Below are 115,343 nucleotides of genomic sequence, written 5' to 3' on the forward strand. Positions count from 1 at the left end.
ATCTTAATCCAAATCAACATCAGTTTCTATTATCATTGATGCGTGCTTCAAGAAGTCTCTATAATCAAGCACTTTATAATGTGAGACAACATTTTATCAAAACCAATGGGTATTTATCCTATAACGAAAACTATCAATTACTGAAAGATAGTGAACATTATCGTTACTTAAGTACGACTCAAGGTCAAATGGTTATTCGTAAGGTCGATGAAGCGATGAAAGGATTCTTTGGATCTTTGAAGTCTAAGGTTAAACAAACCATTAGACTACCTAGATACTTAAAGAAAGATACCTATTATCCACTTTATGACCGAATGGTCTATAAACCTGATGATAAAGTCTATACCTTACCTAGAAGTAACTTCATTAAGAAAGTTTCGAAAGAACTAGAAAAGGATTCAAAACAGATTCATAAGCACACAATCGAATTAAACCATTTAAGTGATTTATCTCTAGACATCCAAACACCAGAATGTATCCAAACCAAAACAATCAAAGAAATCACCATCAAGTCCTACTATGATGGAAAGTACATCGAAGTGGTTTATGTCTATCTAGATGAAACTCCTAAAATAGAAACCAAAGATTATACAGAAACTATGGGGATTGATTTTGGGTATAACAACCTAGCGTTTTGTTCAGTCACGAATAATAAGCACTTATTGTTAGATGGGAAACGATTAAAGAGTATGAATCAGTTTTATCATAAAAGAATCGCTAAGCTTGCGAGTATTAGACCCAATCAAAACATTCTAACCAAACAAATGATTCGTCTAATGGATAAACGTAACCATCAAATGGATTATGGAATCTATAAAGCAGCTAAACTCATTATCCATCACGCAATAGAAAACAAAGTAAAACAGATTATCATTGGTTATAACGATACCTTCAAAGATGAAAGACTATCAGATACCTATAATCAATGGACCAAAAGTATACCAATCGCGAGACTTAGAGATCGAATCATCTATCTAGCAGAACAGCTAGGTATTGAAACCAAAGTAATCAATGAAGCGTACACGTCAAAAGCTTCATATCTAGACCAAGAAGAATTCGTGAATGGTGATTTCTCTGGAGTAAGAATCAAAAGAGGTTTATATAAGAGTCAAAAAGGCACTTTGATCAACGCGGACCAAAATGCCTCATTAAATATGATTCGAAAAGGTAATCCCGATGCCATATGGATAGGGAATAAAGGTGTGAACACACCTAAGCGTACATACCTATTTGGTATATAGTCGCTTTAAATAAGACGAGTTAAATCGTTAAGAGGTATATATCATAAGTCATTCTGTAAAGGGTGATTTATCACCTCTTTGTTCTTTTAGATACGTAACAAACCACCAATTGACAAAAGGTAACATATTAGAAGACATAAAAGCATATTTTTAGTATAATCTTTACAAGAGGTTTTCTTATGAAAAAACTATGGCTTTATCTTACAACCCTCACATTGATGACCATTTTGGGTTCTATATTGGTGGGGTGTACACAACCCAAACTATCCAATACAGTAGATGGACTTACCACGTCGGCACGTATTCACGACGGGGATTTTTACATATATAATGGAAACAAGATGGAAAAATCGTTCATCAAAGGTGTCAATATTGGGGCAACCAAACCCGGTTATTTTCCTGGTGAACTCGCAATCACAAAATTAGAATACATCCGATGGTTTTTTCAAATCTCTGAAATGAACGCGAACACGATTCGCGTATACACCACCATGACCCCAGCCTTTTATGACGCATTGTTCGAATTCAACGAACGCAGTCGAAAGAAACTCTATGTGATGCATGGCTTATGGCTCAATGAAGATAAGATTAAAGCAATTCATGATCCTTACGCTGAGGATGAACATCTTTTACAAGAGTTCATCTCGGATGGTCAAAATTTGGTCGATATCTTTCATGGCAATAAAACGTTAGACCCTAGACCAGGCTTCGCCAGTGGGACGTATACATACGACATATCAAAATACATCATTGGTTGGGTACTAGGCGTAGAGTGGGACTCCACATTCGTTCATAATACCAATCAATTACACCCAACCATCAATCATTTTGAAGGACAATTTTTATATACAGAAAACGCATCCCCATTTGAAGCGTTTCTTGCGAAAGCAGGGGATGCGATCTTATCATATGAAGCAGAACACTATCAAACCACCAGACCGTTATCCTATACCAATTGGTTAACCACAGACCCATTGACTCATCCCAATGAACCTGATCCTAAAGAAGATTTGGCAAGTGTCGATGTAGAACACATCAAAACCATGAAAAAAGCCTTTGCAGGTCAGTTCGCTTCTTATCATGTGTATCCGTATTACCCAGAGTTTATGAATTTTTCAACCGATTTGATTGATGCTTATGACCCAATCAATACCTACCGTGCTTATTTAGATCAACTGAATGCTTATCACACAATGCCCGTGTTGGTTGCAGAATTTGGTGTACCTGCATCGCGTGGTAAAGCCCATGATGCGAGATATTCTAGATTTAATCAAGGTCAACACACGGAAAAAGAACAAGGTGAAATGCTGGTATCGATGATTAAAGACATCCACGATGCCGGTAGTATAGGCGCACTCATCTTTGCGTGGCAAGATGAGTGGTTCAAACGCACTTGGAATACGATGGATTTTGACCTGGAGTGGCAACGTCCATTTTGGAGTAACGTTGAAACCAATGAACAGATGTTTGGACTTTTATCCTTTGAACCGGGCGAAACCCTCAAAATCAAACTCGATGGCAGTATTGCTGATTGGGAAGATGTACCATATGTTCAAATGGATGATTTACACTTAAAAGCAACCCAAGATGAACGTTATATCTATCTTTTGGTAGAACTCAACGGTCATGTAAATGAACCCATTTATATTGGTATTGATACCATTCCTAATCAAGGGAACTTGAGTTATCCTTCGAAGCAAATCACATTCAATCGTGATGCAGACTTCTTAATTACCATAGATGAAACCTCAAGAATCGAAGTAGACCCTTATTATGACGCATTCAGTCATTTATATGGGGATGTATTAGATATGATTGATAAGCCACTTGGGATGTATACCATCAACAGTGGATTATTTACTGGGATGTATCATGCGTTATCGAAAGAACTACACATCCCTGGCACCAATGAAGTAATTCCATTTTCAAAATATGAAGCGGGTTTATTTAAAGAGGGCATATCTGATCCATCTGACCCAAATTACAATTCATTAGCGGATTATTATCAAACCAACGATTATATCGAAATCCGTATCCCATATTTATTACTCAATATCATGGACCCTTCAACCAAAACCAGAATGGCTAACTTTAAAGGCGATAATGTCTTTGTAGGTGAACCGTTTGACCATATTTATATCGGAGCAAGCACAGGTAATGACTTAATGTCACTAGCACCATATACTTGGGATAATTGGGGACTACCAACGTATCATGAACGATTGAAGCAGTCATATTATATTGTACAAGATACATTTCGAATATACTAACTACAGCAAATATGAATAGACTACCCTTAAGCGTGGATAAAATTCTACGATTAAGAGGTTACCGTTTTATCTACTTTCTAGTACACTCACATTGGAGGTGCTATCATGGATGTTAAGAAAACAGGCACATTATTAAAGTCACTAAGATTATCAAAAGGGTATACTCAACAACAAGTAGCAGACGTGTTACTGGTTAGTCCAAAAACCATATCAAAATGGGAAAATGGTGATGGACTTCCAGACATCTCAATTATTACAGCAGTAGCAGATTTGTATGAAGTCAGTGTAGACACTTTACTCAGAGGTAAAATAACAGAAGAGACGACGATTCAACCTGCAAAGACGCATCGAATTAATCAAATGCTTGCGTACAAACTTTTTAGCAAGCTGATGTTATTTTTCTATATATCATTGGGTATAAATTTGTTCGGTATCATTTTAGGTGTTATTTTGTACGGTTCCATGTTCTATTTATCCATTGTTATTGTGAGTTTATTCTTTATCATCAGCATTATTACATTTGTTTTGGGATATGTCCACTATCAAAATATGCGAGAAATGAGCGATGATGACAATATAAACTGTGCATACGATCTAAATAAAACAAAAGTTCGTAGATTAATTTGGTGGATCGTACTAATTGATACAATTATCTTTTATGCACTTCTGATTGGATTCGTTTCATGGAGCAATATGTTCATATTTCAATTTCTACAGGGATTCATCATTGAAGGACCGATTTTGTTAATACTATTTGTTTATAGTTCTAGAATTCTCTCGAAAACACTCAATGAACAAACTCTAGCATGGAATAAATTTTTAAGGACATCATTATTCTTTCTAATTTTGCTGATAATATTTTGTGGATTTCAATCCAGTTTTAAGTATTCAGAAATAATCGATGGAGAACTTTATAATACCATTATGGACGGGAATCTAAATTATTATCTAATGATATTTTTCTATCCGAATTTTTACATCTTTAGAGGGGTAGCTTTATTGTTTTTAATACTATCAGGCTTATTCGTTTTCCATTTTAACAAGAAAAATAAGAATAAGTTAGCATATATCCTACTATTGATAATAAGTTTACCAATAGGATATTTTGTGAGTGCTGATTTAAACCATTTAGCAAGAATAACACTACATTACAATGATGTAATGATTAGTTATCAGTTCATTTACTATGTAGTTATATTCTTTATAGTAAGTAGTAAACTCAATAAAATGGTTGATAATCAAACAATTTAATGAAAATAACCTGTATTTTTTTGGCCAATCCATAGAAATACAGGTTTTTCTTTGAATTTATGTATATTGATTAAATGTCGTAACGCATTTATTACAAAAAAAGGTATAATCTAAGTAATAGTTAATTAGTTTGGAGGTTAACGTACATGTGTATTTTTTGTGAACGAAAAGACAAGAAGATCATTTTTGAAAACGAGTATATTTACGTCATATATGATGGATTTCCAGTTAATCCTGGACATACACTCATCATTACAAAAAGACATATCTCAAACTACTTCGAATTATCTAAATCAGAAAAAGAAGCCATTGATGAAGCATTAATCATTATGAAATCGAAATTGGATAATGAATTTCATCCAGATGGTTATAATATCGGAATCAACAACGGTTTAGCAGCAGGCCAAACCATCATGCATCTACATGTCCATTTAATCCCTAGATATCAAGGTGATATGGAGAATCCACGTGGAGGAGTACGAGGTGTCATTCCTCAGAAGCAGGTTTATTAATGGATAGCTACATTAAAAAATGGTTTGATATCTTAAATGGAATGTCTAATGACAATACGTATAAATTAGCTTGGGGCAGGGCTATCATCGAATGCATTTCAACCAATCAAGGTAGTGAAGTTGGTGCTAATTACCGAATCCATTTTGATGAGATTGCGAGAAATATGATGAAGTACTATTGGAATCAAACTTTCTTTTTCGGATTGAAACAAAGTGCTAGTCATGAGTATCCGCCAGTGGTTTTACAATTAACAAATGATTTGATTAATCACTATAAAAATATAGAATCAAATATACCTGTATGGTTCGATAAAGCGATTCATAAAATTGATGATAAAATTGTTGAACACACGATAAGAAGCATTTCAACCGTATTAACTCAAAATGTGTCATGGCGTTTTATGAATATAGACCATGGTGTAATTTCAGTATATGACCTCAATATAAAAAATAGATACATTGAAATCGGATTAGAAGATTCAAAATTACTCATTTCATATAGCGAAGTTTTAACACAGTTGTTTAATTATAAATGGGCTCAATTACTGGAAAAATACAATACACAACCACGTATTGTTTCGAAAGTAAAAGGCTCATCAGACAATAAGTTGAAACGCAATAATTTAGCCAAATACAAAGATATTTTAATGATGCTTTACAAAGATGATATTCGAGATTTTTATACCGATGAAATTATCAGTACAGATGACATATCCATTGATCACTTTATTCCATGGTCTTATATGTATTCAGATGATTTATGGAATTTGGTTATTACATCGAAATCCAATAATAGTTCAAAATCCAATCGTCCTCCGAAGGATGACTATATCGCGAAACTTGAGGAAAGAAACAAGCAATTGTTAGAGGTCATACAAGATCCGAAGCAAATAGAAGAATTGATGGAATCATTGGAGCATCACTATGTTACTAAGTTCTATCAATCATTGATATCATAAGGAGTGATTTGAATATGAAAGACTTAAAAGGTTGGAATTTACTTGTTTATGACGTAATAGTGAAAAATTTTGGTTATAGAGTATTTTCTCTAAACGATATTTATCAATTTGAAGACTATTTTAAACTATATTATCCGAACAACCATTTTATTCAAGACAAAATACGGCAAATACTCCAGGTCCTGAGAGATAAAGGAATGTTGGAGTTTGTTAATGAAGGTCATTATAAGTTAATATAATCAAATCTACTATTCAAGATATGATTTAATTGGATATTAAAGTGAATCATGCAATCGCATGATTTTTTTACTTTAATAGTGATCTTGACATATATATTAAATCGTGATCTAATTAAATTATAGAACATAATATGTGAGGTTGCATATGGATAAAAAAATGAATGATTTAATTGAAGAATTCAAGAGTAGGTATTATCCTACCATAGAGATTACTAATGAAAAGATATTTACCGCTTTTTGTATTAAATATTTTTTTTATGATGATATTTTTTCAGCAGATGAAACCTTAGAATATATTGTAGATGGTGCAAATGATGGCGGAATTGATGCAATATTCACTGATTCTTATAGCGAAAATAATGATTTGATTATTATTCAATCGAAATATTATGATAGTACCAAACTAAGTGTTAAAGACGTAGAATCAGAGATACACAAAATATTAAAAACACTAAAAGATTTAAAGAAAAGAAACGACACTAACTATAAAAAAGAATTGGTTCAGTCGTATTTAGACTGTACAGAAAATACGAATGAAGATTCACAAATAAAAATATATATTTTCACTTCATTCGAAGTAAAAGATAATAATACAAAGAATGGCTATTTAAAAGAGATAAAAAAACTAGAAACTGAAAACTATTCAATTGATATTTTTTTTGGCAGAGATATAATTGAACAAGTTGTACTTATCGATACAGGTAAATTTTCAGTACCTAAGGCGAAAATGAAGATTGATAAAGTCGATAATTTTTTATCCTATGGTGATTCCATTATTGTCAATGCCTCTGCTCAATCAATTAATGAATTGTTTAAAAAATACCACAACAAAGGGTTGTTAGCCTCAAACTTAAGATACTATATTAAGGACAAAAAGGTCGATAAAGGAATTAATCAGACCATTAAAAATGAGCCTGATAACTTTTGGTATTTCAATAATGGTATTATTATTGTCTCTTCTAACTATGAAATCAATTCAAAAGAAATTGTTTTATATGATTTTTCAATAGTTAATGGAGGACAAACTACGGCACTTATTGGGCAAATAAACTTTTCACAAAATCAAGATTTCTTTGTGCAGGTTAAAATAATTAAAACTGTTGGTGAAACAGAAAAGGATCAAGAAATATTCATTTTGAAAGTTGCTGAATCCTCTAACTTACAAAAAGCAATAAAAGATAAAGATTTAATCTCTAATAAGATGGAGCAACTTAAACTTAAAAGCGAATTATCGAAACTTGGAATCTATTATGTACTCAAGAGAGGTGAATTCATCGAGAAAAAATACAATTCTTTTGTGAAAGCTAATAGTGATATGATAGGAAAATTGATAATGGCATCAATATTGCAAATGCCCGGAACATCTCGATCAGGTACAAAAAAAATTTATTCAGAAGATTACTATCATCGCATTTTCCCTGATGAACCTAGGACTCTACTTGCAAATCAGCTTGTTCAATTGAAAAATCATTATAATCAATATAAAAAGAATAAAAAGAGTTTCTCATCTGAGGATAAAATCTCTATTTTAGCAAATGGAGAACTACATTTTATATCGATTTTTACACTATTAACTTCAGCAACAAGGGAGTTTATTAAAGAACAGGATTATAAAAAACAAGCATTTGACCAGAGAAAAGAATATTTATACACAAAACTTAAGCGGTATGAGAAGATATACGAAAAATCACTTGATGATGAAACAGAGATAACTTATAAAGTATTTGACATAATATTAGATGAAATTCTTACTTATGTTTATCGCATTGAGAAAAAATCAAGGGAGCAAAACAGGGAAACTATAACAGTCGCAAATTATTTAAAATTAGACTCTGTCTATTACAACGACATTGTTCCGAGAGCATTTGAAGTTCTTCAAGAAAACGAATTATTAATGGAATATTTAATAAAATTCAATAATGTTTGAGTTTACACTAAAAGGACATTTTTTAATGTTCTTTTTTACGTGATAATACACTACTATATTTATGTATGATAATATTCTCAACGAAATGCTATAATTAATTATAAGAATATGATTTTATCAAATACAAGAATTATAGGAGTGCAACATGATTGGATTCATAGACACTGAAATAAGTAAAAATAAAGTGGTTTCAGATATTGGATGTATCAAAGAAAATGGTGAAATACTACACACCAAGAGCATTCAAGAACTGATTAAATTCACGAAGAAAGTAGATTTTTTTTGCGGTCACAATTTCGTTTCACACGACTTTATTCACCTAAACCGGATATTACCTCGAAAGTTTATCCCCTTAGAAACTACTATAGACACCTTGTATCTCTCAGCTTTATTGTTCCCAGAAAGACCATATCATCATTTGGTTAAAAACGATAAACTCGATAGTGATTCACTGAATAACCCACTGAATGACGCTCGAAACGCACAAATTTTATTTATGGATGAAGTTGATGCATTCAATCGACTTGATGATACGCTAAAACAAATCTATTATTCGATATTAAAAGATGAACCTGGATTTTCCGGTTTTTTCAAACATATGAAATACAATCCTAAAGTGCGTAATCTTGTGGAACTAATTCAGTTATACTTTGGAGACAAAGTCTGTCACAATATCGACATCAACGCTTTGCTGAAAGAAGTTAGAGTCGAATTGGCATATTGCTTATCATTAATTACGACGAGCGAAGCAGATTCACTGATGCCTGGGTGGGTTTTAATGAACTATCCAAAAGTTGAACCCTTAATGATCAAACTTAGAAGCACACCGTGCAGACAAGGTTGTGACTATTGTAATACCCATTTAGATGCAAAACACGCCCTGAAACGCTTTTTCGGTTATGAGGACTTTAGGAAATATAATGATTTACCACTTCAAGAACAAGCGGTTAAATCCGCAATCAAAAATGAATCTTTGATTGCTGTTTTTCCTACCGGTGGTGGGAAATCATTAACGTATCAATTACCAGCACTCTTAAGTAGAGAAAATACCAGAGGGTTAACAGTTGTTATTTCACCATTACAATCACTGATGAAAGATCAAGTAGATAATTTAGAAGACAATTCGATTGTTTCAGCGGTTGCGATTAGTGGCTTGCTCGACCCTATACAACGAAAAGAAGCTATTGAGAGAGTTGAAAGTGGATTAGCGGGCATTCTATATATTGCTCCAGAATCTCTTCGGTCAAAAACGATTGAAAGATTATTAATTAAAAGACATGTAACGAGATTTGTCATAGATGAAGCACACTGTTTTTCTTCTTGGGGTCACGATTTCAGGGTTGATTATCTATATATTGGAAAGTTCATCAAACATATTCAAGAAGTGAAAGGAAATAAAACTTCAATCCCTGTTTCCTGTTTTACGGCTACAGCAAAGAAAAACGTCATCGAAGATATATCGAATTATTTTAAAGAACACTTAAACTTAGATATGAAAATATACCAGACATCATCACGAAGAACCAATCTAGCTTACAAAGTGATTGATGTCACAGACGACGAAGAAAAATACCAAAAACTGAGAAGTATCATAGAACAAGAAAATTGTCCAACCATCATTTATGCTTCGAGAACGAAAATTGTAGATTCACTGTATGAGCGGATGAAAAAGGATCATTTTTCTGTTTCTCGTTTTCATGGCAGCATGGAGAAAGATGCAAAAGTAGAAGAGCAGGATAAGTTCATGAAGGGGATAAACCCAATCATGATCGCAACCTCAGCGTTTGGAATGGGTGTAGACAAGAAAGATATCGGGTGTGTCATTCATTATCAAATTTCTAGTTCCCTTGAAGATTATGTACAAGAATCTGGTAGAGCTGGTCGGGATGAACACATTCATGCACAGTGCTATATTCTATACAATGAGCAAGATTTAAACGGTCATTTTGAATTGTTAAATCGTAGCAAACTCAACCTTAAAGAAATCCAACAAATATGGAAAGCTGTCAAAGAACTAACAAAAGTGAGGGAGAGTATTTCACAATCAGCGCTTGAAATAGCTAGAATCGCTGGATGGGATGAGAGCATACATGACTTGGAAACACGAGTAACCACAGCGGTCGCAACACTTGAAGAAACTGGATATTTGTTGCGCGGACAAAATTCACCTCGTGTTTTTGCCAATAGTATTATGGCTAAAACGATGGCAGATGCTGCCAAAAAAATCGATGAATCAGAATTGATTCCTGAAACTGAGAAATCTTTAACAAAGCGAATTATAAAGCTCTTAATATCAAGTCAGAGTAAAAACAAAGGTGCAGATGGCGAAGCGGAATCTAGAGTAGATTACATTGCTGAAAATTTAGGTGTAGAAAAACATTTAGTATTAAAATCGATTAACCATCTACGTGAAATTCAACTATTAGCAGACCATAAAGACTTATCGGCTTTTTTGAAACGAACAAAAGGGTCTAGTACGGTTCAAAAAAGTTTGGATAATCAAGTTGAACTCATTCAATATATATTAAGCGTTTTATCACCAGATCAAAAATTTTATAATCTAAAAGATCTCAATGACCATGCATTAAACAGTGGTATTGATTCCAATCTCAAACAAGTTAGAGGTATCATAAACTATTTTGCGATTAAAAAATGGATTGATTTAAAGAAAAACGGGAAAGACAATGTTTCGATTGAGTTCAACCAAAAACCTGAATATATCAAAGAGTTGATTCAAAAAAATGCGGCTATTTCGAGTATCATTATTAATTATTTATATCGATTGATGAGTGAGCAAAAAAGCAATACTGAATTCAGCACTGTTGTGTTTTCAGTACTTGAGCTTAAACAATTCTATGATAATAGCAAGGGAATGCTTGACTATAACGTTAACTTAGACGATATAGAAGATGCACTATTTTTCATGCAACGTAGTGGAATCATTACGATTGAAGGCGGATTTATGGTTATTTATAGTCCGCTATATATTGAAAGAATTGAAAAAAATCCGCATAAACAATTCACGAAAACCGATTATGAACAATTGGATTCCTTTTATCAAAGTAGAAGAGAACAAGTACATATCGTTGGTGAATATGCCAGCAAAATGATTAAAAACTATCAAGAAGCATTGTTGTTTGTCGACGATTATTTTCAATACGAATTTAACGAATTTTTAGGCAAATACTTTAAAGGTGATCGTAAGAAAGATATCGAAAGAAGCATGACACCAGCCAAGTTTAAAGAACTTTTTGGATCACTGTCACCTGAACAATTGGCTGTGATCAAAGACAAAGATCATAATCGAATTGTTGTTGCAGCTGGACCTGGTAGTGGGAAAACAAAGCTTTTAGTACATAAATTAGCATCGATTTTGTATACAGAGGACATTCGAACAGAGCAGTTGATGATGCTAACTTTTTCAAGAGCATCGGTCGGAGAATTTAAAGATAGACTATACAAACTCATCGGTGAGGCATCATATTTCGTTGATATAATGACGTTTCACTCATTTTGTTTTGACATTTTAGGTCGAGTTGGATCGATTGATAAAACCGAAGGTATCGTTCAAAGTGCTGTTGAAAACATACGTTCAGGCGATGTTGATCCTTCAAAGATTACTAAAATGGTATTGGTGATTGATGAAGCACAGGATATGGACCAAAATGAGTATGATTTAATCAATGAAATCATCGAGTTTAATGAAAATATTCGAATTATCGCGGTTGGTGATGATGATCAAAACATTTATGAGTTTAGAGGTTCTAACTCGAAGTATTTCAAGGAATTAATGACAGATGATGGTGCATTTTATGAATTATCAACGAATTATAGAAGTAAGAATAATTTGGTCACATTTACCAATCAATTCGTAAATTTCATACCTAATCGAATCAAAAATAACCCTATTGTAGCATATACAAAAGATAATGGCCGAATTGAAGTCATTAGACATAGAACATCCGAAAATTTAATTGTCGGTATCGTCGAACAAGTCATGTTAGAGAATCCTCCAGGCAGAACTTGTATTATTACATGGAAGAACGAACAGGCATTACATGCGCTCGGTATACTTAACCTCAAAGGAATTTCAGCCAATCTAATTCAAAACAATGAAAGACTTAAAGTATTCAGTCTGTATGAAATTAGAGTTTTCATGTCATTTTTTTCCAATGATATCCATGAAGGTATGGTGTCCAATGATACTTGGAAAAATGCGGTTATTAGATTTGATGATATCTTCAAAGATACATCTAACTACAAGATGTGCATCAGAATTATGAGAGCTTTCAGAAATGAGTATAAAACAGCATTCTATTATTCAGATTTAGAGTCCTTCATTTTTGAAACCAATCTATCGGATTATGTTGAAGATGCACCAGTTATGGTATCAACTTTTCACAAAACCAAGGGCAAAGAGTTCGATAATGTTTACATCCTTGATGACAATCTTTGGTTAAATGACGAGCAAAAGCGAGCGATGTACGTAGGATTGACTAGGGCGAAGAACAATTTGATTATTCATACAGTTTCAAATATTTTCAATTATTTTAAAGCTGAAAATCTTGTTGCTTCGATTAATGAAGTCGTCTACAATAAACCAGAACGACTCATATATCAGATTAACCATGAGGACGTTGCATTAGGATACTTTAAGTTGGTTCAAAATGCCATTAAGAAACTCAAATCAGGTGATACGTTAACAATCATTGATGATGTGATGGTTAAGGATGAACGCAAAATTCTCAAATTATCTAAGAAATATAGTGATCGTGTTAGAGAATTGCTTGATAGTGGTTATTCATTAACTAAGGCCATTGTAAAATTCATGGTTTATTGGTGGGATAAAGAAGAAGAAAAAGATTACTTGATTGTATTACCAGAATTGACTTTTGATTTCAATATGAATAAAGAGGAAAGTCCAACAGAATCTCGAGAATAACTTTTCAGATAATTTATTTGTTTAAATTGAAGTATTCGACAAAAACAATTATTCCGAGAAGCCAAAAACTGTGAAAAGACACATTGATATGAGTTCGCTAAGGATAAAAAAAATGACAACTAATTTGATTTTAAAAATTCGCCCTTTCACTCAAAATGACATAGAAGACATCCACCTTTACGCATCCAACCCAATCACCACCCAATACATGTTATGGGGACCCAATACCATTGAAGATACCCAAGTTTTCTTAAACTATGTATTTAGTCATTATTCAAAAACACCGATCACGAATTTTGAATATGGTATTGAATTTGAAGGTAAAATCATTGGTGGGATTGCTTTAATTGTAGATTATGTAGCCCAAAGTGCTGAAATTGGGTGGATTTTAAATGAAGCCTATCATCGAAGAGGTATCGTATTTCAAGCCGCCAAAGAAATGATTGCTCTCGCAAAATCACTTGGTATGGAAACCCTTCACGCAACCGCTGATTCAAGAAACATTGCATCCTACAAACTCATGGAAAAATTGGGTATGCATCATGTATCCACCACCATACATGGAAGATTTAATAAACTGACTGGTCAGTATGACTTGGATCAAGTGTATTATGAATTGAAACTTAAATGAATAAAATCCATACAAGAATTCGCCGTTTTGGCGAATTCTTTTCTATAGTAAAGTAGATATAAAATATCAATCATATATCCTTTGGATAACTTCATATTAATGTTAGAATAGAACCATAGAATGGAGGGATGACCTGTGGCACTTAAAAAGAACTTATTATTAGAAGCCTTAGATCGACAAAGAGAATTGATGCGACAAGAGGAACGAAAACCGGATGGGTCTGTTCCAACCATTTGTACGGATGAGATTCTAAGAGACATCGCCACCAAAAAACCACTCAAGGTGAGTGATTTTTTAGGCATTGCCGGTGTGAGTGAAACGTTTATGGATAAATACGCTACACGTTTTCTCAATGTCATTAAAATCTATCAAACCATGGTCTCTGAAGAAAAAGAAGTCTCAAAAGAGGCTTATAAAGTCTTAGACCATTATAAAGACCGTTTAACCAACATCTCAAGAACCAATCCCAATCTCTATGTGGGTCGTATGGATAAAACCCAACGATTTGATTTGACCCATGTCATGAATGAAGAAATGTCTTTATTCTTATTATCACCCAAGAAAACCAGCTATACATTTAAAATCGAATCAGAAACCTTACTCAATCATTTGACCACCCTATATCGTGAGGTCAATAAAACCTATAAAGAAACCGGTAGCTATGACTTATACATCGCTACCCTCTTCATCGAAGGTATTTTTAAGAAAGACCTTTTCGCAATCAAATCGCCTTTACTATTCATCCCTGTCAAATTGGTTCGTGAAAAACGCGTATTTAAACTCATTAAAGATTTAGATAAAGATATCTTACTCAATAAAGACCTCGTTCTCGCAACCAACAAACTCGATCAAATATCGGTATCGATTGAAACCCCACCTATCAAAGAGTATTCAGACAAAGTCATTAAAGAAGTGGTCGTCCCATTTTATAAGTCCCATGGATTAGACATCCACCTAGGGGATTTCAATACGTATGAACCGTTCAAGAGTGAACTCAAAGAAACCTTCATGAAAAAGAAAAAAGGTGTGTTTGAAACCCACCGCTATTTGGTCTTGGGTCGATATCAGCTCTTTTCATCGGAGCTTCAAAAGGATATGGCGGATATCCTCAAACAACACAAATACAATGTGTTACTCGAAGGATTGATTGAGGAGTCGGGTTTAGATAAACCTGAAAAAGCCCTCAATTATGAGATTTCCAGTGGATCGATCGATGAGGATAAAATTTCATATATCAATGACTTGAACTATGCCCAAGAAAAGGTCATAGAACTCTTAAATAGAGAGAAGAAACTCGTCGTCTGGGGACCCCCAGGGACAGGCAAATCTCAAACCATCACGAGTTTGATTGCGTCATCGATCCTCAAAGGGGAAAATGTGTTGATCGTCTCTGAGAAAAAAGTGGCTCTAGATGTCATCTATAAACGATTGAAATCTGCAGCTAAATATGTGATGTTCATCGATGACATCGAAAATAAGCCTTATTTCTATCAAAAAGTCGCGCAAATGCTCGATACGACTGCACCGAAACGCACCGTCGATAATGACATTTATCGCTTAGAAACCGAAATAAAACAATTGCTTCAAACGATGGATCAAGCGCTAGATTTGATGTATCACCAAAAGGTTCAAGACATCCCGATTTATCAGCTCTATGAACGATTCATTAAGGATAAAGATGTCCATCCAGCGTTATCACCCAAACATGTGACTCAAGCGTTCACCAAAGCCTTTGGTGGCTTGGATTTCACCGTCATCAAAGCCCTTGAACTGGCTTTTCAAAAAGACAGTCATCTTAAAAACTACCTCGACTATGAGACCATTTTACAAACCTATCCAATGGTTAGAACGTTTGAAAAAGCCATCTCTAGAAGCAGTATCGCAGAATACACTGTTTTTCATGACGCTTTTACAACCACCCATCAACACTACACCCAATCGGGTTTCTTCAAGAAACGAAAAATCCTTAAAACCTTCCAACAAGCGGAGGGTGCTAAACTGTTGTATCTGACCAAGAAAAAGAAGACCTCGATCCAGTACATTGAAACCATCTTTAAACACCCAGATTTAGAAACCTATCTATTCGAACACATCAAAGAATTGAATAAACTTGAAACCAAACATGACCATTTATCGAAAAACGAACAAAAGTATTTGGATATGTTGATTCATGACCCATTATTCAAAGGAATATCAGACATCCATAAGTATCGTAGCTATCTTTTTGATGCGCTATATACAGGCTTCTTAGAAATCTTCAAAGCGAAAAATGCGAAATACTTATACATCATTGAGGAGTACCATCAAAAACAAGCCTTACTGAATGCGAGAATGGCCGATAAACGGGCTTTGTCGATTGAATCCTTTGAAATGGAACTCTATAAACATGCCTTGGACTTATCCAACACCAAGCGGGTGATGGAAATCAAACGCGTGATGGAATTAGAACACAAACCAAGCTTAAAAGCATTCATTTCAACCTATCAAGTTGAACTCTTAAACCACATCAAAGTGTGGATGATGACACCAGAATTGGTGTCTGCCCTCATCCCACTACAATATGGGTTATTTGATTTGGTCATTTTTGATGAAGCCTCTCAAATGTATGTTGAAAAAGGCATCCCAGCGATTTATCGTGCGAAAAAAGTCGTGATTGCGGGAGACCCAAAACAACTTAGACCTAGCGCTTTAGGGTTTGGTCGTATTTCCGACGACGATGAACTCTATGAACAAGAAGTGTATAAGGATATTAGACTGGATGCGAAAAGCTTACTCGATTTAGCTCGATACAAATACCAAGAAACGATCCTCAATTACCATTATCGTTCGAATTATGAAGAACTCATCGCTTTCTCAAACCATGCTTTTTACGACGGTAAACTCCTGGTGTCGCCAAACGCGAACCCATCGATTTTACCACCAATTGAATACCATTATATCAAAGATGGTTTATTCGAAAAGAGACAAAATCTAACCGAAGCGAAAGCGGTTGTTCAACTGTTAAAGAAGATATTTAAAGAAAGACAAAAAAACGAAACCATCGGTGTCATCACGTTTAACAGTGCGCAGCGCGACGCTATATTGGATTTGATTGACCAAGAACTCTTCAAACAGGGGGTCTATCAATCTTACTTTGAAAAGGAACTCTTTAGAAAAGAAGACAATGAAGATCAAAGCTTGTTTGTTAAGAACATTGAAAACGTTCAAGGGGATGAACGAGACATCATCATTTTCTCGATGGGATATGCGAAAAATAGCCAAGGCGTGGTGGAAAGACGGTTTGGCTGGTTGAACCACGAAGGTGGACAAAACCGACTCAATGTCGCGATCACCAGAGCCAAACAAAAGATTCATTTCGTGTCTTCGTTGATGCCGGAAGAATTCAAAGTCGAAGATTTATCTGGTTTAGGTCCAAGATACTTGAAATCCTTCATGCGTTATTGTTACGCCATCTCGAAAAAGGATTCAGAGATTGCGAAACAAGTCCTCAGTGAATTACACGCGTTAGAAACCAAAACAATACCGTTAAACAAACTTGAACAAGATATTTATGACAAATTGACCAAAGCAGGATTCACGGTTGAACCGAAAGTGGGTATCGGTAATTATAAAGTGGATTTAGCCATCAAAGACCCAAATACAGCTAACTATGTGCTTGGTATCTTATGTGCCATCCAAAGAGAAGATGTCAATTCCAGACGTGACCTCATCCACCAAGAACGATTCTTAATGGCCCGTGGTTGGACCCCTTATCGTATTTTTGAAGCGAATTGGTATAACCACCCACAAACCATCATCAAGGACATCAAAGAACAGTTGAAAGCGAAAGGAAGTGCCCTCTAATGGACTTACAACAAGCCTATACCGACATGGAAACACTCGTGCTAAGCATGAAATCCGTGGTCTTATCCACCATCGATGACGGAGGCAACCCCTATACATCCTGCGCCCCATTTGGGATGTTTGATGGAGACTACTATATCATCATCTCGAATATGGCGAAACACACCAAATACTTAAGACAACGTCCTATTGCAGGGTTGTTATGGATTGAAGATGAATCCAAAGCCCAAAGTGTCTTTTTCCGAAAAAGATTGTATCTAGAAACAGCGATTACCTTAGACATCACCAATCATGATGTGATCAGTATGATGACAGAACGCCTTGGTGACGCGGTGAAGTCCTTTTTATCGATGGATTTTACAATCGTAAAATGCACACCCATTCAAGGCCAATTGGTCTTAGGGGCAGGCAGTGCATTTGAGGTGAATGGTAAAGCACTAGAACCCATTCGTGGGGCTGGACATCGACCATCCAAATCTTAATTAGTTCAAAGAAAGATGATATCTGCCCAGATGTCATCTTTTTCTTCGGTTTTATTTGACAAAACGAGGGATATCGTTTAAACTTGATAAGGCTATCAAGTGTTTATTATAAATAATAAAGGAGTACCCTATGATTACTGTATCGAATCTATCTTTAGTCTTCCCAGATAAAAAACTGTTTGAAGACGTCAATATCAAATTTACTGCAGGCAACTGTTATGGTGTGATCGGCGCGAATGGCGCTGGTAAATCCACCTTTTTAAAAATCTTATCCGGTGAAAAAGAGTCAACCAAAGGCGATGTCATCATCGAAAAAAACAAACGTCTCGCCACGTTAAAACAAAATCAAAATGCCTATGACCACTTAACGGTTATGGAAACGGTCATCATGGGTCATAAAGAACTCTATGACATCATGAAACAAAAAGAAGTCTTGTATGCGAAAGTCGATTTCACTGAAGCGGAAGGGTTTTTACTCGCCGACTTAGAAGTGAGATTCGCTGAACTCGATGGTTGGAACGCCGAAGTCGAAGTTGAAAAGCTTTTAAATGGGTTAAATGTCCCACAAGAAGACTTTTATAAACCCATGGCTGATGTTTTGCCAAAGCACAAGGTGAAGGTCTTGTTGGCTCAAGCCCTCTTTGGTAACCCAGACATCTTATTGTTAGATGAGCCAACCAACCACCTAGACTTCGAAGCCATCCACTGGCTTGAAGAATTCTTAATCAATTATGAAAATACCGTCATCACTGTATCCCACGACAGACATTTCTTAAACAATGTGTGTACACATATGGTCGATATCGACTATTATCAAGCGAAACTCTACCCAGGCAACTATGATTTCTGGATGGAATCCTCTCAACTCATTCAACGCTTAATGGCGGATCGTAATAAGAAAAAAGAAGAACGCATGGAAGAACTCAAAGCGTTCATCGCGAGATTTAGTGCGAACTTATCGAAATCTCGCCAAGCGACTTCGCGTAAAAAATCCTTAGAAAAAATTCAACTCGAAGACATTGTTCCGAGCTTAAGAAAATACCCTTTTATTGGGTTTGATATTGAAAAAGCACTGGGTAAAGATGTCATCGAAGTCGATAACATCAGCTATACCCATGATGGTATCACTTTATTTAAGAATGTATCGTTTATGATGACCAGAGGCGATAAAGTTGCGTTATTAGGGGATAATGACCTCGCTAAAACCGCGTTATTGCGTATTCTAGCAGGTGAGCTACAACCAACCACTGGTAACATCAAATGGGGACAAACCGTTCAAAAAGCCTATTTCCCTGCTGATAATGAACCATATTTCCAAAGCAACATGAACTTGATTGAATGGCTTAGACAATACTCTAAAGAACCAGCTGAATCCTATATTCGTGGTTTCTTAGGACGTATGTTATTTACAGGCGACCAACCACTCAAAGAAGTGAAATACTTGAGTGGTGGTGAGAAGATGCGTTGCATGTTCTCCAAACTCATGATGTCGAATGCGAATACCTTACTGATTGACTCACCAACCAACCACTTAGACTTAGAATCAATCGAAGCTGTCAATAATGGATTATCCAATTATCAAGGTGCAATCATTCTATCCTCACATGACCACAGACTCTTAGATACGGTTTGTAATAAGATCGTTGAAGTTGGCGACTTGGGTTCAATCCAATACCAAGGCACATTGGATGAATACATTACAAATGAAAATATCAAACAACGCTTAAAATCCATCTATAACGCTTAAACATAAATGAGACCTTAGGGTCTTTTTTTGTATGGTTATTTATTTTAATCTATGTTAAAATGTTAACAAATCATCGCGTTTCAATGATTGTGGAGGATACTTATGTCCGAATTAAAATCGGTGTTGAAAGGGTTCCTTAAAACCCTCATCTTATTGGTCAAACCGTTTGGTTTGTTAGCGAAATCAATCTATCGAGGGCTCAAAGCGATTTTTAAATCGATTGGTAAAGCCTTTGTCTATCTCATGACACAACTTTGGATTAGCCTGAAATGGCTCTCATCTGCCATATTCATGACCCTCATCAAACCATTATACTCGGTCATAAAAGTAATCGTACAAAGTATCTACATGGGTCTGAAATGGGTCGGAAGACTGATTTATCGATGGGTCATTCATCCATTTTGGGTCCTGTTAAAGAAGATTTATCTGGGTTTTCGTTGGGTATTCATTCGACTATATGAAGGATTCAAATGGGTATTTATCCATGTGTATCATGGTTTAAAGTACATCTTCATTAAACTCTATCAGGGGATTAAATGGGTCTTGATTCAACTATTTACCCCAATTCGATGGGTATTTACCAAACTTTATCAGGGCATACGGTTTATCATAATCCGCGTCTATCGAGGTTTAAACTGGATCATCCGTAGACTCGCTCATGGTATCTGGATTGTCTTATCCACAGTAGCTAAAAAGGTGTGGTGGGTATGTACGACCTTATACCAAGGGGTATCCTATGTGGTTAAAAACATCTATCAGGGTATCCGATGGGTTGTCATTCAATGTTATACAGGGATTCGCTATATCTTAAAGCATCTATGGGAAGCGCTGTGGTTTATCATCAAACACCTATCTACGTTTTTATGGCGTTTTGTCTTAAAACCATTATTGACCGTACTTAAATGGATCATTTTGGGCATTAAACACATCGTTCTTTTCATTTCAAAATATATAGAAAAGATTGCGAAAGGGATTCAATACCTTTTCCATCAGTTGAACAAACTATTTCAGGCCATTGGTCGATGCATAAAACACATCTTCATTTGGTTTTATGAGAGATGGTTGGACGTATTAAAAGGCATTCGATGGGTCTTTATTCAACTTTGGAAAGGCTTCAAATTTGTGGTTAAAACCATCTACCGTTTCATCCATTGGTTGGTTACCGGCATTTTGGATAGTTTGGTTTGGTTCATAACAAAGACCATCGACTTGATTCGCTTTTGTATAGATGGTTTGGTTTACATCTATCGGAATCGACCTGAATGGTTGTATCGAAGTGTTCGGTGGAGTCTTTTACAAGGGTTCTTGTTGTTATATACTCTCCTCATCTGGTTACCAAGCGTCATCCTTTTGGATGGCACTTATCAATTATTTTATTGGACATTTTATGTTATTAAGAAAGTCCTGATCTGGGTGATTACCTGGATTCAAAAAGGATTCATTGTATGTGTCAATGCTTGGGTACAGGTAAAACGCTTTTTATACCCAGTCAAACGCTTGATGATGGATTTGGTATTTGATTTTAAAGATTATTACTATATAGTATTGTTACTCCCCATCTTGTTACCAATATTACTGATATTATTAGCGTTGGTTCTGGTTGAACTGGTATTTGTACATCTATGGATAATCTTAAAGGTATTGTTCCATCTACAATCGGGCATCCTTACCGTCGGATACATCCCCTCATGGAATGTGTTTACCTTTAGCAAACGTTTCATGAGAAATCAGAGGTTGTCTATAGGTTATCAAAAGAAGTGGCGTCATTTACACACTTTGATGGTTTTATTTGCGTGGCCACTCATGTTTCCGATTCTATGGGCTATCGCGATATTACTATTACCTTGGTCTCTTGTGGCGGGCTTATTTTATGGCCTTCAATACATCCGTTACCACGATCAAATCGAATTTATTGTCGATGATTTTATCCGAATACCCAATCAAGTCGAGGGCGTTATCGATGGACATACTGTGAGACGTTATGGTCATAACTTGACGTTAGACATCCCGGCTGGTATATATGACAAATCGCTTGAACGTTGGGTCATTGACCCTCACATCGACACCTTTAAAATCGATGTTTTGATCGATGGTTTGCTCTATCAATCGTATACAATTAAAAATAAGTCCACGTTAAAAACGACGTTATTATATCAGATGAATCAAATTCAAAAAGAATTGGGGCAGTATACATCCTATCGTATCCCTTTACCACAAGTTGAAGGCATCGATGTGGTTTATGAGCTCACCCATCGGGGGGATGAACTGTATCAAGGCGATTTAATGATTCGTCCGTTTTCGAATCATACAGACCTCATGGTTAAAATCGACAAAGATGGGTTATCGTATGAACGTGAACTGGATGTCCATTGTATCCATACCACCGAGCTCAACCGTATCCTTTTACAATCCGTATTTTATGGGTACGAAGGCTTATCTATTTTAAGATACTTAGACCCAAAACTCGATTATGATCTCTTACCTAATCCCCATTTAAAAGGCACCAAGATTCATACCCAAGCGTCCCTATTTGACGTACCTTTCAAAGTCGTAGGATTGGATGAAGTCTATCAAATACGTATACAGGTGTTACCATTCATGTTATCCGCGTTGACACTGGGTCATGTGGTATTTAAACCTGAATTGGATGTGAAAAATCATGGGTATCCGATCCCTGAATCCGTATTTTTCTTTGGAAAAACACAAGCCATTGAATGGACTGTCGATGGCATGCCTGCAGAGACCTTTGTTTCACTAGATACCTTACCAATTCAAAAGAAACACGTCTTTTACGTTAGAACCAAAGAATATCATTCGATCCATGAGAAGACCTATCAAGTCATTGACCCAAGGTATAGAACCGATTGGTGGATACCTGAATTTGAGGCGATTAAAGAAACCCGTCTAAACGATACCATCGCAAAAAAACACATCCATTTACCAATTTTTGGATTAAAGAAAATCAAATGTCTATATTGGGTGTCTAAAAACCCACAACAAATGAAATCCACAGGGTTGGTCAAACAACCCGGGGTTACGACATTTAAAGTGGTTCTTTATAAACATCTATTCTTAAAAAAAGTCATATTTTTGGATATGAAACATTAAAAAAACGAACCTGCGGGTTCGTTATTTGAGCTTTACACGGTGAATCGGGGTGTAGGTGAGCTCGCCATCGACTTGATGACTTAAAAATAGGGTGATGGTGTCTACATCGATGTTTTCTTCGGTTTTTGGTAATGGGAGTGCGTGGACTGGAAAAGCCTTACCTTGACGAATCAACGTGATGTGCGGACTGAATTTGCCATGGAGTGAGATGTTGAGAGGTGCGATAAAATCGAGTACCTTTTGATATAATGACTTTAAGGATGGGTTCGATTGAATCCCCATATAATAAATGAATCGTTCCCCTTTTTGAAAGTAGTCGATATCCGATAGCTGCATTTGAAATGACTTAAAATCGACAGTATTCATCCAACCTTTGAGTTGTTCTGTTTGAATATCATCGAGTTCGCCTAAAAAAGCCAGGGTTAGATGGTAATTGGGTTCTCTTGTGATATGGCCTCTGGTATGGGGTTCGATGGTTTTGGATACATTGAATAAATAAGATTTCATCGACTGTGATAAGTCGATGCCAATAAATAGTCTCATAGAATCACCATCTCTATTATATAACAGTCTGTCATAGACACCAAGGAGGCATTATGAAACGCATACAAGCAGTGGATTTTTTAAGGGGATTGGGTGTGTTTTTTGTCATCATCTTACACACCGCTTTTTACTATTTTGACGGGATTTATGATGTCGACATGGATAACCCAAGTTTAATCATCACATTGATTGGTTTCTTGTTGATGTTTGCGGGATTATTCGCGATGGTATCTGGGTTATCGTATACCCTTCAATTTTTAAATACGAAAGACCCAAAAGCACGTATCAAATATATGGGTTATGCAGGTTTGTTGATGATGTTTATCGCGTCTCTCTATTTCTTGTTTACCGGTCCTGGCATCATCCACTTTGATAGTAGAAGTATGGATGAATCTTTATTGGTGTCTTTTATTCGTGATGGGTCTTTTCAGCCATGGACGTTAGAACGCATTTTCTATGTGGATAGTTTGGTGATGATCAGCTTCAACATTTGGCTATTGGCTTTACTATTCTTAGCGATAAAAAAATACATCCATCATCCAAAAGCAGCGGTATATATCCTCATTTTAGCTACCGTATTTATGGCTTTATCATATGTGCGAATTCCTTTATACAATGTGTATTTGGAGGCGAGAGATAACAATCAATACATTTTAGTCATCTTACTCAATTGGTTGGTTGCGAAAAACAACCCAATTTTACCATTCTATGCTTTTGCATTATTTGGGGTTTGGGTCGCGTTACTGCTAAAACATAACCAGTTTAAAGTCTTGAAACGCTGGATGTTACCCGTCGGTTTGGCGTATATGATTATCGGTATTGCCGGGTACATTTTAACCCCAGAAACGATGTTAGAACGTGCCATTGACCCGACATGGTATTTCATCATGGTCACTCAAATTGGGTTATTCTTGTTAATGATTTTAGGTGCGCTTTATGTCTTTGATTTCAAGCAAGTGAAACTGAATCCCGTCACGCGTTTCATTAAACGGTTTGGGATTTCAGGTTTAACCCCATTTTTCTTTGAACAAATCACCAGTGCAGTGATTTTCTTAGTCATCAACCAATTCATCACACTCAAACTCGACATCCCTGGCGCGTTGATCTATGGGTTTATTCATGTATTGATGTGGGGATTCATTTTAATGGCTTGGGAGAAAAAACACTACAAATATACGATTGAGTGGGCTTATACCTCCCTTTTAAGAAAGGTTTCACCTTCGAGTAAACATCAAGCCTTAGAGGACGCTTATGCAAGCCGTTAAGGATTATCACTATTTAACGAAAAATAGAAAAAAATTAAGCCGAGCTCAAATCGAAGCGTTACAACTCAAATCGCTTCAACATATCGTTGAATATGCGAAAGCACACAGCCCGTTTTATCAAGATTTGTATGGTAATCAAACCATCCAATCGTTTGAAGACTTTTATCAACTACCGACCATCAACAAACAAATCATGATGGACCACTTTTCAACCCTCAATACCTGTGGTTTAATCAAGGAAAATGTCATGGCGTACGCAGTCGAAAAGGAACTCAATAAGGATTTCTTGGGGTATTATCAAGACGAATACGTCGTTGGATTATCGTCAGGTACATCGGGTAATAAAGGGTTATACATCACACCTAAATCGATGACCAAACGCTTACCAGGGGTGTTTCTATCCAGAGGTGGGATATCGCTCTCCGATTTACCACTACGCATCCTCTTTTGTTTGAGGGTATTCTCACAAGGTTTTGATGACATCAACGCACCTTTTTTAAAACTAAAATATATTTCAACCATGACAGATATGGATGATGTCATCAAGCAAATCAATCAGGGTAAAATCAACTTGTTGATGGCGCCACCTTCATTCATCAGACAATTGTTGCCGAGACACGAAGAAATTCAGGTTAAATTAAAGAAAATCATTACCTACGCAGAAGTATTGAGCAAATCTGATCAAGTCGTTTTTGAAGAAGCTTTTAAAACAAAGGTCATTGAGATTTATCAAGCTTCCGAAGGTCAAATTGCCTCGGCTTGTAAAGCAGGACATTTACACATCAATGAGGATTTGGTATTCATCGAACTATATGATGAAGCGGGTCACTTGATTCAAACACCCCATCAGGTTGGCCATAAGATGGTATTAACCAACCTCATCAACTTTGCCCAACCATTGATTCGTTACGAAATGAACGACATGATTGCCTTAGATGAACCCTGTCCATGTGGTTCACAGTTTAGACGCATCGAAAAGGTTTTAGGTAGAAGCGATGATAATATCTATTTTTATGATGAACATTTAAAACCTAAAATCGTTTATTCCGATTTATTCTCTCGATGGATCATCACCACATCCGATCTGATCCGTGAATTTCAAGTGGTTCAAGACGACATATCGCATTTAGAGATTACCTTAGACTTGTTGGGCGATTTTGATGTGAATACATTGAAAATCCGTTTAGATGACGAATTGGCTGCGCTTGGACTCAAAGGGACATACACCTTTTTAATTCAAACACTTGAACTGCCAAAGCACGCCAATAAATTCAAGCGATTCATCAGTCGCTTGAAAAAAGAATGAAAGTGATTTTGACAGATTATTTTAAGCGTACCTCATGATATAATCGATACGAGGGAAGTGTCTTATGATTGTATTGGTTGGCGCGAGTGCCAGTGGAAAAACCGAACTAGCCAAAATTTTATATCGTACCTATGGGTATAAGAAATGTGTCACCACCACCACAAGGCCTGAAAGAACTGGCGAACAAGATGGGGTGGATTATCATTTTCTAACAGAGGATGTATTTAAGTCTTTGATGGCAAAGAATGCATTCTACGAAGTCACCGAATATTCGAATCGATATTACGGCATTCAAAAGAAAGACGTGGTTGAAAACGGCGTCGTGATTGTTGACCCCAATGGCGCGAATGCCTTGGTTGATCAAGCCGATGATGTCTATGTGGTCTTCGTGGAAGCGAGTGAAGAACTCAGAACCAGAAGGATGCAATCACGTGGTGATTTAACGGAACAAATCGAAAAACGTATTTTAGGTGATAGAAACGTCTTTCAACTCAAAAACTTTCATAGAATCGACTTGCACATTTACAATGAACAAGTGGATTTGAACGAACTGGCCCTTTGGGTTCATGAACATTATCAAAAAAGACATAGAAAATAAGAACGGGTAACCATGATGGCTACCCGTTTTGATTTTAGTAATTCCCGCTTTTTACTTTGATTTTATTCAAATACATGAATTCATCGGCTTTCTTGATGTCTTCATATATTTCTTCATCGATGGATTCTTTAACTATGAATCCAAAGGCTGTCGATGGTTGGAAATCTTTGATTTTCATCTTTTTTAGCTGATCATAAACCGTATTTCGAATTTCCAACGCTGTCGTCTGATCGGTGTTGGGTACGAATACCAAGAATTCATCCCCACCAACCCTAAATTGGTATGGCGTAGGTATGAGTTCTTTGATGATGGTCGCGACCTGTTTGATATAATAATCACCCATATGGTGTCCATAGGTGTCATTGACACGTTTTAAGTCATTTAAGTCCATGGATATGATGCATAATGGTAAGCGTTCAGGTTTGATGATTTCACCAATGATATGGTCTAAATAATGGCGATTGTATAATCCCGTTAAGAAATCATGGTAGGATAAGTATTCGATTTCTCGTTGCTTTTCAATCAATAAAGTAATGTCTCGCGCAATCCCACCAACCCCAGCGATGGCACCATCTTCAAGTATGATAGAAGCATTGCTTTCATAATATCGCCAAGACCCATTCGCATGTCTTAAGCGATAACCACTGATGGTTTGAGCGTCTTCAGATTGTTTTAATGTTTCAGCAAACGCATCGAGACGTTTTACATCATCAGGATGGACAAATGATTTATAGGGTTGTCCAATCGAATTGGCACGTGCATAACCCAACCGTTTTGACCATGCATTAGATACATAGGAAAGATTGCCTTTATTGTCGATACGGTAAATGATATCAAAAGCATGTTCAACGATTTGTCTTAAATTACGTTCACTCTTTTCAAGCTCAAGTTGGGCGTTTTTGGAATCGGTAATATCGATGTGTGTACCAATCGCGATCAGAGGCTCACAAGTTTCGGACCACTCGATGATTTGACCACTATCGAGTACCCAAATCCAATAGCCCAATTTGTGTTTCATTCGGACCTCGACTGAATAAAACTCAGTTTTTTTATCGAAAAGTTGTTTGAAAGCTTCGTCCGATTTGTGGAGATCATCTGGATGAACGAATTTACACCACGTATCTAAACTGACGGGTTCTAGTTCAGCCAAAGAATAGCCGATCATTTCTGCCCAGCGTTCGTTATAAATGGTTTCATTGGTTTGAATGTTCCAAATCCAAGTTCCTGCATTCATCGCTTTGACAATCATGCTGCCAAAAGGATCAAAGTCGAGGTATTTTTTATGCATCGCTATCGTCCCCCCAATCTATGGATAAACTATAATCGGTATTATTATAATTAATTATATCATGATGTCTTTGCATAAACCACTTCATTTTGTTGTCAAAATCGTTTCAAATAAGTAAAAATCAATGAAATAAAGCCTCTCAATGTAGAAAATTATGAGCTAATGAAGTAAAATAGCGGTAAGAGGTGATACTATGCAATACAAAATTGAAGGTGGACAACTGCCGGTTGTCATTGTAGAATTGGATGAAAATGAACAAATCATCACTGAAGGTGGTGGGATGTCTTGGATGACTGAAAACATGTCGATGGAAACCAAAGGTGGCGGTTTAGGCAAAGTATTTGGCAGAATGCTTTCAGGTGAAGCGTTATTTCAAAACATTTATACCGCTAAAAATGGGCCAGGGATGATTGCTTTAGCATCCTCATTGCCAGGCACCATCATGGCGGTTCAAATTCAAAAAGACAAACCATTCATCGTTCAAAAAAGAGCATTTTTAGGTTGTGAATCTTCTGTAGAATTATCGATTTTCTTCCAACGCAAATTAGGGGCAGGTTTCTTTGGTGGTGAAGGTTTCATCATGCAAAAACTCACCGGTGAAGGGATTGCGTTTGTTGAACTTGATGGCTATGTCAAAGTATACGAATTAGAAGCAGGCGAAAAAATGATTGTCGATACGGGTTATTTAGCAGCGATGGATTCGACAGTATCGATGGATATCAAGACCGTTGGTAATATTAAAGACATGGTATTTGGTGGCGAAGGTTTATTCCATACCGTCGTGACCGGACCAGGTAAAGTGTACTTACAATCGATGCCAGCGTCTAAATTCATGTCGCCGGTTCAACACAAATAATGCGTAAGGTTATTTTATACATCGCTTGCTCACTCGATGGTTTCATTTCAAGAGACAACGATTCGATTGATTTTTTAGCTGGTCAAACGAATGAAGTCGTGGACTTTGGGTATGATCAATTTTTAGCCAGTGTTGATACCCTCATTTTAGGCAGTAAAACCTATTCAGAACTCATCAACCACATCTCTGTGGGTGTTTGGCCTTATGTCGGCAAAAAGGTATATGTTTTTTCCAATCGTTTAAAAGGGTCCAACGAAGAAGTGACTTTTGTAGATGGGGATGTGGTTCAGTTCGTGGAATCCCTCAAACAAACCGAGGGGTCTGATATTTGGGTCGTCGGTGGTAGAGGGGTCATCGACCCACTCTTAAAAGCGAAGGCTATAGACCGTTATATCATCACACTGATGCCCAACATCATCGGTTCAGGTAAACGTTTATTTCCTCAATTAGACAGCGATACACTGTTAAAATTGGTATCTGCAGAAACATTCAATGGGATGGTTATGTTGACTTACGAAAAGCGCTGAGTTTCCAGTATTGATACCGATTTAGAGGTAAATACCATCCAACCAAATATAAAGATTACCAAAACGTCACTTCTAAATCCAAAAGTGACTGAATCACACATTAGCATTCATGGATAAAGGCGATAATGTCGCCTTTTTTTTCTTTTTAAGCGGGATTGCGCTATAATGAAAGTAGAAAAGTGGTGATCTCATGGAACAAATCGTCTTAAAGGATGTCAAAAAGACTTATTATCCAGATGTCCTCAATCGCCCTGTATTGAATCATCTATCTTTATCCATACATGCAGGTGAGTTCGTTGGCATCATTGGACCAAGTGGGTCTGGGAAAACTACGCTTTTATATGTCATGTCCGGGCTCGAACCAGCCGATAGTGGCGAGGTCACTTTATTTCAAAAACCACTCGCACACTACCTTGAAAGCGATCGTGCCATGTTGCGTCGTGACTTGATTGGATTTGTCTTTCAATTTTTTAACTTGATACCCAATTTAACCATTTATGATAACATGAAACTCGCCAACGTGATCATCAAACACAAAGGTTTAACGATTGAAGAAGCGTTGGATTTGGTGGGGTTAAAAGATGTCATGCACCAATACCCATCCCAACTTTCTGGTGGGATGCAACAACGTGCATCGATTGCCAGAGCGATTCTTGGCGAAAAGAAAATCATTTTCGCCGATGAACCTACGGGCAACCTCGATCACCATACGAGCTTAGAAATCATGGAACTCTTTAGAAAATTAAATCAGACCTTGGGCATCACCATTGTCATGGTTACGCACAATGAGTCGCTATTGTCATATACCAATCGTGTCATTCGATTATTAGATGGGAATATCATCAACGATGAACAGATCTAAAGTTGTATTCATTTTAAAATTTGCCAAACAAAACCTCGTGAAGTCCCCTTTGCGAAGTTTTTTAATGTTATTGAGTTTCACCTTTTTGATGGTCGTATTGACTTTAGCATTCACGATGAACGATGTCTTAACAGATTACTATATTTACCGTTATGAGCGTCAAAGTGAGCACATCGATTTAGAAATGACCATTGGTTCAAACGCATCTGCTCGGTATTTTTCAACCCGTACTTTAGATGACAATTATTCAGGTGATTATGCCAAAGTGTTCAAAGTAGATGTGTTGGCAGAAGATGCGAGCTACATCACTGTTTTCGCCACTTCTGAAGTCGATTTTGGATTATTATACGGCACCAATTATACGTTAAATGACCATGAAATCATCTTGACTGAAACGAGTGCGAAAACGCATCACGTGGGGGTTTCAGAGTCTTTGACTCTATCCTTAGGCACGACACAAAAAACCTTCATAGTCAAAGCCATCGTACCCGATTATGGGGTATTTCAAGGGGACAAAGGGTTTATTTTACACGACCCTCATGTCGCTTTATTCATTCAAGCGATGTTTCCGAGCTTAGCGAATCTGCCTACGAGCTTTTTTATACATTTAAACAATACAGTCTATTTTGATACCGATGATGTATCACAAACCATCGATACGGTTTCAACCATCGATGCTTATCAAACCTTAGACTATAAAGTCAGTATACCGATACCCTATATCAAACAATTGATCAACCGTGCGGTTGCACTATTTCAAATGATGTTGTTATTCATTGGGATTACCGTTGTTTTATTGATTCAAACCACGTATGCATTGGTCTTTAGAGAAAAAGAACAGATGTTATCCATCATCAAATTGTTGGGTGGGTCATTGTGGTTTGGGAGCTTCATCTGGTTGGTTGAATTGTTGATTTTATATTTACCAGCCGCGTTATTGAGCTACGGTCTTGCTTATGGTATTATCCAAGTGGGTATGCAGTTATTGATGCCGGGTCTAGCATACCATTTATCGATTTTACCCATCCTCTATAGTTTGGGTATCTTAACCATCATCTTCATGGTTACGGTACTGTATCATGTGATGCTTTGGCAATCCAAAACAGAAGTATCACGTTTGAAAGTGATGCCGGACCGAAAAGTCAGCACCTGGATTCATCTGTCTTTGGTGGGTCTCTCATTGCTAACCTATGCATTATTATACGAGACCTTATGGATGACGATTGTAAAACTGTTTTTGGTAATTTCAATGACTTACTCGCTAGTGATTCTTATGCATCGGGGTTGGTTGTTTTGTACCAAATACCTCAAAGAAACACCTTATCCATACCTACTCAAAATCAGTTATCATAAAAGGACTTTGTATCGATTCTTATGGCTATCACTCGCGACACTGGTTACGGTCATGTTGTTGTTTGAAACAACCGGCTATATCAAACATAAAGCAACTGTCATCCGAAACGAATATCAAGCCGATTTGGTGATGTCTAATGTGCTCACCAGTACCCAACAAATTCAACTTGAAGTTTTGGCACATGACGCAGTCACATCCGCCATCCCTATCGGTATTTATCGCAATGTCAATATCGATGCGGGTAATCAAGTGTTTCAAGCGGTGTATATGTTAGACCCTTTAGAAATACCCAATTACTTTGGGATGACACACAATCAGGACTTACAAACCTTCCAAGATGCCACAGAACCAGCCATCTGGCTACCGATGCGTTATCACGCGGTTTATGGGGTTGAGATTCATGATCAAGTCACATTAAATTTAAATGCGGCTCATCCAAATTTAAACTTTAAAGTCTTGGGTTTTTTTGATGAAGCCGTTGGTAATACCGCCTTCATCAATTTACACCGTGTATCTGGGTATGAAGATATCAAACAAACCCATATTTTAATCAATACGGATGACCCTACCACAGTTAAGGCTGATTTGATTGATCAATACAGTGCGAAACTCTATTACGTCAATGATTTCCAACAAAGCGCGATTGCATTGTCAAAAGAAGTGATTTTATCGATGAACTACGCCACTTATGTCACCTTCATCATCTTGGCAGGTTTATTGGTATCGATGATGAATCAAGGGTTGATTTTGTTTGGGGAGTTAAAACCCAGTTATGTCCGTGCTTCTGTACTCGGTTTATCTGAATCTATGTTGAAAAAACACTTATGGTTTGAAGGAGTCATCCAAATCTTAACGCTATCACTATCTACAATAGGTACCGTTTTATTATTGAATCCATTGATTAAACCATTATTGATGTTGTTCGATGAATATGAAAACATCGTCTTTAATCCAGTAGATATTTTTATTGGATGGCTAATGGGTATTTTGATGTTGTTGATAACTAGACTGGCTTATATTCGTGGTATACGTCATTTGAAGCCTTCAGATGTCTTAAAAATGCATCAAATTGATTAAAATAATCATCAAAATCGACATTTTTGTAATATTTTTGAAAGAATTGCGACAAATGATTGGTCATATTTTATATGATTGAGTATAATGAAAGTGAAATTCAAGGAAAGGACTTGATGTAATGAAACGTATTTTTGTCTTATTTTTGATTTTAATTGGCGCTGTAGCGCTCTATGGGTGTGAACAGAGTTCCACGCTAGAAAAACCTACCAATGTAACCCTATCCGGTGACACTGTATCCTGGGACGCGGTTACTGGCGCAGAATCTTATATCGTTGTTGTGAATAGTACCGAACACGTTGTGACCACAACCAGTTTCAATCTATCCACATTAAATTTAACGGAAGGTACTTACACCATCACGGTCATTGCGAGAAAAGGCACAACCCTTTCCTCACCATCGGCGAGTGTAAGCTACGTGGTTGAAGGTGGCGGCTTGACATTGAATGCCCCAGTGGTCAATATGACTGGGAACATCTTGTCATGGACTGCTGTACCAAACGCGACTGGCTATCAAGTCATCGTCAATACAACCATCCATAACACCACTTTAACCACATTTGATTTATCCACATTGGAATTAGCCCCTGGCGTATATGCCATCACCGTAAAAGCTACCGCAGGTACTGTGCTATCTCAAGCATCCGCACCAAAGAGCTATACCGTGATTAGTGTAGAAAACAGAGAAGTGATTTACGCCAGTCTATTGAGCGCAATCAATCCTGAATATACACCTAATATGTCAGAAGATGATTTTGAAAACGAATTTGAATACGAAGCGTATGTTCGTATGGAAACCATGACCAATCTATACTTAGATGTCGCATTGAGCGAAGGCATGGACCCAGTTGAAATGGTTCAAATGATGGCTTTCATGGTTGAGCTACCAGTGGTATTTGAAAACCCACAACCAAGTTTATTAAAAGAAGAATTCGATAAACTTGGTGATTATGGTATGTCACCTGAAATTTTCGCCAGCTTCGTATTGTCTTTAGGTCATGAAGCTTTAGGCATCGCGTTAGACGGTATGAATAGCAATATCGATATGTATGAAGCCGATATCATTGCTAAACAAGCGGAAATCACTGCTTGGTTGGGTGGTACAGAATTCACCACCATGCGCAATGCTTTAATTGTTCATGTGGCTTTAGAAGACCAAGCATTGTTTGGACAATTCTTGATGAACCTTGGTTCAGTCGATGTAGAGCGTGTCATTAGCGCAAGCAAAGAATACGCGAGTGCGTTGTATTATGAATACACACCATACATCGAATATTACTATTATGGTGATGAAACTGACCAATACATCGATTTATTCATCCGTATTCTCAATCATGCCGATCAAATGAACGACACAACGTTCTTGTCATCGATCATGAGTTACTATCCAAATTTACTTGACCCACTTTACGATGTGTATTATAAAGCTTCCGATTTAGCTTTCTATCAAGAACAAATCGACCAATTGTATCAAGAAATTGAAATGGTCACGATGATCATCGATATGCTTGAAAATGAACCTGAATATGTGAGAACCATCATTGAAGAAGTAGGCACTTACATTCAAACGGTTTATCAAGCCATTCCAGCCACTCTAGTCGAAGATATTGAAGACTTGCTAGCATCTGGTGAATTATCGATGTCTGAAGTCTTGATTCTTAAGGATGAAGTCGTTCAAATCTTGATCGATACCATCCCTGAAGAAACCAGTTTCGAAATCTTCTATGAAACTTTGATTACCATGGCAGGTAGCATGTTTGGCTACAACGTGACCACGTTGGCTGCACACGCTGACACCATGGCTCAAATCCAACGCAATTCAACTTTACTTGGACTTGAATTCTTGTTATCAGTCGATGAAACAACCATCAATGAAGTCCAAGCAATCGTCACAGATATGGTAACCCCTGGTTATTACGACGAAATTGAAGAATACTACTATGAAGGTGAAACAGACCCATCTAAAGTAGCTGAATTGATTGTGTACGTGTTAACCTATTTAGACAACTTCTTAGCTGAACAAGCAACCTTAGTTTCACAAATCGAAGCGATCGATGTCACCCCAATGGTGGTGGATTTTGCCGGATTCGCGGTTGCGATTGCGAAAGCACAATTAGAAGATGAATTAGACCCTGCAATGTTTACCAAAGTATCCGGTTTACTCGATGAAGTCGTGCTTCAAATCCCTGCTTATATCGATTTCTATGAAATGGTTTATGACATGGATAAAGCGTTAATTCAACACTTAATCGAAACCGAAGGTGCGATTTTATTCGAAATCACAACCTTCGTTGAAGACGAAGAAAAGACCCCAGAAACCGTTCTTAACTTTGTTGAAATGATGATTGACCATGTGATGGATTATCGTGGTTTAATCCGTAGCGACATTGACTTAGCATTTGTGACTGCTTGGGTCGATCTATTGAAGTTACCAGTTCAAGTCGCATGTATCCAAGGCGGCATTGATGATGACTGTGATGGTATCTTTGAAGCCGTTAAACCAGACGTCATTCAAGTCTTGATGAATGTCTTAGAACTTGAAGAAGCGGTCACTGCTGAACTAGATGGTGTTGCTGATATCTATACTCAAATCAATACATGGGGTGTGGACTTAGATACTGGATTGATGATTCATGTCATCATTTCATTAGACAACGTCTTAGACCAAAAACGTACCTTGATTGATAATACCATCGCAATTGTCATCGATGATATTTTAGGCAATGAAGACCTTCAAGCTTTATTACAAATCAACCCTCAAATGATACTTGAGATTGAAACCAACCTTACCGATGGTATCGCTCATATCGATGCAGAAGCAGACCGTATTGCGGGATTCGCGTTCAATAACTTAACCCCTGAACAACTCGATGATATTCACTATTTCTTCGATATGTTCTCTGGTAGTGAAGAACCCCCAATGATGAATTAATTGAATTTTGAGAATAAGCACCCGAAACGGTGCTTATTTTTTCTGATTAATTATGATACCATAAAAGTAGAGGTGATTTTATGCATGTGATTGAAATCAACGATTTGAAGAAATACTATGGCAACAAACGCGGTTTGGAAAAAGCGAGTTTGTATGTCAATAAAGGCGAAATCTATGGTTTTATTGGACCGAATGGGGCTGGCAAAACCACATTGATCCGTATTTTGTTGGGGTTATTACCAAAGGACACTGGGGTTGCGAGAGTCTTAGGGATGGATTGTAAGATGGCCGAATCAAAAATTCATGAACAGATTGGGTACATGCCTTCAGAAGCTGCTTTTTTCCCTGAATATAAAGTGAAAGAATTGATTGCTTTCTATTCAGCCATTCGTCCAACCAATCCAGCGTATGTCCAAAAACTGGTTGAAACGTTAGACATCGACGTTGAAAAAACATTCCAAGCGTTATCGTTTGGTAATAAGAAAAAAATTGGCATTTTGATCGCTTTGATGCATGAACCTGAACTGCTCATATTAGATGAACCTACCACGGGATTAGATCCACTCATACAAAAACAATTTTTAGGTTTATTATTAGAACTCAAAAAACAAGGTAAAACCATTTTCTTATCGAGCCATGTCTTATCCGATATTCAAAAGGTATGTGACCGTGTTGGTCTCATTAAAAATGGGGTGGTCATTCTTGAAAATGATATGCACATCCTTAAAAAAGAAGAGCATAAAATCGTCGAATTTACCCCGTATCAAGCGATTCAAATCGATGGCATGACCGATTTTCAAACAACCACTTCAGGGGGCACCTTTAAATACCGTGGACAAATGAAACCACTCTTACAAGTCTTGAGTCAATGTGAATTTACCGACCTTGTCATACGTGATGTGACCTTAGAGGAAATCTTCTTAAGCTACTATGAAAGTGAGCACGCCCATGTATAAAACACTGTTAACAATGGAATTCAGACGTAATTTAAAATCCACACTGATTTGGTCTATTGGTGTATCCACGATGATTTATTTGATCATCGTACTATACCCGATGGTGAAAGATATCTATGCTCAAATCCCGGAAGAATTGATGGCCATCATGGCACAATTCGGGGGTGTGCCTGAGGATGTCCTTGAATATTACGCGACCGAAGGTGCGATGATGTTACAACTCTTCGGTGCGATTTTCGCTGCGTTGTTGGGGTTTAATCTAATTTCAACCTTTGAAAAAGAACGTTTGGCTGAAGTGATTTATACGCAAGGTATCCCTAAAAAGACATTCTATTTATCTAAATTGAGCTTGCTAGTCATCATGGTGCTCATATTCACCATCATCAACGCTTTAATTGGGTATTTGGGATTCATTACGATTGATGAACGTTTTAGTTTTGGCGATTATATGTGGTTTTCCTTGTTGAATGGCATTATGTATTTGTACACAGCGTTATTGGGGTTTATTTTAGCCTTATTGTTAGATAAAGACATCAAATCGATGGTGGCGATCGCGATACCATTACCGCTATATATTTTAGCGATTCTTTCCACCTTAACCGATAACGATTGGTTGAAAGCACTGAAATATGTCAGTCCATTTACCTTTTCTGACCCGGTGGCTATTTTGAAAAATCAAGACCCCTTTGAATACATCAGTTTTTTGGTTTTTACAGGCTTGACTTTGGTTGGTTTGGTCTATGGATACTATCGCTATCAAAAACGCATTTCTGTTTCGTAATCGATAAGTTTAATGAAAACAAATCATAACAAGTTATGTTATACTATTTAAGTAAGGGAAGGTGATTGTATGTCATGGGGTAACGAATCTAGAATCATCGGCGAAAAAGTTTCTGTCGTTGGTGAGAAGGAAACTGGCGTCATCACAAGAATCGATGTGGATCGTCGTCTCGTCTACGTTTTATTCAAACGTATGAGAGAAGTGGCTTATCCATATCCAGAAGCGTTTGAACAAAACTATCTGATTTTAAAACTGAACGCAAACAAATAATCTACCAATGCGTGGATTATTTTTTTTAGGAGGTTATTTAAATGTTTCCAAACTACACAAAATCCATCTTAAATGTGTCGACGACACTCTTAGACCATTATGGGGTAAACACCCATCACGCCACCTTAGATGTATTGAAACCCTACATCCAAGGTAAAAAGCATATCATGTTGATACTGTTGGATGGCATGGGCATCAATATTCTCAATAATATCGATTCAAATACACTCTTTAGAAAAAACGTTAAAACCGCGTTGACAGCGGTTTATCCACCGACTACCGTCGCCGCGACAACATCGGTATTATCGGGCTTAACCCCCTACGAACATGGCCATATCGGCTGGACACAATACAACCGATTTGAAGATTGTCATACGGTTGTCTTTTTAAACAAGGATTTTTATGATGAGACCCATGTTTTAAAAGAAAACTTCAAAGATACACACCTAAAATATGAAACCATTTTGGAAAAAATCCAACGTCAAAACCCATCTTTATATGTCAAAAAATTGTTTCCTGATTTTGAAATAGGCGGGTTTAAAAGCTTTGATTTGATGGTCGACGCATTGATTCAAATCCAACAAAAAGAAGCGTCCTTTACCTATACCTATTGGACGGAACCTGACTACACCATCCATGATGAAGGTGTCTTCAATGACAAAGTCAAAACCCAAGTTCAATATTTGAATGACCAAGTCGAAAGACTGTATCAAAATGTTTCAAAAGATACGTGTATCATCGTGATTGCTGACCACGGACTGGTCGATGTTGAAGGCATTCCATTATACAATCATCCGATATTAGATCTACTTGATAGAAAACCGTCTGTCGAGCCAAGAAGTACGGCTTTCTTCGTCAAAAAAGATCAAGAACAAGCCTTTGAAGCGATGTTTAAACGTCATTTTAACAATCAATTTACCTTATTAAAGAAAAACGAAATTTATGATAAAAAGTTATTGGGATTTGGCGAAAAACACCCATTACTCGATGACTTTATTGGTGATTATATGGCTTTATCACACGAAAAATTTATGTTCAATATTAAAGAACAAAGCACGTTTAAAGCGCACCACGCTGGCATCCATGAAGATGAAATGATGGTGCCTTTGATTATATTAACCAAGTGAGGATTTTATGGCAACCAAGAAGAAAACAACCGTTCAAAAAGAACTCAAAAAAGTAGTACGAAAAAAAGTGAAAAAGGTCAAACAAGACCCGGCATTGATGTTGTTGCTCATCGTCGTTGTTTTGGCTTTAGCCATTGTCTATTATATATTTTTCTATCAACCACCAGCGACACAAACATATGGGTCTGAACAAAATGAAGAGGGTTATTACTATTACACGTTGGTTGAAAATAATACCTATTACTATGACGCAAACAACGATATCGGTGACGCACTGAAAACCACATTACATACCATCATAAATACAGGATTTTCACCAACCACTTATGATGATGCGAGACAAATCTTAGGGGAAGCTGACGCAGTACTTGATGACCCTTCGAAGGTGCTTGCAATCTACAATTCAGCTACCGTTTCATCGACTTGGGACGGCACCACTTGGACACGCGAACACGTCTGGCCGAACTCTCGATTGGGGATTCCTAGAGTGACTGGTTCACAGCGTAACCAGGCCTCAGACCTTCATAACTTGAGAGCCATCATTCAATCCGTAAACGCATCGAGAAGTGACCGTATTTTCACGGATAACAGCGGTGAAAATCAGATCAATGACGATGGCGGATATTACCCAGGGGATGAACACCGTGGGGATGTTGCGAGAATTTTATTTTATATGGCAGTCATGTATGATTTCTTAGAACTCGCCGATGAGGGTTTTGAAGATGGCGAAACCTACACCATGGACCGAATCACGATGGGGAAACTCTCTGTCTTGCTGGAATGGCACAAACTAGACCCTGTGGACGCGTTTGAAGTCAAACGCAATGAAGTGATTTTTAATGCCCAAGGCAACCGTAACCCATTCATCGATAAACCCGAATACGTTCATCTAATTTGGGAAAATAAAACCATCCAGGATTTGACCAAAGTCGAAACCACGACCTTCTTACCAAACCAGTCTTTTGGTTTCTTACAAATGGTTTTATAACAACAAAAAAGCCTACTCGTTTGAGTTAGGCTTTATCTTTTAAATGGTACACCCTCACGGGCTCGAACCGTGGACCCAATGATTAAGAGTCATTTGCTCTACCAACTGAGCTAAGGGTGCATTTTTTCAGCACGAATATGATAACATACTAATTTTTTAAAATCAACCCTTATATGCGAAAAAAGTTTTGGGTAAACGAGTCATTTGTTGTATAATAGAAAATAATCTATTAAGGAGACGCACCGATGATCGATTTATTTAATGACTATCAACCCAAATCGGATTTAGAAGTATCTGATTTAGCCTATATTATGGACGCCATCAAGCACTATGGGGTAGCGCTATTTGAACGACACCCAGCCATGCATTTTTCGTCCTCAGCGATGATTTTTAACGCAGCCATGACCAAAACCTTATTGATCTACCATAAGTTGTATGATTCATGGGGTTGGACAGGTGGACATATGGATGGCCAACAAGACTTCTTAGCTGTCGCGATCAAAGAAGCTCAAGAAGAAACAGGATTATCCAACTTTAAAGTTAAAAGCACACAACCTGTCAGCATCGAAGTATTGCCGGTGTGGTTTCACTATAAAAAAGGAAAACCTATCTCATCACACCTACATTTGAATGCCTCATTCATATTGATTGCGGATGAAAATGAACCATTGAAACAAAATGTCGAAGAAACCCATGGTGTACAATGGGTTGAATTATCCAAAATCACCGAGTATGTATCGGAACCAGAAATGTTACCGATTTATAAGAAAATCATCGAAAGGGGATTACTATGAAAAAAGCCATTTTATTTGATTTAGATGGAACACTCTTAAACACATTAACGGACTTAACGAACGCTATCAACTACATGTTGAGCCATTTTAACTTTGGTACCATGACAGAAGAAGGTGTCAGACGACTCTTAGGCAATGGGGCGAGACAACTCGTCGAACTCGCGATTGGTGAAGAAGTATCGAAAGCAGATTTTGAAACCTACTATAACTTCTATGATGCGTATTACCAAGCCCATAGCGAAGAAGCCACTGCGCCTTATGAGGGGATTCCAGAAGTCCTAGAAGCGTTTAAAAAACGTGGTTATCGTTTAGCAGTCATTTCAAACAAACAAGACGCAGCCGTCAAACAATTGATCAAACGTCAATTCCCTGGTTTATTTGAGTTTGCGTTAGGGGTGACGGAGGATGGCATTAAGAAACCCGACCCACGCATGGTTGAAAAAGTGTTGAAAGCGATGGATTTGAAACCAAATGAAGTGTATTTGGTGGGTGATTCTGAAGCGGACATAGAAACCGGTAAGAGTGCGAAACTTGAAGTGGTTGCTTGTTTATGGGGCTTTAGAGATATGAAAGATTTAGCACCATTAAAACCAGAATTCATTGTGGGTAAGCCATACGATTTATTAAAAGTAATCTAAAAAAAAGAGGGAAATCCAAGTGCGGATTTCCCTTTATTATTTAGCTGTACCATCGCGATCAAAACGCATGTGTAATAATACTTCCGTGAATGGGATTACCCCAAGCAATACTGCGACTTGAACATAGGATAAAATGAGGACGAAATTCTCGTAGTATATCCATGTTTGTAGGCTAAATGCCAGTCCGATGGAAGAAGGTAATAAACCAAACCCCATCCAAAGGTAATATTGACCGGAGAACGCGTGAGCGAATCGCCAAGTCATCTCGTTTTTCATCGACATTCGCGTATTATAGCCAAAATATCGATTGAATTTTGGTGGGTATTTGATGAAAATAAAACCAATCAAGATCATGGTAAAACAGAGTATCAAACTCATGATTAAAGATAAAATCAACATAGGGTTACCTCAACGCTGTATTTGTACTTTTAGAATACCATAAGTGGTATGGTTTTATCTACACTGAATGATGAGATAACTGTAACCCGGGACTTCAAAAGTATCGCCAATGACATTCAAATGGGTCTCAATGTTGATGCCTTGAAGTGGTTTTGGTAATACCACGATATGAGCCTGTTCATCGCTGTTAAGGATGAATATGAGTTTTTCTTGACCCGTTTTTTCAAACACGATGGTTTGATTTAAATCATCATAGGTCACCCATCTGAAATCGGATGAACCAAAGGCAGTGTATTTTTTACGCCAGTCAATCAACTGTTTGATGCGTGATTTAAAGTTCAAATCTTGTTTGGATTCGTCCCAAATCATACAACGTCTGTTATCCGGGTCATGATCACCAGTAAGACCAATCTCACCACCATAATATATGGTTGGGGTACCTGGAAACGCAAACATGAATAGATAGCTTAAGAATGCCAAGTCTTTGTTTTCTTTAGAACGGTGTAAAATACGACCTGTATCGTGAGAATCTACCAGGTTAAACATATTTTCAGTGATTTGTTGTGGGTAAGAAACCAGTAATTTATTGGTTAAGCGAACGAGTTCGGAAGCGGGAATTCTTGGGATATTGACATCATGGCCAAAGAATTGCCAAATCAAATAGATGAGTTCATAGTTCATGACAGTGTCGATTTGATCCCCGCCCAACCATGGGAATGAATAATCCCAGTTTTCGCCAAAGATGAACGCATCTTTCTTGGCTTGTTTGACGGTTTGTCTAAAGGCACGCCAGAAATCATGAGAGACCTCATTGGACACATCTAAACGCCAACCATCAATATCGTATGATTCAATCCAGTATTTCGCAACCTCGAGTAAATGCTGTCTAGCCAGTGGGTCTTCGGTATTCCATTTAGGCATATAAGGGGTGAAAGCGAATGTATGGTAATTTGGAATCAAACCACGGTGATAGATGGGTTTGCCTTTCGCATTCAGCTCAAAATTGAGCATCGGTTCGTCTTTAACGAAGAAACTGTTGTAGTACTTAGAAGCTTTACCATGCTTGACCACGTCTTGGAAGAAGGGGTGGTCATACCCACAGTGGTTGAATACGGCGTCTAATACCACACGAATGCCACGTTTGTGGGATTCGTTTACCAAACGTTTAAAATCATCGTTGGTACCAAAATCAGGGTCGATTTGGAAATAATCGGTGGTATCGTATTTGTGCGCACTCGGGGATTTAAAGATGGGTGTAAAATAAATCCCTGTAATACCAAGGTCTACCAAATAATCCAAGGATTCGATGATGCCTTCGATGTTACCACCAAAGAACATATGGTTGGTCACTTTTTCGGCTGGGTCACCCCAAGCATGTGTGGGTTGATTGGTCGCGTTTTGGCTGCGTCTAAAACGCTCAGGGAAGATTTCATACCAAATGGTGTCTTTTACCCAACTTGGTATGGAAATCACATCGACTTCATTTAAAAATGGAAAGTTGAAATAGTTGAATAGGTTGTATTTTTTCTTTTGATTGGTATCGGTGCTTAAATCATAGGTCTCTCTAACCCCATAAAGATAGTGATCGTCTAAAACAAACGCGTATTTGATGCGTTTGTGTTCAGGTTTTATGGCTAAAAAGTAGTAATCGTATTCATGATCTGAGAAACGTTTAATCATCTCTAAATCATTGGCCGATTCTTTTTTCCAAACCCAGTGAAGTTGTGCTTCATCGATGGGTTCATAACGGAAAGGATCCCCATAAACCAACTTCACAGATTGAAAGTCATCATGGGCAGTTCTTAACCAAATATGGAGTGTATTGGCATCATAAGCATAAGCCATTTCGGATTTGCTTTTATGGAGTAGTGCATCTTTATTCATAGGAAACCTCACTTTAGTGTATTCTTTACACTTCTATATTATACAAAAAATTGAAACGCTTTCATGGATTATTTACATGTAACGCATTACAACCTCTTTACAGACAAAAAACGGTTTTTGATGTGATATCATAATCTTGAGCATAAGGAGTGATGATATGTCATTTTACGAGAAAAAATGGTGGAAAGAAGCCATTGGATATCAAATTTATTTACGCAGTTTTAAAGATTCAAACAATGATGGGATTGGTGACATTCCGGGCATCATTGAAAAACTCGATTACTTAAAAGATTTAGGGGTCAATCTCTTATGGATTTGCCCATTTTATAAATCACCAATGGATGACAATGGTTACGATGTCTCCGATTTTTACGACATCTCTGAAGATTATGGTACCTTAGAAGATGCGAAAAGATTGATTCTTGAAGCCAAGAAAAGAGACATTCGCATCATCGCTGACTTGGTCATGAACCAAACCTCCGATGAACACCCATGGTTCATTGAATCGAGAAAGTCTAAAGACAACCCATACCGTGATTACTACATTTGGCAAAAAGGAAAATTAGTCAACGGTATTGAAGTTGAACCAACCAACTGGGCTTCTTTCTTTGGTGGGTCTTGTTGGCAAAAAGATGACCTCACGGGCGAATATTACATGAAGATATTTTCGAAGAAGATGCCAGACCTCAATTGGGCAAACCCCAATGTTCGAAAAGGCATGTTCGAGATGGCGAAATTCTGGTTGGATTTAGGGATTGATGGTTTTAGAGTGGATGCGGTCGCACACATTGCGAGAAGCACAACCTTTGAAGACTCGACCATGGAATCCAGTTCCAAATACAAACCAGACTGGCGTAAGTTTTCTAATTTACCGAAGTTACACGACTACCTCAATGAATTCAATCAAGAAGTACTTAAAGATTACGATGTCATGACCGTTGGTGAAGTCGGTGGAGGAGCTCTACCTGCAGAAGCCATCGAATACGCTGGATTACAACGCGATGAACTCAACATGGTATTTAACTTTGACCACAACTGGTGTAATAACGTTTGGGATTTAAAGAACCCAGACGATGAAGTCATCACCAATTTAGCCCACATGAAAGATATGTTTGAAAAGTGGCAAACCAATCTTTATGGTAAAGCATGGAATCCACTCTATTGGTTAAACCATGACCAACCACGTGTCATGAGCCAATATGGCAATGTCAACAAACGCGTATTGTCGGGGTCAATGCTCGCCACAGCCTTATATTTTATGTGGGGTACCCCATTCATTTATCAAGGCGAAGAAATCGGGATGACCAACTACCCATTTAAGACGATTGATGATTTTAATGACGTCTCAGTCAAGAATAGTTATCAAATCGCCATATCAGAAGGTCAAGACCCAGCCCGTTATATCGGATTTACGGCACACCGTTCAAGAGACAATGCACGTACACCAATACAATGGAAGAATGCCCCATATGGCGGTTTCTCAACGGTTGAGCCATGGTTCCATGTCAATCCAAATTATCCAGAAATCAATGTGGAAGATGAAGAAAAAGACCCTAAATCCCTATTAAATTACTATAAACAAGTCCTTAAACTTAGAAAGAATCCACGCTACAAAGATACGTTTGTCTATGGAACCTACAAACAATACTTAAGAGATGACAAGCATGTTTATGCATATTTAAGACAACATGGTGCTCAAAAAGTGTTGGTAGTTACCAATTTCTTTGATGTTGAATCGAAGGTATCCCTTGATTTTGAAATCGATCAAGTGTTGTTATCCAATTACGACGCTCATAACTACCATTTGAAGTCTTTACAATTAAAACCATACGAATCGTTCGTTGTCTTAGTGAAATAATACCCAAAACCATTGGGTATTTTTCTTTTGTGGTGTATAATTTAGTTATCTAATATAGTTAAGGTGGTTCAACCCAATGAAAAAAACCATGATTGTTTATACGTTTAGCCTGTTGGTTATGCTGGTCGGTTGTAATACAAGACAACCTGTGACTGAAGTAACCCTGAATGGTACTTATGAGCTGGTGGATTTTATCAGTTCAAACATCAACATTGGTGAACCCGTTCATAATCCTTATACCGATGATTATCAACGGGTCATCCATATCGAAGAAAACGCAGTGACCATCCGTGATATAAATTACACGAATCAAACCGAACAAGTCTATGACTATACCATCATCATGAATTATGGGTATTACATTGACATCGAAAACGACGATACCAAATATGTTCAACGGATTTATACAGATGCTAAAGCTGGTATCCTCGAAATCATTGAAAATGATACAGAGACCAAACACTTCATCTTCAGTAAATACGAACAACCCGATCAAACCCTCATACCCAATGGTACCTATGAAATATACGCAGCGTTTGGTGTCGCTTATGGACAATTGGTAAAACCGGAAGTGTGGACCCAATTTGACTTGAAAATCAACGGTTCGAAAATATCATTTATAAGACAGGTAGTTGGTGAAGCTGTAGAACGCAGTGAAGGTAATTATCGAGGTGGCGTGATTGCGATCATGACCAATATGGGCGACCATGATGAGTATTTAGAGTATGATCCGAGTGAAAAAACGTTGACGTATACTGAAAAATTCTACTCATTTTCACAACCCGAGCTCAATCGAGATTATTACTATATTTTTAAATTGAAATCATAAACAGTCCCCTAAAAGGGGATTTTTTTTGATTTGAAGGCCGTTTTGAGTTCAAAATGGGCAAAACAAAAAAAAAGTTGAGATTTTCAGTCATATGGATATAACTTTTTTTTAATGAGTGATAAAATGTAATAAAGTTTAAAGATATGGGGTGATTTTATGAGTTTTACTGCAGCAGAGATGTTACAGTATCTGAATTACGCAGCCTTAGGGGTGATTGGACTCGCCATGTTCTGGGGGTTCATCCAAGGTTTTTACAAATCCACCTTCTTTCTTATTTGGACTGTAGGCATTTTAGTCGTTGGTTTCTTCACGATTCCGATGCTCGCCGGCATGGTCATGAAAGTAGATCTTTCAGCATACCTTGCATCAGTTCCAATTCCAATAGAAGGATTGGTCATTACGAATATCCAAGATACAGCTATTAACTACTTAATCGATATGCAATCAAATCTAGCCAATGTGCTGGTGGAGGGTTCCGATGCATTGGCGTTGGTGGTTGGGGTCATTCAAATGGCCGTCAGCTTGGTGTTATTCATTCTATTGTTTATTCTGAATGCGACCGTCTTCAAATTTGTCGGTTGGATTATATGGATGATTATCAAGCCTAAAAAACGCGACAGCAATGGTCGTAAGAAGAGAAAAACATTCGTATCCCGCTTGGGTGGTGCCGGTATTGGCGCACTTAGAGGGGCGTTCTCTGTTTTACTCATTTCGTTACCGTTTGCTGCATTGGTATCTTTGAGTAGTGGTTTGGATCTCGCAACCACGGTTTCATCTGAGCCACAATATCAATTGATGTTGGTGAATGATGAACTTGTTTTAGTAGAGGTTCAACAACCGATGATGGAAACCAGTGAATTACTGGATGAAGTCAAGGCATTCTTAAGCGAATATCGTACAACTTATGTCGGTATGATTGCCGGTTATGTGAAAATCGATGAAGTCGCTTTGGACGAATATGTATTTGATGAAGTCTTCAGTGTTAGAGTTCAATCTGACAATTTAGATACACAAATCAAGTTCCGTGCTGAAATGGAAAAAGCATTGGACGCTATTGCGTTATTGGTCGAAGCCAATGGTGGATCCACCACATTTGGTGATGATTTTATTTATAATTTAGACCCTGAAACCGCCGGTGAAGTCTTTGAATTGATTACCAATTTAGACATCATTGAAGTGGTGATTCCAGTCGGACTTGAATATTTAGTCAACAGTGGCGATTTCAACGAAATGTTGGAAGGCTATGAAGATTTATTTGAGTTAGACGATTTAAAAGCCATCGATTACATGAGAGACTTAGGTTTATTAGGCGATGTTTTTGTGAACGCATTATCTTTAGTTCAAGAACAAGCAGTCCCAATCGATGAACTCAATTATTTCTTATTTGACGGTGAAACTGTCGTATCGATTTTTGATGCGTTGGGTGAACTAGACTTGATTGAATATGGTCTACCCATTGGGTTAAACTTCTTGATTCAATCGGAAGCGGTTCAACAAACATTTACCGATTTAGGCATTACCTCTGATGATATTACACTACCAACCGGAGAAGAGCTTCAAGCCGATTTCGCGAATATCGCCAATATTTATTTGGCGGTTCAAGCGATGGGCTTCACTTCGATGGATGATTTTAATAATTTAACCGATCCAGCTGTTTTAAATGCAGTTCCGGATCAAGCGATTGCTGATTTGTTTGACGCGATCTTCGCGTTCTCCATCATTGAAAACAACTCATCGGTTGCCTCTGAATATATTTTCAATTTCATATCTGAAAGTTTACCACCAGAATTCCAAGGATTGATTACTTTAGCAGATATCTCTGATAACTTTAACGCCAATGAAATCACGAATTTGATTTTGTTAGCGAAAGTTGTTGTCAGCACGGGTATTTTGGATCTCGTTAATGATACGGAAAATCCAGATTACAGTGTCATTCTTTCGGATGAAAATATCGCAGCGATCGTTGCGAAAATCAGTGAAACTAATTTGATTACTTCTAAGATGAACGATGTCATCGCTCAACTCTTGGCAGGTCTCGATTTAGGTGTTACACTTGAAATTCCTAGTACCATTGACTGGGCAGCAGAATCTGGTCAAACTGAACTTACGGCGTTATTAAAAGGCGCACGTGAAATTTTAGCTTCTGACATCATTTCTGGTGATTTAAGTGCCCTTAATGACACCATGGCTGACAATCTCTCGTCCTATATTTCGGATTCTATTGTCATTCGTTATAACTTAAATGCCATCTTTGAAATGGCGCTATCTAGCCAAGAAGGCTTAAGCGATTATGAAATTGCTTTACCTGAAACTTGGGAAGATTGGACTGAAGTTGAAATCAATTCCTTGTTGAAAGCAGCCATCATCCTATCTAGCGCAGGTAGTGATCCAAATGCATTATTGGCCTTAACTGAAGCTCAAATCAATACCATAGCGAAATCCAAAGTCATCGCGAATACATTTAGAAATGTGTTCTTGACCATGGTGGATACGGGTGGCGATTTGGAAGGCATGTTGTTCGTCCCAGAAGGTTTAACTTGGTTCTCAACCGAAAATACCACTGGCGAACTTGAATACTTGTTATTAGCCCTACAATCCATCATACCTGGTGGCGACATCAATAACATCAATGTGGATTTAAATACATTAATGACTGCCGATGTCGATGCGTTACTCAGATCTAAAGTCATAGAAATGACCTTGGTTGAAACCATCGTTCCGATGATTGAAACGGGTGATTTATCGGCTTACATTTCAACCACTCTACCAAATGGTGATGACTATGTTTGGTATCAAGGTGTCGATGAAACCTATCCAGACGGCGACCTTAAACCGTTATTAGAAGCCATTCAAGGTCTATCCGATTTAGGTATTTCATTTGATGCACTCGATTATGATGCCATCACAACTGCATTGGCGGATGAACAAGCCATCCAAGACTTAAATGATTTACTCTTATCTTCACGTGTATTACACAGTTCACTCGACAAATTATTCACTGAAGTGTTGACCACCAGTGGATTAGACGTCACCTTAGATAACAGTGACGATCCTACCTTCTGGCAAGGTACTGAATCAGAAGATGGTGAATTGATTAAATTACTCAGAGCTGTTCAATTGATTGGTACCGATGAACTCGATCCGAATACCATTAGCAGCCAATTCTTAACCGATTTATTGGATACTGAATCGACCATCGTTCGTGTCCTCATTTCAAATGTGTTGAAAGATACCATTACCAACATCCCTGCTGGTGCATTGGATGCAGAAGGCAATATCACACAAGTAGAATTGAGAGCCATCGCGACGGCATTATCACAATTTGGATCGGTCAATGAAATATCTACAATTGATCCAGCAACTGTCGACGCAAGCATGTTAACCAGCTTGTTAGATGCGAATTCCTTAATCGTGAATCGACAAATATCCGATGCCATTAAAGGGGCAGTCACCAATATTCCAGCTGCAGCATTAGACGCAGAAGGGGATATCACTTCAACTGAACTTAGAGCAATCGCGGATGCATTGTCACAATTCAACTCGATTGATGAGATTTCGAATATCGATGCGACTTCAGTGAATGCAACCATGCTTAGCAACTTACTCAATGCCGGTTCATTGATCATCAATCGTCAAATTTCTGATGCGATTAAAGGTGCCATCACCGATATTCCTGCTGCAGCACTCGATGCTGAAGGCGACATTAAAGGCACTGAACTCGACGCCATCGTGGTTGCATTAGCTAACTTTGGTTCTGTCAATGAATTATCGAACATCGATGCAAACACCATCGACGGTGATTTATTGAATGATTTATTAGATGCAAACTCATTGATTGTCAATCGTCAAATCTCGATAGCGATTAAAGGCGCGATTACCGATATTCCGACCGGTGCATTAGACGCTGATAACCATGTCACAACTACCGAACTTAGAGCAATTGCTGCGGCATTATCTAATTTCAACTCAGTGAATGAATTGTCTAGTATCAGTGCAAATGACATCACATCCGCATTATTGAATGATTTATTAGATGCTGAATCGTTGATTGTAAACCGTCAAATCTCGGTGGCCGTTAAAGCAGCCATTACCGACATTCCAGCGGGTGCATTGGATGCTGATAACCACATCACAACCACCGAACTTAGAGCGATTGCTACCGCATTATCCAACTTCACATCTGTCAATGACATGTCAAGTATTGATGCAAATAGCATTAACTCTACCTTCTTGAACAATCTGTTAGACGCAGAATCCTTGATCGTCAATCGTCAAATCTCGATTGCTGTTAAAGGTGCCATTACAGATATCCCAGCAGGTGCTTTAGATGCAGATAACCACATTACGGTGACTGAACTCAGAGCGATTGCCACTGCATTGTCTAACTTCACCTCTGTCAATGATATGTCAAATATTGATGCAAACAGCATCACATCGACCTTCTTAACAGACTTGCTAGATGCTGAATCCTTAATCGTGAACCGTCAAATCAGTATTGCCATCAAGGGTGCGATTACCGATATCCCTGCGACCGCATTAGATACTGACAATCACATTACCGAAACTGAACTCAGAGCCATCGCAACCGCGTTGTCTAACTTCACATCGGTCAATGATATGGCAAGTATTAGTGCAAATGACATAAATGCAACCTTCTTAACGAACTTGCTCGATGCTGAATCCATCATCGTTAACCGTCAGATTTCTGCAGCAGTCATTGGTTCAGGTCTTGATATTCCTGCAGCAGCTTATGCGTCTGTAGACGATATCACTGAAACAGAATTAAGAGCATTAGCCGCTGCATTGGTTCATGTCGGTTCTGTGGATCAAGTATCTAACATCAATGCAAGTAGCATCAACTCAACCTTCTTGACCAACTTGTTGGATGCGGAATCCTTAATTGTAAACCGTCAAATCTCAGCAGCAGTCATTGGTTCAGGTCTAGATATTCCAGCAGCAGCGTATGCGTCTGTGGATGACATCACCGAAACCGAATTAAGAGCATTAGCTGCAGCGTTGGTACACGTCGGTTCTGTGGATCAAGTATCTAACATTGATGCTAATAGCATTAACTCAACTTACTTAACCAACTTATTGGATGCTGAATCCTTAATCGTTAACCGTCAAATCAGCTCAGCGATCATCAATTCAACGATTGAAGTTCCGTCTGGTGCACTAGAAACAGCAAATGACATTTATGAAACTGAACTCAGAGCATTAGCCGCTGCGTTGGTTCATATTGGTTCAGTCAGCGATGTTTCAAATATTGATGCAAACGACATTGATTCAACATTATTGAACAATCTATTGGCCGCAAACTCACTCATCGTGAATAGACAAATTTCATCTGCAATCATTGGTTCTGGCTTAGCTATCCCATCCGATGCTTATGAAACCGTCGATGACATCACCTTGACTGAACTCAATGCGTTGGCCGATGCATTACAATACATCTCTGGTGGCGTTGCTGGTATTGCAAACTTAACTGCAAGCACCATCACTGGATCACTCATCACCAACTTACTCAATGCGAACTCCGTCATCGTGAACCGTCAAATCAGTTCAGCCATCATCACAGCTGGATTGACTACAGGTAACACCGATGCCATCGATAACAGCGTGGGTCCAAGAAATGGTGAAGTGAAGAACATCGAAATGGTCGGATTGGCAGAAGCCTTAACCGCTATGGGTCCTACAACAACCGTTGCAGACCTATCTAGCTTGAGCCCTGCAACCGTCGCAGCCTTAGATGACGCAACCATTGATATTATGTTTGGTGCAAACTACACCATCATTTACTACAAACTTGAAGCAGAAATGAGAAACAATGCGCTTTATCTATTGACCCTTGATAATTCCGATTATGAAGGTGGCAACCCAGCTAACCGCATCCTCAGAACCACACTAGCTGCTGACCTCAAGTCTGGTGTATACGCATAATGAATGCTTAATAGAATTCCCTCATCGAAAGATGGGGGAATTTTTTTCATCTTGGAAGGTGTTTTGTGTTATTATGGTTTTAGGTGATAAAATGATTTATACCTTAGGTTTTATTCGTTATCAAGATGAAATGTTGCTCATCAATCGCTTAAAACAACCCTGGAAAGGTTGTTGGAATGGCGTGGGTGGTAAAATTGAACCCAAAGAACCCATCATTGATTCTATATTGAGAGAAGTCAAAGAAGAAACGGGCATCGTCTTAACTAAAGCAGATATCCACTATAAAGGCAAAATGACTTGGGAACCCAATGATGGCAGTTTTCTCTATATTTTTTTGATGGATGTTAAAGAAAAACTAAAAACCCCCATCGTTACCGATGAAGGGATTTTAGAATGGCGAAAAATCGAATGGATTATAGACCCCAATAATTTGGGTGTCGCGAACAACATTCCCTATTTTTTACCCGATGTTTTAACGGACATCATTTATGATTATCACTGTATATTTGACGGAAATTTACTAAAAGAAGTCCGAAAACAAAAAGCGGAGGTTTCGCATGTTTGAGTTGTATTTAGGTATTGGCATTTTGCTGATTATCGTGGTTGTTATTATCGTAATCATTGAACATAATAAACAAAAGTTTGTCCACGCCATTGAGTCAAAACTGAATCAGTATGGTACCTTAACGAAAGTCAAAAAAGAGGGGTATCAATACGAATTACAGACCCAAAATGAACAAATTTCGATACGCTTGATTTACGCACCAAGTGTCAATGAAGTCTCATTCAATTCTAAACGTCACTGGCAATTATTCGCTTCCTCCGGCAAAAAAATGATTGAAACCCATGGATTCCAAGACGTTCAAGGGACTAAATTGATCATCATTTTTCCACAACCAGGTAAAATAGTCAAATACATCAATGAAAATGAAGTCGTCTTCGTTAAACCAAAGATGGATGTCTTTGGCATGCATGTCATTCATATCCATCAAATCGAAACCTATTTCAACCCTGAGGCTTAATAGCCTCTTTATTTTTTCCAATTGGTATTTTTTACAGAAAAGATTGAAATAGAGTGTGATATAATCTATAAGGACATAGGTGATTATATGAAATATAAAGTCATGAAGAAGCAATTTAACTCAGACGAATGCTTCGTCTGTGGTATCCATAACCATGCGGGCTTGAAGACCGCGTTTTATGAATTAGAAAATGGCGTTGTTATAACAATAACCAAAGGTGATAATTTCCATCAAAGCTATCCGAATCGGATGCATGGAGGGATCATTTCAGCGCTATTAGACGAAACCATTGGTAGAGCCATCAACATTACAGAACCAGAAACTTGGGGTGTGACAATCAAGCTTGAAGTCAGTTACCGTAAACCGGTACCTCTCGATGAAGAAATTGTGGTCTGCGGGTGGATTACAAAAACCAAAGGCATGACGTTTAAAGGCGAAGGGGTCATTCTTGCAAAAGACAGAAAAACCGTCCTCGCAACCTCTGAAGGCACATACTTCAAACAAAATATCCATGACATCATCGGTGAACACCGCCTTTCAGGCTGGCAGTTCATCGAGGATACGCATGCAGTCACGGAGATTGAATTAGACCATGAGTTTACTCGAAGTGAATGAGTTATCATTCCGATATGACAATAATGATTTATTGGTAGATGCCAGTGTGCGTCTTTTTATCAATGACCACGCCGTTTTGGTTGGTCCAAACGGGGCTGGTAAAACCACTTTGCTCAACCTATTGAACAAAACACTCTCTCCAGACAAAGGGACCATCACTTGGTTAGAACATACCAAAGTAGGGTATTTAGATCAGTATGCAAAAATTGACCCAAATCTCTATGTTGGAGACTATCTATTGACGGTATTCAAACCACTATTCGATAAAGAAAAAGAAATGGAAGCTTTATATCAAAAAGTAGGTGAACTTGAAGGCGTTGAAATGGAACGAGCGCTCAATATTGCGAGTTCAATTGGTGACTATTTGATTGAAAAAGATTTTTACGCCATGAAGTCTAAATTAGGCAACATCATTCATGGTCTTGGGTTAGAAATGTCCATTTTAGACATGCAAATCAAACATTTATCCGGTGGTATGCGTGCAAAAATCATTCTTGGGAAATTGTTATTAGATGAATCTGATATCTTATTGTTAGATGAACCAACCAACTTCTTAGACATCAGACACATTGAATGGTTAACAAAGTTTCTACAAGGTTATGAAAAAGCCTATTTGGTCGTATCCCACGATGAGGCTTTCTTAAAAGCCATCGCGAATACCGTCATCGCTTTAGAAAATAAAGGGTTAACCCGTTATAAAGGGAACTTTGATTACTATTTAGCCGAACGTGCGCTTCGTTTTGATCAAGTATCTAAACAGTATGAATCACAACAAAAATTCATCAAGAAACAAGAAGAATTCATCCAAAAAAACATTGTTCGAGCATCCACCACCAAACAAGCTCAAAGTGTGAGGACCAAACTACAAAAACTGGAACGCATTGAAAAACCAACCAAACAAAAAGAATTGAAGTTTCATTTTCCATTTTCAAAAGATACAGGACGTGATGTGTTGATTCTAAAAGACTTAGAGATAGGCTACACCAAATCCTTATTAAGTCCGATCACCATGACCATCAAAAAGAATACCAAAGTCATCATCACTGGTAAAAATGGTGTGGGTAAATCCACGTTGATTAAAACCATCATGGGACTCAATCCTGCTATGGCTGGTTCATTCAAATGGATTGATACAGCTCAAATTTCCTATTTTGAACAAGAGTTTACTTACGATGAATCACTCACCGCAGTGAATTTGTGTTTCGACTTATTACAAAACATGGATAAATTACAAGTTTACACACTACTTGCCCGTTATGGGGTATCTCGTGACATGGCCGATAGACCTCTAAAGAGTTTATCGGGTGGTCAAAAAACCAAAGTTAGACTCGCTTTGATGAGTCAAAAGAAGTCCAATGTGATTGTGCTAGATGAACCGACCAACCACTTGGATCACAATGCAAAAGAAGCGCTTAAACAAGCCATCATGGCTTTTCCAGGGGTCGCGATTGTGGTATCGCATGACAAGTCATTCCACGATACATTTGAAGCGACACAGTTAGAATTGAAGGGATAATTATGTTAAAAAAACTCATAGGGTCTAAAACTTTCTACAAAGAAGTTTTAGGCATTGTATTACCAATCATGATTCAACAAGGGATCACAACCTTTGTTGGGTTATTAGACAATATTATGGTTGGACAATTGAATGAAAATGCGATTGCAGGGGTCGCAATCGCCAACCAAATCATGTTCATCGTTTTGATTTGTTTCATTGGGGGTCTGGCAGGACCAGGGATTTTCGTCGCACAGTATTTTGGTGCGAAAGATGAAGAAGCGTTAAAACAAGCGTTTAGAGCTAAAGTCATCCTCGCCACATTCGTGACAATCATCGCCATGGCCGTTTTGTTGATTTTTAAAGAACCAATGATTACAGCATTCGCTAAAAACGATCCAGGTGCAGCGGGTGAATTTAATCCACAAGTGATTCGTTATGGGGTTCAATACCTAACCATCATGGCATTTTCCTTACCAGTACTAGCCATCATTCAACTCTACGCATCGACATTTAGAGAAATTCGTGAAACCACCGTACCGATGGTTGCAGGGATTATATCTGTGATTATTAACTTTGTCTTCAACTACCTACTCATATTTGGTAAGTTAGGTTTCCCAGCGTTAGAAGTGGAAGGTGCAGCCATCGCAACCGTCATCGCCAGAGTTGTCGAGGCTTCGATATTATTATGGATTGCTTATCGCAACCGGATGATTTTCGCGCAAGGTATATTTACCCGTTTCCATATTGAAGCTAAACGTTTTAAATTGATGGTTAAAAAGACATTACCGTTATTAACGAATGAATTGTTATGGTCATCATCGATTTTGGTGATCATGTGGGCTTATGCTCAAAGAGGTACCTCTGTTTATGCAGCATTCGCCATCTCCAGTGCGGTTTCGAATTTATTCTTCATCGTATTTGGTGCACTCGCCACAGGTATTTCAGTTATGGTTGGCAATGAACTAGGGGCCAATCAAATTGAACTTGCGAAAGAAAATGCCTTTAAATTGTTGTTTTTAACGATTGTGGTTTGCTTATCATTTGGTGCAGTATTGGCCATCATCGCGCCATTCGCGCCATATTTATATAATGTTGCTGACAATGTGCGCGCCATGGCTACCCAATTTATGTGGGTCGTCGCAGCCTTAATGTGGGTATTCGCTTTCAATGCAGGGATATTCTTTGTCTTAAGAGCTGGCGGTATGGTCATATTGACATTCTTGTTCGACGCAACCTTCGCCTGGGTGATCACAGTACCACTCGCAATCATATTATCCTTATTTACCGACCTACCAATCTTGTTGGTCTACGCCTTGGTTGAAGGGGTCAGCATCATTAAAGGCATCATCGGTATGCAGTTTGTGAAAAGCGGTAAATGGGCACGTAATTTGACGCACCATGAAAACGCTATCTAAAAAATATTCTTAATAGTGTAAAATCCATTTCAAAACCTTGAAATATTCTTGTAAGGATGTTAAGATGTTTATGGATTAAACCAAAATAGGAGGAAGAAATGAAAAAAGTAGTAGTTGCATTAGTAGTTGCAGTATTGGCTTTAGCATTGGCTGCTTGCGGTCAAAAGAGAACGTATGAAATCGCTCTTGTTACCGACGTAGGTACCATCAATGACAAATCATTTAACCAAGGTGCTTGGGAAGGTGTCGTAAAATACGCGAAGGAATTCAAGATTTCTTACAAGTATTATCAACCAGATACCAAATCAACTGACGATTATGTTGAATCAATCGAAGTTGCAATCGAAAACGGTGCTAAAATCGTTGTAACCCCAGGGTTCTTATTCGAAAACGCAATTTGGTTAGTTCAAGATGAACATCCAGAAGTTAAATTTATCTTACTAGACGGTGCGCCTCATAACGTTACTGACTGGGGTACTATGGCAACTGTTGATGGATCAGCTCCAAACTTTGATATGGCAGACAACGTATTCAGTATTTTCTATGCTGAAGAAGAATCTGGTTTCTTAGCTGGTTATGCTGCAGTTAAAGAAGGCTTCACTAAATTAGGTTTCATGGGTGGTATGTCCGTACCAGCCGTTGTTAGATTCGGTTACGGATTCGTTCAAGGCGCTAACTATGCGGCTAATGAAATGAATCTTGCTGATGGTGCTATTACCATCAAATACGAATATCTAAACTCATTTGCACCAGATGCTGCACACCAAACTAAGGCTGCATCATGGTACACTGCAGGCACAGAAGTTATTTTCGTCGCTGCCGGTGGTGCTGGTAACTCAGTTATGAAAGCTGCTGAAGGCGTTGCTAACAAGTATGTTATCGGCGTTGACGTTGACCAAAAAGCAGAATCTGAAAGAGTCATTACCTCTGCAATGAAAGAATTGGGTAACTCCGTTTATCAAACACTTGAAAAGATTTACGATGAAACTGGTGTTGGTGGTACATCTGTAACACTTGACGCTGCTGTTGATGGCGTAGGTCTACCTGCTGACTTCTCAAGATTTAACACTTTCACTCAAGCAATGTATGATACTATTTTTGCTAAAGTTGAAGGCAAACAAATCACAATCGTTAAAGACACTAACATCGCTGTTACTGCACTTGTCGTTCCGAAAGTCACACTTCAAGTTAATAGCTAATTTTTCAAACCACAGAAAGCACCTGATGAGGGTGCTTTTTTTTCATGTTTGATCATCAAAAATGTCGGATTTATATTTAATATAACAAATTCTGATTTGGTCTTTAGAAAACGCTTTTTTATGATATAATATGAGAGATAAAATGAGGTGAATTGAATGTCCTATGTGATTGAAATGCTCAATATTACCAAGCGATTTCCAGGTATCATCGCGAATGATAATATTACATTACAAGTAAAAAAAGGCGAAATCCACGCACTACTCGGGGAAAATGGTGCGGGTAAATCCACATTGATGTCGGTCTTGTTCGGTTTGTATCAACCAGAAGAAGGCATCATAAAAGTCAATGGTGAAGAAGTAAAAATTAAAAACCCGAACGATGCAAATGCATTAAAAATTGGGATGGTGCATCAGCATTTTAAGCTTGTACACAATTATACCGTTGTTGAAAATATCATCTTAGGTAGAGAAGAAACCAAAAAAGGGTTCATCAGCCTAACCGATGCGAAAAAGAAAATTGTCGAACTTTCACAACGCTACAAACTTAAAATTGACCCTAATGCAAAAATCCAAGACATTACCGTTGGGATGCAACAACGTGTTGAAATCCTAAAAATGTTATACCGTGATGCGGACATCTTGATTTTTGATGAACCGACTGCGGTATTAACCCCACAAGAAATTGAAGAATTGATGCATATTATGCAAGATATGGTGGCTGAAGGTAAATCCATCATTTTAATCACGCATAAGCTCAATGAAATCAAAATGGTGGCTGACCGCTGTACTGTCCTAAGAAAAGGTAAATACATCGGGACTGTCGATGTTAAAACCACCACAGTTGATCAAATGGCAGAAATGATGGTTGGCCGTAAGGTGAACTTTACGATTGATAAAGCAGAAGCCAAGTTGACCAAACCGGTATTAAGGCTAGAAGGTATTCATCATCACAACATACTTTTGAATAAAGAAGACTTGAAAGACATCTCTTTCGAAGTATATGGTGGTGAAATTGTCGTCGTTGCTGGTATTGAAGGCAACGGTCAAACCCAATTGGCAGAAGTCATCACAGGGCTAAAAGAGGCGAAATCAGGTCATGTTTATTTGAACGATATCGATATCACACAAAAATCGATTCGTGAAAAAACATTGGCAGGGATTTCACACATCCCAGAAGATCGACATAAATTCGGATTGGTGCTCGATTTTAACTTAGCTGAAAACATGATTTTACAAACGTATTTTAGTGAACAGTTTCAAAAATATGGTTTCTTAAAATTTGATGAAATCCATCGAAATGCCGAAGCACTGATTGAAAAATACGATGTTAGAAGTGCGAATGGTCGTAAAACAAAGACCAGAAGTATGTCTGGTGGTAACCAACAAAAAGCCATCATTGCGAGAGAATTATCCCGAAATACCGATTTGGTGGTTGCCGTACAGCCAACCCGTGGGTTGGATGTGGGTGCGATTGAGTACATCCACCACCAATTGATCAATATGAGAGACCAACAAAAAGCTATCTTGGTTTTTTCCCTTGAACTCGATGAAGTATTTAACTTAGCTGACCGTATTTTGGTCATGTATGAAGGCGAAATCGTCGCCAACTTAGACGCGAAGAAGACCAATGAAAATGAACTGGGCTTGTACATGTCAGGGTCGAAACGAGGTAACCAAAAATGATGAAATTTCTAAAACTGGAATCGACTGAAAAAATCATTTCGACCATTATATCCATCATTGCTGGTATGCTGTTTGGATTGGTTGTCATGTTACTCATCAATCCTTCCATGGCTTTTGGTGGCTTATCTGCGATTTTACTATCCGGTGTCTCACAGGGGATGCCTGGTATCGGTAATGTGTTATTTAACTCAGCACCACTGATTTTAACAGGGTTAGCGGTTGCGTTTGCATTCAAAACTGGATTATTCAATATTGGGGTATCCGGTCAGTTGATGATTGGTGCTTTCGTGGCTGTATTTATTGGGGTTGAATGGGGCTTTTTAGGCCCGATTCACTGGGTAGTTGCGATATTAGGCGGGATGCTTGGTGGGATGCTTTGGGCACTGATTCCAGCCTTATTAAAAGCCTATCGTAATGTCCATGAAGTCGTTTCTACCATCATGATGAACTATATTGCGATGTATGTATCAAAAATGCTGATTGAAGCGACCATTTATGACAGTGTCAGACAAGAAGCCAGAGAAGTTATCCCTTCCGGTCGTGTACCACAATTATTCTTAGATCAAATATTCAGTTTCGAAAAACTTAACTCTGGGATTTTGATCGCGATATTGGCTGGTGCATTGATTTATATCATCCTTGAAAAGACAACCTTTGGTTTCCAATTAAAAGCCGTAGGTTATAACCGTGACGCTGCAAAATATGCCGGTGTTAACGATAAACGAAATATCGTCTATTCACTATTGATTTCAGGTGCCATCGCTGGTCTTGCAGGTGCTGTGATTTATCTCGTACCAGGTACAGGGATCAAACTAGAAACCAAGTATGCCATTTCACCTTATGGGTTCCAAGGGATTGCAGTAGCGTTACTCGGTATGAGTAACCCAATTGGTACCGTATTCTCTGGCTTGTTCTTAGGCTACATTGAATCGGCTAACCAAGAGCTTCAATCCTGGGATTTCAAACGTGAAATCATAGATATCATTTCTGCAAGTATCATTTATTTCTCAGCCTTTACACTCTATTTCCAAAAATATGCGAAGAAATACATCGCTAAATGGTTTGATAAGAAAGGCGGTGCAACCAATGAGTAAATATTTATCCAAACGCAATATTTGGATTGCAGTCGCCGTTTTGGTATATATTTTAGTGGCTTTATGGAACAACAATAGTTTTTATAACCTCGTTCGTTGGACGTTGTATTCAACCATTCCACTCGCCATGGTCGCGATGGCAGGGTTGTATTCAGAACGTTCCGGGGTTGTCAACATTGCCCTAGAGGGGATCATGCTCTTTGGTGCATTCGTTGGTATTTTAACCCTCAATCTCCTTCAACACAACAACATCGATGGCCAGTTGGTTTTAATCATCACCGTCGTCATTGGGGGATTGGCAGGCTTAATCTTCTCATTACTACACTCTTACGCGTCCATTACGATGAAGTCCAACCAAGTTATTTCTGGTACAGCATTAAACATGTTATCCGTAGGTTTAGCGATTTTCGTCGGTCGTGCGTTGTCATCTTCCGGTACAGAAGAAATTGGGTTTACAGACCGTTATAAACTCAATATCCCAATGTTAAAAGACATTCCTGTGATTGGGGACATCCTCTTCACCAATGTATATTTAATTACGTTATTAGGGCTATTGATTTTCGTGGTTGCTGCAATCATTGCATATAAAACCAAATATGGTCTTAGACTCCGTGCCTGCGGTGAAAACCCACATGCAGCAGATGCTGCAGGGATCAATGTATATAAGATTCGTTACTTATCGGTATCCATTTCAGGATTACTTGCTGGTATGGGTGGGGTTATCCTGATTGTACCGACATCGACATCCTTTAAAGCCTCCATTTATGGTTATGGGTTCTTAGCCTTAGCGGTACTGATTTCTGGTCAATGGAAACCTGCAAGGGTATTGGTATTCTCTTTATTATTCGGGTTCCTAATGAATCTGTCCAATGGGATTACCTTGGTACAATCCGCTTTTGATGGCTTAAGAGCCAATGAATCTTTATTACAAGGGTTATACAATAATCTATATCTATTCTTCACCCACTTACCAAAAGACATCATCTCAATGACACCATTCATTGTGACACTGATTCTATTGGCACTCACGTCAAAAAACTCTCAAGGGCCAAAAGCCGCTGGGGAACCATACGATCAAGGGAAGCGTTAATCGCTTCCTTTTTTGTCGAAAAAAAAGACCGAAGTGGTCTAGAATTCGTCAATCATCTTGACAAGTTCATCATACACTTCGGCTTCTTTTATTTTCTTAACGATTTGTCCGTGTTTAAATATCACGGCTTCACCTTTACCACCAGCCACACCAATATCCGCGTGTTTCGCTTCACCTGGGCCATTGACTTTGCAGCCCATAATCGCAACATTGATGTGTTTATTCACGCCTTGTAAGTAGGTTTCAATGCGCTTGGCGATATCAATCATATCATATTGGATGCGCCCGCACGTAGGACAGCTGATTAAATTGGGAATATCATTTCTTAAGTTGAGGTTTTTGAGGATTTCTTTAGCAGCTCTGATTTCGATTTCAGGGTTATCTGTTAATGAAACACGAATCGTATTACCAATGCCTTCATGAAGTAAAATACCAATCCCCATCGCACTCTTGATGGCACCAGAGAAAGCAGTACCTGCTTCAGTCACCCCTAAGTGTAGTGGGTATGGGAATGTTTTAGCGGCTAAGCGATAGGTTTCGATCATTAAGTTCATGTCAGTCGCTTTTAATGACAATGCAATATCAAAGAAATTCATGCTTTCTAAGATTTCTACATGGCCTTTTGCAACCTTGATCATGTTTTCGGCAGTAGGTTCTAAACCATCGGGTAATGACCCACTATTGACACCAATACGGATGGGGATACCTTTGGCTTTACATGCATCCACGACCATTTCCACTTTGGAACGGTCTTTGATGTTCCCTGGATTCAAACGAATTTTATCCACACCTTGGTTGATGGCTTCAAGTGCCAATTTGTAATCAAAATGGATGTCCGCAACCAATGGAATGTGGATTTGTCTTTTAATTTCACCCAACGCTGCTGCATCCACTTTATCAAGTACTGCTACACGGACGATTTCACAACCCGCTTTTTCCAATTGATGGATTTGTTTGACGGTCGATTCGATATCTTTGGTATACGTGGTTGTCATACTTTGAATATATACATGGTTGTTACCACCCATGATTAAATTGCCCACCTTGATGGGTCTTGTTTGTAGTCTTTGCATAAAATATCACCTAAATCGATTATATCACAAGTGATAAGTTTTTAAGATACAACGCTTATTTATAATTAATCTCTCTATTATTTATAAAAAAACCTTGATTGTTTCTACATTTGGCCTTATAATGTATCTCATACGAGGTGAAACGATGCAAACATTATCGAATGAACAAAAAAGGACTTATCGCGAATTTGCGAGAGAAGAGTCCTTGGCTTATCATCTTTATATGCGGATTGCGAAAAGACAAAAGAAGCCAGAAAACCGTATCATTTTGGAAGGGATTGCTTTGCAAGAAAAAAAGCACCTAGATATCTTCAATTCCTACTTAGGTAAAAAAGCCGTCAACATCGAAGTTAAAAGGCCTTCCTTCAAACTGATGTTTTATACTGTAATCATGTACACTTTAGGTATCATTTTTACATTGCGTATATTTGAACGTTTAGAAGCACACTCTAGAAAATCTTACCGTGCAGTGATCGATGAAATTGATGAACTTAAAGATATCTTAAAAGATGAAAAATCCCATGAAGAAGCACTGATTAATATCTTAAACGATGAAAAATTATTGTTCGCTTCATCCATTGTACTAGGTATGAACGATGCATTGGTAGAAATTAGCGGTGCCTTGGCAGGATTTACACTTGCCATCAATGATTCGTTAAAGGTGGGGACACTCGGATTAATCACAGGCATCAGTGCGGCGTTAAGTATGGCAGCATCTGAATTCTTATCGAGAAAACAAGACGATGAAGAAAATCCACTCATTTATGCTTTATATACAGGCATCGCTTATGTGATTGTTGTCAGTTTATTGATTCTGCCTTATTTCCTCATCAGCATCCCACTCGTATCGATGGGTGTCATGATTGGGATTGTCATATTCATCATTTTCGCGTTCAACTATTATATCTCGATTGCGAAAAAACAACCATTGTTTAAAAACTTTATTACGATGACCTTGATTGCCTTAGTGGTTGCAAGCATCTCATTCTTAATCGGTCTATTTGTGGATTCGTTATAAAACTCTTTACAACTGTTTTTTAAACTGTTATAATGTGTGAGGTTATAACAAGGAATAATATCCTTTTGAGGCAACTCATACTTGATATTTAATTGCTTGTTTGATATACTTTTAATGTAATGTCTGGAGGGTAGAAACATGCGTGAACTTGTTAAATTAGTTTGTACTGAATGTGGTGAAGAAAACTACTACACAACTAAAAATAAAAAAACCACACCAAATCGTCTTGAAATCAAGAAGTATTGTCCTAAATCGCGTACTTATACGTTACATAGAGAAAAGAAATAAGCTATTCATCGAATAGTTTTTTTTCTAAATAAAGCCCATGTATATTAAAGGAAACGACGATTTATCTCATGTATATATCCTCAAACGATTTGATGGTGCCATCCTCATCGACCCTTCACACGATGAAGCATTGATCATAGAAGCTTTAAAGGGGTATACCTTACAAGCGATTTTATTAACCCATGGTCACATTGACCATACTGCATTGATTGACCGATTTAATGTGCCGATTTATATGCATAAGGATGATTATCTTCTCATGCAAGACCCGGAACAAAGTGGCGCGAAAGCATTGAAAATACCATTACCAAAAGCCATTTCAGCTTTGGATATTCGTTTTATCAAAGATATGGACGCCATTTCGTTTATGGACGAATCCATCACGGTTTACCATACCCCTGGACATACCAAAGGCAGTGTCTGTTATTTGTATCGTCAAGAATTATATACTGGCGATACACTCTTTAAAGGGGCGGTTGGCAGAACCGATTTGGTGGGTGGTTCGGCGAATATGCTCCAAAAATCGACGAAACGATTGTTTACAGATCTTTCACAAACGGTAAAGGTGTTACCAGGACATGACGGCCCTACAACGATGAAAGCTGAAAAACAAACCAACGAATTTGTTGTTAAAACACTTAAGAAATAATCCCAAACCATGGGATTTTTTTGTTTTTTAGCACATTTGACTTGACAGTGCTAAAATCCTATAATACAATAGAGTTGGCACTGAAGTAGTGTAAGTGCTAAAGAGGTGAAGTTGTGTTAACAAATCGACAAAAACTCATTTTAAAAGCGATTATTGAAGCGTATGTGAATGAAGGCATCCCAGTTGGGTCTAAGGCTTTGACCGATAAACCTTATCTTGGTTTTTCATCCGCAACCCTTCGCTATGATATGGCTAAGTTAGAGGAGTTGGGTTTCTTAGAAAAGACCCATACGAGTTCTGGTAGAATCCCTTCAAACTTAGGGTATCGTTATTATGTCGAAAATTTGGTTACGCGTGATGATAATGTCAAAGAAGTATTCCCCATCATCGACCGCATTTTCATGGAATTTGAGAATAATAAGGAAATCGCTGTTAAAGAAGCCATTAATTTGTTGTCAGAACTGACCAATTATACGTCGATGGTGCTCGGACCCAATGAACTCCTCGCACGCATTAAAAAAATTGACTTTATCCCTTTGTATAATCAAGAAGCCGTCGTCTTAATCGTTACCGACAAAGGACACGTTCAAAACGAAACGGTTCAAATCCCTGAACACATCTCACTCCTCGATTTTAAAAAGATCATATCTTCATTGAATGATTTGTTGGAAAATCAGTTTGTGAAAGATGCGAAACGCATATTGAAGAATGCCTTCATGGAAGAAAATGTCATGGAATACATGGATTACCAAGAACGCATCATCGATACGGTGGTGAACGCATTCAGACAAATGAGTGAAGAAAACGTCTACTTATCAGGGATGGGCAATATGCTCGTTCAACCAGAATTCAATGACATCAATCAAATCAAAGACCTGATGTACATGCTTGACCGGAAAGAGTTATTGAAGCTCGTTGGTCGAACCAACAAACTATCGGTCAAAATCGGTAAAGAAGCCGATTATATGCCGACGGATACCTGTACCATCATATCTGTGCCTTACACCGTCACTGAAGAAGATACAGGCACCATCGCCATCATCGGACCGACCCGCATGGATTATTCCAAAGTCATCCCGCTGATGGAATACATCGCTAAAAATATTGCGAAACTCTATAAAAAATAATAAAACGAGGTGATCATTTGTGGATGATAAAGAATTGAAAGAAGATGTAACATCCGAAACGGCAGCACACGAAGAGAAAAAAGCCAAAGAAAAAAAGAAAAGTGAGAAAGACCAATTGAAAGCAGAAATCGAACAGTTGAAAGCTGAAAACGCCAATCTTAAAGATCAATACTTGAGAGAACGCGCTGAACTTGAAAACTTTAAGAAACGGACCCACCAAGAACGTATCAATGAACGTAAATATGCAGCACAAAATGTCATTGAATCGTTGATTAATCCAATAGACCAATTGAGAATCGTTACCAACATGACGGTTGACAACGATGTGTTAAGAAATTATCTCATCGGTTTCAAGATGATCAATGATCAAATCTTGGGTATATTAGAACAAGAAGGCTTGAAAGAAATCCAAGCCATGAATGCGATGTTTGATCCAAACATCCACCACGCAATTGACACTGTCTCAGACAAAGATAAGCCAAAAGGCATGATTTTAGCAGTACAACAAACCGGATACATGTTCAAAGAACGTGTCATCAGACCTGCCATGGTCAAAGTAAACGAATGGAGTGATGAAAATGGCAACAACGAATAAGATTATTGGTATCGACTTAGGAACCACAAACTCAGTAGTATGCATCATGGAAGGCGGAGACGTCAAAGTCATCCCGAACGCGGATGGTTCAAGAACGACCCCTTCAGTCGTCGCTTTTAAAGGCGATGAAATCTCCGTTGGTGAAGTTGCGAAAAGACAAACCATTACCAACCCAAATACCGTATCATCTATTAAGAGACACATGGGTGAAGGTTCATACCGTGTTAATATCAACGGTAAACAATATACCCCACAAGAAATTTCTGCGATGATTCTTCAAAACTTGAAGAAGACCGCTGAAGATTATTTAGGCGCACAAGTGAAGAAAGCCGTCATTACCGTACCAGCTTACTTCAATGACGCTCAAAGACAAGCGACCAAAGATGCAGGTAAAATTGCTGGTCTCGAAGTCATGCGTATCATCAACGAACCGACTGCAGCTGCGCTTGCATATGGTATCGATAAACTTGAAAAAGAACAAACCGTCCTTGTATTCGACTTAGGTGGCGGTACATTCGACGTATCCATCTTACACTTAGCCGATGGTACCTTTGAAGTATTGTCCACCGCAGGGGATAACCACCTTGGTGGCGATGACTTTGACCAAAAGATCATGGATTATTTGGTTGCAGAATTCAAGAAAGAAAATGGTGTTGACTTGTCCAAAGACAAGATGGCTGTTCAACGCTTGAAAGATGCGGCTGAAAAAGCGAAGAAAGAATTGTCAGGTGTGACGACTTCTCAAATCTCTCTACCATTCATCACAATGGGTGTTGCAGGACCGTTACACTTAGAAAAAACACTTACCCGTGCTAAATTTGACGAATTGACTGCCGATTTAGTCGAAAGAACCGTTGGTCCAGTTAGGCGTGCATTGAAAGATGCGAAAATGGACCCAGCTAAATTACACCAAGTATTGCTCGTAGGTGGTTCAACCCGTATTCCAGCAGTTCAAGAAGCCGTTAAACGCGAATTAGGTAAAGAACCTAATAAGAGTGTCAACCCAGATGAAGTCGTTGCGATGGGTGCTGCCATTCAAGGCGCAGTCTTATCCGGTGATGTTAAGGATGTCTTATTATTAGACGTTACACCACTTTCCTTAGGTATTGAAACCTTAGGTGGCGTATTCACCAAATTAATCGATCGTAACACCACCATCCCTACATCTAAATCACAAGTGTTCTCAACAGCATCCGATAACCAACCAGCGGTTGACATCCATGTTTTACAAGGCGAACGTCAAATGGCAGCGGACAATAAGACTTTGGGTCGTTTCCAACTCAATGACATTCCACCTGCACCACGTGGAGTACCACAAATCGAAGTTAAGTTCGATATCGACGCGAATGGTATCGTCAACGTCAGTGCGAAAGATTTAGGCACTGGTAAACTTCAAAAGATCACCATCTCTGGTGGTTCAGCAATGAGCGAAGAAGAAATCAAACGTTTGATCAAAGAAGCAGAAGAAAATGCAGAAGCTGATAAACAAAAACGTGAAGAAGCAGACTTGAGAAATGAAGCATCCGCCCTCATTTTCCAAGCGAACAAAGCCATCCATGATTTAGGTGACCAAGTCGATAACAACGAAAAATCGAAAGTCGAAAAAGCCGTTAAAGACTTAGAAGATGCCCTTAAAGGTGATGACTTAAACCGTATTCGTGAAAAGAAAGAAGCCCTTGAAAAAGACGCTCAAGCCATCGCTGTCAAAGCGTATGAAAAAGCTCAAAAAGAACAACAACCAGGGGAAGAAACCACCAAGAAGTCTGGCGACTCCAATACTGTAGACGCTGAATTCGAAGAAAAATAAAAATCCACTTTAGGGGCTACGGCCCCTTTTGATGAAAGGTTAACATATGGCAGATAAAAGAGATTATTATGACGTACTGGGTGTAAGTAAAACGGCATCCGAGGAAGAAATTAAAAAAGCCTACCGTTCACTTGCGAAAAAATACCATCCCGATGTCTCTAGTGAACCCAATGCAGAAGCGAAATTTAAAGAAGTTCAAGAAGCTTACGACAACTTGGGTGACGCTGATAAACGTAGACAATACGACCAATATGGTCATAATGGTCCGTTTGGCCAAGGTAATGGTCAAGGTTTTGGTGGATTTGAAGGGTTCGGTGGATTCTCCGACATCTTCAGTTCATTCTTTGGCGGTGGGGGTCAACAACGCCGTGATCCGAATGGTCCAGCCCGCGGAGATGATTTAGAACGACGCATGAACATCAGCTTTGAAGAAGCTGTTTTAGGTACGAAGAAAACCATTAAAATTGAAACCGAACAAGCGTGTCACACCTGTGGTGGACACGGTGGACAATCGTCTAAAGATGTGGAAACCTGTGATCGTTGTCATGGCGCAGGTTATGTTACGGTAGAACAACGTACCATCTTAGGTAGTATTCGTTCGCAAGCAGCTTGTCCAAAATGTGGCGGTCGCGGTAAGACGATTAAAAATAAATGTAAAACTTGTAACGGTTCTGGTCGTGAAAAAGTCACGAAAGATGTTGAAGTTAAAATTCCAGCAGGAATCGATAACAACATGTCACTTCGCATGCCAGGCTATGGTGAAGGCGGCGCGAATGGGGGTCCAGCCGGTGATTTGTATTTAAGATTCACCGTCAAACCGCACAAATTCTTCAAACGCGATGGTGACAACATCATCCTTGAAGCACCGATTTCCTTTGTTCAAGCTGCCTTAGGGGATTCGATTGATGTACCGACGATTTATGGCGATGTATCGCTTAAAATCAATCCGGGAACTCAAAATGGAACAACCCTACGCATGCGTGAAAAAGGGGTGGCGAACGTCAATACCGGTCGTAAAGGCGATCAATTGGTAGTCGTACAGGTGGAAGTACCGACCAATTTATCCAAGGAACAAGAAAATATCCTTAGACAATTCGAAAAAGCCGATCCTAAACCGAAAGATACCCCTTGGGAACGATTTAAAAATCTATTTAAAAACTAATCCAGAGAAACTGCCATGCGCAGTTTCTTTTTTTTCTGCCAATAAAATGGATTGGTTTTGCGTATATTAGGTGTAAATAATCAAAAGGAGCTGACACACAATGAAAAAAACGATTTTAATGGCAGTCATGTTTTTCTTTCTTTTAGCAGGTTTGGTTGGTTGTAACTTAGCACAACAAACGATTACCTACTCAGAAAATGATGTCTATGCATTATCGATGGTATCGATGGGCGATGTACTCGCACAGGCTCAAGTTTCTCAAACGAGTACAACCATGGAAACCACCGACGAACCTGTGGTTGATGAACCCGTGGTTGATCCAGTCACAGATACTGACCCCGTATTGGAAAAATACTTGTTGATGGTCGAAACATTCTTGAATTCAAGTGCACCACTACAAGTGATCAATCAAGCATCAGACCGTGTTGAATACGCATTTATGTCCGTATATCAAGCCAAAGATGCCCTAGGACAAACCGTTGAATATACTGTTTATTATAATGAAGTAGAAATCGCACCGGTTACCGAACCTGAAACTGAAGATGAAACGGATGATACATCCGATGAAACCGCAGCACTTGTTGAAAGACAAGCACGTGGTGGGGATCGAAATCACGATCATGATGATCTATTCGATGATGAAGATGGTGATGAAATTACCACTGAACTAGAAGGTCTACTCATTGTTAATGGCATTGAATATACATTGTTAGGCCGTCAAGAAGTTGAAGGCGATGAAACTGAATATAAGTTTATCGCGCTCATCGATGAACTTAATTTCATTCGAATCAGTTATAAAACAGAAGATTCAGAACAAAAGTTTAATTTTGTTCAAATGACCGATGGTGTCATCATCAATCGTACCAGCATTAAAGTTGAAAACGAAGATGGTGAATCCAAAGTGATGTTGAAATATCAAACAGATACGTTAGAAGCCCGTTATACCTTTAAGTACGCGGATAATGAAGACTATGATTTATTCATCCAATATGAAATTGATCAAGATGGTGAAGAAATTGAACGTGGTATGATCAAAATTACCATCAATGTCGATGAACTCACTGGCGAAACCACTTATACATACCAAATTGTCGGCGAAAGACATGGTCATGGATTTGGTAAAGACGATGAAATCGAACGCGGTCACCATGGTCATGGCAATGACGATGAACAAGGCAATGACAAAGGTCATCAAGACGACCGTCGTTAGTTTTATTCAATAGAATCAACTCTATAAATGTGGTATAATCGTCGTGATTGGAGGGGTAACATGTCATTCAATTACGACGATTATATTGACTTAATCATAGCTAAAAATGATGATGGGTTTAAAGCTGTTTATGATGCATCCAAAAACATCGTATATGCCATCATCAGACAAAAAATCAAAGACCCCAATACCATTGAAGATTTGATGCAAGAAACCTACATCAAAGCGATTAAAAGCATCAAAAGTTATCAAAAAAATGGCAAATTCATCAAATGGTTGTCGAGCATCGCTTACAACTTGACCATGGACTATTATCGTATTAACGCAAAAGTATCCTATCAATCCGAAGACAGTATCAATCTTCGATTTAAGACAGCCGCAGTGAACCATGAGCAACGAGCGTTGGTTGAGGCTTTGCTCAAAGCATTAGACCCCATAGAAGCAACCATTGTGCTCTATCACATCATCGATGACTATACTTTTAAAGATATTTCGAAAATGGTGGATAAACCTTTAGGTACGGTTTTATGGATGTATCAAAATGCACTAAAGAAAATGCGAACGGAGGCGACAAAATGAGAGATAAAGACATCAAAGCATTGTTAAAATCGACCATGGAATCACAAATTCCAGATGTTTTGTCGCGTATTGATCTCCAGAGTATTGACATTTTGGATGCACCAAAACCACGCTTCAATGCGATTTTCAAAGAACGTTTCGCATCGATTGCGTTGACATTAATCGCAACCACAATGTTGATTGTTGGATTGATTTCATTGGGCAGAACACCCAACAATCCAATCGAAATACCTATGACCTTAACAGCTGAAAAAACCTATTCATTTAGTGCAATTTCATCGTCAACTTTACTCAACGCCATCGATTTAGAGCTTAACCAAACACAAAACATGATTTTACTGAGCAGTATGATGAACCAAGAAACCCATATGAAACAACGGGTTGCCTTATTAAATCCTTATTTCAATATGATCGAACTGTTCATCAGCAGTGACGAATCCTTGACTTTTTCAGACCCGATTGCTTCAACGTTATCGGGATATACCTACCAAGTATCGTATGAAATCGTGAGTTTGAATAATGAAACTGCCACTTATGTTTTCCATTACAACGAAACCCAATCTGGTGATGAAACATTGACTGAAGGGGTGCTGGTATTGGAACAACAATCCTTTTACCTTGAAGGTACTAAAGTCGTCAATGGTGAAAAAACCATCATTACGACCAAAACATATAACAATCCTTTGTTGAAAGACCTTCAATATGTCGAATTCATCTCCACAGAAGTCGCGAATACACAATGGTTTGATTATGGTGTTTATATCAACGGTGATCAAATCGAAAGTGCAGAAGTCCGATTAGAAACCATCGGTGAAAACCTTCGTATTCGATTAACTTATGAACATGAATTAGATGACATCGAAGTCGATATCAAAGCCATGCGTGTTCTTGACAATGGAATCGCTAAGATTCGTGCTGAATATGAATATCAAGGCGATGGCTTTGAAGAAAAAGGCAGCATTTTGGTATCCGTAGAAGTAGATCCAATCCTTAATACCAATGAATATCGTTACGAAATTACCAATTCAAAAGGTGAAAAAGATGATTTCATGGGCAATCGTGGTCACCACGATTATGGTAAAGATAAAGATCATTCCGATGATGAAGATTCGGATGATGACCACCCAGGACGTGACAATAAAAATCGATAAAAAAATGAACTTCATGTTCATTTTTTTTCTATTAACCATTCATTTTTGATATAAGGTAAAATCAAAATAAAGATGATAGCACCGAGTGTATTGAATATAAAATCCAACATGGTATCACGTAACGCTGCTTGACCGATGAATAAAGTTTGAGTCAGATCATCAAAATAACTTTGAGTGTTTGAACCAATAAATACATCTAAGCCATATTCAAAGATTTCCCAAATCGTACCAAACAACGCTTGAAATCCTAGAATAAAGATAATCAACAATGGTTTGTTTGTTTCTTTAGATAGCAAGTGGTATATATAATAACCTGTCAGTGCTAGAACAAATCCACCAATCGCATGGATAAATGAATCGTATGCGGCTACCACGCGATAAACACCCACAGCTTCACCAATGAGCAATGTTAACATAATGAAGACATAATAAGTCACTGTGATGAGTTTACTGAAAGCAACATTGAAAAACCGATTCAAAATCCATGGGAGTTGAATGACAATCCATGTTACGATCGCATTTGAAAACGCAATGACATACCAGTTTTGGACATCCCAAACGGGGTTTTGGATGAGATAAATACCTCCAATGGTCAGAAGAACCAAAGCAAATAGACCATCCAAGGTGTACAATACGTTGTTGATTCGGTTATGTCTAATCATAACATCACCTGCTTTGATACCATTATAAAACAATTTGATATAAAGTCAGTTCAAATTGATTTTATTGAACGATTTTGAATCAAATGTGATAGTATATTTATGAATTTAGGTGATGCTTATGCAAAGATATTTTTTAGATGACCAACAACAAATTAAAAAGGATGATTGGCACCACATCTTAACCGTGATGCGAATGCAATCTGGGGATGACATTGAATTATGTACCACAACGGGGCAATGTTATTTAGCCAAACTTTCATTAGAAAATATACCACTGAAATATGAAATGATTCAACCATTGGATGTCGTTATAAACAAAGGGAAAATAACCCTCATTCAAGGGATTGGTAAAGGCGATAAGAATGAATTCGTTGTAAAGTACGCGACTCAATTTGGTGTAGATCAAATTATTTTCATAGAAATGAAGCGCAGCATTTCGAAAATGGATGACCAAACTTGGCATAAAAAGAAAGACCGTTATGAGAAGATTGCGTTAGAAAGTGCACGACTTGCCCATCGAAATACGGTCCCTACCATTGACTTTTTACCCAATATTAAGGCTTTGAATGGTGATTTTTCACATGCGTTCGTTGCTTATGAAAATGATCGTAAAGCCGTATTTTTAGATAAAATTGAAGGGATAAAAAATGGCGATTCGATTGCATTATTGATAGGTCCCGAAGGTGGTATCGATGAATTGGAAATGGCTTTACTAAAAGATAAGGGCTTCATTTCCGTGGGACTCGGAAATCGCATCCTACAAACCGAAGTCGCCTGTCTTTACGGACTGGCCATCATCGATGGTGTTTTAGAAAGAAAAAGATGATGTTTTCCATTAAAAGGCTTTACAAATCTATATGAATTCGATATAATGATTACGGCTTTAGATTTTAAAGTGCGGAAGGAGGGCAGACATGCCTAAAATCGTAGTACGTGAATCCGAATCAATTGAAGATGCATTGCGTCGTTTTAAACGTGACGTATCCAGATCCGGTACCCTCGCAGAAGCACGTAAACGCGAATTTTATGTGAAACCAAGTGTGGATCGTAAAATGAAGCGCCAAGCAGCTAGAAGCAATAAAAAATAAGCACATCAAATTGTGCTTTTTTCTTTGATAAAACCATAATTATTTAACTTTATTATGATATAATAAACCGTAGGAGTGGTTAAATGAAATTAAGCATTCAACTGAAGGACCCACAACTCAGTTATAACATCGTGGGGGCATTTGACAAGAACTTAGAGGTCTTTAAGACCTATTTTGACTATATGTTGGTGTTAAATGGGGATGAATTCCACACGGATGCGACAGATCCTAAAGTGATTTCGATGATGGAGTCGGTATTATCAGTGATGATGGCGATTGCACCAAAAGTAACCATTACGGAACGCGACGTCATCTATTTGATTAAATTAGCTGAAGCCAATGAGCTTGAACATGCAGCTGACTTGTTTCTAAGAAGAAAACAAATCATCATCAATCAACAAGGTAAACCCATCTATCCGAAAACATTCACCCAAGCGATTTATGCCGACGCCATCACGCAATCGGACATGGTCTTTGGGGTTGGACCTGCAGGGACTGGTAAAACCTATTTGGCTGTCGCTTTAGCGGTCAGCTATCTAAAAGAGAATAAGGTTAAAAAACTAATTTTGACGAGACCAGCCGTTGAAGCCGGGGAATCGTTAGGATTTTTACCAGGAGATTTAAAAGAAAAAGTAGACCCTTATTTAATTCCTTTATATGATGCCTTATATGAGTTTTTAGGGGTTGAAATGACCAATGCATTATTAGAAAAAGGGGTCATTGAAATCGCACCACTCGCTTATATGAGAGGAAGAACCCTTGAAAATGCATTCATCATTTTAGATGAAGCACAAAATACGACACATACCCAAATGAAGATGTTTCTAACCCGCTTGGGATTCTCATCTAAAATGGTCATCACAGGTGACCCTTCGCAAGCAGACTTGCCTAAAGGGGTACCTTCTGGGCTGAATGAAGCGATTCAAAAGCTTCATGACATCGACGCGATTAAAGTGATACACTTCAAACGCTTAGACGTGGTTCGAAACCCACTCGTTCAAAAAATATTAGAAAGGTACGATGACTGATGGATATTCAATTTTTCAATCAAACCACAGAAGAAACCACAAGTGCAGAACAGTTGATTACGGAGATTTTTGGTTTCATATCAGAACCCCATGAAATGAACATCGTATTTTTATCTAAAGATCAAATACAAGAAATGAATCGAAACTATCGAAATATCGATAAAGTGACCGATGTCATCAGTTTTCCAGATCAAGATGAAAACTACATTGGCGATATCTTTATTTGCTTAGACCGGGCGAGAGAACAGGCTGTAGACTACGGGCATTCAATCGAACGTGAAATCGGATTTTTAGCCGTACATGGATACTTACATTTACTCGGCTACGACCACCATACCGAAGCAGAAGAAAAGATTATGTTTGCGAAGCAAGAAGAAATCCTTAAAAAGGCTTCGCTCGAAAGGAAATCATCATGACAAAAGAACAATTGGTTCAAGAAGCCATCATCGCAAGAAAACAAACCTATTCACCTTATTCCAAATTTGGGGTTGGGGCTGCATTATTGATGAAAGATGGTAAAGTCATTCATGGCGCAAATATCGAAAATGCCTCTTATGGTTTATCCAACTGTGCAGAACGCAGCGCTTTATTTCAAGCTTATAGTTTAGGCTATCGTAAAGACGATATTGTCATGATGGCAATCACAGGGGATACCTTAAATCCAATCAGCCCATGTGGGGCTTGTCGTCAAGTGATGAATGAATTGTTGCCTAAAAACACACCGATTTATTTATCCAATTTAACAGGTAAAATCAAAGAGACATCACTCAAAGAATTGTTGCCATATTCATTTGATGAAATTGAACACCATGAAGACAAACTTTAGAAGCGGCTTTATCAGTATTGTAGGTCGTCCAAATGTCGGTAAATCGACCTTACTCAATGCCATCATCGGACAAAAGATTGCGATCACATCACCAAAACCTCAAACCACACGCAACCGAATTTTAGGGATCAAAACCACAGAAGACTACCAAATGGTATTTGTGGATACCCCAGGCATTCATAAACCCAAACATGAATTGGGGCGTTTGTTAGATCAAACCGCACAATCATCGATTGAAGGCATGGACGCGGTATTGTTTATGGTAGATGCTGAAAAAGGGTTGGCTGAAGACCACGTCATCAAGTTATTTCAGGGCATTTCATCCCCTGTCTATTTGGTCATTAATAAAGTGGATTTGCTTAAATCCAAAATTCAAATTGATAAGATTATCATCAGTTATATGAATGTATATCCGTTTGCTGGATTCTTTCCGATTTCCGCGAAAGACCATACAAACATCGATCATCTAATCGAAGAACTCGTAGGTCGCTTGCCTGTGGGTTATCCATTGTTTGAATCGTCTGAAATCACCGACCAAAGTGATTTCCAGTTGATGTCTGAAATCATTCGCGAAAAAGTGCTTTATCATACCCAAGAAGAAGTGCCACACGCTGTGGCTGTAGTAATCGAGCATACAGAAATGATCGAAGACGTCTATGAAGTTCACGCCACCATCGTGGTTGAACGAAACACACAAAAACAAATTTTGATTGGCAAAGGTGGCGATATGTTGAAACAAATCGGAACCGAAGCCAGAAAAGAAATCAATAAGATATTGAATACCAGAATTCACCTCATTTTATGGGTAAAAGTCAAAAAGGATTGGCGAAACCGACCTTCTGACTTGAAATCATTCGGCTATGACAACCACGACTAATGGGTTAATCTATAAAACCCAAGACTACAAAGAGTCGAGCAAATTGCTTTTTGTATACTCACCTTTTGGCAAGGTTACACTGGTTGCGAATGGTGTGAAAAGTTATAAACATGAGTTTCGGGTATTGTCTCAATACTTGACAGAAATCGAATTTGCCTACCAAGACAAAGAGATGTTTGCCCTATCCAAAGCCAAACTCATCGAAGGATTTGATGGACTCAAGAAGGACTATATGTGGCTTTCAAAACAAGCCATCATCTTAGAGATTGTAGACCATTTAATCACCGATGACATTGACCATGATAAGGTTTATCCACTCATGATTGAGTTATTAAAACACCCCTATGGGTACTTGATTTTCGCATTAAAACTCTTGTTTGGGTTCGGTTATCGACTCAATTTCGTCGGTGATGAGCCAACCGGGTTTTCCATTAAAAATGCCGCTGTAACGACCAAAAAAGACGGTGAATACGCCGATATCGATTTGGAGACTACCACCTTGATGGCATCTTTATATTTTTACAAAACAGGCGATGATATCACATTAGCGCCACCACAAATCAAACACATTGAACATTTCATCAAAACCTTTTATCGATACCATATGGAATACGATATCAAAGGGTTAAAAGAATAGAGAGGGTCCTTATGATCAGTTTAGAGAAGTTAGTCACTTATGCAAAAGCTACCGGTTTTATTTTCCAAGGTTCAGAACTCTATGGTGGGTTAGCGAATACTTGGGATTACGGCCCATTAGGCAGTTTATTAAAAAACAACATTAAAAAGGCATGGCTTAAAAAATTCCATGATGAGAATCGCTACAACGTCTTGTTAGATTCATCGATTTTGATGAATTCACAAGTATGGGTAGCCAGTGGCCACGTCGGTGGATTCTCCGACCCACTCACCGAATGTAAGAGCTGTAATACACGTCACAGAGCCGACAAGCTCATTGAAGATCACAGCAAAAATACAGTGAATCCAAGCGCTTGGTCACACGAACAGCTGCACAGCTATATGATGAGCGAAAAAGTCGCTTGTCCAAACTGTGGTAAAGTCAACTGGACAGAAATCAAATCGTTCAACCTGATGTTTAAAACCACCCAAGGGGTCACTGAAAGTGCGGGTAATACCGTCTATTTACGACCAGAAACAGCCCAAGGTATATTCATCAACTTCAAGAATATCCAAAGAACCACCCGTCGTAAAGTCCCATTTGGCGTATGCCAAGTCGGTAAATCCTTTAGAAATGAAATCACCCCAGGTAACTTCATTTTTAGAACCCGTGAATTCGAACAAATGGAATTGGAATTCTTCTGCAAACCAGGCACTGAAATCGAATGGTTCAATTACTGGCGTAGTTACGCGATCGAGTTTTTACAAACCTTAGGTTTAAAGCGTGAAAACTTAGAGTTACATGACCATGAGCAAGAAGAATTGTCCCATTACTCAAACGCAACCACCGACGTTTTATATCGCTTCCCATGGGGATTTGATGAACTTTGGGGGATTGCATCAAGAACAGACTTTGACCTCAATGCGCACCAAACACAATCCAAAGAAAACTTAGAATACTTAGACCCAGATACCAATGAAAAGTATTTACCATACGTCATTGAACCATCCCTTGGGGTAGAACGTCTATTGATGGCCATCTTAATCGAAAGTTATGAAGAAGAAGTGCTTTCCGATGGACAAATTAGAGAAGTTTTACACATCCATCCAGCGTTGGCCCCTTATCAAGTAGCGATATTGCCACTGATTAAAAAGAAACATGACCAATATGCCTTAGATTTATTGGATACGGTATCGAAATTTACCCAAGCGATTTATGATGAAACACAAAACATTGGTAAACGTTATCGTCGTCAAGACCAAATCGGTACCCCATTCTGTGTAACGATTGATGATGAAACATTGGAAAACCATACCGTTACCATCCGAGAACGTGATTCTATGGCTCAAACCAGAATACCATTATCCGAACTCAAAGCATTCATTTTAGATAAAACGACTTTATAATACGACAAAGGAGGTCTTTTTATGCCGATAGACCGTCATATAATCGATGAAATCAATGAAAAGACCGACATCGTAGCGTTAGTTAGTCCATATGTGAACCTGGTTAAAAAAGGTAAAAACTATATGGGACAATGTCCATTTCACGACGATAAAAGTCCATCTTTCTCGGTTTCACCAGAAAAACATTTAGCGAAGTGTATGGCTTGTGGTGAAGGGGGTTCACCCATCACCTTTTATCAAAAAATCAAAAATGTCTCTTTTCCTGAGGCAGTTAAAGCTTTAGCAACCCCACTCGGTATCAAAGTCGATGTGGAAATTGTTGAAAACCCGACCCTCAAAGAACATGAACTCATGCAAGAAGCAGCCAACTTCTACATGTATTATCTGAATAATTCTGCTTATGGAAAAACCGCACTGAGTTATTTGGAAAAACGTGGTTTAACAAGTGATGATCTGAAGCATTTTTCGATTGGGTTAGCCCCAAAAGAAAAAGATGCCTTGTTTCAAATCCTTAAAAATAAGGGGTTTGACCCTACCATGATGATGGATTTAGGCTTGGTCAAGCAACGTGAAGATGGTTCGTATTATGATTTAATGATTAAACGCATCACCTTCCCGATCCATGACACCCACGGGCGTGTCGTTGGATTCTCTGGCCGTGCTTTAGAAGATGACCCTGTAAAATACTTAAATACCCCTGAGACTAAGATTTTTAAAAAAGGGGAAGTCTTGTATCATTTGTTTCAAGCATCTAAAGACATTCGTATGCAAAAAAGAGTCATTTTATATGAAGGGTTCTTCGATGTCATCGCCTCCTATAAAAGTGGTTTAGGCAACGCTGTCGCAACCATGGGGACTGCCTTAACGAAGAAGCATGCAGAACTGCTTAAGCAAGTCACTTCAGACGTGATTATCGCTTATGATGGCGATAAAGCGGGTCAATCCGCTACCATGAAAGCCATTCCTATTTTAGAAGAAGTTCGCTTACGATGCGATATCGTGAGTCTTAAAGATGGTTTAGATCCTGATGACTTTTTAAAGAAGTATGGCGTCCCTGCATATCAAGCCGCGTTTAAAGAGACCATAGACCCATTGGTATTCAGTTATGACTACCACAAAAAGGGATTGGATTTGAATAACTCCAATGACATTCAAGAATTTAAGTCTCGCATTAAAAAAATGCTTAAATTTAAAGATCAAAGTATTAGAGAGATTTATTATCGAAAACTGGCTAAAGACATCGGGTCTAGTTATGATTCGGTGATGCCAAAGGATACCCAGTTTGGTACACCTGATCAAAAACCGGTGTTACCAAAACCAAAACCAGTGACCAATAAGTCTTTAAAGAAATACTATGGTGCGGAAATCCAGCTTTTCATCGCGATGACCCAAGATTACGATCAAGCACTTCGCATTGAACAAGCGCTTGGTACTCAATTTGTCGCCGATATGGATCTGTTTAAATTACGAGGTAGCCTGATGTTGGGTTATTATCCAAACCATGCAGTATTCGATATAGACACCTTTAAAGATATATTAAATCCAGATTTATTGAAAGCTTTCGAAACAAAAGTACTCAGTTCATTGACTTGGAAAATCGCGCCGATTTATAAAGAAGAAGCGGTGACTGAACTCTTAAGTGTGATGCAAACCATCACCATTGAAAAAGGGATGATACAGTTGCGAGAAAACATTTTAAATGAACCAGAGGCATTTACCAAAGCGAACTATGCAGAACAGTTTAAACAGCTTAAAAACTCCAAACTAAAAGGCAAGGTGAACTCATGAACCCAAACTACGAATGGATTGAAAACTTGTTAAACACCTACAAAGAAACCAAAAAAGTGCCACTCAATGATGTCTTAGAAATGACTGAACTTGAGGACCACGAATTTGATGAAATCAAGCGTGCCTTGGATCAAGCTGGTTATGAAATTACCTATGAAGAGGAAAATATCCCTCTGATTGATACCTCCGTAGATAAACCAACGGATAATTATCATCGCTATCTCAAAGAGATGGGCGAAATCAAACTATTAACACCTGATGAAGAAAAGGACATCACCAAAAAAGTGTTTATGGGTCATGAAGCCATGGCACTAGGTGTCCAATCTGACCCAGTGGCTGAACAGGCACGCCAACAAACAATTGGCATCGCTGTTGAAGCCAAAAATAGACTCATTCTATCGAACCTTCGCTTGGTCGTGTCGATTGCGAAGAAGTCCGATGGGAAAATGGAAATGTTAGACCTCATTCAAGAGGGCACCATGGGCTTGATGAAAGCCGCAGACAAATTTGATTATCGCATGGGCAATCGATTCTCTACTTACGCAACGTGGTGGATCAAACAATCGATTTCACGTGCGATTGCCAAACAATCGAAAACCATTCGCATTCCTGTGCATCTGGTAGAAAATTTAAATCGAATGGTCAGGATTAAAAATGAACTCAGATCGAAACTCAATCGAAACCCTTCGGATGAAGAAGTTGCAGAAGCATTAGGTATCACCCTTGAAAAACTGTCCAGTTACGAACAGCTATCTCAAGAAGTGGTATCATTAGATAAATCCGTCGGTACTGAGGAGGATGCAACATTGGCTGATTTTATCGCTTCCAATGTCTTGAATCCTGAAGAGTCCTACATGGCAATGAAAGAAAAAGAGCACATTTCATCGCTATTGAAACAACTAGGACCAAGAGATGAACAAGTCATGCGTTACCGTTTTGGTCTTCATGATGGGAAGTATTACACCCTTGAAGAAATAGGTTACCTCATGGGACTCACCCGCGAACGCATTAGACAAATCATTTCAAAAAGTTTGGCAACCCTTCGTCAAACCCACAAATTGCTCAAATAATAAGGAGTTACACATGAACTTAGAAAAAGTCATTGCCGATTTAATCAAACTCGGTAAAAAGAATAACAACGAAGTTAATTACAGCGATGTCATCAAACACGCCCCATTTGGGTCGCCAGATTATTTGGCAATCGAAGCGGCGTTGCTTGATGAAGACATCGATATCATGAATCTTGAAGTCGAAGAAGACATCATTGATGAGATTGAAACCCCTGCCCCAGTGGTTGTGGATGAACTCGATGAAGAGGAAGAAGAGTTGGATGAAGACATTGACTTCGATCAATTGTCTTTATCTTCACTTGAAATTGAAGACATCAAAGAAGAAGAACTGCTCAACATCGAGTCTTTACCATCATCGATTAAGGTCGATGACCCAGTGCGCATGTACTTAAAAGAAATCGGTCGTATTCCGCTGTTAACCAGCGATGAAGAAGTCGATTTGGCTGTCCGTGTCAATAATGGTCGTTTTGCACAAGAACAGTTGGATGACATGAAAAATGATCAAGTCGATATCCCTGAAGAAGAAAGACTCCAACTTGAAAACATGGTAGAAGACGCGATTTATGCGAAAAATAGATTGGTTGAAGCCAATTATCGTTTGGTCGTTTCGATTGCGAAACGTTATGTGGGTCGTGGGATGTTATTCCTCGATTTGATTCAAGAAGGTAACATGGGCTTAATGCGTGCGGTGGATAAGTTTGATCATGAAAAAGGTTTTAAATTCTCTACCTACGCCACTTGGTGGATTCGCCAAGCCATCACTAGAGCGGTTGCTGACCAAGCCAGAACCATCCGTATTCCAGTCCATATGGTTGAAACCATCAATAAATTGGTTCGTATTCAACGTCAATTGGTTCAAGAACTTTCCCGTGAACCTTCCCCTGAAGAAATTGGTGAACGTATGGGCATCACCGCTGAACGCGTTCAAGCGATTCAAAAGATTGCCCAAGAACCGATTTCGTTAGAAGCACCCGTAGGTGAAGAAGAGGACTCTTCATTGGGCGATTTTATCTCTGATCCAACCGCGCTTAATCCATATGAATATACCGTTCAAGAAATGGTTAAACGTACATTAGATGAAGTATTAGAAACCCTCACAGACCGTGAAGAAAAGGTACTTAGACTTCGTTATGGTCTTTTAGATGGTAAAACACACACACTAGAAGAAGTGGGTAAAGAATTTGGTGTCACCAGAGAACGTATCCGTCAAATTGAGTCCAAAGCTTTACGCAAACTCAGACAACCAAGTCGTCAAAAGAAACTCAAAGATTTCAACTTAACGAGAAAATAATGAATCGTATCGAAACACTCAGCCAATTAACTCAAGGCATAAACACCCTGCTAGATATTGGTACTGACCACGGTTATGTGATTATCGACGCTTTAAGACATGGGTACATTCAAAACGCTATTGCATGTGATATCAATAAAATGCCTCTAGACAATGCCAAACAAAACATCGAAGCTGCCAATCTGACAGATCGTGTGACATTTAAATTAAGCAATGGGTTTCAACACATTGATGGATCATATGATGGTGTATTGATTGCGGGTATGGGCATGCATCTGGTCAAAGATATCTTGTCTCAAAAACATGTCGCAGCCCAAAAATATATCCTCCAATCGAACAACCATGTCGATTTGTTACGGGACTATTTATCAAAGCATGATTTCAAAATAATGGATGAAGTCGCGGTTCACGATAAATTTCATTACGTGATTTTAGTATGTGAAAAAGGTAAAATGAACCTAAATGCGAAGGATATGTTCGTTGGACCAATCTTAAAAAACAAGAAAGAAGCGTTACCGTATTATCAACACCAAATGGCTGTATGGGTGAGAAATCATGCGAAAGCCAAAGGTGAAAAACAAGCCAAAATGGCTGTTGAAATCGCGTATTTAAGCGATATACTAGAATTTTTGAAACAATTATAAAGCATGCGCCCGAAAGTAATCTATTCGGGTGCTTTTTTATTGAAATCGTGTGATTTTTTAAAATATCATTACTTCTGATTACTTTTTCTTTACATTTTAGTAAAAAAAACGCTATAATGATATTGTATTAGTAAGGGGGGAATTACTATGAACGAAAAACTAGTTTTTGCACAAGACTTTGAAAGAGCGTTGCAAGGCCTAAGAAAGAGTGGAATTTACCGTCACAAAAAGTACGCTTTGAGTGATGCAGATATCACACTACTATTCTCAGTCGCATTTGGTGATCCAACGGGGATTAAACCATCCGCTATCGCAAAACGCTTGAAAGTCACATTACCAGCGATCACTCACAAGATGAACAAGCTTGTGGAAGATGGCTACTTAGCACGTAGAGATTCAAAATCGGATCACCGCGTCACTTATGTGCTTTTAACCGAAAAAGGACAAGCTTTTGTTGAAAGCGTCCAAGACGTTTACTACGCACGTATTCAAAAGTTGATGAAGCATCTTGGCGAACAAGATACGAAGACTTTATTCCGCATTTTGAATAAAATCAGTGTTGTAGGAAAAATTTAACGGTTTTAAATTCAAAAGGGATGGCGACATCCCTTTTCTATTTATAGAAGAAAATACTTTTTGATGAAAGTTTTGTCTTTACAACCGCTTTATTTTGCGTTATAATAACCATGCTGTCAAATTTGGTGCAGTAGCTCAGTTGGATAGAGCAACGGCCTTCTAAGCCGTCGGTCGGGAGTTCGAATCTCTCCTGCATCGCCATTTAAGACCTTTACAAGTCATTGACTTGCTAGAAATTGCCCATCAATGATGGGCTTTATTTTCTTTTAAGGTATAATAAGAAGAAAAGCAGTGGGTCCGGTAGCTCAATGGATAGAGCAGTACCGTCCTAAGGTAACGGTTGAAGGTTCGAGTCCTTTCCGGATCGCCACTTTAAAATAGGGGAATAAATATGAAGAAACTCAGTATTCTAATGGTTTTATCCACCTTGGTTCTCATGCTAGTAGCTTGTGTACCAAAACAGATTACAGTCACATTTGATCCACAAAATGGTTCAGCAATCACAACCATTAATCTTGACCCAGGTATGCGCGTATCTGTACCAGAAACACCCACTTTAGAAAACCATGTCTTCGTTGGTTGGTTTATTGGTGAAACCCAATTTGATTTCAATACCAAACTCGAAGATAATGTGACCATCGTTGCGAAATGGACCAAAGTCATGAGAAACGTCTCGTTCATTACGTATGGGTCTGCAGTCCCAGCACAACAAGTCCCTCACGGTGAATCTGCGAGCACACCGACAACACCAACAAGAACGCATTATACGTTCTCACACTGGGAATACAACGATGCAGTTTATGATTTTTCGACACCAGTCACCCAAAATATGGTGATTTACGCCGTTTGGAATCCAATTGTTTATGTGGTCTCATTTGAAACCAATAACGGCACAGTTATACCAAATCAAAATGTAAACTCTGGTGGGATGCCAATCAAACCTAACAACCCTGAAAAAGAAAATCATACCTTTGATGGCTGGTATATTGGTGAAACCAAATATGAATTTGATACCCCAATCACCGGTAACACCGTGATTTACGCCCGTTGGACTGAAGTTCAATACACAGGCTATTATTTGGGTATGGACGGGTTAACTGGTCCGAATTTGATCATTTTCTTGAACAATTTATTGGAACAAATGACAGGCCGTCAATATTCATTTGGGAATACAGCTTTACAAGTGACTGATCGTGATCCGAATAATAGTAGCCGTTTAATCGAATTCTATACAGGTCAATCCTACGTTGCTGCGTGGGACGGTGGTTCGACTTGGAATAAAGAACACGTATGGCCACAATCCTTGTTAGGTGAAGCAGCATCGAATACAGTGGTAAATATCGCTTCTGATTTACATAACTTAAAACCATCGAATCCGACCATCAATAGTGAAAGAAGCAACAAGTGGTATGGTCCGGTGACCAATGCGGAATCTTACCTTCCAGCACGTGCTGAAATTCGTGGTGACATTGCGAGAATGTTGTTCTATATGGATATCCGTTGGGACCAACTCGTTCTAGTCAATTTAACTGGTCTACAAAAACCATCGATTTATCAAATGGGCGACTTACAAACTTTATTATTATGGCACATTCAAGACCCAGTCGATGATTTTGAACGTAACCGTAACGATGTCATCTATGGCTATCAAGGCAATCGTAACCCATTTATTGATTACCCTGAATTGGTCAGCAAAATCTATAATTAAATTCAATCATAGACAAGTGAACTATCGAAAATAGTTCACTTTTTGTCTTTTAAAATAAACATCATGAGCGTATAATTGGACATAAAGGAGTGATTCATAATGAAAGCAGTATCCCTAAAAACCATTGAAAACATGCATGAGTCCTATCAACAAAACACGCATCAAAAGGCCATTCGACGCGCCTTAGCAAAGAACCCTATGGACTCAATCGCGTATGTTACAGAAGCCGAACAAAACACCCAATTTAGATTTTCAATCGATATTGAAACCCTACCTGTAACCAATCAAAAAGCATCTGGTCGATGCTGGTTATTCGCAGGTTTAAATATTGTGCGTGAATTGGTTGCGAAAAAATATCAACTCAAAGACTTTGAACTTTCACAAAACTATCAAGCCTTTTGGGATAAATTTGAAAAGATCAATTATTTCTTGGAAGCGATGGATGATTTTTTAACGTGCGATGGCGATGATCGCACCTTAAAACACTTATTACAAATGGGCATTCAAGATGGGGGACAATGGGACATGTTTGTCTCTCTAGTCGATAAATATGGGATTGTTCCAAAGGACCAAATGCCTGAAACCTATGCCTCTTCCAACACAGCTGCGATGAACAAACTCATCAACATCAAATTGCGCAAATACGCTGCAGAAGCGAGAATTTTAGCATCATCCCATCTATTAAAAGAAAAAGATGCCTTGAAAGCATCTGTACTTGAAGAACTCTATGGCTTTTTATGCACCAATTTTGGTGTGCCACCAACCAAGATTGATTTTGAATATGTAAATAAGCAAAATGAGTACAATAAATCCAGTTTTGATTCTCCAAAATCATTTTTTGATCATTTGGGTTTATCATTACACGATTATGTCTCTATCATCGATTCACCTACCCAAGACAAACCTTACATGAGAAGCTATACCATCGCTTATTTAGGCAATGTGATTGGTGGTAAACCGATTGTGCACTTAAACTTACCGATGTCACGCTTAAAAGAACTTGTCATTGGACAACTAAAAGATAAAGAAATCGTTTGGTTTGGTGCCGATGTGGCTAGAGATGGCGACCGTGAAAAAGGGATTTGGGATGACCAAGCCTATGATTACGAAACTGCATTTCAAATGCATTTTTCGATGACCAAAGAACAAAAATTAGACTACCTTCAAGGTGCCATGAACCACGCGATGGTCATCACGGGTGTGAACTTAGAGAATGGTCAACCCAATAAATGGAAGATTGAAAACTCCTGGGGTGCCGACCGTGGTCAAAAAGGATACTATTTGATGAGTGGTACATGGTTTGATCAAAACACATATCAAGCGGTTGTACACAAAAAATATTTAACTGAAGTCGAGTTAAATGCATATCAATCGAAACCCATTGTATTAAAACCATGGGACCCGATGGGTTCTCTAGCATAATAAAAGGACAAAACTGTCCTTTTTTTAATGGATTTTAGCGACTTGGTCGAAATCTAAACGAACTGAACGATGACCTGTGTCATCGGCAACACCAATTGATATCGCCATCACGGCTTCATGGTTTTCTAAGCCAAAAGCTTGTGGCGCATTGGCTTTATCGAATCCCCCAATTGGACAAGTATCATATCCAAAATGTCTGGCTGATAACATCAAATTCATCGCGATTAAACCAGCATCAATGTAAGCTACTTTCAATACATCGAGCGAATTTGGGTTCTGACTCTTGAAATTATTGAGTTGTTTTTCTCTAACTTCCGGACTCATGGTACCAATCGATACAGCTTTATCATAAATGGCTTCGGCGCGGCTTGCATAGCGTGTATCCACGAGGATGATGATCATCGCTGACGCGGTTTCGTATTGACTGCGATTCCATTTGAATAAATCAGAGTATTTTGCTTTCGCTTCAGCAGATTGGATGATTCGAAAAGTCCATGGTTGAAGGTTGTTGGCAGAAGGGGCTCGTAAGGCCATCTCGAAGATTGCCCTCAGGGTTGTTTCATCTATCTCAACGGGCTTATATTTACGGATTGAACGACGATTTAAAATAATGTCGTCAAATTGATTGTTTTTTGTCATGTCTATATCATTCCTTTCACAGATTCATTGTATCATATCGAAATGTTTCGATTTCGAATAATGCTTAAAAATGTACAAAACTAGGTAAATCTATACGCCATAGATGGCTTTCAGTATGATATACTTTTATTAGGTGATTATATGACAACATTTATTTTTATTAGACATGGAGAACCGCGCTATGATGAAGTTATCGCACGCGGTTACAAAAACCAAGGCTACGATTTAGGTAAACTAACGGATCGTGGTGTTTCACAGGCTGAAGCGGTAGCGAAAGAAGAGATACTGAAAGACGCTGATTTGATTGTAGCGTCCCCATACACCAGAGCCCTTCAAACCGCGGCCATCATTTCACGCATTACCCAAATCCCATTAACGGTTGAAAATGATTTGCACGAATGGATGCCGGATACAACCTTTGGTGATCGTAAAGATTTGGACCAAGCTTATCCTGAGTTCATGGCTCAAAAAGGCATTAGAACGGCTGAAACTGTATTCCCATGGGAATCCTATGAAGTATTATCCAAGCGTACACACAACGCGATTAAACCTTATTTGAAATACAAAAAAGTCATTGTCGTTTGTCATGGAATTGTGATGGGGACATTTACCGATATTGAAGATATGATTCCACACTGTGGTATCCGCGTTAAGACCTACGATGAGTCATTTTTCAGATAAGCTCATCGCGTGGTACGTGGTGAATCCACGTGATTTACCTTGGCGACAAACAGAAAACCCTTATTACATATGGGTGTCTGAAATCATGTTACAACAAACCCAAGCTGTTACCGTCATCCCTTATTACTTAAGGTTCATTCAAACCTTACCAACCATACAAGATTTAGCAGTCTGTGAAGAAGATAAACTCCTCAAGTTATGGGAAGGTTTAGGCTATTATTCTAGGGTTAGAAACATGCAAAAAACAGCCATTGAAATCATGCATAAATACGATGGTGTTTTTCCCAATACTTATGATCTATTGATTCAACTTAAAGGCATCGGCGCATACACAGCAGGCGCAATCCTATCGATCGCATTCCATCAGAAAATCAGTGCTGTCGATGGCAATGTGATGCGCGTCATTTCAAGGTATTTTGGCATTCAAGATGACATCACTTTGGATACAACAAAAAAACAAATAAACCAGTTAAACACAACCTTATTAAGTGATGAGCAACCCCATTTATACACCCAAGCCATCATTGAATTAGGCGCAACTGTTTGTACCAAACACCAACCTAAGTGCGATGTTTGTCCAGTACGATTGGACTGTATTTCAAGACAACAAAACCTTCAAAGTATCATTCCTATAAAAACAAAAGCTAAAGCCAAAAAAGAGCGTCGTTTTATCACGTTTATTTTAGAAGATGAACAAGGCAGGTTTGTGGTCGAAAAAGTCACGGATAATCTATTAAAAGGACTCTATTTATTGCCACAAGTGGAAGCCGATAGCTTGCAATACGCCATTGAAACCCTTGAATCTAGTGGATATCGTATCCAATATACCGAGCCTTTAGGTATCTACAAACATGTGTTCACGCATTTAATTTGGTACATGGATGTGTATTATGGACGCATCGATTCAAGTATAAATCATGAAACTGTCTCGTCATTTGATGAAGTACCGATGGCGACGGCACATAAACAAATCACAACAAAGGAGAAAAAGAATGTCAAGTATTAGAATGCAAGGTTCAGGGTCAATCGACCAAATCAGTGGGGCAATCTACACTGAAATCGTCCAAGGTTCGATCACAGGTGAATGCCGTTTAGACGTTAAACACCGTTTTGATAATGGTCAGACACGTTTAATGGTATTCGAAAAGTTTTATTATCGTGCTGGTAATCGTGCCAGTTTAACTGTTTTGATTACAGAAAAGGACGATCAAATCTTTGTTGACGCCATCAGTACAGGTGGCTCAACTGGTGCTCTGATTCGTTTTAACTGGGGTGCGGAAAATAGTTTTGTCGGTTTGGTTGAAAAAACGCTCAGAAATCTGGGTTTTAGATAATTAAAAGGCGCAAATTTGCGCCTTTATTCTTCAAATAGTGATTTAAATCCTGTGTGTTTATTAAGGATTTTATACACAGGTAATCCAACCACATAAGTCACACCAAACTCACCAATTGCCACATACAACATCGTTAATAAAAGTGGTAATCCCCAAACGATATGTAGGATGTAACCAACGATGATGCCGTTAAATAGGGTTGGCATAAGCAATGCGATATATTTGTTTTTGATCCATACCATGGAGACGACACTGAGGCAGGTTGCGAGAACGCCTAAGGTTAAATCGAACGGTAATTGAGGACCAGGACTATAGAGGTTGGCAACGAATGTGCCGACTGTTAAGCCTAATACAGCTTTCTTGTCAAAAAAGACAACGATCAATAATAGTTCAGCGACACGAAATTGAATTTCACCGAAGCTGATGGGTAGAAATAGAAGCACCAAAACCACATATAGTGCCGCAATCAAAGATTGGCGAATCCAATCTTTTAGGGTAAAATGAAACATATTTAGTTATTCTCCTTGTTTTGTTTTCGCAGGTAACTAGTACTGCGGGCAGAAGCCAATAACAAATATAACACTTCTGTGGTATAATTTCAATGGAAAGAGGAATATATATGGCAATTAGATTTGAACTATTACATACATGTAAACAATCTGGTGCAAGATATGGCTTGTTGCATACACCCCATGGGACGTTTGAAACGCCCATTTTTATGCCTGTAGGCACGCTTGCTACCGTTAAAACCCTAACCCCTGAAGAGATTAAAGAGGTCTCTGATGGGTTGATTTTAGGGAATACGTATCACCTATGGCTTCAACCGGGCGAAGACATCGTCAAAGCCCATGGTGGCATCCGTGGCTTTATGCACTGGGATGGCGCTTTGTTAACCGATAGTGGTGGCTTTCAAGTGTTTTCCCTCACGGATATGAGAAAGATCAAAGAAGAAGGCGTGTACTTTAAACATCACAAGAGTGGTGAATCGCTATTCTTATCCCCTGAAAAAGCCATTGAAATCCAAGAAAAATTAGGTGCAGACATCATCATGAGTTTTGATGAATGCCCACCGCATGACGCTTCTTACGAATACACAAGGGATTCATTGGCACGCACCCTCAGATGGGCTGAACGCGGTAAAAAAGCGCTCACCACAGACCAAGCTTTGTTTGGTATTGTCCAAGGTGGGTTGTATGATGATCTACGTCTTGAAAGCGCGAAAAAATTGATTGAAATGGATTTTCCTGGCTACTCCATCGGTGGATTATCTGTGGGTGAATCCAAGTCTGAAATGTATCGGATTTTGGATTTATTAAATCCAGTTATGCCTAAAGACAAACCCCGCTATTTGATGGGTGTGGGTTCGCCAGATGACCTCGTTGAAGGGGTTATTCGCGGGGTAGATATGTTTGACTGTGTACTACCGACGAGAAATGCCAGACATGGCACAGCATTCACAACCACAGGCAAAATCCAAATTCGCAACAAGCAATTTGAATGGGATATGACCTCGTTAGATCCTAATTTACAGACCCCATTTTCAAAGTATTCTAAAAGTTACATTCGCCACTTATTCAAGGCAGAAGAAATCTTGGGGATGCGTATCATGACGTATCAGAACCTAGCGTTTTTAAAACAGTTGATGAAAGAAATTCGTCAAGCGATTTTAGAAGACCGCTTACTCGATTTTAAAAAAGAATTTTTTACGCGATATGGCTATTTAAAATGAGTTGTGCTAAAATCGCTTATATATCTTTTAATTATAAGCCAATTAGTGTAAAATTAAGATAAGTTGTTTACAACAATTTTTTAGGAGGGATAGTATGGTATTTGGCGAAAACGACAACTTCAACCAAAAGCCGGTCATCAAGGTCATTGGTGTTGGAGGCGGTGGCGGTAACGCCGTCAATCGCATGATTGAAAACGATGTAAAAGGTGTAGAATTCGTAGCTGTTAATACCGATGCCCAAGTATTAAGAGTGTCTCGTGCAGAGAAACGACTACAAATTGGAAAACATTTAACACGCGGGTTAGGTGCCGGTGCGAAACCAGAAGTTGGTAAGCGTGCTGCACTGGAATCTGAAGATGAAATAAGAGCCGTATTAAGCGATGCTGATATGGTGTTTATCACTGCCGGTATGGGTGGTGGCACTGGCACAGGTGCCGCACCAATCATTGCGAGACTCGCGAAAGAAATGGGATGCTTAACGATTGGGATTGTTACCAAACCTTTCGCATTCGAAGGTCCTGCAAGAACCCAAGCAGCGATTGCTGGTTTAGAAGAACTCAAACAATTCGTGGATACGCTCATCGTCATTCCGAATGAACGACTCCTTTCCATCATTGAACCAAACACCCAAATGTTGGATGCGTTTAGAGAAGCAGACAACGTATTAAGACAAGGGGTTCAGGGGATTGCAGAAATCATCGCTGTACCTGGCTTAATCAACGTTGACTTCGCCGATGTACGCACTGTGATGGAAAATAAAGGGACAGCCCTCATGGGTATTGGGATTGCTGCTGGTGAAAACAGAGCTATTGAAGCTGCACGTAAAGCGATTCATTCGAAATTGCTCGAAGTATCGATCGATGGTGCTACCGATGCAATCGTCAATATTACTACGGGTACCAACGTCACTTTATTTGAAATATCGCAGGCTTTAGATGAAATCAGAAACGCGACAGATTTCGAACTCAATGTCATTTATGGTACAGCACTCAACGAAGACTTGAAAGATGAAATGATCGTCACCGTCATTGCGACTGGTTATGAACTCAAAGCGAAAGAATCCACCATTGATGATTTTGCGACTCAAATCTTTAAAAAGACCACCAATGATCAAGTAAAATTGACCCCATCCGGATTTGAAAAACAATCACAGATGGTAGAAGCACCAAAAGAAGAAAAGAAAACCAATAAATTGCCATCATGGCTACAGAGTAAAAAATAACGAAAAAGGGGCCATGGCGCCTTTTTTGATGAAGGAGTATTATTATGTTAAGAGCAGGCATCGTCGGATTACCAAACGTTGGTAAGTCCACATTATTTAACGCAATCACCAAGAGTGCTGCACTCGCAGCCAATTATCCGTTCGCAACCATTGACCCTAACGTCGGTGTTGTAACACTTAAGGATCAACGACTCGACGTGCTTGCGACCATGTACAAATCCGGTCGTATTGTACCAACCACAGTGGAGTTCATCGATATCGCTGGCTTGGTGAAAGGGGCTTCTAAAGGCGAAGGTCTTGGGAACCAATTTTTAAGCCACATTCGTGATGTGGATACCATCTGCCAAGTGGTGAGATTGTTTAAAGACGACAACATCATCCATGTTGAAGGTTCGGTCGATCCTTTAAGAGACATCGATATCATTCAATTAGAACTCAATATCGCTGACTACGATACCGTGATGAAGCGCATTCCAAAGATTGAAAAGAAAGCGAAAACCGCTGGCAATCCAGAAGAAAAAGAAGAGTTCGAAGTGTTGAGTAAAATCAAACAAAGTCTTGAAGACAACGTACCAATTCGCTTGATGGATTTGAGTGATAACGAAAAAGCCATCATCAAGAGCTATAATTTCTTATCCGCTAAGGCCATGATTTATATCGCTAACGTATCGGAATCTGAAATCAGAACCATTGAATCCAACCCAGTCTATCAACGTTTGGTTGAAAAAGGTCAACAAGAATCCGCCGATGTGGTGTATATTTCAGCCCAAATCGAATCTGAATTGGCACAACTCGATGATGAAGAAAAAGAAATGTTCATGGCTGAATTGGGTCTTCATGAAGCCGGTCTAGACCAATTAATTCGCACCACCTACCACCGTTTAGGACTTGAAACCTATTTTACAGCTGGACCGATGGAAGCGAGAGCTTGGACATTTAGAAAAGGCATGACTGCCCCACAATGCGCGGGCATCATTCATAGTGATTTTGAACGTGGTTTCATTCGAGCAGAAACCGTTGCTTACGACGATTTAATCAAACATGGGTCTTATCTAGCTGCCAAAGAGGCTGGACGTGTACGCCAAGAAGGTAAAGACTACTTGGTCAAAGACGGCGACGTCATGTTATTTAAATTCAATGTCTAAATTGACCCTAAATACAGAACAGATTTTATCTTCGGTATCTATGTATCCCGAAGTTCAAGTCATCTGTGCATCTAAATACGTCACTGCGCTCGAGATGAAAGAGATTTATCACGCTGGTATTCGTCATTTTGGCGAAAACCATGCGCAAGTACTATTAGAAAAGAAACAACAATTGTCAGATTTGGCTATTTGTTGGCACTTTATTGGTCACCTACAAACCAATAAAGTCAAAAAACTCATCCATGAAATCGATTATTTACATAGCTTGGATTCGATAAAGCTCGCAAAAGAAATACAAAAGTATCGAGAAACACCCCTAAATTGCTTCATCGAAGTCAATGTTGCGAAAGACATGAATAAAAATGGTGTCTTTATCGATGTATTGGATGATTTCTTAAAAGAACTCGAAAATTATGATAAAATAAAGATAGTCGGTTTCATGGCTATGGGTGTCGATGAAGATCTATCCGCGACCCAACACGTATTTGAAACACTACACGCATTAAAAACGCACTATGGTGTTCAATATTTGTCCATGGGCATGACCAATGACTATGAATTAGCCCTGTCGATGGGTACAAACTTCGTACGCATCGGTCGGAAATTCGTTTTGTGAGGTAAACTATGGCTATTTTTAGTAAATCCAAAAAATCCGAAAGTGTCTTGCCAAACTATCAAGGGGAAACCTTATCCACTGCGTTTGACCGTGTGATCTTTGAATCTTTATCCACCGATGAAGATGCTTACATCACCTCTTTAGCAACCGAGTTGATGGATGGTAACCCATTGGTACTCAATTTTGAAGAACTACAACCAGACCCTGCCAACAAAATTATGGCTTTCCTTTCTGGGGTTGTCTTCGCGATTGAAGGCGAAATCATCCAAATCAATAAGAAAGTATTTATGTTTGCCCGTCAACAAGAATTCAAAGACGGCACGTTGAAACAATTCATCGATGAATACAAAGACTGATTTTTTACGTCGTCTAAAAAACCAAAGAGATACGTTCCATCAAGACCTTTTATATCGTTTTTTAAACCCGCCAGAACGGGATTTAGTCAAATCGATATTTAAAGGTTTTCATATTTATGAGTCTAATCCAACGGCTGAATATGCACGTGTGATTGTCTCTGATGCAGTGTTAGAACCAAACTTTAAAACGACTTTACTTTGTAGTTCCTATCGGGATGAACAATTGACTCACAGAGATGTGCTAGGGGCTTTGATGCATCTAGGGATTGAACGAGATACCTTTGGTGATATTTATATCAGTGAAACCCATATTTACATTGAGGTCTTATCTGAACTCATACAAGTATTTAAAGATTTACATCAAATCAAACAGGATTTCATTTATTTTGAACCCATCGATGCTTTCCCGTCTGAATTTAAGGAAAGAAGCGAATCCATCACACTGTTTTTAGACAGCTTGCGCGTGGATGCGTTGGTTGCGAAAGCCTTTAATATCCAAAGAGAAGATGTCAAAGGTCTAATCGACCAAGAAAAAGTGAAAATCAACTATTTTCCAATACAAAAGTATACAATTTTAGTGAAACCTTATGATATAATATCAGTCAGAGGATTTGGAAGAATCATCTTAACTGACGACATTGGGACATCCAAAAGTCAGAAAATTAGAATCAAATGTGAATTGTTGCGATAACAATGGACACGGTATAGAAGTGGATGGTCAAAAGCGACTTAGGGATTGGTGCAAGCCTAAGCAAATCAATCTATATTATCACCAGCATAGCAACTGTAAACACGGCGTTAACGTGTAAGAGGGCTAGTAAGTTTTTTTTACTAGAACTAAGGTGGTACCGCGACAATGTCGTCCTTAGATATAATCTAGGGACGTTTTTTATTTTTTAGGAGGAATAACCATGGAATTAAAAGACACTTTATTATTACCACAAACCAGTTTTGAAATGCGCGGCAATTTAGGGGTAAGAGAAGTTGATTTCCAAGCAAAATGGGAAGCAATGGACTTATACAATCGCGTTTTAAAACAGAATGAAAACAACACCCCATTCGTATTACACGATGGGCCACCGTATGCCAATGGGGCCATCCACATTGGACATTCACTCAACAAAATCCTCAAAGACTTCGTGATCAGATATAAAACCATGAAGGGTTTTTATGCGCCTTATATCCCAGGTTGGGACACACACGGTCTGCCAATTGAACAAGCACTGACCAAAAAAGGTGTCAATCGTAAAGAGATGACTGTCTCCGACTTTAGAAAATTGTGTCATGACTATGCATTAGAACAAGTCAAGATGCAAAAGGTTCAATTTAAACGTTTGGGCATCTTGGGTGAATGGGATAACCCATACATCACATTGAACCCTGCATTTGAAGCCGATCAACTACGTGTGTTCGGTGTGATGGCAGAAAAAGGCCTCATCTATAAAGGGTTAAAACCTGTTTATTGGTCACCTAGTTCTGAATCTGCGCTCGCAGAAGCAGAAATCGAATATGAAGATGTTACCAGCCCATCGATTTATGTCGCATTTGATGTGGTTTCTGAACAAAGAAAAGATCAAAAACTCATCATTTGGACCACAACCCCTTGGACTTTACCAGCTAACTTAGCCATTTCTGCGAACCCAACCCTCACGTATGTGGTTGTTTTAGTGGAAGGACAACGTTATATTGTAGTGAAATCCTTGGTTGAAAAGGTTTCAGCGGTATTGAAATGGGAAAATTACACCATCGAAGAAACCTTCCCAGGTACAGACTTAGAATTCGTTCAATATGTTCACCCTCTCAATCAACGTGTTTGCCCAGTGATTTTAGGTGAACATGTCACCGATACCGATGGTACTGGTTTGGTTCATACTGCGCCAGGCCATGGTGAAGATGACTATAATGTGGGTAAAAAATACAATTTAGACATCCTCGTACCTGTCGATGATAAAGGTGTATTTACCCAAGAAGCAGGCGAATTTGCAGGGCTCTATTATGAAAAAGGGAACCCTGTCATCATTGAAAAACTACAACAATTGGGCAATTTATTACACGTTTCATATTTCAAACACAGCTATCCACATGACTGGCGTACCAAAAAGCCAATCATTTTTAGAGCAACCCCACAATGGTTCGCATCGATTGATTTATTAAAACAACCTTTACTCGATGAAATCAAACACACCAATTGGGTTCAAAAATGGGGTGAATTACGTATCCATAACATGATCAAAGACCGCAATGACTGGTGTATTTCACGTCAACGTGCATGGGGTGTACCAATCCCGGTATTTTACGCTGAAAACGGCGAAGCGATTCTCGATCAAGCGGTGATCAATCATGTCGCGAACATCGTTGAACAAGAAGGTACCAATGCTTGGTTAGACAAGGACGCGGTTGATTTGTTGCCTGAAGGCTATCAACACCCTGGTTCACCAAACGGCATTTTCAGAAAAGAAACCGACATCATGGATGTTTGGTTTGACTCAGGTTCATCCCATAAACTTTTACAAAGACGTGGTTTGTCATACCCAGCTGATTTATATTTAGAAGGGTCTGACCAGTACCGTGGTTGGTTTAACTCCTCCCTCATCACCGGGGTCGCATTATACGGAAAAGCGCCATATAAAGCGGTTGTTTCGCACGGTTTCGTACTCGATAAAGATGGTCGTGCGATGAGTAAGTCTTTAGGTAACACGACGGATCCATTGAAAATCACCTCTGAAATGGGTGCTGATATCTTGAGATTATGGGTATCCTCAGTGGAATATTCTTCAGACGTGCGCATTGGCGATCAATTGATGAAACAAGTATCCGAATCCTATCGTAAGATTCGAAATACATTTAAGTTCTTGTTATCCAATCTATTTGACTTTAACCCAGCAACTGACCGAGTGCCTTATGCACAATTGGGTTCACTCGACAAAGTCATGTTGCATAAATTAGAAGATTTAAAACAAAGCGTTTATGATGCTTTTGATGGGTATAAATTCGATGTGGTATACCGCCAAGTTAACAATTATATGATCAATGATTTATCCGCATTCTATTTGGATTACACCAAAGACATTTTATACGTAGAAGCACAAAAAGGCTTGTTACGTCGTAGCGTTCAAACGGTTTTATACGAACAATTGATGTCATTATTAAAACTATTGAACCCAATTTTACCTCACACCACCTCCGAAGCGTATTGGGCACTCCCATTCGAACATCTCGATGATGTGTATCTAGAAAGTATGCCAGACGTGGTGAGCTATCCGGATCGTCACTTAGACAACGCATTCGAAGATTTCATGGTGGTTAGAGATGAACTGCTCAAACAACTCGAAGATATGCGCAAAAACAAAGTGATTGGAAAATCATTGGAAGCCAAGGCTGTGGTGTCATTGCCGAAAGCCATGAAAGCATCGCTTGAGATGCTACACGTATCACTTACTCAAGTCTGGATGGTATCTGAAGTGACGCTCGTCGAATCCGATGTCCTCAGTGTTGTTACTGAGGTTGCAGAAGGTCACAAATGTGAACGTTGCTGGAACATTGTACCTAAAGTCAATGAATCCCACGTTTGTCCACGTTGTGAAGCGGTTTTAAAAGGTGAATAAGATGAATATACTGATCGTAAATGATGATGGTATATTGGAACCTGGGATTGAAGTCTTGGCGAAAACACTCGCACCACTAGGGGACATATATGTGGTTGCTCCAGAAACCCATCAAAGCGGCCAAGGCCATGGGATTACCATCAATGAACCCTTAATTGTTAAAGATTATGGTAACTTATATGGTGCTAAAAAAGCCCTATCTGTTTTAGGCAAACCCGCCGATTGTACGAGAATTGCAGTCGGTGTTTTGGGTGTGACCTTTGATTTGTGTGTGAGTGGCGTCAATAGTGGTTTAAATGTCGGATCAGATGTGCTTTATTCAGGTACGGTTGCGGCTGCGACAGAAGCACTCATTTTGGGGATTCCTGCAATCGCCGTTTCTGGTCCAAAGAAAAGCTTGCATATGGCTGAAAAATCGATTTATAAATTGGTGAAGTATTTGTTAGAGAACAACGCTTTAGGCAAAGAATATATTTTAAATATCAACTATCCGAGTTCGAAGTATGACATGTTTATTGGCGTGAAATGGACCACCCAAGGCAGACACCACCACGCGGCGAAATTCAATCGTGTGGGTGATAATGCTTATGAAACCGTGTACGAACTACTGGATACCACTGAAGATGAAAATAGCGATGTTACCGCGTTTAGAACAGGCTATGTTTCCATCACACCCCTATTCGAAAATAGAACCCACAACGATTTACTTCAAATCTTAGAAAACCAAAAGCAATTGAATGTCACCTCAATTTATGATAATATAATTGAGTAAGGATGTGTTTATATGAACGTGTTTGTGCTTCATTTTTTTAAGGAAAAAAGTCGAGCTTTTGATTATGAACGCATTTTGTCATTTTTTGACGATGTTCAAGAAGCCACACTCGGTGAAGTATCAGAAACTTCATCTGAAGTTCGTATGGAATATCGCCACCCCATTTTAAAAACAAAGGCCGATTTCGTTATTTCACGAAAATCAACCGTAACGGACATATACAAATTAGACCCCCAATATTTAGACGTTAATTTTAGGCTAGAAATGCCTTTAATGACGCCTTTTTATGGTGCTAAAAAAGTCTTTAACATCGTTGAACGTTTGTGTAAAGAGTTCAATTTCTCGATCTATCACGATATGTTCGAAGATGTACTCCACTTTAAGATGGAAGTGGTTGAAAAAGTATTCGACATTGTTCGTAAAGCTTATAAAGAGAAATATGGCTATCAATTGAAAAACTATTACTCTTTCAATGATCAAAAACTCAACGATTGTTTAAAATACGTGGATGAACAATACGACTTGCACCGCTATTACAAGGAATTAGACATTTATGTACCAAATTACTTTGTGGTATTGGATGAAGATCAAAAAGTACATTTTTCCATTGAATGGCGCGATAACACCGTGACATTATTCCCACCGCACATCGATTATGTCTATTTTAGAACTGGCCTTGAACAAAAAATCATCCCATTCCATGAAATCATGGCTAAAATCGATAAGATGACCACTGGGGTACCTGGATTCCTTCAAAATACCAAAGTGGTTGAACCCAAGCATTTAAAAAAAGTGATGAAAATCATTAAAAAATCTAAATTCACCCCAATCAATGCGTCATTGGTACACATTGAATTGGACCAAGTCATCGACATTTAAGGGTCAATTGTGACCCTTTTAAATACAACTGAAGGAGGTAGTATAGCTTGTTTAATATTGATCCAACCATCGTCGAAATATTCGGCGTTACAGCAGGAGCACTCGTTTTAATCTCATTTTTGATGAAAGGCGAGCGTAATATTCGTTTAATCAACATCATAGGTAGTGTGATTTTCATTGTTTATGGTGTCATGATTGGTTCTCTATCGGTAACTTTACTCAATGTAGGGTTAACGTTGGTACACATTGTAAAATTAAGTCGCAAAGGCGAGACGGAGGTTTAGTATGTTATTGAATAAATTCATCGACCACACCAAATTAGGACCGAGTGTGGTGGAAGCTGACATCGTTAAACTATGTGAAGAAGCGAAAACGTATGACTTCATGAGTGTGTGTGTCAATCCAAATTATGTTAAGTTGGCTAAATCCCTTTTAAAGGATACCAACGTCCTAGTATGTACCGTGGTCGGTTTCCCTTCAGGTGCTCATACCACCGAAGCAAAAGCATTTGAAACCCAACAAGCTGTCTTAGATGGGGCCGATGAAATCGATATGGTCATTTCTGTCGGCAACTTGAAAGACCGCAAATATGATGCCGTATTAAAAGACATTCAAGGGGTGGTTAAAGCCGCTTCAGGTAAATTGGTTAAAGTGATTTTAGAAACTTGTCTTTTAACCGATGAAGAAAAAATCAAAGGCTGTGAATTGTCTGTTCAAGCCAAGGCAGACTTCGTGAAGACATCCACTGGCTTTTCAACCGGTGGGGCAACCGTGCATGACATCGCATTGATGCGTAAAACGGTTGGACCTAACTATGGTGTTAAAGCTTCTGGTGGCGTGAGAAGCTACGAAGATGCCATCCAAATGATCAACGCTGGTGCAACCCGTATTGGGGCATCATCAGGGATTAAAATTGTCACACATGAACAAGGAGAAAAATCAAATGATTCCAACACCTCATATTAGTCTTACCGATAAAAATTTAATTGCGAAAACCGTATTGATGCCGGGTGACCCACTCAGAGCGAAGATGATTGCTGAAACATTCTTAACCGATGTTGTCCAAATCAACGCTGTCAGAAACATGTATGGTTACACTGGAAAATATAAAGGCAAACCTGTGACTGTATTTGGTTCAGGTATGGGTATGCCATCGATTGGTATTTACTCGTTTGAACTGTATAACTTCTATGGTGTTGAAAACATCATTCGCGTGGGTTCCTGCGGCGCATACACGAAAGATTTAAATCTATACGACGTTATTTTAGTCAATGAAGCGTATAGTGAATCCTCATTTGCTAAAACGATGGGATTAACAGGCTCCAAAATATTGAAAGCCAATCGCGTTTTAAACAATCGTGCCATCAAAGCAGCTGAAAAGTTAAATATCCCTTTACACGTTGGTCGAATCCACTCTTCAGACGTGTTCTACAACCTCAAAGGCTCAGTACATGAAGCCCGTTTCAATGAACAAGGCTGCATCGCCGTTGAAATGGAATCCTTCGCATTGTTTGCGAATGCTAAAGCCCTCAACAAGAAAGCAACCTGCTTATTGACCGTTTCAGATTCCTTGGTTACTCACGAAGCGACGACTGCTGACGAAAGACAAAAATCCTTCACTCGTATGATGGAAATCGCATTAGAAGTGGCCATCAAATCATGATTTTAATTGATCAAACCAAAAAGTTTAAGACTGTATTAATCACATTAAAATTCAAAAGAGTCGCTAAAGTGGATGAGTTTGCTTTCAGAACTTTATTACCAAGTGTTTTAAGAACGAAAACAAACCTATATAAAAATCGTCAACAATTCAATGAGAAACTAGAAAGTCTTTATGGCGCAAGTTTAACATCGAACACCAATAAAACGGGTATTTTGAGCATCATTCATGTTCAACTTAAATTGGTTAACCCAACCTTAGCCTTAGATGCCTCTTTATTTGAAGAAGGTTTAAACTTCTTAAAAGAGTACATCTATGGTCATAACACATTCAATGAAAAAGACTTTGAACTGGAAAAGAGTTTATTGATTGAAGAAGTGGTTGCGAAAGAAAATGATAAGACACGCTTCGCATTGACCCGCTTATTCGAAGAAATGTGTGCGAACGAACTCTATGGTGCACGTGTGTCCGGAACAAAGGCACAATTAGAAGCATTGACTTTTAAGCAATTTAAAAAGATGTATAAAGACTTTATCCAAAAGGATGAACTACAAATCATTCTTTCTGGAGATGTCACCCCAGAAAATGTAGCCTTGACACAACGTGTTTTCCCAAATGCATCATTCTCAGCGATGGATTTCTTAGATTATGAAACCAAAGCTGTGAATACTGTGACAGAAATCGTTGAACACGATAAGATTAGCCAAACCAAGTTGAATATTGGGTATCGTTTACCAATCAGACAAGGGGATCCTAAACACGTCGCTGCTGTGTTATTTAATGCAGCATTGGGTGGCTATGTACATTCGAGATTGTTCTTAAATGTGAGAGAAAAACACTCTTTATGTTATTATGTTTCATCGGTTTATGACGCTTATAAAGGCATCATGTTCATCTATTCAGGTGTCGATGCGAAGCGTTTAGATTTAGCCAAAAAAGTCATTGATGAAGAAGTCAAACGTATGTGTACTGAACGCATCAGTGAAAAAGAATTGGCCTTATCAAAACAAGCCTTAATCAATGATTTGAAAGAATCTGAAGATTCACAAGGCGCAAGACAAAACCTCATGTATATACAAATGTTATTGGGTAAAACCCCAACCTTGGCTGAACGAATTGAAAAAATTGAACAAGTCACCCCAGATGATTTGTTAGAAGTGGGTAAATTGTTGTTGAAAGACACGGTTTATCTACTAGATGTGGAGCGATAATCATGGAAAAAGTCTATTATGCTCATCTCAATGAGACTGTTTATCAACATACATTAGCCAATGGATTACAAGTATACATGATTCCGAAGAATGACTTTCATAAAGTGTTCGCGACATTCACCACACATTATGGGTCATTTGATCAAAGTTTTATTTCACCAAAAACAGGTAAGAAAGTCAATCAACCGGAAGGGATTGCACACTTCTTAGAACATAAAATGTTTTCTATGCCTGATAAAACAGATGCCTTCGAAACACTATCCAAATTTGGTGTAAACGCCAATGCGTATACCAATTTCGATCGTACAAGCTATTTGTTTTCAGGTACTAAAAACATCGAATCTGCACTCACTTATCTATTGGATTTTGTTCAAACACCATATTTCACAGTAAAATCTGTCAAAAAAGAACAAGGCATTATCGCCGAAGAATTGCGTATGTATGCCGATTATCCAAACCAACGTTTGTTCTATGGTCTCTTACAAAATCTATACCAAAAACACCCGATTCATGTTGAAATTGGTGGTACAGTAGAATCGATTCATAAAATCACAGCGAAAAAGTTGTATGATGCCTATGAGACGTTCTATCACCCATCCAATATGGAAGTGGTTTTGGTCGGTAATTTTGACCCTGAAGCGATGGTTCAACTGATTGAAGATAACCAATCTAAAAAAGGTTATTCCAAACAAGACCCAATCCAACGATTCATGCCTAAAGAACCTAAAGCCATCAGAACCAGTCACGCGGAAATCGAAATGCCTGTGGTGATGCCTAAACTGGGCTTGGGTGTAAAATTGACACCATCTAGTGGCAAAGAAGCGCTAAAGAAAGACATCGCACTCGCCATCTTAATGGATATGTATTTTTCCAACTCAACCAAGAACTATCAACAACTCTTACAATCTAGATTGATCAATGAGTCGTTTGAATACACCAGCATTGAGGAAGAAAATGCATTTACCATGGCATTCTTTGGCGATACCGTGGACCCAACCTTGTTAAAATCTCGATTGACTCAAATGATTTTAGCACTCAAGCGTCAAAAACATGACCCAGTTGTATTTGAAAGACACAAAAAGAGCACCTTGGGTTCATTTGTGATGAGTCTCAATAGTTTAGAGTCCATTTCAATGGGATTCACCAACTATTTGGCCAATGGGGTATCGATGTTTGAAGTCCCTGAAATCATTGAATCCATCACATTGAAAGACATTCAAGCGATTGCAAAAGACATTCAGCCGAAACGTATTTCAAGTTTTGTGGTCATGCCAGCGAAAGCTCAAAAAGCCTCTGTTTGATAAAATAAAAGCCATCCGTAAAATAATTAGGAAATTCACAACGAATTTCCTTTTTTTATATCAAAAAGAGCGATTGTTAACTTTAATACGCTCAATACTGCAATTTTGTAAAGCAAAAAATATTCGTATAATAAAGGACAAGGAGGTTAACAATGCTCAATCAAGTCACTTTAATCGGCAGACTGACACACGATCCAGTCGTCAAAACAACCGAGGATGGCAAAAAAGTTTCGGATATTCAAATTGCAGTGCAGCGCGCTTTCAAAAATATGGAAGGCTTATACGAAACAGATTTCATCGGTTGTAGTTTATGGCAAGGTTCAGCTGAAATCATTGAAAACTATTGTAAGAAAGGGTCTATGGTTGCAATCCGCGGCAGGCTTCAAACCAAAAAACTCGAGTTGGCCAATAGTAAAGTTATTTCAGTGATCGAGCTTGTGGGTGAACGCGTCATTCACTTATCTAGTACGTTCAAATCAAGTCCATCATGTCCAGAAGAAGACGCCTGAAAAGGGTCTTTTTCCATTTTATATCGATTGTTAAAACAATGTTTTGTTGGTATAATTAAAAAAGGAGTTGATATTATGAACATAAATTTTGTTGAAGAAGTGACAAAACGCAAAGAAGCCATTTTGAAAGACCTCACTGAGCTCATTCAAATTAATTCTGAATTAACCACATTTGATCCTAACCGTAAACATGCCCCATTTGGTGAAGGCATCGATGAAGCATTGACATTCATGTTAAACTTAGGTAAACGTGATGGATTCAATACGCTAAATGCGGACCATTATGCTGGCCACATCGAATACGGCAATCAAGACGCTTATGTCGGTATGGTTGGACACCTGGACGTTGTGCCTGCAGGGTCTGGATGGTCATACCCACCTTATGGTGCAGTGATTGCTGATGGTAAGATGTATGGTCGTGGCACCGAAGATGACAAAGGCCCTACGTTAGCTGCTTATTACGCCATGAAAATATTGAAAGATCTTGGTTTACCGCTATCTAAACGCATCAAATTGATATTAGGTACCGATGAAGAAACCGCTTGGCGTTGTGTGAACTATTATTTCAAACACTATCCAGAACAACCCGTTGCTGGCTTTATTCCAGACTCTGAATTCCCATTAACCTATGGTGAGAAGGGTATTCTTAAAGTTGTGGTTAAAGGTAAAATTGAACCATCGACATTGGTTCGTTTTGATGCTGGTTTAAGAGATAACATGGTGCCAGACCATGCCTTGGCAGTCGTTTCCGATTTAAATCTAAAAGCATCATTTGAAGCATTCTTAAAATCAAAAGGTTTGGTTGGTAAAGCGACTGAATCGAAAGAAGGTTTAATCCTTGAAGTCGATGGCAAGAGTGCCCATGGTTCTACCCCAGATGAAGGTGTAAACGCCGCTTATCTCATGGTTCATTTCTTTAACAGTGTCAGCATCAATAACGCTTTTATTGACGCCATAAACACCTATTTATTGGATGACACCAAAGGGGTTAAAATTGGGGTTGACTACCTAGATAAAGAAATGGGTCCAGTCACCGTCAATGCAGGTGTATTTAAACTTGAACAAAACCAATTCGAAATTACATTAAACCCACGTTATCCCAATGGGGTTGACCCAGAACGTTTCATCAAACGTTTTGAAACTGCTTTTGAATCGCTTGGTTTAAAGGTTGAACTTGGTAAACACCAACGCTTACTCTATGTGGATCCTAAATCTGAAATGATTCAAATCCTCATGGATACCTATAAAAAATATTCTAACGATGTCGATGCAGTACCACTAACCACTGGTGGTGGCACATTCGCTCGAACCATGAAAAATTCAGTCGCATTCGGTCCGCATTTCCCTAATAAACCTAGTTACATCCACCAAAAAGACGAATACATCATTATGGATGATTTCTTTATGAGTATTGCGATCTATGCGGATGCGCTTTACCGTTTAGCGAAATAATGAAACAATATTTAGACCTTTGTCGTCATGTGATGACTCAGGGAACCGATAAAGCTGACCGAACCAATACTGGCACAAAAAGCGTATTTGGTTATCAAATGCGTTTCGATTTATTTGAAGGATTTCCATTATTAACCACTAAAAAAGTGTATTTAAGAGCCATCATTCATGAATTACTCTGGTTCATTGCTGGCGATACCAACATCAAATACTTAGTCGATCATGACGTTCGTATTTGGAATGAATGGCCCTATGAGGCTTTCAAAAAATCATCCGATTATCAACAAGAAACCATGGATGAATTCGTTCAAAAAATAAAAAATGATCCTGAGTTCGCCAAAAAACACGGCAATCTTGGCCCTGTTTATGGTGCACAATGGCGCAATTTTAATGGGGTAGACCAACTGATGGAAGTCATTCGTCAAATCAAGCATAACCCAGATTCGAGACGAATCATTTTATCGGCGTGGAATCCAGCAGAACTCCCGCATATGGCTCTACCACCGTGTCATACGTTTATGCAATTCTATGTAGCGAATGGTGAATTATCCTTACAATTGTATCAACGCAGTGGGGATATTTTTTTAGGCATCCCATTCAATATTGCCTCATACAGTCTATTTTTAATGATGGTAGCACAAGTGACTGGTTTGAAACCAAAAACATTCGTTCATACCATAGGTGATGCGCATATTTATGCCAATCACTTTGAACAGATTGAATTACAGTTAACAAGAACCCCTCGACCATTACCAAAGATGATCATCAATCCCAATATTAAAAACATCACAGACTTCAAATTTGAAGACTTTGAATTGGTGGATTACAACCCATATCCAGCCATCAAAGGGGCAGTTGCTGTATGATTAAATTGATATGGGCGATGGACCAAAACTGGCTCATTGGTAAAGGGAATCAATTGCCTTGGCATTATAAAAAAGATTTGGCTTATTTCAAAGAAAAAACCAAAGGTCAACCTGTATTGATGGGCGACATGACCTATGATTCTTTGAAATCCTATTATAAAGAAAAACCACTCCCATTTGGTCAACTATATATCGCATCGGTTACCGATCGTGAATTTCCAGATGCCATTAAAGTTACTAACATCGATGCTTTTTTATCTACCCACAAAGATGATTTGTTTGTGATTGGTGGTAAGACCATCTACCGATTGAGTTTGCCTTATGCGGACCAACTCTACATCACGTTTATTGATAAATCACATGAAGGTGATGTGTATTTTCCAACGTTCGATTTGACACAATATAAACTCATCCAAGAAGATAAAGTAGATGAGTTGCGTTTCTGTGTATATGAAAAGGTGAAACCATGATTTCAACATTATTTATTGTCATATGGTTCTTAAGTGCCGGGTTCTTTTTTGGGTTAACATCCTCAGAACTTTGGCTCATCCCAATTTGGTTGATTGTCGGTTACGGTATTGCTTGGTTATCGATGGTTACGCTCTTGGTTCTCATGATGCCTTATATGAAGTTTACCAAAGTCAATAATCGCTTCAAGCATTACTATATTCGTAGTATTGCGAAATTCATATCGATTTTCGCATTAAGACTTCAAATCACTGTAGAAGGTAAGCATTTATTACCTACCGATGGCAGTTTTGTGATGTATGCAAACCATAAATCTTATGCAGACCCATTCATTTTATACCAGTTGATTGACCGTCCAGCGGGCATGGCTGCGAAGAAAGGGATTTACAAACTCCCTGTCATCCGAAATTACATGCCATGGTTTGGGTGCATCCAAATCGATCGTGAAAATAATCGTGAAGCTGCAAAATCGATACTAAAGGGCATTGAACAGATCAAACAAGGCATGATCATGGCCATTTTCCCTGAAGGTGGCATTAAAGACCGCAACGATGAACAAATGGTTGCGATGCGTGCCGGTGCGTATAAATTAGCGACCAAAGCTGAAGCACCAATTGTTCCCATCACATTGATTGGTACCACCGATGTGAAATATAGAGCGCCTTGGCGCATGACCAAGATCAAAGTGATCATTCATGAACCGATTCATAAGGAAACCTATGAACAGATGAGTACCACCGATTTAGCTGACCATGTCATGAAATTGGTGAACAATACGATTAAAGAAAAAACACCCCTTAAACAAGGACAAAAGACCACAGGTGCTCGAAACTAGCACCTGTTTTTTCTTACATGAATATTACATCTAAAGTGAAAAGTAAGAAAACATATAAATGTATCGCACATGTTTGGTAAAATACAAGTAAGTAGGTGAGGTTTATGCATGACACTAACGCTTTAATCCAACTCATCAAAAAAGTCATCGAGAACAAAGTAGATCCCCAACAATTTACCAAATTATTGAAGGATTTTTTGAATTGTGAAACACTCTTTTTCTATGGTATACGTTATGGAAAACCATTTTTGTATCCAGATGATTCAGTTCATAAGACTGCCATCGATCTGGCCATAAAATCTGGGTTAACACAGGTGAATGGGCTATCGATCATACCGATTGCAGATCAAAGTTATATGCTAACCGATACACCTTTAGCATTCACTGAAATCGAATGCATATTGATTGAAACCGCTTGGAAAGCCATCAGTTATCGTCAATATATCCAGTTTTTATCGCTGGTTTTGGATCATTCACCAGACTTGATTGCGTATAAAGATCGCAATCAAATCTATCGTTATGCGAATAAAAAAGCCAATGATAGATGGCCTCATTTGGATACGCTGATTCACAAACATGTCAGTGAAGTCTACCCTCCATATGAAGTCGATCGAATCACTGATATGGATAATTATGTCTATGAGAAAAAAGCACCTCACACGTCCATCATTGAAATTTTATCTGAAAATGGGTATCTTACGGTTGAAAGTACGCGGGTACCGGTTTATGATGAGGGACAAATCGAAGGTATTTTAACCATCAATAAAAATATCACGGACATTAAACGGATTGAAAAGGAACTCAAACGCAGTTATGATTTCCAAGATATTTTGATTCAAATTGCGTCGGTATTCATCAATGTGCCTGTCGAACAATCGAATGAAGCGATATCCAAAGGCCTTGGGATGGTCGGAAAACACATCCAAGCAGACCGGGTTTATGTATTTGATTATGATTTCGAAAAAGGCATTACCAATAACACCCATGAGTATTGTAATGATGATATTGAACCGATGATTGACTTCTTACAAAACCAACCCATCGAGATGATTGATGCCTTTTGGATGGAAAAACACAAATTGCATGATAGTGTCTATATTCCTGATATCGAAGCGATGAACCATGATTCTGAACTCTATAAAGTATTGTCGATGCAGGACATCAAATCCCTGTTAACCATTCCGCTTTATGATGAGAATCACCTGTATGGTTTTGTTGGATTTGATGCTGTAAAAGATTATGCCAAATGGACCGATGATGAACAAAAACTATTAAAGGTACTGGCTGAACTCATCGTCAACCTTAAAGTCAAACAAGCTCAACAACAACTCCTCATCCAAGAAAAACAAAACGCTTTGAAAGCCTCAGAAGCGAAGGGCGAATTTTTGGCAAACATGAGTCATGAAATTCGTACCCCACTCTCTGGTATTTCAAACGCATTATACCTATTAAAGAACACTGAACTGACCCCTGAACAAACCGATTATCTTGACATCGCGAAGTCTTCGATTGAAAGTTTATCTCGAATCGTCAATAACATTTTGGACTTGTCGAAGATTGAAGCAGGCAAACTCGAACTCGAAATGAGTTCATTTGACTTAGAAAATGAACTTTATCAAATCATTAAGATGCAAGAATATGTGGCCATTGAAAAGGGCTTAACTATCGAATTTGATTATGATTATAGTATTGTTGATGAAATCATCACCGATCGAACTCGTTTTAGACAAATTGTATTAAACCTCATTTCGAATGCCATCAAATATACCGACCAAGGTAAGGTTACGGTGCGAATTCGAAAAGTATCAGATACAACGCAATCGATGTCTATTCAATTTGATGTCATTGACTCAGGCATCGGTATCCCTAGAAAATTGCTATCCAAAGTTACTGATCCATTTTTTCAGATTGATTCATCCATTACTAAAAAATACCCAGGCACTGGACTTGGGCTACCCATCGTGAAACGGCTCTTAGGCTTATTTAATAGCCAGCTCATGATTGAATCCGAATTGGGACACGGGTCGAAATTCAGCTTCACAATGACCTTTTCGATTGGTGTGAATAACCCCTATAAACGATTGACAGGTCTTAAAGATAAACGCTTATTGATCATCGAAGCCAAAGCCGAACACGCTTTATTGGCTCAAAAGTTCTTTCAAACATTGTCTGACGTGGTCGATATCCAATCGAATTCTATTGAAACAGCAGAGCGATATGATTTTTTGATGATACAGCGCAACATGGATGATATCGATCGTCAGCACGTGGATTACTACCGTAGTATTTATGGGACACCTGATTCTAAAGTCGTCTTGTGTAGCCGTGAAGCGGTCACACACGCACCGAAAGAACTCCAAGAAAAATCGCTGGACTACGTGTTATCCATGCCAACCACACGTGAACGTGTGCATCAGTTACTCACCAACTCAGAAAAACAAAAATCTGTGTCCAATCCACATCAAACAGCGTTTTTCAAGCATAAGAAAGTTTTGGTCGTGGATGACAATAAAGTCAACCGTCAAGCGATGCAAATCATTTTATCCAAATCGGGTTTAGAAGTCATTCTGGCATCATCAGGTCTAGAAGCCATTGAACGCGTTCAATTGACACGCATCGATATCATATTAATGGACATTCAAATGCCAGAAATGGATGGCTATGAAACCGCGAAAAAAATCCGGGCTTTAGGCTCCAAATACCAAAAAATGCCCATCATTGCTGTAACGGCCAACGCAACAGAATCCGCCAACGAGAAAGCATTATTATCGGGGATGAATCGTTCAATCACCAAACCATTCAAACCAGAAAACTTACTAGAGATGATTAAAACAGTGATGGATGAAACACTTCAAAAAGCAACTGAGGAACCTTTATTACAAAATTTAAATAGAGAAGCCTTATTTAAAGCCTATGATAGCGATGCATCTCTCATCTACGAAATCTTGAAAACATTCACTGAAGACTATCATGAACAAGTTAAGAAACTAGAAGATGCACTAGAAATGAAAGATTATGATGCCATTGAAAAGTCAGCCCATTACTTAAAAGGATCGACCAATTATATTTTTGCAGAAAAATCTGCCCTTAGTTGTCAAGAAGTCATGAGATTGGTTCGTCAAGGTTCTTATGATATGGTAGAAGCGGCAGTCAAAACGCTAATAATCGAATTGAAACAAGTGTATGATGAAATGATTGAACACGATTATTATCGCAATTAGCCCTCATTTATTACAAATATGTTACATTTAGGTAGCTTTTATGACACATTTCTGTAATTGTGATATGATTAAAAGTAAGAATTAGGAGGGATTGTATGAACGGTCAAATTTTATTGGTTGAAGACAACAAAACGGTTCATAAGATTTTATTAGAAGCATTGAAGAAAGAAAATTTTCAAGTGTTATCTGCTTTTGATGGGGCTCAAGCAATGTTCCATTTTGAAAAATCCAATATCGATTTGGTTGTATTGGATTTGATTTTACCTGACATTGAAGGCAAGGATATCATTGAAGCGATTCGTAAGACCGCCAACACCCCTATTTTAGTCATATCAGCCAAGAACGCCGATACCGATAAAGCAGAAATGCTCACGATTGGTGCCGATGATTATTTAGCAAAACCATTTTCAATGATTGAGTTTGTGGCGAGAATCCATGCAGCCATACGTCGCTATCGCATGACCCACCACGATCATAAACAAGTGAAAACCATTGGTGATTTGGAATTCCACTTATATAACTATATGTTTTATAACCATGGTTTAGAAATCCCACTCACCAAGAAAGAAGCTCGAATCCTGGAATTATTCTTCAATAATCCAAATAAAATTATCACCAAGAAAATGCTGTATGAAGCGGTTTGGAATGAACCATATTATGACGATGAAAATGTCATTAATGTTCATATGAAACGCATTCGAAACAAAATCGAAAAGGATTCAACCAACCCTGAAATCATTACCACAGTATGGGGTATTGGTTATCAATTTAAGGCATAAATTCACACCATAACCATTCATCTTTGAATGGTTTTTTTTATCATCTTTAGTGAAAAATTTTCATGGTATTAGGCTTTAAATTTACTTGGATAAAGCGTATAATCATAGTGACTATGGTCAGAGGATACATTTATTATGAAAAAAATCATTAAACACTTAAGCTGGTTTATCCAAGCTGAATGGAAACAATATACCATCATGTTCATCTTATTGGTGGGCATCTCAATCATCGCTCTAGCACCTGCAAAAGTGCTTGGTGAAGCGATTGACGTCATTGTCTCATCGAGATTAACAAAAGATCGTTTGTATTTTCTAGCGGGCTTATTATTACTCATTCCAGTGACCAGATATGGCATGTCTTTCGTCTATAACTATATGGTGACTAAGGAAGCTCAAAAATTAGCGTACCAACTCCGTCAGAAATACTTGAAACACTTGTTCAATATGGACTCTAAATTCTACGAAATGTATGAAAAAGGGGATTTGATTTCAAGAGTTACCAGTGATTTAGACGCCATCACACAAGCGGCCACTTCTTTATTGGAAGGCATTATTTTTAACGTGGGGTTAATCCTATTCGCAATCCTCGTGATGGGAACAACCATCAGTTGGAAATTGACCCTCATATCCATCACCATTATGCCGATTGGTATCACGATTTTAAACATTGTCAGAAGCAAAAAACGTAAATACATTAAAATCCACCGTGAAATCTATGCAGATATGACTGAAAAAGTACTCGAAAGCGTGGAAGGACAAAAAACCATCCGTGCCTATGTTCAAGAAGAGAATGACTTAAAACGTCAAAATGAAGCCATTCATAAAGATATTGAGTCTTGGCGATATATTGTAAAATACGAAAACTGGTTTACACCCATGTTTGAAGTTATCTATGGTATCGCCTACATTTTAGCGTTCAGTTTTGGGACATTTTACATCATCCAACAAGAAATAACCTTAGGCGGATTGATTACATTTGTCGCCTATATAGGTCAATTGTATGGTCCAATTACATCGATATCGGGCATTTTTACCCAAATTAACAATGCCCACATTTCGATTGATCGCTTTGAAGAAATCATGAAACAAAGTCCTGAAGTGCACGATGAAAGTGACTCCTTAAACATCATTGAATTCAATGAAATTCAATTCAAAAACGTGACGTTCAAATACCCATTTGATAAACATCCAGTCATTAAAAATATCGATATCAATATTAAAAAGGGCCAAACCATTGGTATTGTTGGACCAACTGGTGCTGGGAAGTCGACACTAATCCGCCAATTATTACGTGAATTTAATGTATCTGGCGGTTCGATTTTGATTGATGGTAAATCGATTGAGGCTTATAAAATCGAAGATATTCGTAATCTGGTCGGTTATGTACCTCAATCTCATATCTTATTTAGACGCAGCGTCGATGAAAACATTCTGATTGGTAAGCCAAACGCAACCTCCCAAATGTTGGATAAAGCCGTCAAACTGGCCGATTTCGAAAAAGACTTGATGTTTCTGCATGATGGTTTGCATACGATGGTTGGGGAGTCTGGTGTGAGCTTGTCGGGTGGTCAAAAACAACGCTTGTCGATTGCGAGAGCATTGATCAAAGACCCCGAGATTTTGATCTTGGATGATTCACTCTCCGCAGTGGATGCGAAAACAGAAGATAATATCATCAATCACTTGAAAGAGTTCCGCAAAGGTAAAACCAATATCATTGTCGCCCACCGGTTTTCAGCGATTCACGACGCCGATGTTATTTTGGTGTTAGAATCCGGACAAATCACACAACGTGGTACACACCATGAATTGATTCGACAAGAGGGTTGGTATAAAACCCAATTCATCGAACAAATGACCATGAGGTAACCACAAATGAAAACCATGAGAAAAGTTTGGCGTTATATCGCCAAGTATAAAAAATATTTAACCATCAGCATTTCAGCGATGATTGTGGTTCAGGTGTTGGGGCTATTCGCACCCCTCATCGTAAAATCGATTTTGGATGATTATTTAACTGGCATTGAACGACCTTGGTATGAAACTTTAGATACCAGTGGAGTTGCCTATCATGGGAAATACTATGCCCAAGAGACCCCCAATGAGGATGTCATTTCCATCATCATTTATCAGGGTAAATATTACGCTGTGATGGATGTGGTTGAAATGGGTACGAAGACCGTCACTGGATCACAGTTAACCGTTCAAAACAACCAAGGTGATGTCTTTATTTATGATATTACCTTGTTATCGAAAACCGAGGTTATCGGATTTTATCAGCCATTCATAAATCCGATCATTCTATTGTTAATCTTATTGATTGCACGATTCTTTTTACAAATTCTATTTACTTACATTCAGCGAATATCGACGATGATGATCAACGTCAATATCGTTAGAGATGCCCGTCTTGACGCCATCAAGTCGCTTCAAAAGATGCCGATGAATTATTTTGAAAAAGAACCAGCAGGGAAAATCGCCAACCGCATCATCAACGATGTGGGTGGGATGATGAACTTGTTTTCGACCATCATGAACCTATTGGTCAACGCCACCATGGCGATT

Annotated in this window: 99 protein-coding genes and 3 tRNA genes (1 of these 102 running past the window's edge); 93 read left to right on the forward strand and 9 right to left on the reverse strand. The window is 38.5% G+C overall.

The genetic code is table 11. The features are described from left to right. From N7548_RS04335 to N7548_RS04390, 13 genes are all read left to right on the forward strand, one after another. Positions 1–1,241, forward strand: a 1,241-nt coding sequence (locus tag N7548_RS04335; protein WP_263608217.1) for an RNA-guided endonuclease InsQ/TnpB family protein, incomplete at its 5' end; no start/stop codon positions are given. 179 nt (positions 1,242–1,420) lie between these two features. Continuing rightward, on the forward strand, positions 1,421–3,511 hold the full coding sequence (locus tag N7548_RS04340) for a hypothetical protein (protein ID WP_263608218.1): 2,091 nt from the start codon (positions 1,421–1,423) through the stop codon (positions 3,509–3,511). A 105-nt stretch (positions 3,512–3,616) separates the two neighbouring features. Continuing rightward, on the forward strand, positions 3,617–4,762 hold the full coding sequence (locus N7548_RS04345; protein ID WP_263608219.1) for a helix-turn-helix domain-containing protein: 1,146 nt from the start codon (positions 3,617–3,619) through the stop codon (positions 4,760–4,762). Positions 4,763–4,908: 146 nt separating this feature from the next. Beyond that, positions 4,909–5,274, forward strand: coding sequence for an HIT family protein (locus N7548_RS04350; RefSeq protein ID WP_263608220.1), 366 nt, complete (start codon positions 4,909–4,911; stop codon positions 5,272–5,274). After that, positions 5,274–6,233 carry an HNH endonuclease domain-containing protein gene (locus tag N7548_RS04355; RefSeq protein ID WP_263608221.1) on the forward strand — a complete coding sequence of 320 codons (960 nt, stop codon included), beginning with the start codon at positions 5,274–5,276 and terminating at the stop codon, positions 6,231–6,233. The genes N7548_RS04350 and N7548_RS04355 overlap by 1 nt, the downstream gene beginning before the upstream one ends. 14 nt (positions 6,234–6,247) lie before the next feature. Then, a complete protein-coding gene (locus N7548_RS08955) occupies positions 6,248–6,472 on the forward strand; it encodes a hypothetical protein (RefSeq protein ID WP_373425174.1) in 225 nt (74 codons plus the stop codon). A gap of 145 nt (positions 6,473–6,617) precedes the next feature. Then, positions 6,618–8,399, forward strand: a complete 1,782-nt coding sequence (locus N7548_RS04360) for an AIPR family protein (RefSeq protein ID WP_263608222.1) — start codon at positions 6,618–6,620, stop codon at positions 8,397–8,399. Between the two features lie 145 nt (positions 8,400–8,544). Next, a complete protein-coding gene (locus tag N7548_RS04365; protein ID WP_263608223.1) occupies positions 8,545–13,341 on the forward strand; it encodes a RecQ family ATP-dependent DNA helicase in 4,797 nt (1,598 codons plus the stop codon). A 112-nt stretch (positions 13,342–13,453) separates the two neighbouring features. After that, positions 13,454–13,972: a GNAT family N-acetyltransferase gene (locus tag N7548_RS04370; protein ID WP_263608224.1), complete on the forward strand. Its 519-nt coding sequence runs from the start codon at positions 13,454–13,456 to the stop codon at positions 13,970–13,972. 135 nt (positions 13,973–14,107) lie between these two features. After that, positions 14,108–17,815, forward strand: a complete 3,708-nt coding sequence (locus tag N7548_RS04375; RefSeq protein WP_263608225.1) for an AAA domain-containing protein — start codon at positions 14,108–14,110, stop codon at positions 17,813–17,815. After that, the gene (locus N7548_RS04380) at positions 17,815–18,297 is read left to right on the forward strand and encodes a pyridoxamine 5'-phosphate oxidase family protein (protein WP_263608226.1); all 483 of its coding nucleotides are present in this window, start codon (positions 17,815–17,817) and stop codon (positions 18,295–18,297) included. Before N7548_RS04375 ends, N7548_RS04380 begins: the two co-directional genes overlap by 1 nt. A 130-nt stretch (positions 18,298–18,427) precedes the next feature. Continuing rightward, positions 18,428–20,044, forward strand: a complete 1,617-nt coding sequence (locus N7548_RS04385) for an ABC-F family ATP-binding cassette domain-containing protein (protein WP_263608227.1) — start codon at positions 18,428–18,430, stop codon at positions 20,042–20,044. Positions 20,045–20,146: 102 nt separating this feature from the next. Beyond that, complete coding sequence (locus tag N7548_RS04390; protein ID WP_263608228.1) at positions 20,147–23,152, forward strand: phage tail protein; 3,006 nt, start codon at positions 20,147–20,149, stop codon at positions 23,150–23,152. A 21-nt stretch (positions 23,153–23,173) separates the two neighbouring features. Here the strand turns inward: N7548_RS04390 and thpR are convergent, their stop codons facing one another. Continuing rightward, positions 23,174–23,695, reverse strand: a complete 522-nt coding sequence (gene thpR, locus N7548_RS04395; RefSeq protein WP_263608230.1) for an RNA 2',3'-cyclic phosphodiesterase — start codon at positions 23,693–23,695, stop codon at positions 23,174–23,176. Between the two features lie 53 nt (positions 23,696–23,748). On the opposite strand from thpR, the gene N7548_RS04400 reads away from it, so the two are divergent. From N7548_RS04400 to N7548_RS04410, 3 genes are all read left to right on the forward strand, one after another. Further along, positions 23,749–24,960, forward strand: coding sequence for a heparan-alpha-glucosaminide N-acetyltransferase domain-containing protein (locus N7548_RS04400; protein WP_263608231.1), 1,212 nt, complete (start codon positions 23,749–23,751; stop codon positions 24,958–24,960). After that, on the forward strand, positions 24,947–26,266 hold the full coding sequence (locus tag N7548_RS04405; protein WP_263608232.1) for a F390 synthetase-related protein: 1,320 nt from the start codon (positions 24,947–24,949) through the stop codon (positions 26,264–26,266). Before N7548_RS04400 ends, N7548_RS04405 begins: the two co-directional genes overlap by 14 nt. Positions 26,267–26,330: 64 nt before the next feature. Further along, positions 26,331–26,864 (forward strand): AAA family ATPase, encoded by a 534-nt coding sequence (locus N7548_RS04410; RefSeq protein WP_263608233.1) that lies wholly within the window; start codon positions 26,331–26,333, stop codon positions 26,862–26,864. A 34-nt stretch (positions 26,865–26,898) separates the two neighbouring features. Here the strand turns inward: N7548_RS04410 and N7548_RS04415 are convergent, their stop codons facing one another. Then, positions 26,899–28,152: a sensor domain-containing diguanylate cyclase gene (locus N7548_RS04415; RefSeq protein ID WP_263608234.1), complete on the reverse strand. Its 1,254-nt coding sequence runs from the start codon at positions 28,150–28,152 to the stop codon at positions 26,899–26,901. Positions 28,153–28,345: 193 nt separating this feature from the next. Here N7548_RS04415 and N7548_RS04420 point away from each other — a divergent pair, with 193 nt between their 5' ends. From N7548_RS04420 to N7548_RS04465, 10 genes are all read left to right on the forward strand, one after another. Next, complete coding sequence (locus N7548_RS04420) at positions 28,346–29,008, forward strand: TIGR00266 family protein (RefSeq protein WP_263608235.1); 663 nt, start codon at positions 28,346–28,348, stop codon at positions 29,006–29,008. Next, positions 29,008–29,535, forward strand: a complete 528-nt coding sequence (locus N7548_RS04425; protein ID WP_263608236.1) for a dihydrofolate reductase family protein — start codon at positions 29,008–29,010, stop codon at positions 29,533–29,535. Before N7548_RS04420 ends, N7548_RS04425 begins: the two co-directional genes overlap by 1 nt. A 190-nt stretch (positions 29,536–29,725) precedes the next feature. Beyond that, positions 29,726–30,397: an ABC transporter ATP-binding protein gene (locus N7548_RS04430; RefSeq protein ID WP_263608237.1), complete on the forward strand. Its 672-nt coding sequence runs from the start codon at positions 29,726–29,728 to the stop codon at positions 30,395–30,397. A 64-nt stretch (positions 30,398–30,461) separates the two neighbouring features. Next, positions 30,462–32,828: an FtsX-like permease family protein gene (locus tag N7548_RS04435; RefSeq protein WP_263608238.1), complete on the forward strand. Its 2,367-nt coding sequence runs from the start codon at positions 30,462–30,464 to the stop codon at positions 32,826–32,828. A 118-nt stretch (positions 32,829–32,946) separates the two neighbouring features. Further along, the gene (locus N7548_RS04440) at positions 32,947–35,757 is read left to right on the forward strand and encodes a fibronectin type III domain-containing protein (protein ID WP_263608239.1); all 2,811 of its coding nucleotides are present in this window, start codon (positions 32,947–32,949) and stop codon (positions 35,755–35,757) included. Positions 35,758–35,837: 80 nt separating this feature from the next. Next, positions 35,838–36,713: an ABC transporter ATP-binding protein gene (locus N7548_RS04445; RefSeq protein WP_263608240.1), complete on the forward strand. Its 876-nt coding sequence runs from the start codon at positions 35,838–35,840 to the stop codon at positions 36,711–36,713. After that, positions 36,706–37,494 carry an ABC-2 transporter permease gene (locus N7548_RS04450; RefSeq protein ID WP_263608241.1) on the forward strand — a complete coding sequence of 263 codons (789 nt, stop codon included), beginning with the start codon at positions 36,706–36,708 and terminating at the stop codon, positions 37,492–37,494. Before N7548_RS04445 ends, N7548_RS04450 begins: the two co-directional genes overlap by 8 nt. Before the next feature lie 69 nt (positions 37,495–37,563). Beyond that, positions 37,564–37,764, forward strand: a complete 201-nt coding sequence (locus tag N7548_RS04455; RefSeq protein ID WP_263608243.1) for a hypothetical protein — start codon at positions 37,564–37,566, stop codon at positions 37,762–37,764. A gap of 41 nt (positions 37,765–37,805) precedes the next feature. Beyond that, positions 37,806–38,891, forward strand: a complete 1,086-nt coding sequence (locus tag N7548_RS04460) for an alkaline phosphatase family protein (RefSeq protein WP_263608244.1) — start codon at positions 37,806–37,808, stop codon at positions 38,889–38,891. A 7-nt stretch (positions 38,892–38,898) separates the two neighbouring features. Continuing rightward, the gene (locus tag N7548_RS04465) at positions 38,899–39,879 is read left to right on the forward strand and encodes an endonuclease I family protein (protein ID WP_263608245.1); all 981 of its coding nucleotides are present in this window, start codon (positions 38,899–38,901) and stop codon (positions 39,877–39,879) included. Between the two features lie 44 nt (positions 39,880–39,923). On the opposite strand, the gene N7548_RS04470 is transcribed toward N7548_RS04465, so the two are convergent. Next, positions 39,924–39,999: transfer RNA gene (locus tag N7548_RS04470), tRNA-Lys, on the reverse strand. Positions 40,000–40,124: 125 nt separating this feature from the next. Here N7548_RS04470 and N7548_RS04475 point away from each other — a divergent pair. Both N7548_RS04475 and N7548_RS04480 read left to right on the forward strand, forming a co-directional pair. Next, positions 40,125–40,673: an NUDIX hydrolase gene (locus N7548_RS04475; RefSeq protein ID WP_263608246.1), complete on the forward strand. Its 549-nt coding sequence runs from the start codon at positions 40,125–40,127 to the stop codon at positions 40,671–40,673. Continuing rightward, positions 40,670–41,311 (forward strand): HAD family hydrolase, encoded by a 642-nt coding sequence (locus N7548_RS04480; protein WP_263608247.1) that lies wholly within the window; start codon positions 40,670–40,672, stop codon positions 41,309–41,311. The genes N7548_RS04475 and N7548_RS04480 overlap by 4 nt, the downstream gene beginning before the upstream one ends. A gap of 36 nt (positions 41,312–41,347) precedes the next feature. Here N7548_RS04480 and N7548_RS04485 read toward each other — a convergent pair whose 3' ends face one another. Both N7548_RS04485 and N7548_RS04490 read right to left on the reverse strand, forming a co-directional pair. Continuing rightward, positions 41,348–41,710, reverse strand: a complete 363-nt coding sequence (locus N7548_RS04485) for an SdpI family protein (protein ID WP_263608248.1) — start codon at positions 41,708–41,710, stop codon at positions 41,348–41,350. A 54-nt stretch (positions 41,711–41,764) separates the two neighbouring features. Then, positions 41,765–43,594, reverse strand: coding sequence for a glycoside hydrolase family 13 protein (locus N7548_RS04490; protein ID WP_263608249.1), 1,830 nt, complete (start codon positions 43,592–43,594; stop codon positions 41,765–41,767). 157 nt (positions 43,595–43,751) lie between these two features. Here N7548_RS04490 and N7548_RS04495 point away from each other — a divergent pair, with 157 nt between their 5' ends. The 12 genes from N7548_RS04495 to N7548_RS04550 all read left to right on the forward strand — a co-directional run bounded on the left by N7548_RS04495 (position 43,752) and on the right by N7548_RS04550 (position 61,837). Continuing rightward, positions 43,752–45,452, forward strand: a complete 1,701-nt coding sequence (locus N7548_RS04495) for a glycoside hydrolase family 13 protein (protein WP_263608250.1) — start codon at positions 43,752–43,754, stop codon at positions 45,450–45,452. A gap of 76 nt (positions 45,453–45,528) precedes the next feature. Then, a complete protein-coding gene (locus N7548_RS04500) occupies positions 45,529–46,281 on the forward strand; it encodes a hypothetical protein (RefSeq protein WP_263608251.1) in 753 nt (250 codons plus the stop codon). Between the two features lie 156 nt (positions 46,282–46,437). Then, positions 46,438–52,221 (forward strand): beta strand repeat-containing protein, encoded by a 5,784-nt coding sequence (locus N7548_RS04505; RefSeq protein WP_263608252.1) that lies wholly within the window; start codon positions 46,438–46,440, stop codon positions 52,219–52,221. 91 nt (positions 52,222–52,312) lie between these two features. After that, positions 52,313–52,786: an NUDIX hydrolase gene (locus tag N7548_RS04510; protein WP_263608253.1), complete on the forward strand. Its 474-nt coding sequence runs from the start codon at positions 52,313–52,315 to the stop codon at positions 52,784–52,786. Continuing rightward, a complete protein-coding gene (locus tag N7548_RS04515) occupies positions 52,779–53,243 on the forward strand; it encodes a hypothetical protein (protein ID WP_263608254.1) in 465 nt (154 codons plus the stop codon). The genes N7548_RS04510 and N7548_RS04515 overlap by 8 nt, the downstream gene beginning before the upstream one ends. An 87-nt stretch (positions 53,244–53,330) precedes the next feature. Next, complete coding sequence (locus N7548_RS04520; protein WP_263608255.1) at positions 53,331–53,858, forward strand: PaaI family thioesterase; 528 nt, start codon at positions 53,331–53,333, stop codon at positions 53,856–53,858. Beyond that, positions 53,836–55,374, forward strand: coding sequence for an ABC-F family ATP-binding cassette domain-containing protein (locus N7548_RS04525; protein ID WP_263608256.1), 1,539 nt, complete (start codon positions 53,836–53,838; stop codon positions 55,372–55,374). Before N7548_RS04520 ends, N7548_RS04525 begins: the two co-directional genes overlap by 23 nt. 2 nt (positions 55,375–55,376) lie before the next feature. After that, entirely contained in the window at positions 55,377–56,771 is a 1,395-nt protein-coding gene (locus tag N7548_RS04530) for an MATE family efflux transporter (RefSeq protein WP_263608257.1), read from the forward strand. Positions 56,772–56,869: 98 nt separating this feature from the next. Then, positions 56,870–57,970: a BMP family lipoprotein gene (locus N7548_RS04535; RefSeq protein WP_263608258.1), complete on the forward strand. Its 1,101-nt coding sequence runs from the start codon at positions 56,870–56,872 to the stop codon at positions 57,968–57,970. A gap of 156 nt (positions 57,971–58,126) precedes the next feature. Then, complete coding sequence (locus tag N7548_RS04540; RefSeq protein WP_263608259.1) at positions 58,127–59,653, forward strand: ABC transporter ATP-binding protein; 1,527 nt, start codon at positions 58,127–58,129, stop codon at positions 59,651–59,653. Continuing rightward, the gene (locus N7548_RS04545) at positions 59,650–60,747 is read left to right on the forward strand and encodes an ABC transporter permease (protein WP_263608260.1); all 1,098 of its coding nucleotides are present in this window, start codon (positions 59,650–59,652) and stop codon (positions 60,745–60,747) included. The genes N7548_RS04540 and N7548_RS04545 overlap by 4 nt, the downstream gene beginning before the upstream one ends. Next, positions 60,740–61,837 (forward strand): ABC transporter permease, encoded by a 1,098-nt coding sequence (locus tag N7548_RS04550; RefSeq protein ID WP_263608261.1) that lies wholly within the window; start codon positions 60,740–60,742, stop codon positions 61,835–61,837. The genes N7548_RS04545 and N7548_RS04550 overlap by 8 nt, the downstream gene beginning before the upstream one ends. Positions 61,838–61,875: 38 nt before the next feature. On the opposite strand, the gene ispG is transcribed toward N7548_RS04550, so the two are convergent. Continuing rightward, entirely contained in the window at positions 61,876–62,910 is a 1,035-nt protein-coding gene (ispG, locus tag N7548_RS04555; RefSeq protein ID WP_263608262.1) for a flavodoxin-dependent (E)-4-hydroxy-3-methylbut-2-enyl-diphosphate synthase, read from the reverse strand. Between the two features lie 145 nt (positions 62,911–63,055). On the opposite strand from ispG, the gene N7548_RS04560 reads away from it, so the two are divergent. From N7548_RS04560 to N7548_RS04605, 10 genes are all read left to right on the forward strand, one after another. Then, the gene (locus N7548_RS04560; RefSeq protein ID WP_263608263.1) at positions 63,056–63,928 is read left to right on the forward strand and encodes a VIT1/CCC1 transporter family protein; all 873 of its coding nucleotides are present in this window, start codon (positions 63,056–63,058) and stop codon (positions 63,926–63,928) included. 138 nt (positions 63,929–64,066) lie between these two features. After that, positions 64,067–64,216, forward strand: a complete 150-nt coding sequence (gene rpmG, locus N7548_RS04565) for a 50S ribosomal protein L33 (RefSeq protein WP_263608264.1) — start codon at positions 64,067–64,069, stop codon at positions 64,214–64,216. Between the two features lie 37 nt (positions 64,217–64,253). Then, positions 64,254–64,865 carry an MBL fold metallo-hydrolase gene (locus N7548_RS04570; protein ID WP_263608265.1) on the forward strand — a complete coding sequence of 204 codons (612 nt, stop codon included), beginning with the start codon at positions 64,254–64,256 and terminating at the stop codon, positions 64,863–64,865. A 113-nt stretch (positions 64,866–64,978) separates the two neighbouring features. After that, a complete protein-coding gene (hrcA, locus tag N7548_RS04575) occupies positions 64,979–65,992 on the forward strand; it encodes a heat-inducible transcriptional repressor HrcA (protein ID WP_263608266.1) in 1,014 nt (337 codons plus the stop codon). 19 nt (positions 65,993–66,011) lie between these two features. Beyond that, positions 66,012–66,587, forward strand: a complete 576-nt coding sequence (locus tag N7548_RS04580; RefSeq protein ID WP_263608267.1) for a nucleotide exchange factor GrpE — start codon at positions 66,012–66,014, stop codon at positions 66,585–66,587. After that, positions 66,571–68,394, forward strand: a complete 1,824-nt coding sequence (gene dnaK, locus N7548_RS04585; protein WP_263608269.1) for a molecular chaperone DnaK — start codon at positions 66,571–66,573, stop codon at positions 68,392–68,394. Before N7548_RS04580 ends, dnaK begins: the two co-directional genes overlap by 17 nt. A gap of 46 nt (positions 68,395–68,440) precedes the next feature. Next, positions 68,441–69,556 (forward strand): molecular chaperone DnaJ, encoded by a 1,116-nt coding sequence (gene dnaJ / locus N7548_RS04590; protein ID WP_263608271.1) that lies wholly within the window; start codon positions 68,441–68,443, stop codon positions 69,554–69,556. 100 nt (positions 69,557–69,656) lie between these two features. Beyond that, the gene (locus N7548_RS04595) at positions 69,657–70,766 is read left to right on the forward strand and encodes a hypothetical protein (protein WP_263608273.1); all 1,110 of its coding nucleotides are present in this window, start codon (positions 69,657–69,659) and stop codon (positions 70,764–70,766) included. Between the two features lie 60 nt (positions 70,767–70,826). Beyond that, positions 70,827–71,345, forward strand: a complete 519-nt coding sequence (locus N7548_RS04600; RefSeq protein ID WP_263608275.1) for an RNA polymerase sigma factor — start codon at positions 70,827–70,829, stop codon at positions 71,343–71,345. Further along, on the forward strand, positions 71,342–72,496 hold the full coding sequence (locus N7548_RS04605; RefSeq protein ID WP_263608277.1) for a hypothetical protein: 1,155 nt from the start codon (positions 71,342–71,344) through the stop codon (positions 72,494–72,496). Before N7548_RS04600 ends, N7548_RS04605 begins: the two co-directional genes overlap by 4 nt. A gap of 17 nt (positions 72,497–72,513) precedes the next feature. Here N7548_RS04605 and N7548_RS04610 read toward each other — a convergent pair whose 3' ends face one another. Beyond that, complete coding sequence (locus N7548_RS04610; RefSeq protein ID WP_263608279.1) at positions 72,514–73,158, reverse strand: DUF2238 domain-containing protein; 645 nt, start codon at positions 73,156–73,158, stop codon at positions 72,514–72,516. A 118-nt stretch (positions 73,159–73,276) separates the two neighbouring features. Between N7548_RS04610 and N7548_RS04615 the strand changes: the two genes are divergently transcribed. From N7548_RS04615 to N7548_RS04695, 17 genes are all read left to right on the forward strand, one after another. Next, the gene (locus N7548_RS04615; protein WP_263608286.1) at positions 73,277–73,984 is read left to right on the forward strand and encodes an RsmE family RNA methyltransferase; all 708 of its coding nucleotides are present in this window, start codon (positions 73,277–73,279) and stop codon (positions 73,982–73,984) included. 88 nt (positions 73,985–74,072) lie between these two features. Further along, complete coding sequence (rpsU, locus tag N7548_RS04620; protein ID WP_262095908.1) at positions 74,073–74,246, forward strand: 30S ribosomal protein S21; 174 nt, start codon at positions 74,073–74,075, stop codon at positions 74,244–74,246. Between the two features lie 83 nt (positions 74,247–74,329). Beyond that, positions 74,330–75,274, forward strand: coding sequence for a PhoH family protein (locus N7548_RS04625; RefSeq protein WP_263608287.1), 945 nt, complete (start codon positions 74,330–74,332; stop codon positions 75,272–75,274). Next, the gene (gene ybeY / locus N7548_RS04630; protein WP_263608288.1) at positions 75,274–75,690 is read left to right on the forward strand and encodes an rRNA maturation RNase YbeY; all 417 of its coding nucleotides are present in this window, start codon (positions 75,274–75,276) and stop codon (positions 75,688–75,690) included. The genes N7548_RS04625 and ybeY overlap by 1 nt, the downstream gene beginning before the upstream one ends. Then, positions 75,687–76,100, forward strand: coding sequence for a cytidine deaminase (gene cdd, locus N7548_RS04635; RefSeq protein WP_263608289.1), 414 nt, complete (start codon positions 75,687–75,689; stop codon positions 76,098–76,100). The genes ybeY and cdd overlap by 4 nt, the downstream gene beginning before the upstream one ends. After that, positions 76,084–76,977: a GTPase Era gene (gene era, locus N7548_RS04640; protein ID WP_263608290.1), complete on the forward strand. Its 894-nt coding sequence runs from the start codon at positions 76,084–76,086 to the stop codon at positions 76,975–76,977. Before cdd ends, era begins: the two co-directional genes overlap by 17 nt. Beyond that, positions 76,961–77,614, forward strand: a complete 654-nt coding sequence (gene recO / locus N7548_RS04645) for a DNA repair protein RecO (protein WP_263608291.1) — start codon at positions 76,961–76,963, stop codon at positions 77,612–77,614. Before era ends, recO begins: the two co-directional genes overlap by 17 nt. 11 nt (positions 77,615–77,625) lie before the next feature. Continuing rightward, positions 77,626–78,999 (forward strand): glycine--tRNA ligase, encoded by a 1,374-nt coding sequence (locus tag N7548_RS04650; protein WP_263608292.1) that lies wholly within the window; start codon positions 77,626–77,628, stop codon positions 78,997–78,999. Between the two features lie 21 nt (positions 79,000–79,020). After that, positions 79,021–80,787 carry a DNA primase gene (gene dnaG, locus N7548_RS04655; protein WP_263608293.1) on the forward strand — a complete coding sequence of 589 codons (1,767 nt, stop codon included), beginning with the start codon at positions 79,021–79,023 and terminating at the stop codon, positions 80,785–80,787. Continuing rightward, on the forward strand, positions 80,784–81,857 hold the full coding sequence (locus tag N7548_RS04660; protein ID WP_263608294.1) for a sigma-70 family RNA polymerase sigma factor: 1,074 nt from the start codon (positions 80,784–80,786) through the stop codon (positions 81,855–81,857). Before dnaG ends, N7548_RS04660 begins: the two co-directional genes overlap by 4 nt. A gap of 13 nt (positions 81,858–81,870) precedes the next feature. Then, positions 81,871–83,148, forward strand: coding sequence for an RNA polymerase sigma factor RpoD (rpoD, locus tag N7548_RS04665; RefSeq protein WP_303645799.1), 1,278 nt, complete (start codon positions 81,871–81,873; stop codon positions 83,146–83,148). Next, positions 83,148–83,792, forward strand: coding sequence for a tRNA (adenine(22)-N(1))-methyltransferase (locus tag N7548_RS04670; RefSeq protein ID WP_263608295.1), 645 nt, complete (start codon positions 83,148–83,150; stop codon positions 83,790–83,792). Before rpoD ends, N7548_RS04670 begins: the two co-directional genes overlap by 1 nt. A gap of 147 nt (positions 83,793–83,939) precedes the next feature. Beyond that, positions 83,940–84,368, forward strand: a complete 429-nt coding sequence (locus tag N7548_RS04675; RefSeq protein ID WP_263608296.1) for a MarR family winged helix-turn-helix transcriptional regulator — start codon at positions 83,940–83,942, stop codon at positions 84,366–84,368. A gap of 124 nt (positions 84,369–84,492) precedes the next feature. Continuing rightward, positions 84,493–84,569: transfer RNA gene (locus N7548_RS04680), tRNA-Arg, on the forward strand. A 93-nt stretch (positions 84,570–84,662) separates the two neighbouring features. Next, a tRNA-Arg gene (locus N7548_RS04685) sits at positions 84,663–84,738 on the forward strand. A gap of 21 nt (positions 84,739–84,759) precedes the next feature. Continuing rightward, positions 84,760–86,076: an endonuclease gene (locus N7548_RS04690; RefSeq protein WP_263608297.1), complete on the forward strand. Its 1,317-nt coding sequence runs from the start codon at positions 84,760–84,762 to the stop codon at positions 86,074–86,076. 99 nt (positions 86,077–86,175) lie between these two features. Further along, entirely contained in the window at positions 86,176–87,498 is a 1,323-nt protein-coding gene (locus N7548_RS04695; RefSeq protein WP_263608298.1) for a C1 family peptidase, read from the forward strand. Between the two features lie 24 nt (positions 87,499–87,522). Here the strand turns inward: N7548_RS04695 and N7548_RS04700 are convergent, their stop codons facing one another. Next, positions 87,523–88,137 carry a nitroreductase family protein gene (locus N7548_RS04700; RefSeq protein WP_263608299.1) on the reverse strand — a complete coding sequence of 205 codons (615 nt, stop codon included), beginning with the start codon at positions 88,135–88,137 and terminating at the stop codon, positions 87,523–87,525. Between the two features lie 141 nt (positions 88,138–88,278). Between N7548_RS04700 and N7548_RS04705 the strand changes: the two genes are divergently transcribed. The 3 genes from N7548_RS04705 to N7548_RS04715 are packed head-to-tail and all read left to right on the forward strand — an operon-like array spanning position 88,279 to position 90,152. Further along, positions 88,279–88,818, forward strand: coding sequence for a histidine phosphatase family protein (locus tag N7548_RS04705; RefSeq protein ID WP_263608300.1), 540 nt, complete (start codon positions 88,279–88,281; stop codon positions 88,816–88,818). Next, a complete protein-coding gene (mutY, locus tag N7548_RS04710) occupies positions 88,799–89,824 on the forward strand; it encodes an A/G-specific adenine glycosylase (RefSeq protein ID WP_263608301.1) in 1,026 nt (341 codons plus the stop codon). Before N7548_RS04705 ends, mutY begins: the two co-directional genes overlap by 20 nt. Next, on the forward strand, positions 89,811–90,152 hold the full coding sequence (locus N7548_RS04715; RefSeq protein ID WP_263608302.1) for a DUF6054 family protein: 342 nt from the start codon (positions 89,811–89,813) through the stop codon (positions 90,150–90,152). The genes mutY and N7548_RS04715 overlap by 14 nt, the downstream gene beginning before the upstream one ends. A gap of 23 nt (positions 90,153–90,175) precedes the next feature. Here the strand turns inward: N7548_RS04715 and N7548_RS04720 are convergent, their stop codons facing one another. Then, entirely contained in the window at positions 90,176–90,661 is a 486-nt protein-coding gene (locus tag N7548_RS04720) for a QueT transporter family protein (protein WP_263608303.1), read from the reverse strand. Between the two features lie 104 nt (positions 90,662–90,765). Here N7548_RS04720 and tgt point away from each other — a divergent pair, with 104 nt between their 5' ends. From tgt to N7548_RS04835, 23 genes are all read left to right on the forward strand, one after another. After that, entirely contained in the window at positions 90,766–91,881 is a 1,116-nt protein-coding gene (gene tgt / locus N7548_RS04725) for a tRNA guanosine(34) transglycosylase Tgt (RefSeq protein WP_373425176.1), read from the forward strand. A 94-nt stretch (positions 91,882–91,975) separates the two neighbouring features. Further along, complete coding sequence (gene ftsZ / locus N7548_RS04730) at positions 91,976–93,103, forward strand: cell division protein FtsZ (protein ID WP_263608305.1); 1,128 nt, start codon at positions 91,976–91,978, stop codon at positions 93,101–93,103. A 41-nt stretch (positions 93,104–93,144) separates the two neighbouring features. Next, entirely contained in the window at positions 93,145–94,248 is a 1,104-nt protein-coding gene (ychF, locus tag N7548_RS04735) for a redox-regulated ATPase YchF (RefSeq protein ID WP_263608524.1), read from the forward strand. Next, entirely contained in the window at positions 94,241–94,864 is a 624-nt protein-coding gene (locus tag N7548_RS04740) for a YggS family pyridoxal phosphate-dependent enzyme (RefSeq protein WP_263608306.1), read from the forward strand. The genes ychF and N7548_RS04740 overlap by 8 nt, the downstream gene beginning before the upstream one ends. A gap of 8 nt (positions 94,865–94,872) precedes the next feature. After that, entirely contained in the window at positions 94,873–95,220 is a 348-nt protein-coding gene (gene sepF / locus N7548_RS04745) for a cell division protein SepF (protein WP_263608307.1), read from the forward strand. Next, positions 95,204–95,911 carry a YlmH/Sll1252 family protein gene (locus N7548_RS04750; protein ID WP_263608308.1) on the forward strand — a complete coding sequence of 236 codons (708 nt, stop codon included), beginning with the start codon at positions 95,204–95,206 and terminating at the stop codon, positions 95,909–95,911. The genes sepF and N7548_RS04750 overlap by 17 nt, the downstream gene beginning before the upstream one ends. A 220-nt stretch (positions 95,912–96,131) precedes the next feature. Next, positions 96,132–98,825 carry an isoleucine--tRNA ligase gene (gene ileS / locus N7548_RS04755; protein ID WP_263608309.1) on the forward strand — a complete coding sequence of 898 codons (2,694 nt, stop codon included), beginning with the start codon at positions 96,132–96,134 and terminating at the stop codon, positions 98,823–98,825. 1 nt (position 98,826) lies between these two features. Continuing rightward, positions 98,827–99,597: a 5'/3'-nucleotidase SurE gene (surE, locus tag N7548_RS04760; protein ID WP_263608310.1), complete on the forward strand. Its 771-nt coding sequence runs from the start codon at positions 98,827–98,829 to the stop codon at positions 99,595–99,597. A gap of 12 nt (positions 99,598–99,609) precedes the next feature. Further along, positions 99,610–100,476, forward strand: coding sequence for a hypothetical protein (locus N7548_RS04765; protein ID WP_263608311.1), 867 nt, complete (start codon positions 99,610–99,612; stop codon positions 100,474–100,476). A 47-nt stretch (positions 100,477–100,523) separates the two neighbouring features. Next, the gene (locus N7548_RS04770) at positions 100,524–100,760 is read left to right on the forward strand and encodes a YgjV family protein (protein ID WP_263608312.1); all 237 of its coding nucleotides are present in this window, start codon (positions 100,524–100,526) and stop codon (positions 100,758–100,760) included. A 1-nt stretch (position 100,761) separates the two neighbouring features. Then, positions 100,762–101,442: a deoxyribose-phosphate aldolase gene (gene deoC / locus N7548_RS04775; RefSeq protein WP_263608313.1), complete on the forward strand. Its 681-nt coding sequence runs from the start codon at positions 100,762–100,764 to the stop codon at positions 101,440–101,442. Next, complete coding sequence (gene deoD, locus N7548_RS04780) at positions 101,423–102,139, forward strand: purine-nucleoside phosphorylase (protein WP_373425177.1); 717 nt, start codon at positions 101,423–101,425, stop codon at positions 102,137–102,139. The genes deoC and deoD overlap by 20 nt, the downstream gene beginning before the upstream one ends. Further along, positions 102,136–103,347, forward strand: coding sequence for an EF-P 5-aminopentanol modification-associated protein YfmF (yfmF, locus tag N7548_RS04785; RefSeq protein ID WP_263608316.1), 1,212 nt, complete (start codon positions 102,136–102,138; stop codon positions 103,345–103,347). Before deoD ends, yfmF begins: the two co-directional genes overlap by 4 nt. Before the next feature lie 2 nt (positions 103,348–103,349). Beyond that, a complete protein-coding gene (gene yfmH, locus N7548_RS04790) occupies positions 103,350–104,648 on the forward strand; it encodes an EF-P 5-aminopentanol modification-associated protein YfmH (protein ID WP_263608317.1) in 1,299 nt (432 codons plus the stop codon). Between the two features lie 152 nt (positions 104,649–104,800). Next, positions 104,801–105,157: a single-stranded DNA-binding protein gene (locus N7548_RS04795; protein WP_263608318.1), complete on the forward strand. Its 357-nt coding sequence runs from the start codon at positions 104,801–104,803 to the stop codon at positions 105,155–105,157. 75 nt (positions 105,158–105,232) lie between these two features. Next, positions 105,233–106,609: a dipeptidase PepV gene (gene pepV / locus N7548_RS04800; RefSeq protein ID WP_263608319.1), complete on the forward strand. Its 1,377-nt coding sequence runs from the start codon at positions 105,233–105,235 to the stop codon at positions 106,607–106,609. Continuing rightward, positions 106,609–107,475 (forward strand): thymidylate synthase, encoded by an 867-nt coding sequence (locus N7548_RS04805; RefSeq protein WP_263608320.1) that lies wholly within the window; start codon positions 106,609–106,611, stop codon positions 107,473–107,475. The genes pepV and N7548_RS04805 overlap by 1 nt, the downstream gene beginning before the upstream one ends. Then, positions 107,472–107,945, forward strand: a complete 474-nt coding sequence (locus N7548_RS04810) for a dihydrofolate reductase (protein WP_263608321.1) — start codon at positions 107,472–107,474, stop codon at positions 107,943–107,945. Before N7548_RS04805 ends, N7548_RS04810 begins: the two co-directional genes overlap by 4 nt. Next, entirely contained in the window at positions 107,942–108,778 is an 837-nt protein-coding gene (locus N7548_RS04815; protein ID WP_263608322.1) for a 1-acyl-sn-glycerol-3-phosphate acyltransferase, read from the forward strand. Before N7548_RS04810 ends, N7548_RS04815 begins: the two co-directional genes overlap by 4 nt. A 104-nt stretch (positions 108,779–108,882) precedes the next feature. Continuing rightward, positions 108,883–111,999, forward strand: a complete 3,117-nt coding sequence (locus tag N7548_RS04820; protein WP_263608324.1) for a response regulator — start codon at positions 108,883–108,885, stop codon at positions 111,997–111,999. A 95-nt stretch (positions 112,000–112,094) separates the two neighbouring features. Beyond that, a complete protein-coding gene (locus N7548_RS04825) occupies positions 112,095–112,778 on the forward strand; it encodes a response regulator transcription factor (protein ID WP_263608326.1) in 684 nt (227 codons plus the stop codon). A 135-nt stretch (positions 112,779–112,913) separates the two neighbouring features. After that, positions 112,914–114,647 carry an ABC transporter ATP-binding protein gene (locus tag N7548_RS04830; RefSeq protein ID WP_263608328.1) on the forward strand — a complete coding sequence of 578 codons (1,734 nt, stop codon included), beginning with the start codon at positions 112,914–112,916 and terminating at the stop codon, positions 114,645–114,647. A 6-nt stretch (positions 114,648–114,653) separates the two neighbouring features. Further along, positions 114,654–115,343, forward strand: partial view of an ABC transporter ATP-binding protein gene (locus N7548_RS04835; RefSeq protein WP_263608330.1) — the beginning only. 1,296 nt of this gene lie beyond the right edge of the window; the window shows 690 of its 1,986 coding nt (coding positions 1–690); it begins with the start codon at positions 114,654–114,656; its stop codon lies beyond the right edge, outside the window.

It is taken from the genome of Paracholeplasma manati, assembly GCF_025742995.1.
Lineage (GTDB): Bacteria > Bacillota_I > Bacilli_A > Acholeplasmatales > UBA5453 > Paracholeplasma > Paracholeplasma manati.

Excerpts from the sequence above, each read along its gene's own strand:
- N7548_RS04605 (WP_263608277.1), top strand. The coding sequence starts at position 71,342 with ATGAGAGATAAAGACATCAAAGCATTGTTAAAATCGACCATGGAATCA.
- N7548_RS04615 (WP_263608286.1), top strand. The coding sequence starts at position 73,277 with ATGCAAAGATATTTTTTAGATGACCAACAACAAATTAAAAAGGATGAT.
- N7548_RS04520 (WP_263608255.1), top strand. The coding sequence starts at position 53,331 with ATGAAATATAAAGTCATGAAGAAGCAATTTAACTCAGACGAATGCTTC.
- N7548_RS04455 (WP_263608243.1), top strand. The coding sequence starts at position 37,564 with ATGTCATGGGGTAACGAATCTAGAATCATCGGCGAAAAAGTTTCTGTC.
- N7548_RS04405 (WP_263608232.1), top strand. The coding sequence starts at position 24,947 with ATGCAAGCCGTTAAGGATTATCACTATTTAACGAAAAATAGAAAAAAA.
- N7548_RS04700 (WP_263608299.1), bottom strand. The coding sequence starts at position 88,137 with ATGACAAAAAACAATCAATTTGACGACATTATTTTAAATCGTCGTTCA.
- N7548_RS04715 (WP_263608302.1), top strand. The coding sequence starts at position 89,811 with ATGTCAAGTATTAGAATGCAAGGTTCAGGGTCAATCGACCAAATCAGT.
- N7548_RS04810 (WP_263608321.1), top strand. The coding sequence starts at position 107,472 with ATGATTAAATTGATATGGGCGATGGACCAAAACTGGCTCATTGGTAAA.
- N7548_RS04505 (WP_263608252.1), top strand. The coding sequence starts at position 46,438 with ATGAGTTTTACTGCAGCAGAGATGTTACAGTATCTGAATTACGCAGCC.
- N7548_RS04380 (WP_263608226.1), top strand. The coding sequence starts at position 17,815 with ATGGACTTACAACAAGCCTATACCGACATGGAAACACTCGTGCTAAGC.
- N7548_RS04820 (WP_263608324.1), top strand. The coding sequence starts at position 108,883 with ATGCATGACACTAACGCTTTAATCCAACTCATCAAAAAAGTCATCGAG.
- N7548_RS04430 (WP_263608237.1), top strand. The coding sequence starts at position 29,726 with ATGGAACAAATCGTCTTAAAGGATGTCAAAAAGACTTATTATCCAGAT.
- N7548_RS04415 (WP_263608234.1), bottom strand. The coding sequence starts at position 28,152 with ATGCATAAAAAATACCTCGACTTTGATCCTTTTGGCAGCATGATTGTC.
- N7548_RS04670 (WP_263608295.1), top strand. The coding sequence starts at position 83,148 with ATGAATCGTATCGAAACACTCAGCCAATTAACTCAAGGCATAAACACC.
- thpR (WP_263608230.1), bottom strand. The coding sequence starts at position 23,695 with ATGAGACTATTTATTGGCATCGACTTATCACAGTCGATGAAATCTTAT.
- N7548_RS04365 (WP_263608223.1), top strand. The coding sequence starts at position 8,545 with ATGATTGGATTCATAGACACTGAAATAAGTAAAAATAAAGTGGTTTCA.
- surE (WP_263608310.1), top strand. The coding sequence starts at position 98,827 with ATGAATATACTGATCGTAAATGATGATGGTATATTGGAACCTGGGATT.
- N7548_RS04460 (WP_263608244.1), top strand. The coding sequence starts at position 37,806 with ATGTTTCCAAACTACACAAAATCCATCTTAAATGTGTCGACGACACTC.
- N7548_RS04390 (WP_263608228.1), top strand. The coding sequence starts at position 20,147 with ATGTCCGAATTAAAATCGGTGTTGAAAGGGTTCCTTAAAACCCTCATC.
- cdd (WP_263608289.1), top strand. The coding sequence starts at position 75,687 with ATGACAAAAGAACAATTGGTTCAAGAAGCCATCATCGCAAGAAAACAA.
- N7548_RS04610 (WP_263608279.1), bottom strand. The coding sequence starts at position 73,158 with ATGATTAGACATAACCGAATCAACAACGTATTGTACACCTTGGATGGT.
- N7548_RS04465 (WP_263608245.1), top strand. The coding sequence starts at position 38,899 with ATGGCAACCAAGAAGAAAACAACCGTTCAAAAAGAACTCAAAAAAGTA.
- N7548_RS04650 (WP_263608292.1), top strand. The coding sequence starts at position 77,626 with ATGATCAGTTTAGAGAAGTTAGTCACTTATGCAAAAGCTACCGGTTTT.
- N7548_RS04815 (WP_263608322.1), top strand. The coding sequence starts at position 107,942 with ATGATTTCAACATTATTTATTGTCATATGGTTCTTAAGTGCCGGGTTC.
- rpoD (WP_303645799.1), top strand. The coding sequence starts at position 81,871 with ATGAACTTAGAAAAAGTCATTGCCGATTTAATCAAACTCGGTAAAAAG.
- N7548_RS04825 (WP_263608326.1), top strand. The coding sequence starts at position 112,095 with ATGAACGGTCAAATTTTATTGGTTGAAGACAACAAAACGGTTCATAAG.
- rpmG (WP_263608264.1), top strand. The coding sequence starts at position 64,067 with ATGCGTGAACTTGTTAAATTAGTTTGTACTGAATGTGGTGAAGAAAAC.
- N7548_RS04515 (WP_263608254.1), top strand. The coding sequence starts at position 52,779 with ATGTTTGAGTTGTATTTAGGTATTGGCATTTTGCTGATTATCGTGGTT.
- N7548_RS04545 (WP_263608260.1), top strand. The coding sequence starts at position 59,650 with ATGATGAAATTTCTAAAACTGGAATCGACTGAAAAAATCATTTCGACC.
- N7548_RS04720 (WP_263608303.1), bottom strand. The coding sequence starts at position 90,661 with ATGTTTCATTTTACCCTAAAAGATTGGATTCGCCAATCTTTGATTGCG.
- N7548_RS04495 (WP_263608250.1), top strand. The coding sequence starts at position 43,752 with ATGTCATTTTACGAGAAAAAATGGTGGAAAGAAGCCATTGGATATCAA.
- N7548_RS04420 (WP_263608235.1), top strand. The coding sequence starts at position 28,346 with ATGCAATACAAAATTGAAGGTGGACAACTGCCGGTTGTCATTGTAGAA.
- N7548_RS04355 (WP_263608221.1), top strand. The coding sequence starts at position 5,274 with ATGGATAGCTACATTAAAAAATGGTTTGATATCTTAAATGGAATGTCT.
- yfmH (WP_263608317.1), top strand. The coding sequence starts at position 103,350 with ATGGAAAAAGTCTATTATGCTCATCTCAATGAGACTGTTTATCAACAT.
- N7548_RS04475 (WP_263608246.1), top strand. The coding sequence starts at position 40,125 with ATGATCGATTTATTTAATGACTATCAACCCAAATCGGATTTAGAAGTA.
- N7548_RS04385 (WP_263608227.1), top strand. The coding sequence starts at position 18,428 with ATGATTACTGTATCGAATCTATCTTTAGTCTTCCCAGATAAAAAACTG.
- ileS (WP_263608309.1), top strand. The coding sequence starts at position 96,132 with ATGGAATTAAAAGACACTTTATTATTACCACAAACCAGTTTTGAAATG.
- N7548_RS04400 (WP_263608231.1), top strand. The coding sequence starts at position 23,749 with ATGAAACGCATACAAGCAGTGGATTTTTTAAGGGGATTGGGTGTGTTT.
- N7548_RS08955 (WP_373425174.1), top strand. The coding sequence starts at position 6,248 with ATGAAAGACTTAAAAGGTTGGAATTTACTTGTTTATGACGTAATAGTG.
- N7548_RS04445 (WP_263608240.1), top strand. The coding sequence starts at position 35,838 with ATGCATGTGATTGAAATCAACGATTTGAAGAAATACTATGGCAACAAA.
- N7548_RS04525 (WP_263608256.1), top strand. The coding sequence starts at position 53,836 with ATGAGTTTACTCGAAGTGAATGAGTTATCATTCCGATATGACAATAAT.
- N7548_RS04795 (WP_263608318.1), top strand. The coding sequence starts at position 104,801 with ATGCTCAATCAAGTCACTTTAATCGGCAGACTGACACACGATCCAGTC.
- N7548_RS04370 (WP_263608224.1), top strand. The coding sequence starts at position 13,454 with ATGACAACTAATTTGATTTTAAAAATTCGCCCTTTCACTCAAAATGAC.
- N7548_RS04550 (WP_263608261.1), top strand. The coding sequence starts at position 60,740 with ATGAGTAAATATTTATCCAAACGCAATATTTGGATTGCAGTCGCCGTT.
- N7548_RS04830 (WP_263608328.1), top strand. The coding sequence starts at position 112,914 with ATGAAAAAAATCATTAAACACTTAAGCTGGTTTATCCAAGCTGAATGG.
- yfmF (WP_263608316.1), top strand. The coding sequence starts at position 102,136 with ATGATTTTAATTGATCAAACCAAAAAGTTTAAGACTGTATTAATCACA.
- N7548_RS04435 (WP_263608238.1), top strand. The coding sequence starts at position 30,462 with ATGTTATTGAGTTTCACCTTTTTGATGGTCGTATTGACTTTAGCATTC.
- N7548_RS04600 (WP_263608275.1), top strand. The coding sequence starts at position 70,827 with ATGTCATTCAATTACGACGATTATATTGACTTAATCATAGCTAAAAAT.
- deoC (WP_263608313.1), top strand. The coding sequence starts at position 100,762 with ATGTTATTGAATAAATTCATCGACCACACCAAATTAGGACCGAGTGTG.
- N7548_RS04750 (WP_263608308.1), top strand. The coding sequence starts at position 95,204 with ATGAATACAAAGACTGATTTTTTACGTCGTCTAAAAAACCAAAGAGAT.
- ispG (WP_263608262.1), bottom strand. The coding sequence starts at position 62,910 with ATGCAAAGACTACAAACAAGACCCATCAAGGTGGGCAATTTAATCATG.
- recO (WP_263608291.1), top strand. The coding sequence starts at position 76,961 with ATGACAACCACGACTAATGGGTTAATCTATAAAACCCAAGACTACAAA.
- N7548_RS04765 (WP_263608311.1), top strand. The coding sequence starts at position 99,610 with ATGAACGTGTTTGTGCTTCATTTTTTTAAGGAAAAAAGTCGAGCTTTT.
- N7548_RS04695 (WP_263608298.1), top strand. The coding sequence starts at position 86,176 with ATGAAAGCAGTATCCCTAAAAACCATTGAAAACATGCATGAGTCCTAT.
- sepF (WP_263608307.1), top strand. The coding sequence starts at position 94,873 with ATGGCTATTTTTAGTAAATCCAAAAAATCCGAAAGTGTCTTGCCAAAC.
- N7548_RS04540 (WP_263608259.1), top strand. The coding sequence starts at position 58,127 with ATGTCCTATGTGATTGAAATGCTCAATATTACCAAGCGATTTCCAGGT.
- dnaG (WP_263608293.1), top strand. The coding sequence starts at position 79,021 with ATGCCGATAGACCGTCATATAATCGATGAAATCAATGAAAAGACCGAC.
- N7548_RS04625 (WP_263608287.1), top strand. The coding sequence starts at position 74,330 with ATGAAATTAAGCATTCAACTGAAGGACCCACAACTCAGTTATAACATC.
- N7548_RS04595 (WP_263608273.1), top strand. The coding sequence starts at position 69,657 with ATGAAAAAAACGATTTTAATGGCAGTCATGTTTTTCTTTCTTTTAGCA.
- N7548_RS04675 (WP_263608296.1), top strand. The coding sequence starts at position 83,940 with ATGAACGAAAAACTAGTTTTTGCACAAGACTTTGAAAGAGCGTTGCAA.
- N7548_RS04490 (WP_263608249.1), bottom strand. The coding sequence starts at position 43,594 with ATGAATAAAGATGCACTACTCCATAAAAGCAAATCCGAAATGGCTTAT.
- N7548_RS04705 (WP_263608300.1), top strand. The coding sequence starts at position 88,279 with ATGACAACATTTATTTTTATTAGACATGGAGAACCGCGCTATGATGAA.
- N7548_RS04485 (WP_263608248.1), bottom strand. The coding sequence starts at position 41,710 with ATGTTGATTTTATCTTTAATCATGAGTTTGATACTCTGTTTTACCATG.
- N7548_RS04500 (WP_263608251.1), top strand. The coding sequence starts at position 45,529 with ATGAAAAAAACCATGATTGTTTATACGTTTAGCCTGTTGGTTATGCTG.
- N7548_RS04740 (WP_263608306.1), top strand. The coding sequence starts at position 94,241 with ATGTCTAAATTGACCCTAAATACAGAACAGATTTTATCTTCGGTATCT.
- N7548_RS04440 (WP_263608239.1), top strand. The coding sequence starts at position 32,947 with ATGAAACGTATTTTTGTCTTATTTTTGATTTTAATTGGCGCTGTAGCG.
- N7548_RS04480 (WP_263608247.1), top strand. The coding sequence starts at position 40,670 with ATGAAAAAAGCCATTTTATTTGATTTAGATGGAACACTCTTAAACACA.
- N7548_RS04360 (WP_263608222.1), top strand. The coding sequence starts at position 6,618 with ATGGATAAAAAAATGAATGATTTAATTGAAGAATTCAAGAGTAGGTAT.
- rpsU (WP_262095908.1), top strand. The coding sequence starts at position 74,073 with ATGCCTAAAATCGTAGTACGTGAATCCGAATCAATTGAAGATGCATTG.
- dnaJ (WP_263608271.1), top strand. The coding sequence starts at position 68,441 with ATGGCAGATAAAAGAGATTATTATGACGTACTGGGTGTAAGTAAAACG.
- ftsZ (WP_263608305.1), top strand. The coding sequence starts at position 91,976 with ATGGTATTTGGCGAAAACGACAACTTCAACCAAAAGCCGGTCATCAAG.
- N7548_RS04450 (WP_263608241.1), top strand. The coding sequence starts at position 36,706 with ATGTATAAAACACTGTTAACAATGGAATTCAGACGTAATTTAAAATCC.
- N7548_RS04805 (WP_263608320.1), top strand. The coding sequence starts at position 106,609 with ATGAAACAATATTTAGACCTTTGTCGTCATGTGATGACTCAGGGAACC.
- dnaK (WP_263608269.1), top strand. The coding sequence starts at position 66,571 with ATGGCAACAACGAATAAGATTATTGGTATCGACTTAGGAACCACAAAC.
- N7548_RS04340 (WP_263608218.1), top strand. The coding sequence starts at position 1,421 with ATGAAAAAACTATGGCTTTATCTTACAACCCTCACATTGATGACCATT.
- era (WP_263608290.1), top strand. The coding sequence starts at position 76,084 with ATGAAGACAAACTTTAGAAGCGGCTTTATCAGTATTGTAGGTCGTCCA.
- N7548_RS04535 (WP_263608258.1), top strand. The coding sequence starts at position 56,870 with ATGAAAAAAGTAGTAGTTGCATTAGTAGTTGCAGTATTGGCTTTAGCA.
- N7548_RS04660 (WP_263608294.1), top strand. The coding sequence starts at position 80,784 with ATGAACCCAAACTACGAATGGATTGAAAACTTGTTAAACACCTACAAA.
- N7548_RS04410 (WP_263608233.1), top strand. The coding sequence starts at position 26,331 with ATGATTGTATTGGTTGGCGCGAGTGCCAGTGGAAAAACCGAACTAGCC.
- mutY (WP_263608301.1), top strand. The coding sequence starts at position 88,799 with ATGAGTCATTTTTCAGATAAGCTCATCGCGTGGTACGTGGTGAATCCA.
- N7548_RS04350 (WP_263608220.1), top strand. The coding sequence starts at position 4,909 with ATGTGTATTTTTTGTGAACGAAAAGACAAGAAGATCATTTTTGAAAAC.
- N7548_RS04510 (WP_263608253.1), top strand. The coding sequence starts at position 52,313 with ATGATTTATACCTTAGGTTTTATTCGTTATCAAGATGAAATGTTGCTC.
- N7548_RS04345 (WP_263608219.1), top strand. The coding sequence starts at position 3,617 with ATGGATGTTAAGAAAACAGGCACATTATTAAAGTCACTAAGATTATCA.
- N7548_RS04530 (WP_263608257.1), top strand. The coding sequence starts at position 55,377 with ATGTTAAAAAAACTCATAGGGTCTAAAACTTTCTACAAAGAAGTTTTA.
- pepV (WP_263608319.1), top strand. The coding sequence starts at position 105,233 with ATGAACATAAATTTTGTTGAAGAAGTGACAAAACGCAAAGAAGCCATT.
- N7548_RS04425 (WP_263608236.1), top strand. The coding sequence starts at position 29,008 with ATGCGTAAGGTTATTTTATACATCGCTTGCTCACTCGATGGTTTCATT.
- N7548_RS04690 (WP_263608297.1), top strand. The coding sequence starts at position 84,760 with ATGAAGAAACTCAGTATTCTAATGGTTTTATCCACCTTGGTTCTCATG.
- ybeY (WP_263608288.1), top strand. The coding sequence starts at position 75,274 with ATGGATATTCAATTTTTCAATCAAACCACAGAAGAAACCACAAGTGCA.
- N7548_RS04570 (WP_263608265.1), top strand. The coding sequence starts at position 64,254 with ATGTATATTAAAGGAAACGACGATTTATCTCATGTATATATCCTCAAA.
- N7548_RS04560 (WP_263608263.1), top strand. The coding sequence starts at position 63,056 with ATGCAAACATTATCGAATGAACAAAAAAGGACTTATCGCGAATTTGCG.